General features: G+C 63.3%; 96 protein-coding genes (1 of these 96 running past the window's edge). 36 read left to right on the forward strand and 60 right to left on the reverse strand.

Going from position 1 to position 100036, the window contains the following annotated elements:
• Both XH80_RS39230 and cysS read right to left on the reverse strand, forming a co-directional pair.
• Positions 1 to 311, reverse strand: partial view of a GNAT family N-acetyltransferase gene (locus XH80_RS39230; protein ID WP_271603233.1) — the 5' portion only. Its footprint begins 181 nt before the window's first position; 311 of the gene's 492 nt are visible here — the first part of the coding sequence; it begins with the start codon at positions 309 to 311; its stop codon lies beyond the left edge, outside the window.
• Positions 311 to 1708 carry a cysteine--tRNA ligase gene (cysS, locus tag XH80_RS39235; RefSeq protein WP_271603234.1) on the reverse strand — a complete coding sequence of 466 codons (1398 nt, stop codon included), beginning with the start codon at positions 1706 to 1708 and terminating at the stop codon, positions 311 to 313. The genes XH80_RS39230 and cysS overlap by 1 nt, the downstream gene beginning before the upstream one ends.
• A gap of 295 nt (positions 1709 to 2003) precedes the next feature.
• Here cysS and XH80_RS39240 point away from each other — a divergent pair, with 295 nt between their 5' ends.
• Together XH80_RS39240 and XH80_RS39245 are read left to right on the forward strand one after the other, a co-directional pair.
• Positions 2004 to 2339 (forward strand): hypothetical protein, encoded by a 336-nt coding sequence (locus tag XH80_RS39240; protein ID WP_271603235.1) that lies wholly within the window; start codon positions 2004 to 2006, stop codon positions 2337 to 2339.
• Positions 2340 to 2471: 132 nt separating this feature from the next.
• On the forward strand, positions 2472 to 3653 hold the full coding sequence (locus tag XH80_RS39245; protein ID WP_271603236.1) for a DUF2865 domain-containing protein: 1182 nt from the start codon (positions 2472 to 2474) through the stop codon (positions 3651 to 3653).
• Positions 3654 to 3757: 104 nt separating this feature from the next.
• Here XH80_RS39245 and XH80_RS39250 read toward each other — a convergent pair whose 3' ends face one another.
• The 3 genes from XH80_RS39250 to XH80_RS39260 are packed head-to-tail and all read right to left on the reverse strand — an operon-like array spanning position 3758 to position 7277.
• Positions 3758 to 5515, reverse strand: coding sequence for an NAD+ synthase (locus XH80_RS39250; RefSeq protein ID WP_271603237.1), 1758 nt, complete (start codon positions 5513 to 5515; stop codon positions 3758 to 3760).
• Between the two features lie 15 nt (positions 5516 to 5530).
• The gene (locus tag XH80_RS39255) at positions 5531 to 5884 is read right to left on the reverse strand and encodes a diacylglycerol kinase (protein ID WP_271603238.1); all 354 of its coding nucleotides are present in this window, start codon (positions 5882 to 5884) and stop codon (positions 5531 to 5533) included.
• A 4-nt stretch (positions 5885 to 5888) separates the two neighbouring features.
• Positions 5889 to 7277 carry a class II 3-deoxy-7-phosphoheptulonate synthase gene (locus tag XH80_RS39260; protein WP_271603239.1) on the reverse strand — a complete coding sequence of 463 codons (1389 nt, stop codon included), beginning with the start codon at positions 7275 to 7277 and terminating at the stop codon, positions 5889 to 5891.
• 181 nt (positions 7278 to 7458) lie between these two features.
• Here XH80_RS39260 and XH80_RS39265 point away from each other — a divergent pair, with 181 nt between their 5' ends.
• Both XH80_RS39265 and XH80_RS39270 read left to right on the forward strand, forming a co-directional pair.
• Positions 7459 to 8355, forward strand: a complete 897-nt coding sequence (locus XH80_RS39265; protein WP_271603240.1) for an alpha/beta hydrolase family protein — start codon at positions 7459 to 7461, stop codon at positions 8353 to 8355.
• Between the two features lie 137 nt (positions 8356 to 8492).
• Positions 8493 to 9281, forward strand: a complete 789-nt coding sequence (locus tag XH80_RS39270) for a COG4705 family protein (protein WP_271603241.1) — start codon at positions 8493 to 8495, stop codon at positions 9279 to 9281.
• On the opposite strand, the gene XH80_RS39275 is transcribed toward XH80_RS39270, so the two are convergent.
• On the reverse strand, positions 9278 to 9541 hold the full coding sequence (locus tag XH80_RS39275) for a hypothetical protein (protein ID WP_271603242.1): 264 nt from the start codon (positions 9539 to 9541) through the stop codon (positions 9278 to 9280). The genes XH80_RS39270 and XH80_RS39275 overlap by 4 nt on opposite strands.
• A gap of 235 nt (positions 9542 to 9776) precedes the next feature.
• On the reverse strand, positions 9777 to 10349 hold the full coding sequence (locus XH80_RS39280; protein ID WP_271603243.1) for a hypothetical protein: 573 nt from the start codon (positions 10347 to 10349) through the stop codon (positions 9777 to 9779).
• A gap of 158 nt (positions 10350 to 10507) precedes the next feature.
• Here XH80_RS39280 and XH80_RS39285 point away from each other — a divergent pair, with 158 nt between their 5' ends.
• Positions 10508 to 11446: a LysR family transcriptional regulator gene (locus XH80_RS39285; RefSeq protein WP_271603244.1), complete on the forward strand. Its 939-nt coding sequence runs from the start codon at positions 10508 to 10510 to the stop codon at positions 11444 to 11446.
• 7 nt (positions 11447 to 11453) lie between these two features.
• On the opposite strand, the gene XH80_RS39290 is transcribed toward XH80_RS39285, so the two are convergent.
• The 5 genes from XH80_RS39290 to XH80_RS39310 form a co-directional block, all read right to left on the reverse strand.
• Positions 11454 to 12026 carry a TIGR00645 family protein gene (locus tag XH80_RS39290; RefSeq protein WP_271603245.1) on the reverse strand — a complete coding sequence of 191 codons (573 nt, stop codon included), beginning with the start codon at positions 12024 to 12026 and terminating at the stop codon, positions 11454 to 11456.
• 43 nt (positions 12027 to 12069) lie between these two features.
• Positions 12070 to 12705 (reverse strand): TerC family protein, encoded by a 636-nt coding sequence (locus tag XH80_RS39295; protein ID WP_271603246.1) that lies wholly within the window; start codon positions 12703 to 12705, stop codon positions 12070 to 12072.
• Positions 12702 to 13064, reverse strand: a complete 363-nt coding sequence (locus XH80_RS39300; RefSeq protein ID WP_271603247.1) for a hypothetical protein — start codon at positions 13062 to 13064, stop codon at positions 12702 to 12704. The genes XH80_RS39295 and XH80_RS39300 overlap by 4 nt, the downstream gene beginning before the upstream one ends.
• 3 nt (positions 13065 to 13067) lie before the next feature.
• Positions 13068 to 13523: a TerB family tellurite resistance protein gene (locus XH80_RS39305; protein ID WP_271603248.1), complete on the reverse strand. Its 456-nt coding sequence runs from the start codon at positions 13521 to 13523 to the stop codon at positions 13068 to 13070.
• Between the two features lie 397 nt (positions 13524 to 13920).
• A complete protein-coding gene (locus XH80_RS39310) occupies positions 13921 to 14301 on the reverse strand; it encodes a nuclear transport factor 2 family protein (RefSeq protein WP_271603249.1) in 381 nt (126 codons plus the stop codon).
• A 174-nt stretch (positions 14302 to 14475) separates the two neighbouring features.
• Between XH80_RS39310 and XH80_RS39315 the strand changes: the two genes are divergently transcribed.
• The 4 genes from XH80_RS39315 (at position 14476) to XH80_RS39330 (ending at position 18964) form a co-directional block, all read left to right on the forward strand.
• On the forward strand, positions 14476 to 16227 hold the full coding sequence (locus tag XH80_RS39315) for an MOSC and FAD-binding oxidoreductase domain-containing protein (RefSeq protein ID WP_271603250.1): 1752 nt from the start codon (positions 14476 to 14478) through the stop codon (positions 16225 to 16227).
• A 17-nt stretch (positions 16228 to 16244) separates the two neighbouring features.
• Positions 16245 to 16835: a redoxin domain-containing protein gene (locus tag XH80_RS39320; protein ID WP_271603251.1), complete on the forward strand. Its 591-nt coding sequence runs from the start codon at positions 16245 to 16247 to the stop codon at positions 16833 to 16835.
• Positions 16836 to 16941: 106 nt separating this feature from the next.
• Entirely contained in the window at positions 16942 to 17571 is a 630-nt protein-coding gene (locus XH80_RS39325) for an FMN-binding negative transcriptional regulator (protein WP_271603252.1), read from the forward strand.
• 163 nt (positions 17572 to 17734) lie between these two features.
• Positions 17735 to 18964, forward strand: coding sequence for a carboxylate-amine ligase (locus tag XH80_RS39330; protein WP_271603253.1), 1230 nt, complete (start codon positions 17735 to 17737; stop codon positions 18962 to 18964).
• A gap of 13 nt (positions 18965 to 18977) precedes the next feature.
• On the opposite strand, the gene XH80_RS39335 is transcribed toward XH80_RS39330, so the two are convergent.
• Positions 18978 to 19283: a hypothetical protein gene (locus XH80_RS39335; protein ID WP_271603254.1), complete on the reverse strand. Its 306-nt coding sequence runs from the start codon at positions 19281 to 19283 to the stop codon at positions 18978 to 18980.
• Positions 19284 to 19635: 352 nt separating this feature from the next.
• Between XH80_RS39335 and XH80_RS39340 the strand changes: the two genes are divergently transcribed.
• Entirely contained in the window at positions 19636 to 20775 is a 1140-nt protein-coding gene (locus XH80_RS39340; protein ID WP_271603255.1) for a hypothetical protein, read from the forward strand.
• Between the two features lie 164 nt (positions 20776 to 20939).
• Here XH80_RS39340 and gor read toward each other — a convergent pair whose 3' ends face one another.
• From gor to rpiA, 3 genes are all read right to left on the reverse strand, one after another.
• Positions 20940 to 22328 carry a glutathione-disulfide reductase gene (gene gor / locus XH80_RS39345; RefSeq protein ID WP_271603256.1) on the reverse strand — a complete coding sequence of 463 codons (1389 nt, stop codon included), beginning with the start codon at positions 22326 to 22328 and terminating at the stop codon, positions 20940 to 20942.
• A gap of 128 nt (positions 22329 to 22456) precedes the next feature.
• The gene (locus tag XH80_RS39350; RefSeq protein ID WP_271603257.1) at positions 22457 to 22972 is read right to left on the reverse strand and encodes a DUF2059 domain-containing protein; all 516 of its coding nucleotides are present in this window, start codon (positions 22970 to 22972) and stop codon (positions 22457 to 22459) included.
• 21 nt (positions 22973 to 22993) lie between these two features.
• Positions 22994 to 23692 carry a ribose-5-phosphate isomerase RpiA gene (gene rpiA, locus XH80_RS39355; protein ID WP_271603258.1) on the reverse strand — a complete coding sequence of 233 codons (699 nt, stop codon included), beginning with the start codon at positions 23690 to 23692 and terminating at the stop codon, positions 22994 to 22996.
• Positions 23693 to 23855: 163 nt separating this feature from the next.
• Between rpiA and XH80_RS39360 the strand changes: the two genes are divergently transcribed.
• From XH80_RS39360 to XH80_RS39385, 6 genes are all read left to right on the forward strand, one after another.
• Entirely contained in the window at positions 23856 to 24545 is a 690-nt protein-coding gene (locus XH80_RS39360) for an HAD-IA family hydrolase (protein WP_271603259.1), read from the forward strand.
• A gap of 158 nt (positions 24546 to 24703) precedes the next feature.
• Entirely contained in the window at positions 24704 to 25174 is a 471-nt protein-coding gene (locus XH80_RS39365; RefSeq protein WP_271603260.1) for a hypothetical protein, read from the forward strand.
• 122 nt (positions 25175 to 25296) lie between these two features.
• Positions 25297 to 26331 carry a GTP 3',8-cyclase MoaA gene (moaA, locus tag XH80_RS39370; protein WP_271603261.1) on the forward strand — a complete coding sequence of 345 codons (1035 nt, stop codon included), beginning with the start codon at positions 25297 to 25299 and terminating at the stop codon, positions 26329 to 26331.
• 312 nt (positions 26332 to 26643) lie between these two features.
• Complete coding sequence (locus XH80_RS39375; protein ID WP_057758465.1) at positions 26644 to 27183, forward strand: TRAP transporter small permease subunit; 540 nt, start codon at positions 26644 to 26646, stop codon at positions 27181 to 27183.
• The gene (locus XH80_RS39380; protein WP_271603262.1) at positions 27180 to 28781 is read left to right on the forward strand and encodes a TRAP transporter large permease; all 1602 of its coding nucleotides are present in this window, start codon (positions 27180 to 27182) and stop codon (positions 28779 to 28781) included. Before XH80_RS39375 ends, XH80_RS39380 begins: the two co-directional genes overlap by 4 nt.
• A gap of 338 nt (positions 28782 to 29119) precedes the next feature.
• Positions 29120 to 30409 (forward strand): M20/M25/M40 family metallo-hydrolase, encoded by a 1290-nt coding sequence (locus tag XH80_RS39385; protein ID WP_333968930.1) that lies wholly within the window; start codon positions 29120 to 29122, stop codon positions 30407 to 30409.
• Positions 30410 to 30584: 175 nt separating this feature from the next.
• Here XH80_RS39385 and XH80_RS39390 read toward each other — a convergent pair whose 3' ends face one another.
• Positions 30585 to 31952, reverse strand: coding sequence for a sensor histidine kinase (locus XH80_RS39390; RefSeq protein ID WP_442869206.1), 1368 nt, complete (start codon positions 31950 to 31952; stop codon positions 30585 to 30587).
• A gap of 22 nt (positions 31953 to 31974) precedes the next feature.
• On the reverse strand, positions 31975 to 32649 hold the full coding sequence (locus tag XH80_RS39395) for a response regulator transcription factor (protein WP_271603264.1): 675 nt from the start codon (positions 32647 to 32649) through the stop codon (positions 31975 to 31977).
• Between the two features lie 298 nt (positions 32650 to 32947).
• Here XH80_RS39395 and XH80_RS39400 point away from each other — a divergent pair, with 298 nt between their 5' ends.
• Entirely contained in the window at positions 32948 to 34321 is a 1374-nt protein-coding gene (locus XH80_RS39400; RefSeq protein ID WP_442868665.1) for an epoxide hydrolase family protein, read from the forward strand.
• A gap of 21 nt (positions 34322 to 34342) precedes the next feature.
• Here XH80_RS39400 and XH80_RS39405 read toward each other — a convergent pair whose 3' ends face one another.
• A complete protein-coding gene (locus XH80_RS39405; protein ID WP_271603265.1) occupies positions 34343 to 35101 on the reverse strand; it encodes a sulfite exporter TauE/SafE family protein in 759 nt (252 codons plus the stop codon).
• Between the two features lie 456 nt (positions 35102 to 35557).
• Between XH80_RS39405 and XH80_RS39410 the strand changes: the two genes are divergently transcribed.
• Both XH80_RS39410 and XH80_RS39415 read left to right on the forward strand, forming a co-directional pair.
• Positions 35558 to 35902 carry a hypothetical protein gene (locus tag XH80_RS39410; protein ID WP_271603266.1) on the forward strand — a complete coding sequence of 115 codons (345 nt, stop codon included), beginning with the start codon at positions 35558 to 35560 and terminating at the stop codon, positions 35900 to 35902.
• A gap of 201 nt (positions 35903 to 36103) precedes the next feature.
• Entirely contained in the window at positions 36104 to 37795 is a 1692-nt protein-coding gene (locus XH80_RS39415; protein ID WP_271603267.1) for a WD40 repeat domain-containing protein, read from the forward strand.
• Here the strand turns inward: XH80_RS39415 and XH80_RS39420 are convergent.
• The 4 genes from XH80_RS39420 to XH80_RS39435 all read right to left on the reverse strand — a co-directional run bounded on the left by XH80_RS39420 (position 37789) and on the right by XH80_RS39435 (position 41390).
• The gene (locus XH80_RS39420; protein ID WP_271603268.1) at positions 37789 to 38130 is read right to left on the reverse strand and encodes a YunG family protein; all 342 of its coding nucleotides are present in this window, start codon (positions 38128 to 38130) and stop codon (positions 37789 to 37791) included. The two genes, XH80_RS39415 and XH80_RS39420, sit on opposite strands and share 7 nt — an antisense overlap.
• Before the next feature lie 339 nt (positions 38131 to 38469).
• A complete protein-coding gene (locus XH80_RS39425; RefSeq protein WP_271603269.1) occupies positions 38470 to 39561 on the reverse strand; it encodes a TRAP transporter substrate-binding protein in 1092 nt (363 codons plus the stop codon).
• 194 nt (positions 39562 to 39755) lie between these two features.
• Positions 39756 to 40898 (reverse strand): Mrp/NBP35 family ATP-binding protein, encoded by a 1143-nt coding sequence (locus tag XH80_RS39430; protein WP_271603270.1) that lies wholly within the window; start codon positions 40896 to 40898, stop codon positions 39756 to 39758.
• 54 nt (positions 40899 to 40952) lie between these two features.
• Positions 40953 to 41390, reverse strand: coding sequence for a VOC family protein (locus tag XH80_RS39435; protein ID WP_271603271.1), 438 nt, complete (start codon positions 41388 to 41390; stop codon positions 40953 to 40955).
• Between the two features lie 159 nt (positions 41391 to 41549).
• On the opposite strand from XH80_RS39435, the gene XH80_RS39440 reads away from it, so the two are divergent.
• The 5 genes from XH80_RS39440 (at position 41550) to XH80_RS39460 (ending at position 46309) form a co-directional block, all read left to right on the forward strand.
• Complete coding sequence (locus tag XH80_RS39440) at positions 41550 to 42455, forward strand: NAD(P)-dependent oxidoreductase (protein WP_271603334.1); 906 nt, start codon at positions 41550 to 41552, stop codon at positions 42453 to 42455.
• 12 nt (positions 42456 to 42467) lie between these two features.
• On the forward strand, positions 42468 to 43745 hold the full coding sequence (gene nhaD / locus XH80_RS39445; protein ID WP_271603272.1) for a sodium:proton antiporter NhaD: 1278 nt from the start codon (positions 42468 to 42470) through the stop codon (positions 43743 to 43745).
• 136 nt (positions 43746 to 43881) lie between these two features.
• The gene (locus XH80_RS39450; protein WP_271603273.1) at positions 43882 to 45477 is read left to right on the forward strand and encodes a sensor histidine kinase; all 1596 of its coding nucleotides are present in this window, start codon (positions 43882 to 43884) and stop codon (positions 45475 to 45477) included.
• A 45-nt stretch (positions 45478 to 45522) separates the two neighbouring features.
• Positions 45523 to 45726 carry a DUF1289 domain-containing protein gene (locus XH80_RS39455; protein ID WP_057758492.1) on the forward strand — a complete coding sequence of 68 codons (204 nt, stop codon included), beginning with the start codon at positions 45523 to 45525 and terminating at the stop codon, positions 45724 to 45726.
• Between the two features lie 28 nt (positions 45727 to 45754).
• Positions 45755 to 46309 carry a TIGR02281 family clan AA aspartic protease gene (locus XH80_RS39460; protein ID WP_271603274.1) on the forward strand — a complete coding sequence of 185 codons (555 nt, stop codon included), beginning with the start codon at positions 45755 to 45757 and terminating at the stop codon, positions 46307 to 46309.
• A gap of 3 nt (positions 46310 to 46312) precedes the next feature.
• Here XH80_RS39460 and dusA read toward each other — a convergent pair whose 3' ends face one another.
• From dusA to XH80_RS39510, 10 genes are all read right to left on the reverse strand, one after another.
• Complete coding sequence (gene dusA, locus XH80_RS39465; protein WP_271603275.1) at positions 46313 to 47308, reverse strand: tRNA dihydrouridine(20/20a) synthase DusA; 996 nt, start codon at positions 47306 to 47308, stop codon at positions 46313 to 46315.
• Positions 47309 to 47455: 147 nt separating this feature from the next.
• Positions 47456 to 48778 carry an NAD(P)/FAD-dependent oxidoreductase gene (locus XH80_RS39470; RefSeq protein ID WP_271603276.1) on the reverse strand — a complete coding sequence of 441 codons (1323 nt, stop codon included), beginning with the start codon at positions 48776 to 48778 and terminating at the stop codon, positions 47456 to 47458.
• Between the two features lie 53 nt (positions 48779 to 48831).
• Positions 48832 to 49050, reverse strand: a complete 219-nt coding sequence (locus XH80_RS39475; RefSeq protein ID WP_271603277.1) for a hypothetical protein — start codon at positions 49048 to 49050, stop codon at positions 48832 to 48834.
• Positions 49047 to 50510, reverse strand: coding sequence for an aldehyde dehydrogenase family protein (locus tag XH80_RS39480; RefSeq protein WP_271603278.1), 1464 nt, complete (start codon positions 50508 to 50510; stop codon positions 49047 to 49049). The genes XH80_RS39475 and XH80_RS39480 overlap by 4 nt, the downstream gene beginning before the upstream one ends.
• Before the next feature lie 22 nt (positions 50511 to 50532).
• Positions 50533 to 51723: an alanine racemase gene (locus tag XH80_RS39485; protein WP_271603279.1), complete on the reverse strand. Its 1191-nt coding sequence runs from the start codon at positions 51721 to 51723 to the stop codon at positions 50533 to 50535.
• A gap of 12 nt (positions 51724 to 51735) precedes the next feature.
• Positions 51736 to 52608, reverse strand: coding sequence for a GNAT family N-acetyltransferase (locus XH80_RS39490; protein WP_271603280.1), 873 nt, complete (start codon positions 52606 to 52608; stop codon positions 51736 to 51738).
• A 291-nt stretch (positions 52609 to 52899) separates the two neighbouring features.
• On the reverse strand, positions 52900 to 53778 hold the full coding sequence (locus XH80_RS39495; protein ID WP_220001814.1) for an ABC transporter permease: 879 nt from the start codon (positions 53776 to 53778) through the stop codon (positions 52900 to 52902).
• 38 nt (positions 53779 to 53816) lie between these two features.
• Positions 53817 to 54767, reverse strand: a complete 951-nt coding sequence (locus tag XH80_RS39500) for an ABC transporter permease (RefSeq protein ID WP_271603281.1) — start codon at positions 54765 to 54767, stop codon at positions 53817 to 53819.
• 73 nt (positions 54768 to 54840) lie between these two features.
• The gene (locus tag XH80_RS39505; RefSeq protein WP_220001812.1) at positions 54841 to 56511 is read right to left on the reverse strand and encodes a peptide ABC transporter substrate-binding protein; all 1671 of its coding nucleotides are present in this window, start codon (positions 56509 to 56511) and stop codon (positions 54841 to 54843) included.
• Positions 56508 to 58199, reverse strand: coding sequence for an ABC transporter ATP-binding protein (locus XH80_RS39510; protein WP_271603282.1), 1692 nt, complete (start codon positions 58197 to 58199; stop codon positions 56508 to 56510). The genes XH80_RS39505 and XH80_RS39510 overlap by 4 nt, the downstream gene beginning before the upstream one ends.
• A gap of 655 nt (positions 58200 to 58854) precedes the next feature.
• Here XH80_RS39510 and XH80_RS39515 point away from each other — a divergent pair.
• The gene (locus tag XH80_RS39515) at positions 58855 to 60180 is read left to right on the forward strand and encodes an NAD(P)/FAD-dependent oxidoreductase (RefSeq protein WP_271603283.1); all 1326 of its coding nucleotides are present in this window, start codon (positions 58855 to 58857) and stop codon (positions 60178 to 60180) included.
• Positions 60181 to 60294: 114 nt separating this feature from the next.
• The gene (locus tag XH80_RS39520) at positions 60295 to 60771 is read left to right on the forward strand and encodes an Lrp/AsnC family transcriptional regulator (RefSeq protein WP_220001809.1); all 477 of its coding nucleotides are present in this window, start codon (positions 60295 to 60297) and stop codon (positions 60769 to 60771) included.
• A 16-nt stretch (positions 60772 to 60787) separates the two neighbouring features.
• Here the strand turns inward: XH80_RS39520 and XH80_RS39525 are convergent, their stop codons facing one another.
• On the reverse strand, positions 60788 to 62164 hold the full coding sequence (locus XH80_RS39525) for an aspartate aminotransferase family protein (RefSeq protein ID WP_271603284.1): 1377 nt from the start codon (positions 62162 to 62164) through the stop codon (positions 60788 to 60790).
• Positions 62165 to 62508: 344 nt separating this feature from the next.
• On the opposite strand from XH80_RS39525, the gene XH80_RS39530 reads away from it, so the two are divergent.
• Positions 62509 to 63198 carry a haloacid dehalogenase type II gene (locus XH80_RS39530; RefSeq protein ID WP_271603285.1) on the forward strand — a complete coding sequence of 230 codons (690 nt, stop codon included), beginning with the start codon at positions 62509 to 62511 and terminating at the stop codon, positions 63196 to 63198.
• A 134-nt stretch (positions 63199 to 63332) separates the two neighbouring features.
• Here the strand turns inward: XH80_RS39530 and XH80_RS39535 are convergent, their stop codons facing one another.
• The 3 genes from XH80_RS39535 to XH80_RS39545 form a co-directional block, all read right to left on the reverse strand.
• Positions 63333 to 64790: an NAD-dependent succinate-semialdehyde dehydrogenase gene (locus tag XH80_RS39535; RefSeq protein ID WP_271603286.1), complete on the reverse strand. Its 1458-nt coding sequence runs from the start codon at positions 64788 to 64790 to the stop codon at positions 63333 to 63335.
• Positions 64791 to 64995: 205 nt separating this feature from the next.
• A complete protein-coding gene (locus XH80_RS39540; protein WP_057758522.1) occupies positions 64996 to 65352 on the reverse strand; it encodes a cupin domain-containing protein in 357 nt (118 codons plus the stop codon).
• Positions 65353 to 65365: 13 nt separating this feature from the next.
• Complete coding sequence (locus tag XH80_RS39545) at positions 65366 to 66289, reverse strand: 2-hydroxyacid dehydrogenase (RefSeq protein ID WP_271603287.1); 924 nt, start codon at positions 66287 to 66289, stop codon at positions 65366 to 65368.
• 326 nt (positions 66290 to 66615) lie between these two features.
• Here XH80_RS39545 and XH80_RS39550 point away from each other — a divergent pair, with 326 nt between their 5' ends.
• Entirely contained in the window at positions 66616 to 67494 is an 879-nt protein-coding gene (locus XH80_RS39550; protein WP_271603288.1) for a GNAT family N-acetyltransferase, read from the forward strand.
• Between the two features lie 52 nt (positions 67495 to 67546).
• Here XH80_RS39550 and XH80_RS39555 read toward each other — a convergent pair whose 3' ends face one another.
• The 11 genes from XH80_RS39555 to dapA all read right to left on the reverse strand — a co-directional run bounded on the left by XH80_RS39555 (position 67547) and on the right by dapA (position 76380).
• Positions 67547 to 68500: a dihydrodipicolinate synthase family protein gene (locus tag XH80_RS39555; RefSeq protein ID WP_271603289.1), complete on the reverse strand. Its 954-nt coding sequence runs from the start codon at positions 68498 to 68500 to the stop codon at positions 67547 to 67549.
• Positions 68501 to 69289, reverse strand: a complete 789-nt coding sequence (locus XH80_RS39560) for an amino acid ABC transporter ATP-binding protein (protein WP_409363885.1) — start codon at positions 69287 to 69289, stop codon at positions 68501 to 68503. It abuts the gene before it with no gap.
• On the reverse strand, positions 69286 to 70017 hold the full coding sequence (locus XH80_RS39565; protein ID WP_271603290.1) for an amino acid ABC transporter permease: 732 nt from the start codon (positions 70015 to 70017) through the stop codon (positions 69286 to 69288). Before XH80_RS39565 ends, XH80_RS39560 begins: the two co-directional genes overlap by 4 nt.
• 19 nt (positions 70018 to 70036) lie before the next feature.
• Entirely contained in the window at positions 70037 to 70870 is an 834-nt protein-coding gene (locus XH80_RS39570) for an ABC transporter substrate-binding protein (RefSeq protein ID WP_271603291.1), read from the reverse strand.
• 120 nt (positions 70871 to 70990) lie between these two features.
• A complete protein-coding gene (locus XH80_RS39575; protein ID WP_057758532.1) occupies positions 70991 to 71293 on the reverse strand; it encodes a DUF4286 family protein in 303 nt (100 codons plus the stop codon).
• 11 nt (positions 71294 to 71304) lie between these two features.
• Positions 71305 to 72246 carry a dihydrodipicolinate synthase family protein gene (locus XH80_RS39580; RefSeq protein WP_271603292.1) on the reverse strand — a complete coding sequence of 314 codons (942 nt, stop codon included), beginning with the start codon at positions 72244 to 72246 and terminating at the stop codon, positions 71305 to 71307.
• 8 nt (positions 72247 to 72254) lie between these two features.
• The gene (locus XH80_RS39585; RefSeq protein ID WP_057758536.1) at positions 72255 to 72686 is read right to left on the reverse strand and encodes a MaoC/PaaZ C-terminal domain-containing protein; all 432 of its coding nucleotides are present in this window, start codon (positions 72684 to 72686) and stop codon (positions 72255 to 72257) included.
• 3 nt (positions 72687 to 72689) lie between these two features.
• Positions 72690 to 73097 carry a MaoC/PaaZ C-terminal domain-containing protein gene (locus tag XH80_RS39590; RefSeq protein ID WP_271603293.1) on the reverse strand — a complete coding sequence of 136 codons (408 nt, stop codon included), beginning with the start codon at positions 73095 to 73097 and terminating at the stop codon, positions 72690 to 72692.
• Between the two features lie 10 nt (positions 73098 to 73107).
• Positions 73108 to 74271, reverse strand: coding sequence for an acyl-CoA dehydrogenase family protein (locus XH80_RS39595; RefSeq protein ID WP_271603294.1), 1164 nt, complete (start codon positions 74269 to 74271; stop codon positions 73108 to 73110).
• Entirely contained in the window at positions 74271 to 75458 is a 1188-nt protein-coding gene (locus XH80_RS39600; RefSeq protein ID WP_271603295.1) for a CaiB/BaiF CoA transferase family protein, read from the reverse strand. Before XH80_RS39600 ends, XH80_RS39595 begins: the two co-directional genes overlap by 1 nt.
• Before the next feature lie 13 nt (positions 75459 to 75471).
• Complete coding sequence (gene dapA / locus XH80_RS39605) at positions 75472 to 76380, reverse strand: 4-hydroxy-tetrahydrodipicolinate synthase (RefSeq protein WP_271603335.1); 909 nt, start codon at positions 76378 to 76380, stop codon at positions 75472 to 75474.
• Positions 76381 to 76564: 184 nt separating this feature from the next.
• Between dapA and XH80_RS39610 the strand changes: the two genes are divergently transcribed.
• From XH80_RS39610 to XH80_RS39635, 6 genes are all read left to right on the forward strand, one after another.
• Positions 76565 to 77650: a LacI family DNA-binding transcriptional regulator gene (locus tag XH80_RS39610; RefSeq protein WP_271603296.1), complete on the forward strand. Its 1086-nt coding sequence runs from the start codon at positions 76565 to 76567 to the stop codon at positions 77648 to 77650.
• Positions 77651 to 77653: 3 nt separating this feature from the next.
• Positions 77654 to 78022, forward strand: coding sequence for a tautomerase family protein (locus XH80_RS39615; RefSeq protein ID WP_271603297.1), 369 nt, complete (start codon positions 77654 to 77656; stop codon positions 78020 to 78022).
• A 12-nt stretch (positions 78023 to 78034) separates the two neighbouring features.
• Entirely contained in the window at positions 78035 to 79177 is a 1143-nt protein-coding gene (locus XH80_RS39620) for an acyl-CoA dehydrogenase family protein (protein WP_271603298.1), read from the forward strand.
• Positions 79178 to 79193: 16 nt separating this feature from the next.
• On the forward strand, positions 79194 to 80777 hold the full coding sequence (locus XH80_RS39625; protein WP_271603299.1) for an acyl CoA:acetate/3-ketoacid CoA transferase: 1584 nt from the start codon (positions 79194 to 79196) through the stop codon (positions 80775 to 80777).
• An 8-nt stretch (positions 80778 to 80785) separates the two neighbouring features.
• A complete protein-coding gene (locus XH80_RS39630) occupies positions 80786 to 81274 on the forward strand; it encodes a MaoC family dehydratase (protein ID WP_271603300.1) in 489 nt (162 codons plus the stop codon).
• A gap of 63 nt (positions 81275 to 81337) precedes the next feature.
• The gene (locus tag XH80_RS39635) at positions 81338 to 82174 is read left to right on the forward strand and encodes a transporter substrate-binding domain-containing protein (RefSeq protein ID WP_271603301.1); all 837 of its coding nucleotides are present in this window, start codon (positions 81338 to 81340) and stop codon (positions 82172 to 82174) included.
• Between the two features lie 216 nt (positions 82175 to 82390).
• On the opposite strand, the gene XH80_RS39640 is transcribed toward XH80_RS39635, so the two are convergent.
• From XH80_RS39640 to XH80_RS39685, 10 genes are all read right to left on the reverse strand, one after another.
• Complete coding sequence (locus XH80_RS39640) at positions 82391 to 83020, reverse strand: 2-hydroxychromene-2-carboxylate isomerase (protein WP_271603302.1); 630 nt, start codon at positions 83018 to 83020, stop codon at positions 82391 to 82393.
• A gap of 86 nt (positions 83021 to 83106) precedes the next feature.
• Positions 83107 to 83793, reverse strand: coding sequence for a glutathione binding-like protein (locus XH80_RS39645; RefSeq protein WP_271603303.1), 687 nt, complete (start codon positions 83791 to 83793; stop codon positions 83107 to 83109).
• A gap of 11 nt (positions 83794 to 83804) precedes the next feature.
• Positions 83805 to 86141, reverse strand: a complete 2337-nt coding sequence (locus XH80_RS39650) for a N,N-dimethylformamidase beta subunit family domain-containing protein (RefSeq protein WP_271603304.1) — start codon at positions 86139 to 86141, stop codon at positions 83805 to 83807.
• A gap of 59 nt (positions 86142 to 86200) precedes the next feature.
• Positions 86201 to 86566: a hypothetical protein gene (locus XH80_RS39655; protein ID WP_271603305.1), complete on the reverse strand. Its 366-nt coding sequence runs from the start codon at positions 86564 to 86566 to the stop codon at positions 86201 to 86203.
• A 79-nt stretch (positions 86567 to 86645) separates the two neighbouring features.
• On the reverse strand, positions 86646 to 88967 hold the full coding sequence (locus tag XH80_RS39660) for a N,N-dimethylformamidase beta subunit family domain-containing protein (RefSeq protein ID WP_271603306.1): 2322 nt from the start codon (positions 88965 to 88967) through the stop codon (positions 86646 to 86648).
• A gap of 62 nt (positions 88968 to 89029) precedes the next feature.
• Complete coding sequence (locus tag XH80_RS39665) at positions 89030 to 90679, reverse strand: branched-chain amino acid ABC transporter permease (RefSeq protein WP_271603307.1); 1650 nt, start codon at positions 90677 to 90679, stop codon at positions 89030 to 89032.
• A 3-nt stretch (positions 90680 to 90682) separates the two neighbouring features.
• Entirely contained in the window at positions 90683 to 91564 is an 882-nt protein-coding gene (locus XH80_RS39670) for a branched-chain amino acid ABC transporter permease (protein ID WP_271603308.1), read from the reverse strand.
• A gap of 3 nt (positions 91565 to 91567) precedes the next feature.
• Entirely contained in the window at positions 91568 to 92335 is a 768-nt protein-coding gene (locus XH80_RS39675; RefSeq protein WP_220001781.1) for an ABC transporter ATP-binding protein, read from the reverse strand.
• Positions 92332 to 93120 carry an ABC transporter ATP-binding protein gene (locus XH80_RS39680; RefSeq protein WP_271603309.1) on the reverse strand — a complete coding sequence of 263 codons (789 nt, stop codon included), beginning with the start codon at positions 93118 to 93120 and terminating at the stop codon, positions 92332 to 92334. The genes XH80_RS39675 and XH80_RS39680 overlap by 4 nt, the downstream gene beginning before the upstream one ends.
• A complete protein-coding gene (locus XH80_RS39685) occupies positions 93108 to 94391 on the reverse strand; it encodes an ABC transporter substrate-binding protein (RefSeq protein ID WP_271603310.1) in 1284 nt (427 codons plus the stop codon). The genes XH80_RS39680 and XH80_RS39685 overlap by 13 nt, the downstream gene beginning before the upstream one ends.
• Before the next feature lie 649 nt (positions 94392 to 95040).
• Between XH80_RS39685 and XH80_RS39690 the strand changes: the two genes are divergently transcribed.
• A complete protein-coding gene (locus XH80_RS39690) occupies positions 95041 to 96078 on the forward strand; it encodes a response regulator transcription factor (protein ID WP_271603311.1) in 1038 nt (345 codons plus the stop codon).
• A 15-nt stretch (positions 96079 to 96093) separates the two neighbouring features.
• On the opposite strand, the gene XH80_RS39695 is transcribed toward XH80_RS39690, so the two are convergent.
• The gene (locus tag XH80_RS39695; protein ID WP_271603312.1) at positions 96094 to 97242 is read right to left on the reverse strand and encodes an MFS transporter; all 1149 of its coding nucleotides are present in this window, start codon (positions 97240 to 97242) and stop codon (positions 96094 to 96096) included.
• A gap of 121 nt (positions 97243 to 97363) precedes the next feature.
• Positions 97364 to 99322 (reverse strand): primary-amine oxidase, encoded by a 1959-nt coding sequence (locus XH80_RS39700; RefSeq protein ID WP_271603313.1) that lies wholly within the window; start codon positions 99320 to 99322, stop codon positions 97364 to 97366.
• A gap of 305 nt (positions 99323 to 99627) precedes the next feature.
• On the opposite strand from XH80_RS39700, the gene XH80_RS39705 reads away from it, so the two are divergent.
• Positions 99628 to 100036: AMP-binding protein (locus XH80_RS39705; protein WP_271603314.1), on the forward strand; the 409-nt coding region annotated here is incomplete at its 3' end.

Genomic DNA, 100036 nt, shown 5'->3' on the forward strand with positions numbered 1-100036 from the left:
TCGACCAGCAGGGTTGCGATACCCTGCCCCGCCGCGGCCGGATGAACATAGAGCATGCGGATATGGTCGGCGCCGCGCAGCGAGGCAAAGCCGACGGGCGAGCCGTCGAGCGTCGCCACCAACGTCAGGTCGGACGCGAGGTGCTTGCCGAACTCCTCGTCCTCCGCCATCTCCATCCAGGCCTGCTGCTGCGCCTCGCTGTAGTCGTCACCGGTCAATTCCTCGATGCTGGCAGCGAAGATCGCGGCCAGCATCGGAACATCGGCCGGCAGGAACGGCCGTAAGCCGGGCTTGGGATGCGCTTGTGCCATCACGCCAGCTCCCAGGTCGTCACCGGCTTGCCGTCGGCATCCTTGCCGTCCTTGAGCACGACGCCCTTGGCGGCGAGCTCGTCGCGGATGCGATCGGATTCCCTAAAATCCTTTCGCGCGCGCGCAGCCGTGCGCTCCGCAATCAGGCGGTCGATCTCGCCGGCATCGACGCCGCTCGCCTCGCGCTTGCGGCCTTCCCATTGCGCCAGGCTCTCGGACAGGAAGCCGAGCAGACGCAGCGAGGCCGAAAGGCCTGCCGCATCGGCCGCATTGCGCAGACCATGCAGCGCCGCGATTGCCTGCGGCGTGTTGAGATCGTCGAGCAGCGCGTCGACCACAGACGCCGCGGGCTTGGACGGCGCAACGTCAGCCGCAAAGCGATACCAATCGTTGAGCGTCTTGGCGCTCTCCTCCAGCGACTTCATGGTCCAGTCGATCGGCGAGGTATAGTGCGTCTTCAGCATGTTGAGGCGCAACACTTCACCCGGCCAGTCCTTGAGCAGCTCGTGGATGGTGACGAAGTTGCCGAGGCTCTTCGACATCTTCTCACTCTCGACCTGCAGGAAGCCGTTGTGCATCCAGGTGTTCGCCATGCGCTGCTGGTGGAAGGCGCAGCAGGTCTGGGCGATCTCGTTCTCGTGATGCGGAAACACGAGATCGATGCCGCCGCCATGGATGTCGAACTGCTCGCCGAGATGCTTCCAGGCCATGGCCGAGCACTCGATGTGCCAGCCCGGACGGCCCTCGGCCTTGATGCCTGATGGCGACGGCCAGGACGGCTCGCCGGGCTTGGACGGCTTCCACAGCACGAAGTCGGTCGAATCCTTCTTGTAGGGTGCGACGTCGACGCGGGCACCGGCGATCATCTCGTCCAGCGAACGCTTCGACAGCGCGCCATAGCGCGGCAGTCCGTCATTGACCGCGTTCATCGCCTGCGGCGAGAACAGCACGTGATCCTCGGCGACATAGGCGAAACCGCCCTTGACCAGCCGTTCGATGATCTCGCGCATCTCGCCGATATGCTCGGTCGCGCGCGGCTCGACGCTTGGCCGCAAGCACCCAAGCGCGTCCACGTCGGCGTGAAACTGCTTGCCGGTCTGCTCGGTAACCTTGCGGATCGCCTCGTTCAGCGGCAGGCCGGGAAAATCCCGCGCGGCGCGGTCGTTGATCTTGTCGTCGACGTCGGTGATGTTGCGGACATATTTGACGTGGGCCTCGCCATAGAGATGGCGGAGCAGCCGAAACAGCACGTCGAACACGATCACCGGCCGCGCATTGCCGATATGGGCGTAGTCATAGACGGTCGGTCCGCAGACATACATGCGGACGTTGTTCGGATCGAGCGGCACAAAGGGCCGCTTTTCTCTGGTCAGCGTATCGTGAAGACGCAATTCCATATGGACACCCATCGGCTGTTGGCCGGGCGTCCAGTGCTCTCAATGTGTTTTGAGAAAAGACGGCTCCAGCCAGCGAATCGCTAGCTCGTAATCTCGCGGCAAATAATGCAGATGGCGAGGAGACCGTTCATGCGGCGACATATGGGCCATGAGGCCGGCTTTCGTCAAGAGAGCCACGGAAATGCCGCTTTATTTCCGCAAAGCCCGTCGCCCCCGCCGGGATGGTTCATCATCCTTAACCATTTGAGCCCATTCTGGAACCGGCGGTTCCTATTTTTTGCCCCAAGGTGTTTTCATGCGATCCTTGCTCGCGCTCATTTGCTGCGCCTCGATGCTTGGCGCCTCAATCCTTGGCGCCTCGATCCTTGGCGCCTCCAGCGCCTGCGCCGAGACCCGCATCTTCATCATAGCCAACCAGGCCGACGGCTATGGCGTCGACCAGTGTCTGGCCAAGGGCGAAAAATGCGGCGCGCAGGTCGCCCGCAGCTACTGCCAGTCACGAGACTTTGCACAGGCATCTAGCTACCGCCGAGTCGATCCCGACGAAATTACCGGGTCTGTCCCCAAATCCGGCGCAAATTGCTCCCATGGCCATTGCGACGAATATGTCGCAATCACCTGCCAGCGCTGAATTTCGCTCGGAGCTGGCGGACCTTAGGACCTGTCTTCGGCCCCTGAAACGACGTGACGATGCCGCCGGAAGCGGCTATTGGAGGGCGCGCGTCGGCCCCCCCAGATCACTGAGGGCCGTGACCTCGCTAGAATGGCGGATATGCCTGAATTTTTGTCTCTGTCCCGTCCCCGCTTCCTCATTGCCAGCACAGTGCTTCTCAGCCTCGTGCTCGCGACTGATGCCTTCGCACAGGCTGGCCCGCCGGGCGCGCCGCCGCCTCCACCTGCCCAGGGCGGCCTCGGCCCGAACCCGATGTGCGTGCGCCTTGAAGGTCAGCTCGCCGCGCTCGACCGCGGGACGGGCGGCGATCCCGCACGCGAGGACCAGATCCGTCGCTACCAGGATTCCCAGGCCAAGCAGCAGGCCGAGCTCGACCGCGTCACCATGCAGGCCAAGCGCATGGGCTGCGACTCCTCCGGCTTCTTCTCGCTGTTCAACGGCCAATCCGCACAATGCGGTCCGGTCAACACCCAGATCCAGCAGATGCGCGCCAATCTGGACCAGATCACCGGCAATCTCGAGCGCCTGCGCGGTGGCGGTCCCGGCGGCAGCCCCGAACGCGACAGCCAGCGCCGCTCGGTGCTGATGGCGCTGGCGCAGAACAATTGCGGCCCGCAATACGCCAATGCCGTGCAGTCGCAGGGCGGCAACTTCCTGAGCAATCTGTTCGGTGGCGGCAACAACCCCAACAATCCGCCGGGCGCGCCGCCAGCCGATTTCGGCGGCCCGCAGTCCGGCACCTATCGCACCGTCTGCGTGCGCACCTGCGACGGCGCCTATTTCCCGATCTCGTATGCGACCGTGCCCGCGCGCTTCCCCGACGACGAGAAGACCTGCAAGGCGCTTTGTCCAGCGGCCGAAGCCACCCTCTACGCCCACCGCAATCCCGGTGAGGACATGAGCTCCGCGGTCTCCATCAGCGGCCAGCCCTACACGGCGCTGCCGACCGCCTTCAAATTCCGCAGCGAGTTCAACCCGTCCTGCTCCTGCAAGGCGGCCGGCCAGAGCTGGGCCGACGCGCTGAAATCGGCCGACGACAAGGCCGCCGTGGAGCAGCAGGGCGACATCATCGTCACCGAGGAGAGCGCCAAGAAGATGCAGCAACGGCAGCTCACCAAGGGCGCGCCGGCGAATGCAAAGAAGGGCGCAGCGCCGGCCACCGCCGCCGCACCGGCCGCGACCCCGCCTGCGGATGCGAGCCCCACGACCACGTCGGAGAACAAGCCGATCCGCTCGGTCGGCCCGCAGTTCTTGCCGCAGCAGCAAAAGTAATCAGCCACACCACGGCGACCGTAGGGTGGGCACAAGCGCGTAGCGCTGTGCCCACCGCTCGAAATGGTGGGCACGCTTCGCTTTGCCCACCCTACTCTGTCAACTCATCCCTCGAACGCGTCGATCGACGCCTGACCGCCGCGCGAGATCAGCGTCTCGTCGGGTGCGGGCAGCTTTTCGCCCCGATCGCGGAAGCGGTTGGTGATGGGATAGCGGCGGTCGCGGCCGAAGTTTTTCCGCGTCACCTTCACGCCCGGCGCGGCCTGGCGGCGCTTGTATTCGGCGACGTTGAGCAGATGGTCGATCCGGGTCACCGTCTCGCGGTCGAAGCCGGCTGCGATGATCGCCTCGAGCGGCTCCTCGTGTTCGACCAGACGTTCGAGAATCGCATCGAGCACGTCGTAAGGCGGCAGTGAATCCTGATCGGTCTGGTTGTCGCGCAGCTCCGCCGTCGGCGGCCGCGTGATGATATCGGGCGGGATCACCTCGCCCGCGGGCCCTAGCGCACCCTCGGGCTTCCATCCATTGCGCAAGCTTGCGAGCCGGAACACCTGCGTCTTGTAAATGTCCTTGATCGGATTGAAGCCGCCGTTCATGTCGCCATAGAGCGTGGCATAGCCGACCGACATCTCGGACTTGTTGCCTGTCGTCACCACCATCAGCCCGGTCTTGTTGGAGATCGCCATCAGCAGCGTGCCACGGGTACGGGCCTGAAGGTTTTCTTCGGTGATGTCGGGCGGCAGATTCTTGAAGATGCCGGACAAGATGGTCTCGAAGCCGTTCACCGCTTCCGCAATCGGCAGCACTTCGTAACGGATACCGAGATGGCCGGCGAGTTCGCCGGCATCGGCAATCGAGTGTGCTGCCGTGTAGCGATAAGGCAGCATCACGCCGTGCACCTGATCGGCACCGAGCGCATCGACCGCGATCGCCGCACACAGTGCGGAATCGATGCCGCCGGAGATGCCGAGCAGCACGCCGGGAAAGCCGTTCTTGGTCACATAGTCGCGCAGGCCCAGCACGCAGGCAGCGTAATCGGCGCGGTCGCCTTCCGGCTGCTCGGCGATCGGACCGGTGCAGCGCCAATCGCCGCCGTTCCTGGTAAAGCGCAACGTCGTGATGCTCTCTGCGAACGCCGGCAATTGCGCGGCGAGCGAGAGATCGCCATTGAGCGCGAACGAGGCTCCGTCGAACACGAGCTCGTCCTGGCCGCAGACCTGATTGAGATAGACCAGCGGCAGGCCGCTCTCGGTGACCCGCGCGACCGCCACCGACAGGCGCACATCGTTCTTGTCGCGGGCATAGGGCGAGCCGTTCGGCACCAGAATGATCTCGGCGCCGGTCTCGGCGAGCGTCTCGACCACGTTCTCGTAATCCTCGGACTCTTCCAGCCAGATGTCCTCGCAGATCGGCACGCCGATCCGCACGCCGCGCACGGTGACAGGGCCCGAGGCAGGTCCGCGCGAAAACAACCGCTTCTCGTCGAACACGCCGTAATTCGGCAGATTGCACTTGAAGCGAAGGCCCGCGATGCGCCCACCATCGAGCAGCGCGCAGGCATTGTAGAGCTTGCCGTCCTCGACCCAGGGCGTGCCGACCAGCAATGCCGGGCCGCCGTCAACGGTTTCGCGCGCGAGCGCCTCGATGGCCGCGCGGCAGGCGGCCTGGAAGGCCGGCTTCTGCACCAGATCCTCCGGCGGATAGCCGGCGATGAACAATTCCGGAAACAGCACGAGGTCGGCGCCATCGGCGATGGCGCGCGCTCGTGCGATGCGAACCTTCGCGGCATTGCCCTCGATGTCGCCCACGGTCGGATTGAGCTGGGCGAGCGTGACCGCGAATGCGCTGAGACGTTCGGTCATGGTCGTCTCGTCCAGCTAGAGGAAACCCAATCGCTCGATGATGGCGATGATCCAGAATGCGCCGGCCATCAACAGCGCGACGCCCACTGCGGCCGAGCCCATGTCCTTGACCCGGCCGATCTGCTTGTCGTGGTCCATGGTCAGGCGATCGGCGAGCTTCTCGATCGCGGTGTTGAGCAGCTCCACGACCAGCACGAACGCAACCGCACACACCAGCTCGACGGCGCGCATCGCGGTGGCGGCGACGAACCACGCCACCGGCAGCGACAGGATCAGCGCAAAGATCTCCTCGCGGATGGCCTGTTCCGAACGGAACGCAAAGGCCATTCCGTTGCGGGAATTGATCGTGGCCTTCCAGAATCGCAGCAAGGTCCTAGAGCCCCGCTGCGGCCGGCATCGGCCGAACCTTGCCGGCGCGTTCCTGCTTCAGCAGTTCGGCGACCAGGAAGGCCATGTCGATGGATTGCTCCGCATTGAGACGGGGATCGCAGACCGTGTGATAGCGGTCGTTGAGATCCTCGTCGGTGATGGCGCGGGCGCCGCCGATGCACTCGGTGACGTCCTGGCCGGTCATCTCCAGATGCACGCCGCCGGCATAGGTGCCTTCCGCGGCGTGGATCGTGAAGAACGACTTCACCTCGGACAGCACACGGTCGAACGGCCGCGTCTTGTAGCCCGTCGTGGAGGTGATGGTGTTGCCGTGCATCGGATCGCACGACCAGACCACCACCTTGCCCTCGCGCTTCACCGCACGGATCAGGCCCGGCAGATGATCGGCGACCTTGTCGGAGCCGAAGCGGTTGATCAGGGTCAGCCGGCCGGGCTCGTTGTCGGGGTTGAGCACGTCGATCAGCTTCAACAGCTCGTCGGGCTTGAGCGAAGGGCCGCACTTCAGGCCGATCGGGTTCCTGATGCCACGGAAATATTCGACATGACCATGATCGAGCTGACGGGTGCGGTCGCCGATCCAGATCATGTGACCCGAGGTCGCATACCAGTCGCCGGTGGTGGAATCGACCCGGGTCATGGCCTGCTCATAGCCGAGCAGCAGCGCCTCATGGCTGGTGTAGAAATCGGTGGCACGCAGCTCGGGATGGCTTTCGAGATCGAGGCCGCAGGCGCGCATGAAGTTGAGCGCCTCCGAGATGCGGTCGGCCAGCTCCTTGTAACGGCGGGACTGCGGTGAATCCTTGAGGAAGCCGAGCATCCATTCATGCACGCTGCCGAGATTGGCGTAGCCGCCGGTCGCGAACGCGCGCAGCAGGTTCAGCGTCGCGGCCGACTGGCGATAGGCCATCAGCTGGCGCTGCGGATCGGGAATGCGCGCTTCCTTGGTGAAGGCGATGTCGTTGACGATGTCGCCGCGATAGCTCGGCAGCTCGACACCACCCACCTTTTCGGTCGGCGACGACCGCGGTTTTGCAAACTGGCCGGCGATGCGGCCGACCTTCACCACCGGCACCGCGCCGGCATAGGTCAGCACCACCGCCATCTGCAGCAGCACGCGGAAGAAATCGCGGATGTTGTTGGCGCCGTGCTCGGCAAAGCTCTCGGCGCAATCGCCGCCCTGCAGCAGGAAGGCCTCGCCGGCGGCAACGCGCCCCAGCGCCTTCTTCAGATTGCGCGCCTCGCCGGCGAACACCAGCGGCGGAAACGTCGCAAGCTGCGCCTCGACGTCGGCCAGGGCCTTGGCGTCGGGATATTCGGGCACCTGTAGCACCGGCTTGCTGCGCCAGGACTCGGGCGTCCACCGCTCGGACATCGCAATCTCTCCGTGAAGCAAAAAGTGCAACCTGATCTGTGGGTTGCGAGGGCCGCCTTATACACAGGCTGGCACGACACCGCCAGTTGTAAATCCATTTTGCAACGCAAACCCTTGCGAGCAAAGCCGAATTCGCATTTGCTAGGGGGCGGCAGAAGAAACCGGCAAGACAGCTTCCCCCATGGACGCGCCACTGGACGACGTTTTCATCGACGAGATCAGCTTCCCGGCGACCGACGGATATGCGCTAGCAGGCACGCTGTTTCTGCCGCGCGGCGCCAAGCGCAATGCCGTCCTGATCAATTCGGCGACCGCCGTCCCGCGCAAGATCTACAAGGGCTTTGCCTCCTACCTTGCCCATCGCGGCTGCGCGGTGCTCACTTACGACTATCGCGGCATTGGCGACTCCCGCCTGCCGGCGATGGTCGGCCACATCAAGCCGAAATCGCTGGTTGGTTTCAAGGCCTCGATGTCGGACTGGGCCGCGCAGGACGTCACCGCCGCGGTGCGCTGGATGCGCGAGCGCTATCGCGGCCTTCCGCTCGCTTACGTCGGCCACTCCTTCGGAGGCCAGGCGCTCGGGCTGATCGAGAACAACAGCGAGATTTCGCGCGCGGCGTTCGTGGCCTCGCAGGCTGCGACCTGGCGGCTGATGACGTCGCCTGAAAAATACCGCGTCTTCGCCTTCATGAATTTTGTCGGCGTGCCCCTCACCCATGCGCTCGGCTACGCGCCGGGCTGGGCCGGCATCGGCGAGGATTTGCCCAAGGGGGTGTTCCTGCAATGGGCCGAGTGGGTCTCGAGCCCGCGCTATCTGTTCGATTCGAAACTGCCGGCGCTGGAGAACTTTGCGAGATTCGAAGGCGAGCTGCGCGCGCTCTGCTTCTCCGACGATCCCTGGGCGACGCGACCCGCGGTCGAGCTGCTCACGTCAGGCTTCACTGCGATCAAGCCGGAAGTGCTGACGGTGAAGCCGTCCGACGTCGGTGCAAAGGCGATCGGCCATTTCGGCTTCTTCCGCCCCGAACACCGCGACACGCTGTGGCGTGGCCTCGCGGAATGGATCCAGGGAGAGTGAGCGTCACGCCTTGTTGAAGGCAGCCGCCTCCTTCTCGTCATTGATGCAATGAAACTGATCTCCGCCGTTGCCGTTTGGCAACTGCTACGACGTCGGCAACGCGATTCATCGCGTATGCGGGACGCCGCGAGGAGATCATGCAAGATTCCGCCAAGAGCGCTGTTGCAAGCGAAAGCAAGGTCCCCGAGGTCACGCTCGGCTTCTGGATCATCAAGATCGCCGCCACGACGCTGGGCGAGACCGGCGGCGACACTGTGACGATGACGCTGAACTGGGGTTATCTCGCCGGCACGTGCCTGTTCCTGGGGGCGCTGGTCGTCCTGGTCGCGGCACAGATCCGCGCGCAGAAATTTCATCCGGCGCTGTATTGGGCAACCATCGCGGCCTCGACCACCTTCGGAACCACGATGGCCGACTTCGCCGACCGTTCGCTCGGGATCGGCTACACCGGTGGCGCGACGCTGCTGCTCGCCTGTCTCGTGCTGGTGCTGGGTCTCTGGTATCGCACCGAAGGCACGATCTCGGTCAACAGCGTCAGCACGCCGCGGGCGGAAGCCTTCTATTGGGGAGCGATCACCTTCTCGCAGACGCTGGGCACCGCACTCGGCGACTGGATCGCCGACACCGGCGACATGGGCTATCGCGGCGGCGCGCTGATCTTTGCGGCCGGGCTCGCCATTGTCGCAGCACTCTATTTCTGGACGCGTATCTCTCGCGTGACCCTGTTCTGGGCTGCCTTTATCCTGACGCGGCCGCTGGGCGCAACTGTCGGCGATTTCCTCGACAAGCCGCTCGACCAAGGCGGACTGGCGCTCAGCCGGCCGCTGGCCTCGATCGTGATTGCGACATTCATGGTGATCTGCCTGCTGCTGATCCCGCAGCGCGCGGGGCAGCATCCGGGCGATCACGCAACCGAGCGCGCCTAGCGGATGATCGTCGTCAGCGACGAGTAGCGCTTGTTCGGCCTGGCCTCGGCCGCCGAGAACTGCGCAAAGGCGTCGCTGACACGGGTCGCCGGCGGCGTGTCGCTGGCGAAGCGGAATTCCTGTGGCCGCGGCGCGTAAAAGCTGGCGCTGTAGTAGGAATCATCGAAGCGCGCCTCTCCGATCCCGAACAATGCGTCGCATGCGTACAGGAGCGCGTAGACTCCCACGACTGCGACGACGACCTCCTTGAGAACTGCCATGTTGATGCCCTGCCCTTTTGCGGCAGAATGCAGGCCGGTTCCAAAACTCTGGTTTAAGGCGCCGCGCTTCTTGTCCGCACGGTTTGCCTCTCCTGAGCGGATTGCAGACAATTTTATCGATCTCGCAAGGAGAGCGCCTCGCGATTTGCTTCCGAGGCGACAGGAGCGGCGCCGGGCTGGCCGGCGGCGCAACTTGTCCGCCATAGGCAACAAGGCCGCGGCTTGCAACTCTGGGTCAGAAAACGGGCTCGTCCTTCAGCGCCGCGATCACCTGCTGGCCCGGCGCGGTGAGACGATACGTCACCAGTGGACGGCTCGACGGCGGCTTGCGGTCGATCTCGACGATGTAGCCGCGCACCATCAGCGCTTCGAAGCTGCCGTAATAGCCGTACATGCTGATCTGGTTCTGCCTCAGCAGCTTGAACTCGCGCAGCAGGCGGATCTCGTTGCCCGAAAGCAGCGAGCGTCGCACCCGCTGCACGAAGCTCGCGCGCTGCTCGAACCAGGTCGCATCGGGCAGCTCGCGCGCAGCAGGCACGGCGTCGCGGTCGCAAGGACGCGCCTCGACATCCGCCTTCACTGCCGGGACCGACGGCAAGCTGCTGCCGACCGCTTCCCTGGCATCGTCGAGCAAGGCGATCGGCCAGCGCCGCTTGTTGTCGATCATGACAGGCGGCGGCACCACGTTGTCGCGCACCAGCTGCTCGAAGCGGCCGGCGGTGACGCCGACATAAGCAGCCGCGCGGCGGCGATCGACCAGGCGGGCCTCCCGCCCGTGCCCCAGCTCGCAAGCGATCGTCTCGTTCACCCCAAATCCCCCACCGCATCGTTGCGGGCGCGTCGCCGCGCGGGCCCGAAGGGCCCGTCGGCGGATGACACTAGGGTGAAATCAGCGTTCTCAAAAGGCAGAGAGATTCGTACAGGTTGCTGCCGTTTCGGCAACAGCTATAGTGGACCAGGGGTCCCATGCGCTTTCATTCACCTTCCATCCAGTATTTCCACGCCGTCCGTCGCACCGGCTCGATCCGGGCTGCGGCGCGCCTTTTGAACGTGGCTTCGTCAGCCGTCAGCCGCCAGATTCTCAAGCTTGAACAAGAGGTTGGATCTCCGTTGTTCGAGCGGACCGCGCGCGGCCTGACGCTCACGACCGTGGGCGAGATGCTGGCCCGCCACGTCATGAACGTGCTGCAGGACCTCGATCGCTTCCGTTCCGACGTCGCATCGCTGTCCGGGGCCTGGCACGGCACCATCAGCATCGCCTGCATCGAGTCCCTCACGGAGTCGGTGCTGCCGGATCTGATTGCCTCGCATCGCAGCAGGGCCCGGCGCGTCAGCTTCACCACCGAGGTGATGGGGTCATCCGACGTGCTCGAGGCCCTGCGGCGGGGTGAAGCCGATATCGGCATCGCCATCGCGCTCAGGCATCCGCCCGACCTGCGCCAGGTCGCGTTGAAGCGGTTTCGCCTCGGTGCCCTCGTCGCCCGCGAACATCCGCTGGCGCGCCGCAAGACCGTGACGCTGGAGCAATGTCTCGCCTTCCCCGTCATTCAGGCGCTGCCGGAGCTGTCGATCTATCATCTGCTGCAGCCCTTGATCGCACAGCTGTCCGAGACGCCGGAGCCGGCGATCCTGGCCAACTCGATCGACCTGATGCGCGAGCTCGCCGCGCGCGGCGTCGGTATCGCCTTCCAGACCCAGCTCGGCATCGGCAGGCTGTCGCGCGACGCGCAGCTTGTGTTCCTGCCGCTCGACAATGCCGGCAGCCCGGTCTGGTCGGATCTCGGCATCTATGTCCGCGCCGAGCGCACCCTGCCCGCCTTTACGGACTCATTTCTCCAGGAGCTGGTGCGCGAGCTGGGCGAGCGCGAGCGGCGCGAGAGCGCGGCGTACCCGCACGTCACGTGATGCGCGCTCAGGCGTGACCGTTCTCCCTGCGATGCCCGACATCGCTGAGGCGGTCGACCCAGGCGATGCCGATCGCCGAGATGATGAAGGTCAGATGGATCAGCACCTGCCACATCACGCCGGTCTCGGTGAAATTGCTGCGCGTGGTTCCGAGATTGCCGGCCTCGATGAAGGTCCTGAGCAGCGAGATCGAGGAGATGCCGACGATCGCCATCGCGAGCTTGATCTTGAGCACGCTGGCATTGACGTGACTCAGCCATTCCGGCTCGTCGGGATGGCCGCGCAGATTCAGGCGCGAGACGAAGGTTTCGTAGCCGCCGACGATCACCATCACGAGCAGGTTCGAGATCATGACGACGTCGATCAGCCCGAGCACGACCAGCATGATCTGCTGCTCGCTGGCGTCGAACGAGTGCGCGACCAGGTGCCAGAGCTCTTTCAGGAACAGCAGCACATAGACCGCCTGCGCGACGATCAGGCCGACATAGAGCGGCAATTGCAGCCAGCGCGAGCCAAAAATCAGCCGCGGAAACAGGCCGACCGGCGGGTTCGCCAAAGCTGCTTTGGGTTCGGACGACATCGATGACTCCAGGAAGGCGAAGCAGGAAAAACCAAGGTGTGATTTAGAGACTTGCGATGACAGGCACGAGCTCGAGCGAGCCGCGATAGATCATCTCGAAGGCGACGTAGACGATGATGGCGAGGCCGACATAGGCGATCCAGCGCTGCGTCTGCAGCAGGCGGCCGAGCAGATCGGCGGCAACGCCCATCAGCGCGACCGACAGCAACAGGCCGAACGCCAGGATGTAGGGATGCTCGCGCGCGGCGCCCGCGACCGCGAGCACGTTGTCGAGCGACATCGAAACGTCGGCGGCAACGATCTGCATCGCCGCCTGCCCGAACGTCTTGCGCCGCACCTCCGTGTTGCCACTATTGCCATGACTGAACGCGAGCTGGCTGGAATGCGCCGCCTGCTCGCGCAGCTCGCGCCACATCTTCCAGCACACCCATAGCAGCAGCACGCCGCCGGCCAGCAGCAGGCCGATCACCTGCAAAAGCTGCGTTGCAACGCCGGCGAAGACGATACGCAACGCGGTCGCGGCGGCGATGCCGACGATGATGGCGCGGCGACGCTGCTCGGACGGCAGACCGGCGGCGGCAAGGCCGATGACGACGGCGTTGTCGCCGGCGAGCACGAGGTCGATCAGAACGACCTGGAGCAGCGCCGTCAGCGCGTCGGCCGTGATGAAGTCAATCATGTCTCGTCATTCTTCGGATCTGACGGGTCCAGCCAGTGCGGCTTGCGGCGCTCGATCCAGTCGAAGGCCTTTGAGCGCGACGCGCGTAGCGCCGGCACGTCCTCGGCGAGCAGCGCGAGGCCGAGCGGCAGCATCCAGATGCCAAGCACCGGCAGGAACGACAGCACGCCACCGACGACGAGCAACGCGCCGGAGGGAATCCGGATCCAGCGGCTGGACGGTTGCAGGAGATAGTCGACGGTGCCGGCAAGGCGCGGCGGTAACCGATGGACGAGCGCGTCGAGCCGCGGGTCGCCGCCGGCAGGTCTGCCGCTGGCGCCCCCGGATTTCGTCCTCTGTTCGTTCGAAGCTGTGCTCATCGATCACCCCTTCGCGGCGGTACTGGCCGCTCCGACCGGCTTGGCGCGCGGCAGCACCAGCGTCAGCAGGCGCAACAACTTGATCGCCTGCACCTCGTGCGGATGCACGTCTTCGTCCGCCGCCGCGACGCGCTCCGACAGCTCGATGAGATGGGACGACAGCGGCAGATCCGAGACCGGACGCAGTGTGTCGATGACGACATTGGCGAAGTCAGGCTCCTCGAGCCGTGCGGCGAGCTCGTCGAACATGGACGACAGGCGGTCATCACTGATGTGCGGCGCCAGACCGCGCTCCCTGATGAAGCGGATCACCTCGTCGCGCTCGACCGGTGACACGCGGCGATCGGCGACTGCAACCAGCGCGCCTGATATCACCAGCGCTACTGCAGCCTGCTCGTTGAAGCGCGACGGCTCGGTGATCTCGGCTTCGATGGAATTGGTGTCGTTGGCGTCAGACATCGTCGCTCCCAGTGCTTGCGAAATGGCCGCGCGGAGCTTTGCGATGGGGACGATGAGGTCGGAGAGAGGTCAAGAAGGCCCGACAATCGGCTGATCCATCGCATTCGCGCGGGGACAGGTCATCCGACATCGCGAGGTTTTGCTGAGAGGGTCAGCGTCCTCGCCAGAGGGGCCCGGATTCTTGTTCGCTCGAGAGATAAAGATGAGGAGGAGGGAATCAAGCCGGCCGACGTGCGGCGAGCCGCCGCAGCGAGGTTCCATGTTGCCATATTCCTCGCCGTCATCGCCCGCGTAAGCGGGCGATCCGGTACTCTGTGACAACAGTGATCCGCCGATAAGCCGCGGCGTACTGGATTCCCCGCCTGCGCGGGGGAATGACAGCGGAGTGTTCGCGCGTCTACCCCACCCGCTCCACGAGATCCGCGCGCGATGGTGACGGATCGAACCGGTCGCCGAAATATTGCGTTTCGTGCGCCACCAATCCGTCACGCAGTTCCATGATGCTGACGACGTAGGACGGCACCCCGTCATAGGTCAGGACGAACTCGCTCACCCAGAGATCGCCGCCGCCGATGATCCGCCGCACCGTAAAGCGCTTCTTGTTCGGCTGCACGAAGCGGCTCTGCTGAATGTTCCGGCGTCCGCGGATGCGTTCGCCGGACTGCGGATAGTCGAGCACGGCATCGTCGCGATAGATGTCATGCTCGGCCTCGAAATCGTTCGCGTCCGAAGCGTCCCAATGACGCTGCAGCGCCGCGCGTGTGGCCAGGTCATCCATCGCGATCTCCCGCCTTGTCGTTTCCCGCTTCTAGATCAGCGTGCAGGCGGGCGGCGGCAAGACCCCCTAGCAAAGTCTAACAACGCCTAACGCGCCAAAGCCACGATCCGGGTGCAGATTGAGACTGCCTCGATCCGGAATCCGCCGGGTCGACGGGCGGCGCCGGAGACAGAAATGGCACGCTTGCTGTCCGTCAATGTCGGCCTGCCGCGCGACGTCGCCTGGCAAGGCAGGACGGTCCATACCGGCATCTGGAAGGCTCCCATCGAGGGCCGGCGCAGGGTGCGGCAGCTCAACATCGATGGCGATGGCCAGGGAGATACCGCGGGTCACGGCGGCGAACAGCGCGCGGTGTACGTCTATCAGGACGCATCCTATCGCTACTGGCAAGGACATATGGGGCGCTCGAACCTCGTCCCTGGTCAATTCGGCGAGAACTTCACGGTCGAAGGCCTCGCCGATACCGACGTCTGCATCGGAGATCGCTACAGGATCGGCTCTGCCTTGTTTGAAGTGACCCAGCCGCGCGTCACGTGCTACCGGCTCGGCATTCGCATGCAGGAGCCCGACATGGCCGCACTGCTGGTCAAGCACGGCCGGCCCGGTTTCTATTTTCGCGTGATCGAGGAAGGTGACGTCGGGGCCGGCGACGAGATCATTCAGGTCGCGCGCGGACCTGAAAGCATGAGCGTGGCCGAGATCAATGCGCTGCTTTACCTGCCCCCTCACCCGCGCGATGGTCTCGAACGCGCGCTGAGGATTCCGGCGCTGAGCCGTGGCTGGCGCCATTCCTTCGAGGCCCTGCTTGGCCAGAATGCGCCAGCCGGCAATGCCGGGCTCGGCCCGGCGGCGGGCCCGCCTCCGGCATGGCGCGGATTCCGGCCGTTCCGCGTCGAGCGCAAGATCGTCGAAACCAACGACGTGACGTCGTTGGTCCTCGAACCTGCGGATGGACACGCCGGGGCCGCCGCCCTGCCCGGTCAGTTCGTCATCATCAGGTTCGGGCCTCCCGACACGGCGGCAATGACCCGCAGCTATTCGCTATCGAGCCGGGCTGATGCGGCGTCCTACCGCCTCAGCATCAAACGGGAGCCGCACGGCATCGCCAGCACATACGTCGCCGACCAGCTCCGGCCCGGCGACGTCGTGCAACTCGGTGCGCCCCGCGGCAGCTTTACGCTACGACAAGACACGCAACCCGTCGTCCTGCTGAGTGCCGGCATTGGCGTGACGCCGGTGCTCGCGATGCTTCACGCGCTCGCAGCAGAAGCATCGCAACAAGATGTCTGGTGGCTGCATGGTGCCCGCAACCGCCGCGAGCATGCCTTCGCGGTCGAGGTGCGCGAACTCCTGACCAGACTTCCCCACCATCATAGCCATGTCTGCTACAGCAGGCCCGATCCCGGCGATCGGCTGGAAATCGATTTCGACAGAGTAGGACATCTGGATGCTGCCCTGCTCCGGCAACTCGATTTGCCAGGAGACGCCGACTTCTATCTGTGCGGACCGGGCCCCTTCATGAGCGACCTCACCTCGGGGCTCCGCGCGTCGGGCGTGGCGCCCGATCGTATCCACACCGAGTTGTTTGGCGCCGGGCCGTCGCTGACGCCGGGCATCGCGACGTCGACGAAGAAGATGTCCCCGCATAGGCCGGCGGGAGCGGCGGGTCCCGGGCCCATGGTGTCCTTTGCCCGTAGCGGCCTCAATGTCCGCTGGGCGCCGTCCTATGCCAGCCTGCTCGAGCTGGCCGAGGCCTGCGACATCCCCGTGCGCTGGTCATGCCGGACGGGAGTGTGCCACAACTGCGAGAGCGGCCTCATTGCCGGTGACGTCAGCTATCAGCCCGATCCGCTCGACGCGCCGGCGGACGGAAATGTGCTGATCTGCTGCGCCCGGCCCCACAGCGACATCGTGATCGATCTCTAAAGACACAGGAGAGCCTCATGCGACCCGACATGATGCCAGGAGCGACCTTCCCCGACTACGAGCTCAGCGACCACACCGGCAAGCACCGCAGGCTCTCGGAACTGCAGGGCATCGATCCCATGATCGTCGTGCTAGGCCGCGGCGGCTTCTGTCCGAAGGACCGTCGCCAGACCGAAGGTCTGCTGCAGCTCCATCGCGAGATGGAGGTCGGCTATTGCCGGCTCGTCACCATCACCACCGACACCATCATCCAGACCAACGAATACCGAACCGGCGCCGGAGCCCACTGGCCTTTCCTGTCCGATCCCAGACGGATCGTGCAGAAGGATCTCGACATCGCCGAATACACCGATCCCGTCCACAATCCCATGATTCCCCATGTCATCGTGCTGGCGCCCGGCTTGCGTATTCACAAGATTTATAACGGCTACTGGTTCTTCGGTCGCCCGACCGTCGAAGAGCTTCGCGGGGATCTCAGAGCCGTCAGCATGAGCTGCCGTCCGGATTGGGACATCACCGCGCCCGGGTTCAGGGCGCAGTGGGACCAGGGCCGCAAGGAGCACTTTTATCCCTACGGCAAGACTTACGCCGAAACGCTCGGCGAATAGGGTGAAAACGCAGGCGACTGCCGATCCGGCCCGATGAAATCATTGAGAACCGGCGGTTTATGACAGGCCGGATTCCGGCTATCCGTATCAGGAACGGAGACCCGCCATGTACATCCCCCCGGCTTTCAGGAACGACGACATCGAGAGCATCCGCGCAACCATTCGCGCCGCCGGCCTCGCAAGCCTCGTCACGGCGACCACCGATGGTCCGGTCGCGACCCCGTTGCCGCTTTTCCTCGACGAGGCCGAAGGTGAGCGCGGCGTGCTGTACGGGCATGTCGCCAAGGCCAATCCGCAATGGAAGCTGCCGCCGATCGGCGATGCGCTCGCGATCTTCTCAGGTCCCGACGCCTATGTGACGCCGTCCTGGTACGCGACCAAGCAGGAGACCGAGAAGGTCGTGCCGACCTGGAATTACATCGCCGTGCATGCCTACGGCCCGGTGGAATTCTTCCACGAGCCGGAGCGCCTGCTCGAGGTCGTGACACGGCTGACCAGCAAGCACGAAGGCGCGCGCGCAAAGCCGTGGGCGGTTCGTGACGCGCCTGCGGATTTCATCGCCGCGCAGCTGCGCGGGATCGTCGGCGTGCGCATCCCCGTGATCAGGTTCGAAGGCAAGCGCAAGATGAGCCAGAACCGGCCGGAGGCCGATCGCATCGGCGTCGCGCAAGGTCTTGCGGCGAGCGACAACGCCGGGGATCGCGAGGTCGCAAGCCTGATCCCGCTTCCGACCTAAACGGCGCCTTACATCACCGAGCCCGAGCATCCATCGATCGCGCGCAGCCGAAGCTGCGAAAATGGTTCCGCTCGGCCTTGCAATTTCCAGCGGCTCCAATGCGGAACCGGCTCCCCATCCGACGGATTATCGCCCGCAGGTAGTACCATCGCCGGTGGCACGGATGACAATTGCTTCGGATGTGTTGAAATTGCTGCGCCTCGATTCCTCCGACGACAAGCAGCATCTCGTCATTCGCTCCGCTGGCGGGCGTGGCAAGGCGGCCGACTATTCCTTCGGCATCGAGGAGGAGTATTTCCTCGCCGATCGTCGCACCCTCGAGGTCGCGATCCGGACTCCGAACGAGCTGTTCGAATCGGCGAACTGGTCGACCGGCGGCCAAGCCATGCGCGAGATGCTGCAATCCCAGCTCGAGGTCGCTACCAATGTTCACGTCGACGTCAATGACGCGCGGGAAGAGCTGAGATTCCTGCGCCGCGAGGTCGCCAACGTTGCCGCACAATATGGCTTTGCCATCATGGCCTGCGGCACGCACCCCACGGCGGTCTGGCGCATGTCGCAGCCGAGCCCGAAGCCGCGCTATGCGGAGATGATCGAGGATCTGCGCAGCATCGGCCATCGCAACCTGATGTGCGGCATGCATGTCCATGTTCAACTGCCGGATCCCGAGAAGCGGATGGCGGTGATGCGGGCAATGCTGCCGCATCTGCCGCTGTTCATCGCGCTCGCGGCGTCCTCGCCGTTCTGGAATTCGCACAAGACGGGACTGAAGGGCTACCGGCTGGCGGCCTATTCCGAGCTGCCGCGCACCGGCCTGCCCGAGTTGTTCGAGAGCAAGCGCGACTACGACGACTATGTCGGCGCATTGCAGCGCTCCGGCGTGATTCCCGACGAGAGCCACATCTGGTGGGCGATGCGACCATCGATGAAGCATCCGACACTGGAGCTTCGCGCGCCCGACACCTGCACCTTCGTCGACGACGCCGTCGCCATCGCTTCGCTGTATCGCTGCCTGACGCGGCATCTCTATCTGCGGCCGCATCTGTCGAAGCAGGTCACCGCGGTCGAACGCGCCATTGCGGTCGAGAACAAATGGCGCGCCCAGCGCTACGGCACGGATTGCATCTTTGCATCAAGGGAGGGTCCGGTGACGATCTCGGAGATTCTGTCGCGACTCATCGACGACACCTCCGAGGATGCGGATGCCCTGGGATGCTCCGCCGAAATCGCGCACTGCCGCACCATTGTGGACCGCGGCAGCTCCGCTGAATTTCAGCTTCGCGCCTATCGCGAAGGCGGCGGCGATATCGCAGCCGTGTCACGATGGATCGCGACATCGACGATCTCAGGAACGAGCGCGCCGATCGGGCGTAGTGCTCAAGCGCCGTCATAGCGCGCCATTCGCCTTAAGCCCGCGCCACCAGGCGTGGGAACACCGACTCGACAGTCGGCGCCTGTGCAGCAGCCAGCTTTCGCGCCGACCTGCGCCGCGGAATGAAGAAGCTGCTCACGACGATCGGATCGAAATCGCCGAGCGCGGTCCGCTCCTTCACCAGCAGGCTCATGACCGAGCGCATCTTGATGACCTCCTGCGCCACGAAGCTGCAGTCCTCATCGCGGTTGATCTGCTCGTGCATGATCGCCTCAGCCTCGCGCATGCTGACGCGAAGCGCCCTGATGGTTCTGCGGATGTCATTGATGCGGTTGTCCATGGCTGCCTCCCTCTCGGTCAAAGCATAAGAACAAAACATGAACAAGATGTCAATCACCGCCGCGACCAGTTGCGGTGTCCCGCGCGATCCGCCGACGGCGCCACTGCACGTGCACTGAGATGCTTGCCGACAAATTAGACAAGTCATCCGCTATCCGGAAATCGCAGGGCTCGTGAGGAGTGCCCTGCGTTCGACCTCAGCGGCCGATCTAACCTCCCGTGCAGCCACCGGATTTCTTCCTGAACGGCTCACCGCACGCCGGCACCAGGCGTGCTTGCTGCTTCGCAAATCAACTGGCCCAAAATTCGCAATGACATTGCGAGCTTGGCAATGGCGCAGAGCGGAGAACGTCATGAACGTGCATGCTGCGGGCGATCTCAAGACATCAGGCCTCACCCATCCGAACGGCGCGCCGCTCCGCCTCAACACGCAAGACTTCGTTGCGATCGATCGCGACAAGAACGCCAAGTTCGAAGCGACCTATCGGCCGCAAGCGCTCTACAACAGAGCCAACGAAGGCTTTCACGCCAACAACGAGACCTTCCTGCTCCACGAGGTCGCGACCAATTTGCCGATCTACCGCCCCGACACCGGCCCCACCGACTTCCATCTGCATCTGCCGCCCGGCGGCTTTCAGCTCGTGCTGGTGACCTCGGGCGCATTCACCTTCGATTACGACGGGCGCTGGTACAATGTCGGCCCCGGCGCGGTGATGCTGCAAAGCGCCATCGTGCATCGCCAGCTGTTCTATACCTGGTCAGGCCTTTCGACCGAAGAGAACTTGAAAACGCCGCAGACCGTGGTGCCCGATCCGATCTCGATGGGCTATTCCGGCAAATTCCTCGAGGCCTTCATCACCGATCCCACCACCTTCCCGAATCCGACCATCGTCGGACCGGACCAGATCAACGAAGACGAAACGCCGCGCGTGGCCTGGAGCCACCCGCTGCATGATCGTCCCGCCGATGCCGGCTTCTGGCTGCAGGATCCCCTGGCGCTGGATGCGCTCTACAAGCCGCTCACCGAAGGTCCGGTCAAATCGGCCCTGCAGGTTTATGTGCGCGACATCGGGATCGAGATTCCGAGCGGCCATCTCGTCACCGGCCACGTCATCGCCACCGACCCGCGTGGGCACGCCCTGTTGCCGAAGAGCACGTCGGCCGCCGCGGATGCAACGTGCTTTGCCAAGGGTGAGGTCGCGATCTATCGCGTCATTCGCGGCACCGCCGAGTTCAAGAGGAAGTCTGGCGAGAGCTTTGAACTCTCTGCTGGCGATGTTGTGACGGCGGGCAAGGACTCGATCAGCCTCGTCGGCCTTGGCGAAAACACCCAGGTGCTGCGGCTCGGCCTGCTCAAGGGCATCAACGATCTTCGCAGCTGGACACCGACGCAGCGCGACGAGATCGACGGTCTCGCCGGCCAGATCATCACGCACAAGGACATTCGACCGCTGCGCACCGAAGGCAAGCCGGTCGGATATTTATACGGCTGAGCGCATTTGGTAAGTCAGTTTGCGTTTCTCCCGTAGGGAGAGGGTCGGATCGCATCAAAGATGCGATCCGGGTGAGGGGTTACAGTCTCACGGAGCGCTGCGGCCCCTCACCCGGATTGCTCCGCAATCCGACCTCTCCCCGCTGGGGAGAGGTGAACCAAGCCCTACTCCGCCGCCTGGCGCACGTGGCGCGCGGTCGGGGTGCGCATGGTCACGAGCTCCTCGGCCGCGGTCGGATGCAGTGCGATGGTCGCATCGAAATCGGCTTTCGTCGCCTTCATCTTCACCGCGATCGCGACGGCTTGCGTCACCTCGGCGGCGCCATCGCCGACGATGTGACAGCCGAGCACGCGATCGGTCGAACCATCGACCACGAGCTTCATCAGCACGCGGGTGTCGCGGCCCGACATCGTCGCCTTGATCGGGCGGAACGTCGTCTTGTAGATGTCGACGTGGCTGAACTGCGCGCGCGCCTCGGTTTCGGTCAGGCCGACCGTGCCGACCTCCGGCTGCGAGAACACCGCCGTCGGGATGTTGGAATGATCGACCTGCACCTCGCGCTTGCCGAACACGGTGTCCGCGAAGGCATGGCCCTCGCGGATCGCGACCGGCGTCAGGTTGAAGCGATGGGTGACGTCGCCGATCGCATAGATGCTGTCGACCGAGCTCTTGGAGAAATGATCGACCGCGATGCCGCCGTTGTTCGGATTGATGGCGACACCGGCGTTCTCGAGGCCAAGATTGGCGACGTTGGGATGGCGGCCGATCGCGAACATGACCTGGTCGGAAGCGATGCTCGAGCCGTTCGACAGATGCGTGGTGAATTCCTCGCCGTGACGATCGACCTTCGTCACCGTGCAGCCGGTGAGAATGGTGATGCCCTGCTTTTCCATTTCGCTGCGGACATGGGCACGCACGTCTTCGTCGAAGCCGCGCAGAATGTTGTCGCCGCGATAGATCACGGTGACGTCGGAGCCGAAGCCGGCAAAGATGCCGGCGAATTCCAGCGCGATGTAGCCGCCGCCCTGGATCACGATCCGCTTCGGCAGCTTCTTCAGATGAAACGCCTCGTTGGACGAGATCACATGCTCGATGCCGGGGATCGCGACGCCATGATTGGGCGCACCGCCGGTGGCGATCAGAATATATTTCGCAGTGATCTTCTTGTCGTCCGCGAGCAGGCGGACGGTGTGCTTGTCCTCGATGACAGCACGGCTTTTGACCACTTGCGCGCCCGACTTCTCGACATTGGTCGTGTAGGCCGCCTCCAGCCGCGCGATCTCCTTGTCCTTGTTGGCGATCAAGGTCGGCCAGTCGAAGCTCGCGGGCGGAACGGTCCAGCCGAAACCGGCGGCATCCTCGAGCTCGTGACGAAAGTGCGAGCCGATCACGAACAGCTTCTTCGGCACGCAGCCGCGGATCACGCAGGTGCCGCCCATGCGGTACTCTTCCGCGATCATCACGCGAGCGCCGTACCCGGCCGCGATGCGGGCGGCACGCACGCCGCCCGAACCGCCACCGATGACAAAGAGGTCGACGTCGAATTCAGCCATTGTCCACTCCGACCCCTTTCAGAGCATGATCCGGAAAAGTGTGAAGCGGTTTTCCGAAAAGATCATGCTCAAACGACAACCTTAAGCGCGATGCGGCGCTTTAGGGATTTCCGATCAGATAGGTACGGTCAGATATCCTTGCCACGCTTCTTCATCTCGGCCCGGAAGGCGCTGGCGACGACTTCCGAGAAGTGCTGCGCCCACTCGTTCATGACCTGCATGCTGAGGTTGATGGCCTTGGGTTCGGCGGTGAGCAGCTTCTGGCCGAGCGGCGACCTGTAGAAGGTGACGAGATCCTTGAGCTCCTGCTCGGTGAACATGCCGGCATAGACCCCCACCATGCCGTCGCCGATCTCCTGCTCGCGGCCGGCCAGCTGCTTGGCGATAACAGGGGCGAGCTCGTTGAGGTCCTTCTGGTAGTTGAGGTTCTGCCCGATCAGCGTGGCCTTGACCTTCTCGACCATGCCGGGCACCGCGCCGGCGTACATCGCGCTGGCATTCTTCAGCGTCAAAATCTCCTTTGCCGCGGCAATGGCGGCCGGAGTCAATGGGGCCGGCTGCTGTTGCGCGGTCGCGGGTACGGCCCCCAGCGCCAGCGCGAAGGCGAGGCACGCGGCGGGCACGATCTTCAAAACGCTCTTCATTCCTAGTCTCCTTTTGGCGGCTTATCGCCGTTCAATCACGCGGATTCCGTCGCCACCCGCCAAAACAGCCGAGCTGGCCAAGCCGATGAACAACCCATGCTCGACCACGCCGGGGATCGCGCTCAGCGCCTTGGCGAGGCTCGCCGGATCGGCAATACGCCCGAGCTGGGCATCGACGATCCAGTGGCCGCCATCGGTGACGAAAACGTGGCCATCTTTGGCCTTGCGGACCGCCATTTGCCCGGAAACGCCGCATTGCGCAAATGCCTTCTCGATGGCGCGGCGGGTCGCCCCGAGGCCAAACGGGATCACCTCGACCGGCAGCGGAAAGCGCCCGAGCGTCGGCACCCATTTGGTGTCATCGGCAATGACGATCATGCGATCCGAAGCGGCCGCCACGATCTTCTCGCGCAGCAATGCCCCACCGCCGCCCTTGATCAGATTAAGCTGCGGATCGATCTCGTCGGCGCCGTCGACGGTGAGGTCGAGGTGGTCGATCTCGTCGAGCGTGGTCAACGGCACGCCACAGCGCTCCGCATCCGCGCGGGTCGCTTCCGAGGTCGGCACACCGATCACATTGAGCCCGGCGGCAACGCGCTCTCCCAGCAGCTCGACGAAATGCTTGGCCGTCGAGCCGGTCCCGAGCCCGAGCTGCATCCCGTCACGCACCTCGTCCAGCGCGCGCGCCGCGGCCTGCCGCTTCAACTGGTCCATATTCACGTCTGCGCCCGCCTCTCGAAATCAGGTGTGCCGCCGATAGCCGCTTGCGGCGGCCTATGTAGCCTCGTTTTTCCCCCGAGAACAGGGCCCGGAACAGGCCTATAGGCTGATCTTACGGCCCTGCCCCTTGCGTCGGCCCGGGCGGACCGATAGCGCTTTTTGCATGACCTCCAAAGACAAGATCGGCCCCTACACCCTCGTGTTCGATCTCGACGGCACGCTTGTGGATACGGCGCCAGACCTGATCACCGCCCTGAACTACGTGCTCGACCGTGAAGGCCTGCCGCCGATGCCGATGGCCTCGGCCCGGAATATGATCGGCGCCGGCGCCCGCAAGCTGATCGAGCGGGGCCTGGAGGCCGAAGGGCGGACGGTCACGCCTGGCGACATGGACCGCATGACGGCCGATTTCATCGCCTATTACGCCGACCATATTGCGATCGAATCCCGCCCCTTCGAGGGGTTGCTTGACGCGCTCGACCTGTTCGCCGCGCAGGGCCATCGGCTTGCGGTCTGCACCAACAAGCTGGAATGGCTGTCGAAGCGGCTCTTGGACCAGCTCGATCTGAGCCGCCGCTTCGCGGCCATCTGCGGGGCGGATACGTTCGGCGTCCAGAAGCCGGATCCGACCATTTTTCGCCAGACCGTGGCGCGGGCGGGCGGTGAGATCAAAGCCAGTATCATGGTGGGGGATGCCGGAACCGACGTCGGCGTGGCCCGGCGCGCCGGCGTGCCCGTCATCGGGGTCAGCTTCGGCTATACGGACGTGCCCATCGCCGAGCTGAAGCCGGACCGGCTGATCCATCACATGCGCGACCTGCCGGCTGCCGCCCGCAGCCTGATGACCGCCTAGCCGTCCGGCAAGCTCCTGAGATAGCTCGATTATCCCAGCGGAACCCGCGTTAACCATCTATTAACTATGCATTGTCCGCCGGTTGCTTGCCCGGAACGACGCCCCTAAGGTCCGCGCGGGGTTATGTGGCGGTTCGTCGCAGTAGAAGTGGATGGGTTATGCGTCGTGTCATCGCGATTGCGTTAGCGGGAGCGAGCCTCGGTGGCTGCTCCTCGATGTCTTGGGACATGTTCAAATCGGCGCCGCCGACCCTTCAGGTCCGGCTCGAATCAAATCCCCCCGGGGCCGATGCGACGACCTCGCTGGGTGGAGGCTGCAAGACCCCCTGCTCCGTCTCGATTCCTGCCCCTGAGGCGCCGTTCACGGTCACCTACGCGCTGCCCAAATATCAGCCGACCACCGTGCCGGTGAACGTGATCAAGACTCCCGGCGATCTCACCACCTCTGCGACTGTGGCCACCGACCCGAATCCGGTCTTCGCGGAACTTCAGCCTGCAGTGCCGCTGAAGCCCGTGAAGAAGAAGCCGCACCGGCCGAAGACGCCGAAACCGGTCGCAGCCGCGCCCGCCGATGCTGCAGCGCCCGCAGCCGCCACGGCGTTCCCCGATCCGAACGCGGGCAAGCGCTGATCTTCCGTGCACTGCACGATTGTCCTTGTGGCATACCATGCTTAGATTGGCCGCGGAGCATCGTTTGAAGCAGCGGTGCGCCCGTCGCCGTCAGTGACAAGGCATTTGGCAAGGCATTTGGTATGAACGGATCCATTGCGAGTCCCCTCGCCGCGCTGTCGAGCCCGATGACCGATCCGTTCGGTCGCACCATTTCCTATCTGCGCGTCTCCGTCACCGATCGCTGCGATTTGCGCTGCTTCTATTGCATGTCGGAAGACATGACGTTCCTGCCCAAGGCGGACCTCCTAACGCTCGAGGAACTCGACCGGCTCTGTTCCGCCTTCATCGCCAAGGGCGTGAAAAAGCTGCGGCTCACCGGCGGCGAACCGCTGGTCCGGCGCAACGTGATGTCGCTGGTGCGCTCGCTGTCGCGGCACCTTGAGAGCGGCGCGCTGGGCGAGCTCACGCTGACCACCAACGGCACGCAACTGGCAAAATATGCGCAGGAGCTTGCCGATTGCGGCGTCCGCCGCATCAACGTCTCGCTCGATACGCTCGATCCCCGGAAATTTCGCGAGATCACGCGCTGGGGCGAGATCGACAAGGTGCTGGAAGGCATCGAGGCCGCGCGCGCTGCGGGCCTTGCCGTAAAGATCAACGCAGTGGCGCTGAAGAACCTCAACGAGGACGAGCTCCCCGACCTGATGCGCTGGGCCCATGGCAAGGGTATGGGCCTGACCCTGATCGAGGTGATGCCGATGGGCGAGATCGGCGCGGGCCGCATCGACCAATATCTGCCGCTCTCGCTGGTGCGCGCGCGGCTTGCCCAGCAATTCACGCTGACGGATCTGGCCGAGAGCACCGGCGGGCCGGCGCGCTATGTCAGCGTCGCCGAGACCGGCGGCAAGCTCGGCTTCATCACGCCGATGACCCACAATTTCTGTGAATCCTGCAACCGGGTGCGCATCACCTGCACCGGCACGCTGCACACCTGCCTCGGCCACGAGGATGCCTCGGACTTGCGCAAGCCGTTGCGCGCCTCCAGCGACGACATCCTGCTTGCGGATGCGATCGACCGCGCCATCGGGCTGAAGCCCAAGGGCCACGATTTCATTATCGACCGCCGCCACGACCGCCCCAGCGTCTCCAGGCATATGAGCGTCACCGGCGGCTGAGAATTCGCCGCCGGCGCGGTTGCCTTAAGCTTTTGCGATCTTAAGCTTTTGACCCGCCGTCAATTTGCCCATTTTCCGATTGACGGCGCACAAGCCCGCTGATTTGGTGCGACCGCCTTTGCTTGCCCGGCAGCCATAAGCCGGCCCGCCCCTTTGGCGGTCGCGGTCAAGACAGCAAGGCGCGAGGGGAGGACTGACGCCGCAATCGCTTTCGGTCTGCGATCCGTGCGGTCGCGTGCTTTTGCACGTCGGCCGGGCGTTGCGTGCTGAAGCCTCCCGTGAAGTGTTAGGCCGCGACGGAGAGAAGGTAAAATGCGTCCATTGCTGGCGATGAGTAACGCCATCGACGCCCTCAATGAGAAGATTGGGTACGTCTGTAACCTGCTCGTGCTCTTCGCATGCCTGGTCAGCGCGGCCAATGCCATGATCCGCTACGCGTTCAGCTACTCGTCCAACGGCTGGCTGGAGCTGCAATGGTACATGTTCGCGATCCTGGTGATGTTCGGCGCGTCCTACACCTTCAAGCGCAACGAGCATGTGCGGGTCGAGATCCTCTATCTGATGCTGTCCGAGCGCGGCCAGCTCTGGCTCGACCTGATCGGCACGCTGTTCTTCCTGATCCCTTCCTGCCTCCTGCTCGCCTATCTGTCCTGGCCGTTCTTCATGCAGGCTTATGACGTCGGCGAGATGTCGGGCAATGCCGGCGGCCTGGTCCGCTGGCCCATCAAGTTCGTGATCCCCGCCGGCTTCGTGATGCTGGCGCTGCAGGGTGTTTCCGAAGTCATCAAGCGTATCGCGGCTCTCCAGGGCTATGTGACGATCGACGCCAAGTACGAGAGGCCGACCCAATGATTACGCTGGAGATGATGCCGCCGTTGATGTTCGGCGGCCTGGTTCTGGCGATGCTGCTTGGCTTCCCCGTCGCGTTCACGCTTGCCGCGGTCGGCCTCTCCTTCGGCTTCCTCGCCATCCATCTCGGATTCTTCGACCTCAACTTCCTGCAGGCGATCCCGGGCCGCGTGTTCGGCAGCGTGCTCTCCAACGAGCTGCTGCTCGCGATCCCGTTTTTCACCTTCATGGGCGCCATATTGGAGAGATGCGGCCTCGCCGAGGACATGCTGGACTCGATGGGCCAGCTGTTCGGCCCTATCAGAGGCGGCCTCGGCTACTCCGTCATCATCGTCGGCTTCATCCTCGGCGCCATCACCGGCACGGTGGCGGCGCAGGTCATCGCCATGGCGCTGATCTCGATGCCGGTGATGATCCGCTACGGCTACAACATGCGCTACATCACCGGCGTGCTGGCGGCCTCCGGCACCATCACGCAGCTGGTGCCGCCCTCGCTGGTGCTGATCGTGCTCGCCGACCAGCTCGGCAAGTCGGTCGGCGACATGTATCTCGGCGCCTGGGGCCCCTCGGTGTTCCAGATCCTGCTGTTCGCCGGCTACACCTTCATCCTCGGCCTGATCAAACCCGAGCACGTGCCGCCGGTGCCGAAGGAAGCGCGCACGCTGACCGGCTGGGCGCTGTGGAAGAAGTGCCTGATGGGCATCATCCCCTCGGCCGTGCTGATCTTCGTCGTGCTCGGCACCATGATGATGGGCCTTGCGACGCCGACCGAAGCCGGCGCCATGGGCGCGGTCGGTGCCATCGTGCTCGCCGCAATCCACCACAAGGATTTCACCTCGACCGACCGCAAGGTGCTGATCATAGGCGTGGTTGCTGCCGGCATCGGCACCATCGTCGCGATGTTGTTCACCGAGAACGTGATCTTCAAGATCGCGTTCGCCATCGCCTATCTCGCGGTCGCCTGGATCTGCATCCAGGCCGCGCGCATCCCCGACCTGCGCGACCTGATCAAGCAGGGCTACGAAACCACCATGCGCATCACCTGCATGGTCACCTTCATCCTGATCGGCTCGACCTGCTTCTCGGTGGTGTTCCTCGGCGTCTCCGGCGGCGTCTGGCTCGAGCACATGCTGACCTCGCTGCCCGGCGGTGTCTGGGGCTTCCTGATCTTCATCAACCTCTTCATCTTCTTCCTGGCGTTCTTCCTCGATTTCTTCGAGATCGCCTTCATCATCCTGCCGATGATCGCGCCGATCGCGCAGAAGATCCTGGGGCCCGTCGTCGGCGACGGACCTGCGCTGATCTGGTTCGGTGTCATGCTCTGCGTCAACATGCAGACCTCGTTCCTGCATCCGCCGTTCGGCTTCGCGCTGTTCTACCTGCGCGGCGTCGCGCCGAAGGAGGTGAAGAGCTCCGACATCTATTGGGGCGCGATGCCCTGGATCGGCCTGCAGTTGATCATGGTGCTGATCGTGATCGCCTTCCCGATCACCGTGACGGGCCTGCTCGACAAGCCCGTCAGTGTCGACCTCGACAAGGTCAAGATCGAGGTGCCCCAGATCGACCTGCCCCCGCTGGATTTGGGACCACCGCAGAAGTAGCCTTCTTCCTTCTCCCCATGTGGGAGAATAGGCGGCCTTCGGCCGCCGTTCTCAAGAACGCCGACGCGAAGCTTCGGCTGTGGCGCCGGATGAGGAGTTCTCTCCACGGGCGCAGATATCGTAGGGTGGGCAAAGCGAAGCGTGCCCACGCACTGCAAACTTCGGTTAGAGATGGTGGGCACGGCGCAAGTGCGCCTTTGCCCACCCTACGATTCCGGATTCGCGGAGAGAGACCGCTCACCCGTCTCGCCGCTATCTCGGCGACAGGCCGACCCGCGTGACACGTGCGGCAAACACGGGCATACCGGACATTCCTCGAACTCACACGGAATGCCCGTATGCCCCGCTTGTACTCTGCTCCTTCGCTCGCAGGTTCGCTCATGGCCTCGCTCTGGCTCGCCTGCGCCGCAACTATCGCGCACGCCGAACCGATGGCCGAGATCCATGCGCTGGCCCAGAAGGAGCGGCAGCCGCTGCTCGATACGCTGCGCGATCTCGTCAACATCGAAACCGGCAGCGGGGATGTCGAGGGCCTCAACGTGATCGCCGGCCGCGTCGCCGACCAGTTCAGGCAGATCGGCGGCGAGGTGGAGATCCTGCAACCCACCGACATCTATCGGCTCGATGACACGCCGGAGAAGATTGGACCTGCCGTGCACGCCACCTTCAAGGGCAGCGGCACCAGGAAGATCATGCTGATCGCACACATGGACACGGTGTATCTGCGGGGCATGCTGAAGGACCAGCCGTTCCGCATCGACGGCGACAAGGCCTATGGCCTCGGCATCGCCGACGACAAGCAGGGCGTCGCGCTCATTCTCCACACCGTCGCGATGCTGCAGAAGCTGAACTTCAGGGATTACGGCACGCTCACGGTCCTCACCAACAGCGACGAGGAGATCTCCTCGCCCGGCTGGCGCAGCACCATCACCAAGTTCGCTTCCGATCAGGACGTCGTGTTCTCGTTCGAAGGCGGCGGCACCGACGGCTCGGTTCGGCTCGCCACCAGCGGCATCGGCTCGGCCTATCTGACGGTGACAGGCAAGTCGTCGCATGCCGGTTCCCGTCCCGAGGGCGGCATCAACGCGCTCTACGAGCTCTCGCACCAGGTGCTGCAGATGAAGGATCTGTCCAAGCCCGAGCAGGGCCTGAAGCTGAACTGGACCGTCGCGAAAGCCGGCACCAACCGCAACGTGATCCCGGCCGAAGCCACCGCGCAGGCCGATGCGCGCGCGCTGAAGGTTTCCGATTTCGACGAGCTGGAGAAGACTCTGCAGCAGAAGATCAAGAATCGCCTGCTGCCGGACTCCAAGGTCGAGCTGAAATTCGAAGTGCGGCGCCCACCGCTCGAGGCCAACGACGCCTCGCGCCGCGTGGCGGCCTACGCCAGGACGATCTATCAAGAGCTCGGACTATCCATGAACGTTGCCGAGAAGGCGACGGGCGGCGGCACCGATGCCGCCTTTGCCGCGCTCAAGACCAAGGGCGCCGTGGTCGAAGGCATGGGGCTGTCAGGCTTCGGCGCGCATTCCAATGACGCCGAATATGTGAAGCTCGACACCATCGTGCCGCGCCTCTATCTGACCACGCGGATGATCATGGATCTGTCGACCGGCAAGCTGAAATAGCCGTGCTGTCTTCCTTCTCCCTTTGTGGAAGTAGTGGTTCTCTCCACGAGCGCAGATATCGTAGGGTGGGCAAAGCGAAGCGTGCCCACGTACTGCAAAATCCGGTTAGAGATGGTGGGCACGGCGCAAGTGCGCCTTTGCCCACCCTACAATTCCTGAAAGCAAGGGAAGAGGGCTAAGCCCCCTCCTCCGCCAGCCTGAACCGCAGCGTGAACTCGGCGCCGCCGCCGGGGAGATTGTCCACCGCAACCGTTGCGGCATGATCGTCGGCGACGCCCCGCACGATCGAGAGGCCGAGGCCCGCACCGTCGCTGCGCTGGCGATCCCTGCGCCAGAAGCGCTGGAAGATCAGCTCGCGCTCGGCCTCGGTGACTCCGGGGCCGCAATCGCGCACCCGCACCGAACCGTCGTCGCCGACCTCGATGTCAACCGACGTCTCCTTGGCGGTGAACTTGATGGCGTTTTCGGCGAGGTTGAAGACCGCGCGCTGCAGCATCTCGGAATTGCCGTGGATCAGCACGGGCGCCTCGGCGCCCTTGAGCGCGATGTCCTTGTGCTGTGCAATCGCAAGGGGCGCGATCGCGCCGACCACCTCGGCGCAGACGGCGCGCAAGTCCGCGGTCTCGCCGGGATCGAGCACCAAGGTGTCGAGCTCGGCGATCTCCAGCAGCTGGGCGACGATCCGGCTCATGCCTTCGATGTCGTCATGCAGCGCCTGCCGCACCGCATTGTTACCGAGCGTCTCGACCCGCGTGCGCAGGATCGCGAGCGGCGTGCGCAGCTGATGCGCGGCATCGGCGGTGAACTGGCGCTGCAGGCGAAAGCCGTCCTCGAGGCGATCGAGCGCCTGGTTCACCGCGGTGACGAGCGGCATGATCTCGCGCGGAATCTGCTCCGTCGGAAGACGGACGTCGGTGCGAGCAGGGCCGATATTGCTGGCTTCTTCCGAGGCCTTCCAGAGCGGCGCAATGGCGCGGCGGAAGATGAAGATGTCGATGGCGAGCAGGATCAGAAGAATGGGAATGGTGATCCAGCCGACCCGTCGGAAGAAGTTGGACACGATATCGTCGGTGATGACGTCGCGATGGGACAAATCTTCCCCGACCCTGATGCTAACGGTGGTGCCGTCGATCGTCTGCGTCACTTCGGCACCCGAGATCGTGTCCGACCGCGCATCGCCGGTCTTCTTGTGCGATGAGAACAGCAGGCGGCCGTCGACGTCGCGGATATCGTACTGATAGCGGCCATAGGCTTCCGAATAGAGTCCCCGCAGGCTGTCCGGCAGATTGAACGTCACCTTGCCGTCTGGCTGGACGGAGATGCGCTCGGCAAGGGTCTCGGCCTGGGCCCGCATCGCCGCACGATGCAGCTGGTCGATCTCGGAGTTCAACAGCCAGATCAGGACCAGCGGCAGGAAGATCGCCACCACCGCGACCGCGATGATGTGCAGGAACACGATGCGCGAGATCAGCGATTTGAACGACGGGGCCCGGAGTCTGGATCCGGTCTTGTATCCGGCCCTGTCTCCGGTCCTGGACCCGATCTGGAATCCGCCCCAAGCCACGCTATTTCTCCTCGGCCATCATGTAGCCGACGCCGCGGATCGTGTGGATCACGACCTTGGCGCCGTGTTCAGTGAGCTGCTTGCGCAACCGGGAGACATAGACCTCGACCGCATTGGAGGCGACCTCGCCCTCGAGCCCGAAGATGTGATCCTCGACATTCTTCTTCGGCACCACCCGGCCCTGCCGGCGCAGCAAGATCTCCAGCACGGAGGTCTCGCGCGAGGAGATGATCCGCGGCTTGTCGTCGACGAAGATCTGGCGGCTCTCGGTGTCGTAGACGAGATTGGCAAGCCGCAACGACCGGCCGAGCAATTGCCCCGGACGGCGCAGGATCGCTTCCAGCCGCGCCACCAGCTCCTCCATCGCGAACGGCTTGGCCAGATAGTCGTCCGCGCCGCTGCGCAGGCCGTTGACGCGATCCTGCAAGCCGCCGCGCGCGGTCAGCACCAGCACCGGCAGCGGCTCCATCTGCCGTCGCAGCTCACGCAGCACCATTAGGCCGTCGCCGTCGGGCAGGCCGAGGTCCAGGATCATCGCGGCGTAGGCCACGTTGCGCACCGCCCCACGCGCCTCCTCGGTGCTACCGACGATATCGCTCTCATAGCCGGCAGCTGCCAGCCCGCTGGCAACCAGCCGCGACAGCTCGACATTATCCTCGACGATCAGAAGGCGCATGCAGTAAACTCAAGCTTCCGGCATTTCCGAACCGCGCGCACGCGGCGATTGCCGATCTGTTCCACCATTCAGCGGATTGGGCCAGCGAAAAATGACGCGGTCGGGCTTTCTTCCGGGCGCATCTTTAGCGGCCTGGAACGACGAGACGCCGCCTGAAAGCGCCGACGCAACAAAGGCTAACGACCTCTCACAACTCATAACAGGCGCGTCCCGCGCTTTGGCGGGATGATCCGGACGAAGCGCCAAAGCACATCCCAAAGTACATCCCAAGGCACATCCCAGGCAAAGGAGAGGTTCCATGAGGACGTTCATCAGACCGCAGGCCGCCGCTACGGCGGTGATGTCCAGCAACGAAGCCGTCGACCACGATAGGCGCAAGCTCCTCACCACGGCCACTACCGGCATCATGGCGGCCGGCGTCGCAACCCTGCTTCCGGCCCGCCCGGCACCAGCCGCAACGAAGGACGCGATCCGCCCCTTCAAGATCAATATCACCGACAAGGCGCTCACCGATCTCCGACACCGTCTCGCCATCACCCGCTGGCCCGACAAGGAGACCGTCGACGACGACTCGCAAGGCGTGCCTCAGGCCACGCAACAGGCGCTCATCCGCTATTGGCAGACCGACTACGACTGGCGAAAGGTCGAGGCGCGGCTCAACGCGTTGCCGCAATTTCTGACCGAGATCGACGGCCTCGACATTCATTTCCTGCACATCCGCTCGAAGCATCCGAACGCGCTGCCGATGATCGTGACGCATGGCTGGCCCGGGTCGGTGATCGAGCAGCTCAAGATCATCGATCCCCTGACCAATCCGACCGCGCATGGCGGCGGCGCCGACGACGCCTTTGATCTCGTCATCCCCTCGATGCCCGGCTATGGATTTTCGGGCAAGCCGACCACCACGGGCTGGGATCCGCAGCGCATCGCGCGGGCCTGGGTCGTGCTGATGAAGCGGCTCGGCTACAGCAGGTTCGTCGCGCAGGGCGGCGACTGGGGCTCGCCTGTTACGAACGAGATGGCCAAGCTCGGCGCGCCGGAACTGATCGGCATTCACGTCAACCTGCCCGGCGTCGTGCCGCCGGAGATTTTCAAGGCCGTGGCCTCGGGCGACCCTGCACCGGCCGACCTTACCGACGAGGAGAAGCACGTCTTCGCCCAGCTCAAGATTCAGTTCACGAAGCGGCGCGCCTATGCGCAGATCATGGGCACGCGGCCGCAGACGCTGTCGGGCCTTGCCGATTCCCCTGCCGGCCTTGCCGCCTGGCTGCTCGATCACGGCGACGGCTACGCCCAGCCGGCCGCGGCGATCGCCTCGGCCGTCGCAGGGCGTACCGTCAACGGGCATTCAGCGGGAGCGCTAACGCGCGACGACGTGCTCGACAACATCTCGCTGTACTGGCTGACCAACACCGCGATCTCCTCGGCGCGCCTCTATTGGGAGAACAAGATCAATCTCTATCTGCCGGCCAATGTCACCATCGCGGCCGCCGTGACGGCGTTCCCCGGCGAGAGCTTTGTGGCGCCGAAGAGCTGGGCCGAGCGGGCCTATCACAAGCTGATCTACTTCCATCAGGCCGAGGCCGGCGGGCACTTTGCGGCATGGGAGCAGCCCGCGATTTTCAGCCGCGAGATTCGCGACGCCTTCCGGCCGCTGCGCAGTTCAACCTGACCGCCACGACGGTGCGGCCGCTCAGGCGAGATAGCCGGACACACCGTCCCACAGCAGCTTCAGCGCCGTGACGACCAGCAGCCCGTAGCAAGCGCGGAAGACCTGCTGCTGGTCCAGCCGTCCGTGCAGGCGCCAGCCGAGCCAGACCCCGGCGGGAATGGCGAATAGACAGATCGCCATCACGATCCATTCGTTGCCGCTGGGACGCGTCAGCAGCAGCCATGGCACCGCCTTGGTGGCATTGCCGACGGTGAAGAACAGGCTGGTCGTTCCGGCATAGACCTCCTTGCTGAGGCCGAGCGGCAACAGATACATCGCCAGCGGCGGTCCGCCGGAATGCGCGACCATGGTCGTGACACCCGAGGCGAGACCGGCTGCGATCGCCTTCGGCGTCGAACGCGGCGCAATGGTCACCTTGGGATCGCCGAAGAACCACAGGCCGACGAAAATCAACGTCACGACCGCCATCACGATCGCAACGGCACGGTGGTCCAGCACGCGAAACAAGAGATAGCCAAGACCGATGCCGATCACGAGCCCGGGCAATAGCAGCACCAGATCCGGCTTCGACCAGGTCGACGGCTTCCAGTAGCGCAGCGCAAACAGGTCCATCGCGATGAACAGCGGCGCGAGCAGGCCGCCGGCGGTCACCGGGTCCATCACAAAGGACAGCAGCGGAATGCCGACGATGGAAAAGCCGCCGCCGAATGCGCCCTTCATGAAGCAGATCAGGAACACGCCTGAGAAGGCGATGAGGATGGTGGTGAGCGTCAGATCCATGCTCGTCTCCGGCACCACCTGACAATCCGCTGCCCTATGAAGCCTTCCGGCGTGGTGTGTCCTCACTCCGGAAAAACAGGCATGGCAGCGCTGAAGGCACGCCGAACGACAATCCGATGAAGGCGAGAAACAGGTCGAAATAACTGGGGTGCATGGTCGTGGCTCCGTGCTCCCGGTAAAACCCGGTGCAATCTGATGATTGCCCTTAATATGATCCGACCTATATCTCAGGACAATAATTACATTGCTCTCGGTGCAATTTGGACCATGCGCCTCGGCGGGGATCCCACGACCTCGTCCTGATCGCAGTCCAAGACTTGACCGCAATTCCCAGAACTGGTCGCACCTGCTTCATCCAAAATTGAGCATCTCATCCGTCGCAGGTTGACGCCGTCGTTCCGCACAACCTATGACGGTTCGCAAGGCCAGCACGCCCACTGGAGTCTGTTCAAGCAGATGACCGGAAAGTCGCCACGCGTTCCGAATGCGATTGCGTTCGCGCTCCTGTCCGGCATGGGCGCGTTTCTCTTGTTCGTCGTGGGCCATGACGTTCATCGTTGGTACACGACCGGCACCATCTATTACGCAAGCAAGTACGGCCACGACCACGGCAGCTACGTGTCGTATGGCGAAGCGCCGGTTCGCTTCCTGGCCGCATGCGCCAACAGCTTGCTCTGTGCCGTGGCGGGCGTTTTTTTCGTCGTGGCAGCATTCATTGCCCCCTCGCGGTTTCAAAAAGAGGAAGAGGCAGGCCTTGCGTCCCCAAGAAGGTCGCCTCCGCACCCATGGCGGGCGGACTGAGAGGCGCGCCATGATCTACGCGCTTTCACTGGCAGGCGGGCTGGCATGCGATCCTTTGCATCGGCAGCTGCGCCATCCGGCTCTTCTGGCATGTGCTGGGCGCCTTTGCGGGAGCATCGGACGCTGGCCGCAACGAAGCCGAACGGCGCGGCCGGGAGCGGATCATGGAGAGTTACGACAAGTACGACAGGCGCGATCAGGATGATTAGCCGCTCCGATTGGCTGCGCGACTGGCAACTCGTCACGCGTACGGCCTTGCTGATCCTCGCGCTGACAGGCACCGTGGCGTACGCAGGGTCGCAAGTCCCCATTGGGAAGCCGCCGGGCGAGAGCGAGCCCGTGCCAGCGACGATGCGGGGACGGTTCGCCGGTTTCGTTGCCACACTGCAGTTTGATAACGAGGCGTGGACCGACGCCTTCGTCCTCGCACCAGACCGGCGCTGGTTCGCAGAATACGCCAGGGACGCCACGAACATACGGGTCAAGGACTTGCGCAGCGGCGTGACGCTGCGCCGTTTGCGCACGGGCGGCCGCAAGATATCTGGCCTTGCGGTTTCCTCGGACAGCCGCATCGTCCGTGCCGTTGACGAGGATGGCAAACCGTTGGCATGGACCGTTGCCACGGGCAAAAGCGTAAGTTCCGAAGCGGAGGCTGAGGGGATCAATCGGATCGACCACCTCACAATCCATCGCTGGGACAACGATATTTCCGAGCCGCCCGGGCCGACGGCAAACCCGGGACAACTGATCAGCCGGTTCCTGGCCAGCCACGGGCTCTCCGAACAGCTCCCTGACCTTCAGACGATCGAGCAGGTCACGACAAGCGTGGACGGCCGCTATGTCGCGATCACCGAGGGCTATTTGGGCCATTTGACGATCCGCGACCTCTCCAATTCATCGGCTCCGGTTACGATCGAATGGCCCGAAGATTGGTGCGGCCATTACCTGGCGTCATTTGCTTTCGACGGTCACTACGTCGTTCTCGGGACGCACGGCGACGAAGGCGATCATGCATTCACGGATGCAGCGGCTTTCGAGATCAAGAACGGCAAGGCCAAGGCGCTCTGGCACGCCGAATGCTCGGTCGATCGCGATGCGCCGGAGCAGATTTCACGGGATGCCCGCTTCTACGCAATTGGTGCTGCACCCAACGGGCCTGTCGTCGTGTGGGACCTCAGGGCGGCCCGCCGTGCGGCCCATTTCGAGGGCGTCTATGTTGCACCGATCATCTCCGCCGACGGCAGCACCTTCGCGGTCACAAAGGCTGCATCCAAGGGGAGGAGAATGCTTGTGCTACGGCACGGCAAGCGACGTCGCCTCGACGCAAACATAGAGGCGGATCCGACGGGGCCGATCGAAGACGGCGTCTACGCGCTCTCGTCGAACGGACGCTATTTCGCGGCGAGAATCGCCAGCGCAACTCCCGGAGGGAAAAACGCAGTCGGAGTTTGGGATACCGACAGCGCCCGGCAGATACGCACGATCGAGCCGGGCGGCGATGCCGCGAACTCCTGGAAGATTGCCGAACTGTCCAACACCGGAGACATCATTCTCCTGGCGGACAAGTCTGTGTTCAAGGCAGGCAGGTGGATTGACGTGACGGAGGCCGACGAAAGCCTGCTGCGCGGCCGATCGGATTCTCAGCTCACGCCCGACAACAAACACGCGCTCATCAAGCAGGATCTGTTCCTCGCCAGTTTTACGCTGCGCGAGATCGCAACCGGCAAGACGATCTGGTCCTTGCAGGGCACACCCGATCTTGGTTTCGTGATGTCATTCCCTGACGGGCGGGTCCGGATATCGCCGGGCGCCGAAAAATACCTCAAGCTGGTGCGAGGCTTCGCGGTAAAGCCGTTCGACGCAAATGCGAAGCGACAATTCCTTCGTCATTGACGACCGCTCTTAAACGCAGCTCTGAGTTCAGCCAGTTGGCTGCTCGTTGCTCCCAGCTCCGCCTCAACCCGACTTGTCGGTAAATCCATGTAAACGATCGGCTGATCGAACTGGCTCGCCGTGAAGTCATACCGCCGACCTGCGATCCGGTTATAGAAATGATCGCCGGCCGGCAAAGGGGTCTTCAGCAGATCGCCGCCGAAGAGTTCGTGAACGAGCAGCGCCGTGACGTTGCATTGTCCTGCCGCGGGATTGGCCGCCGTCCATTGGCTGGACGTTGACAACGACCAGGCCTTGAACAGCGCGCTTTGGATTTTGTCAGGATCGAACCTCATCCCCGCGCCCAGAGATCGGTTCGCACTGGAATTCTCATTGACGACTTTCGGCACCGGCTGCAATTGAATGAGCGTACGTTCCCGGTACTGCTCCGGGGCTTGCGGCTCACGCGATGTCGCAGGGCCTGATCCGGCCCCGCCGATTTCGGATTATTCGATTATCACTTTATGCCACTGTTTTGCCCGACGGGTCAAGCTCAAGCTCCGTCCACGCATCACCCGTTCCTACTGTGCATGGGGTTGTTTTGCAGATTCTGAATAAGCCTGCCGCGTCACCCACGAAAAAGCCCGGCCTCGCGAACGAGGCCGGGCCATTCAGTCCGACAGACTGGTCGAGGATCAGCCGCGGGTGCGCGAGCGGATCATGAAGCTGTCGTAGGTGTACTCGGCGACCTGCCACCACAGATATTCGTCGGAGCGGTAGGCCTGCATCGCGTCGATCGACTTCTTGAAGTCGGCGTTCTTGGCCGACAGCTCGGCCCACAGCTCGTTGGTCGCCTTGAGGCAGGCTTCCAGCACTTCGTTGGTGAAGGGACGCAGCTGCGTGCCGCCGGCGACCAGTCGCTTCAGCGCCGCCGGGTTCTGCATGTCGTAGCGCGCGGCCATCCAGCTGTTGGCGTTGGCCGCCGCGTTGGTGAGGATCGCCTGGTAGTTCTTCGGCAGCGAATTCCACTTGTCGAGGTTGGTGAAGGCGTGGACCATCGGACCACCCTCCCAGAAGCCCGGATAGTAATAGTACTTGGCGACCTTGGCGAAGCCGAGCTTTTCGTCATCATAGGGGCCGACCCATTCGGCGGCGTCGATGGTGCCCTTCTCCAGCGCCGGATAGATGTCGCCGCCGGCGAGCTGCTGCGGCACCACGCCGACCTTCTGGAGCACCTGGCCGGCGATGCCGCCGATGCGGAACTTCAGGCCGGAGAGGTCCGCAACGGTCTTGATCTCCTTGCGAAACCAGCCGCCCATCTGGGTGCCGGTGTTGCCGCAGGCGAAGCCGATCACATTCGACTTCTTGAAGAACTCGTTGCCGAGCTCGGCGCCGCCGCCCTGGTACCACCAGGAGTTCTGCTGGCGCGCGTTGAGGCCGAACGGCACCGAGGCGTAGATCGCCCAGGTCGGGTCCTTGCCGACATAGTAGTAGGAGACGGTGTGGCACATCTCGACCGTGCCGTTCGAGGTCGCATCGAGCGCCTGCAGGCCGGGGACGACTTCGCCGGCCGCGAACACCTGGATCTGGAACTTATTGTCGGTCATCTCGGCGACGTACTTCGCCAGCTGCTCACCACCGCCATAGATGGTGTCGAGCGACTTCGGGAAGCTCGACGTCATGCGCCACTTGATCTCGGGCGAGAACTGCGCAATCGCCGGCGAGGCCACCGCGGCTGACGCCGCCGCGCCTGCTGCCGACACTTTCAGAAAATCACGACGCTTCATTTTCAGGTCTCTCCTTGCTGGGGCGTGTCCCCGAACTTCCTCTTTGCTGCCACTCGTTCCTTCGACACGGATTTGAGCCGCATCGAACCGAAGGGGCTTTGCTGCCGTGGCGTTTAACACGGAAGCCCTTGCCACGGAACGCGACATTGGCATGACGGGGGGCGACGAAAGTCGCATGTCCCCAGACATCAGGCTCAGGCTGCGGAAATCGCGCCCTTGAGCTGGTCCCGGACCTGTCCCGCAATGGCGCGATAGATCGCCGCATGCGGGCCACCAGGTTCGCTGTCCACGACGGGATTGCCGGCATCGGACGTGGCGCGAATCGACATGTGCAGCGGGATCTCGCCGAGGAACGGTACCCCGAGCTTCTCGGCCTCGTGGCGCGCGCCGCCATGGCCGAAGATGTCGGATTTCGTGCCGCAATGCGGGCACTGGAAATAGCTCATGTTCTCGACGATGCCGAGCACGGGCACGTTGACCTTCTTGAACATGGCCAGCCCACGCCGCGCGTCGATCAGCGACAGGTCCTGCGGGGTCGAGACGATCACGGCGCCCTTCAGCGGCACGTTCTGCGCCAGCGTGAGCTGCGCATCGCCTGTGCCCGGCGGCATGTCGACGACGAGCACGTCGAGCGTGCCCCATGCGACATCGCGCAGCATCTGCGTCACCGCCGACATCACCATCGGCCCGCGCCAGATCATCGCGGTCTCTTCCTCGACCAGGAAGCCGATCGACATGATGGCGAGGCCGAAGCGCCGCAGCGGAATCATCTTGCGCTCACCGTCCAGCTCCGGCTTCTCGTGCAGGCCGGTCAGCCGCGGCACCGAGGGACCGTAGATGTCGGCGTCGAGCAGCCCGACCTTGAGGCCGAGGTCACGCAAGCCGAGCGCCAGATTGAGGGCGGTGGTCGACTTGCCGACGCCGCCCTTGCCCGAGGCGACCGCGATTACGGCGGCGACGCCCGGAATTTCCGACTGCCGCGCCATCGGCGATTGGGCGCCGCCCTGTGGCGGCGGCTTGTGGGCGTGGACCGGCTGCACGCCTGGTGTGCCACGGCTCGGCTGCGGGGGTGGCGGCGGCGTGCTGCCAGGCTTGCGCTCGGCTGTGAGGGCGACCATGACGGTGGTGACGTCGGGGATGGCGCGCACGGCGGCCTCGGCCTCGGCCCGGACGGATTCCCAGGCCCGCGCCTCGGCAGCATCGACGTTGATCGAGAAGAACACCTTGCCATCGGACGCGCTGATCGCGCTCAGCACATTGGCATTGGTGAGCGAGACCCCGCGGGGCGACTTGATCTTGGCGAGGCTGTCGAGGACCTGTTGCTGCGTCACGCTCAAAGCGCATCTCCTGGAAGTTCAAGATGCCCCATTAGAGCGGAAACGGCCAAAAGGCTACTGCCTGCCGATATCGTCAGCCATCTCCTTGGGCGCGGTCCCCTGCTCCAGGGCCGCCTCGTAATTGAGCTCGATCATGACCCCGTTGGGGTCATGGACGAAGATCTGCCAGAGCTCGCCGCCGGGCACCTGGCGGGAGTCGAATTTCATGCCCTTGGCAGCGAGGCGCTGCTTCATGCCGTCGAAGCCCCGGCTGACGAAGGCGACGTGGTGGACCACGCCGGAATCCGGCTTTTGCGGCTCGGAGGTCGGGGAAATATCGACGAGGTGCACGACCGGCTTGCCCTCGCTGTACATCCAGGCCCCGGGGAAGGCGAAATTCGGTCGGGGTCCTTTTTCGAGGCCCAGCACGTCCTCGTAGAAGCGTACCGTGTCGGCCAGATGCCGGGTCCGAATATTGAAATGATCGAGGACGCCAACGCTCACGCTGCCCATGCCTTTGCTCCCTTTTTTTATGCAGGTCCTTGAGGCCCGCCATCCTAGCACAGGAGGCCGCCAAACGAAGCCGTTGCCCTCCGCCCCTAACGGTTTATGGTGCGCCCGTTCCCCCTCAGGCGGAACCTTAGGGATCCTCGGCTGGCGCCCCTCGCCCGGCTGCACCGTAAAACTCAAGCTACGGACACACATATGGCTAAAGTCGCTTTCCTCGGTCTCGGCGTGATGGGTTTCCCCATGGCCGGACACCTCGTGAAAAAAGGGGGCCATGAGGTCACCGTCTACAACCGCACCGCGGCCAAGGCGAAGGAGTGGGCGGACAAGTTCGGCGGCAAGACGGCACCGACCCCGAAGGCTGCCGCCGAGGGCCAGGATTTCGTGATGTGCTGCGTCGGCAATGACAACGATCTGCGCGCCGTCACGATCGGCCCCGACGGCGCATTCGCCGGCATGAAGAAGGGCGCGACCTTCGTCGATCACACCACCGCCTCAGCAGAAGTCGCGCGCGAGCTCGACGCGGCGGCGACCAAGGCCGGCTTCAAGTTCATCGACGCGCCCGTCTCCGGCGGCCAGGCCGGCGCCGAGAACGGCGTGCTGACGGTGATGTGCGGCGGCGCGCAGGATGCCTATGCCGGCGCCGAGCCGATCATCACGGGCGCCTATGCACGGATGTGCAAGCTGCTCGGGCCCGCCGGAAGCGGCCAGCTGACCAAGATGGTCAACCAGATCTGCATCGGCGGCCTTGTGCAGGGCCTGTCGGAAGGTATCCACTTCGCCAAGAAGAGCGGCCTCGACGTCGCGGCCGTGATCGAGACCATCTCCAAGGGCGCGGCGCAGTCCTGGCAGATGGAGAACCGCTACAAGACCATGAACGAGGGCAAGTACGATTTCGGCTTCGCGGTCGAATGGATGCGCAAGGATCTCTCGATCGCGCTCGCCGAAGCCCGCCGCAACGGCGCCAGCCTGCCGGTCACCGCCCTGGTCGACCAATTCTACGCCGAGGTCGAGAAGATGGGCGGCAAGCGCTGGGATACGTCGAGCCTGCTCGCGCGCCTCAATCGCTGACCTGATACTGCCTTGCTGACCGCGATCGCAGCAATCTTCGTCGTGACCTATGCGGCGATCGCGCTCGAGCATCCCCTCGGGATCAGCAAGACCGCGACCGCGCTTCTCGGCGCGGGTCTGCTCTGGACCATCTACGCGGTCACGATCAGGGATCACGCGCTGGTCAGTCATCAGCTCGACGAGTCCGTCGCGGCTACCGCGCAGATCGTGTTCTTCCTGATCGGAGCGATGACGATCGTCGAGGTGGTCGACGCCCATGACGGCTTCGAGGTCATCACCTCCCGCATCAACACGACGAGCCAGGTCACGCTGGTATGGGTGGTCGGCTTCGTCTCCTTTGTCCTGAGCGCGATCCTGGACAATCTGACGACCACCATCGTCATGATCTCGCTCATCCAGCGCCTGATCGCCCGGCGCGACGACCGCTTGCTATTCGCCTCCCTCATCGTCATTGCGGCGAATGCCGGCGGCGCATGGACCGTGATCGGCGACGTCACCACCACCATGCTGTGGATCGGCGGCCAGATCACGCCGTTGAAGATCATGCGCGCGCTGTTCCTGCCCGCGCTGGTCAATCTGCTCGTGCCGCTCACCTTCATCAGCCTGTCGCTCAGGGGCAAGACCATCGCGGCGCCGCAATCGGAGGATGGAGTGCTCGCCGTTGACCGGTTCGAACGTAACCTGATGTTCTATCTCGGGCTCGGCGTGCTGATTGCGGTGCCGGCCTTCAAGACGCTCACGCATCTGCCGCCCTTCATGGGCGTGCTGATCGGCCTCGGTATCGTCTGGCTGGTCGGCGAGGTCCTTCACCGCAACAAGGATGAGCACGTGCGCCAGCCCCTCTCGCTCGGACATGCGCTGACCCGGATCGACATGGGCTCGATTGTGTTCTTCACGGGCATTCTGCTCGCGGTCGCCTGCCTCGAACACGCCGGCCTCCTGACGATGCTGGCCAGATGGCTGGAGGCGACGATCGGCCGCCAGGACGTCATCGTCGTCGTGCTTGGCCTGTTCAGCGCCATCATCGACAACGTGCCGCTGGTCGCGGCGACCATGGGCATGTACGACCTCGGCCACTACCCGACGGACAGCTTCCTCTGGGAGTTCATCGCCTATTGCGCCGGCACCGGTGGCTCGATCCTGATCATCGGCTCGGCGGCGGGCGTTGCCGCGATGGGGCTGGAGCGGATCGAGTTCCTCTGGTACGCCCGACGCATCGCGGGCGCGGCGCTTGCGGGCTATCTGGCTGGCGCCGTGGTCTATGTCGCGCAGCATGCGTGGCTGCACTGAGCGGCGGCCCGATCCAAATTTAACGCCTCGTTAACGTAATTCTTTAGCTCCTTAAGTCACCTCTTAAGGATTTCTTGCCAGAGATAGACAATGCAGAAGGCGCGCGTCCGACGCGGGCAGGAATCGTTGTTGCTTGATGAGTAACCCCGCTGAAAAGCCTGAGGTAGTGCAGCTTCCGGCCGCGCCGGTCAGCGCTCCATCAGCGAGCAGCCGAAGGGCTGCGTCGCAGCGGGTCCGCGAGGCACGCGATAAGTTAACGTCGACCAGCGGAACCCGGCCGGCCTTCGACGCCGAGCTGTTGCGCCAATATGCCCAGACGCGGCTATCGGCATCCTATGTCGTAATGCTGCTGGTGGTCGCGACCGGTGTGCTGTTCGGACTGTGGATGCAGCCGATCCCCGCCGCCGCCTGGACCGCCGGCATGATCTGCCTTCACGCGGCGATGATCCGCAGCTGCCGCCGCTTCCTGGCAGAGCCTGCCTCGCCGGCGGCAACGCGGGCCTGGCGGACACGTTTCGTCGTGCTCGACCTGCTCTATGGCCTGTGCTGGATGGCGATCCTGATCCATCCCGTGCTCGACATGGTCACGGAAACGCTGATGATGTTCCTGATGCTGCTGGTGATCGCAGTGTCGAGCATGCTGGCCGCCAATCTGCCGATCGCAGCCCTCGCCGCCACCGCGCCTGTTGCGGTCGCCATGGCGCTGAGCTTTGCGATGACCGGCTCGCTGGACAATTACATCCTGGCCGCGCTCGCGCTCGCGGCCGAAGGCTATTTCGTGTTGCTGGCGCATCGTCTTCACTCATCGACCTTCGCGACGCTGGAGGCGCGGGCCGAGAAGGACGCGTTGATCGGCGAGCTCGAACAGGCCAAGGCGATCTCGGACGAGGCGCGGCACCGCGCCGAATCCGCCAACGTGGCGAAATCGCGCTTCCTGGCGCAGATGAGCCATGAGCTGCGCACGCCGCTCAACGCCATCCTCGGCTTCTCCGAGGTGATGAAAAGCGAGATCTTTGGTGCGCATGCGGTGCCGGTCTACAAGGAATATTCCGCCGACATCCACAATTCGGGCGTGCATCTGCTCAACCTCATCAACGAGATCCTCGATCTGTCGCGGATCGAGGCCGGCCGCTACGAATTGAACGAGGAAGCGGTGTCGCTGGTCGGCATCGTCGCCGACTGCCATCATCTCATGAAACTGCGCGCCTCGAGCCGAGGCATCACCATCCACGAAGTGTTCGAGCAGGCGATGCCGCGGCTCTGGGCCGACGAGCGCGCGATCCGCCAAGTCGTGCTCAATCTGCTTTCGAACTCGATCAAGTTCACCCCCCAGGGCGGCGAGATCTGGCTGAAGGCCGGCTGGACCGCCTCGGGAGGCCAGTACCTCTCGGTCAGGGATTCCGGCTCCGGCATCCCCGAGGACGAGATCCCGGTCGTGCTCGCCTCGTTCGGCCAGGGCTCCAACTCGATCAAATCGGCCGAACAGGGCGCGGGCCTCGGCCTGCCCATCGCCAAAAACCTGATCGATCTGCATGGCGGCACCTTCACGCTGAAGTCGAAACTGCGCATCGGCACCGAGGTGATTGTCACCTTCCCGCCGGAGCGCGTGATGAGCGCGCTGGCGCCGCTGTCGGAGGATTCGCCGCCACTGCAGCCGGACAACTCCACCGTTCCCGACGAGAAGCGCCGGCCGCGCCACAGACCGATCATGAGCGCAGGCACGGGCTCGTAAAACACATGCTTGCCGACATGCCCGATATTCCTTCACTATGTCCGTATGAGCAAAGAAACTCCGTGCGTCGCCGTCTGCATGATCGATCCCAAAACCAAGCTGTGCTTCGGCTGCGGCCGGACCTTGCCGGAGATCGCGCGCTGGCACGCCATGGAGAGCGTCGAACGGCTCGCCGTCATGGCGCTGTTGCCGGCGCGCATGGCGGACGCTGGCCTTTTGCCGATCGCGGGATTGCCGAAACGCGCCTGACGGGCGTCCGGGCCATCGGAGGCGTGCAATGATCCGCCTCCTGCTCGTTCTCATCCTGCTGGCAGGAACCGCGGGCGCTGTCGTCGCCTATGGCGATCCCGACCGGATCGCGCGCGCAAGCCACACGGTCTCACACATTTTCCGCGCGCAGACCGCGATGCCCGCCCCCGCCGTGCAGATCCAGCGCGGTCAGGGTGGAGAATTTGCGCTGCGCGCCAAGATCAACGGCGTCGCCGCGCCGATGGTGATCGACACCGGCGCCACCTCCGTGGTGCTGACCTGGGAGACCGCAAAGGCGATCGGCCTGCCACTCGAGATGCTCGAATACGACGTCGACCTCGAAACGGCCGGCGGCCACACCAAGGCAGCCCGGCTGACGCTCGATCGTCTCGCCGTCGGCCAACTCGTCGAGAAATCGGTGCCGGCCCTCGTTGTGCCGCGCGGGCAGATGAAGACCAATTTGCTCGGCATGAGCTTCCTCGATCGCCTCGAGAGCTGGGGCGTGCGCTCCGACACGCTGATGCTCACCGGCTATCCGGAGCTGCAAAGTAGCCATCGCCGCGCCCGCACGGCAGTGGATTGAGGACTAGGCTGCCGCCTCGGCCGGCGCGCGTGCCCCAACACGCGCGATCGCATCGCGCAGCACATCAACCCCAGCTCCCGGCCTGACGCCCTGTTCGGCAAGATGGCGACGGAAGGCCCGCGCGCCGGGCACTGCGTGGAAGGCGCCGACGAAATGCCGCGTGATGGCGTGCAGGCGCGTACCGCGTGCGAGCTGCGCCTCGATATAAGGCATCATCGCCTCGAACGCGTCCTGCATCGTCGCATGCGGCGCAACTTCGCCGAAGATGTCGCTATCGACGGCGAGCAGCCGCCACGGCTCCTGATAGGCGGCCCGGCCGAGCATGACGCCATCGACATGCGCAAGATGCGCTTTCGCCTCCTCAATACCGAGAACGCCGCCATTGATGATAACAGGCACATCCGGCATCGCGCGCTTGAGCCGATAGACACGATCATAATCGAGCGGCGGGATGTCACGGTTTTCCTTCGGCGACAGACCGTTCAGCCACGCTTTTCGCGCATGTACGATCAGCGCGTCGCTGCCTGCAGCCACGACGGCGCGCGCCAGCGTATCCAGCGCGACTTCGGGATCCTGGTCGTCGATGCCGATGCGGCACTTCACCGTAACGGGAACGGAGACCGCGCCCTTCATCGCGTCGACACATCTCGCGACGAGCTCCGGTTCCGCCATCAGGCAGGCACCGAAGCGACCATCCTTTACGCGGTCGGACGGACAGCCGACATTGAGATTGATCTCGTCATAGCCGAACTGTTCGCCGATCCGCGCAGCTTTCGCGAGCTCACCAGGATCCGATCCGCCAAGCTGAAGCGCGACCGGGTGCTCCACCGCGTCAAAGCCGAGCAGCCGCTCCCGATCGCCATGAATGATAGCGCCGGTGGTCAGCATCTCCGTGTACAGCAGCGCCCGCTGAGTCAGATGGCGGTGGAACACCCGGCAATGCCGGTCGGTCCAATCCATCATCGGAGCCACGGAAAAGCGATAGTCTTGCGATTTCAAAAACTTACACCCTACTCCAATCGGCTAGGCCATGAAAAGCGGGCTTACGCCGCTGACCATTCGAAGCGCGCATATCCTTTGCCTGAACGCACTTCCGGTTCAACTGGAATAAAGAGGCGGCGATCTGTTCCATCAGCGGCCCGATCGTCAGATGGCGGCGATGTCCAGCTTCGAGCCGTCGACCAAACGCGAGAGCCGGAACGGTGTGGGATCGACGCAAGGCGTGTCGTTAACGACAAGCTCTGCGGCCAGATAGCCCAGCCCCGGGCCCAAACCGAAGCCGTGACCCGAGCAGCCCGCCGCGAGGACGAGGCCTTGCACCCCGTCCACCTGCGACACCACAGGAACTGCATCCGGCGTGCAATCGACGAAGCCGCCCCAGGCGCTATTGATCTTGATTTCGCCGAGTTGGGGGAAGGTTTTCCGGACACTCTCCACCACTTGGCTCACCAGCCATTTCAAGGGCGGAGGATCCAGCACGCGATTCCGCTCGAAGATCCTGTTGTCGTTGGTCAGCAGCGCCGCCATTGAATCCGGCCCCGAAACGAACGATTGGCCGACGCCGAGCCTGACGTTCTTCAGGCGACGCATGAACTGCGGCATGAATTCCCGGCTATACCGGATAGCCTGAGGCGTGATTTCGAGGTTCGCCTTGCCGCTGATCGCAAGCGTATAGCTGCCGTCCAGTCGGCGCGTGATCGTGCAGTAGGGAGTGGAGACCGCCTCGCCTATGTTGATTGTCGGGGTAGAGCGCAGCGCGGTCTGACGGATGCTCGCTTGAGGGAAACTGATCCCGAGCGGCCGAAGGAGGCGCGAGGACCAGGCGCCGGCCGCGCACAGCACCGCGCTGGTTCTGATATAGCCCTTCTCCGTCTGCACGCCCACGATCCTGCCATTGGCCAAGTCGAGCGCCCGCGCGGCGCATCCCTGGTGGATTGTGGCGCCCAGAGTTCTGGCCCCCTCGGCGATACCAGGCGCGGCAAGCGCAGGTTCGGCCTTGCCGTCCCGAGCCGAATAGGTCCCGCCGACCCATTTGTCGCGCGCTTCGGGGACGCGCTCGGCCACCTCCGCCCGGCTCAGCACGCGGGTGTCGACGTCGTACTCCCTGGCGACCTCGCGCCACCTTTCCCAGCCGGCGAGCACGGCCTCGTCGTGGGTCGCATAGACGAGACCGCAGCGTCGAAATCCGAGGTCCCGATTGATATCGCGCGTGAGCTCGTCCCACAGCCGCATGGAGATCACCGAGAGCGGCAATTCGCGGCGATCGCGGTTCTGCTGACGGCACCAACCCCAGTTTCGGCTCGATTGTTCACAGGCGACGTGGCCCTTCTCGAGGAGCGCCACGGAGAGGCCGCGCTTCGCCAGGTAATAGGCGGCCGTAGAGCCGAGGATGCCGCCGCCGACAATGACGATTTCGGCCTCGGCTGGGAGACGCTCATCGCTGTGAATGCGCTCGACGTAGGGCGACATGTTTCAACGAACCTCGGCTGCCGGGAATGCGGAAGCAAAATCCCGATCAGCCTTCATCGCATCAGGCGCGCGATAGAATGTGCTGAAATCATCTCGGACTTCGCAAGATGTACGGGTTTTTGACCGCTTGATCGAACGATGCTGCTCAAGCCCCGGCCGAGTCCCAATTCGGCGAAGGGCGGCGCGACCTGTTCGTCCGTTGGATTGCGCATGTAGCCCTCGGAAATTCCCCCGATCTCAATCGATTGCCCCGGTAGATCGCTCGCCTTCATCGATAAAATCCGAGGACGGCCTTGGTCTCCAGATACTCCTCCATGCCCTCAAGGCCGTATTCCCGGCCGTTGCCGGAGCGCTTGTAGCCGCCGAAAGGTGCGTTGGGGTCCCAGTCGGGATGGTTGAGATGCACTTGGCCCGACTGGATTTGACGGGCGACTGCGCGCGCCGTCTCCATGTCAGCGCCTTGTACATGGGCGCCGAGGCCGTAGACGGTGTCGTTGGCGATCGCGATCGCTTCGTCCACCGAGTCGTAGGGAATGATCGCCAGCACCGGGCCGAAGATCTCCTCCTGCGCGATCCTCATGTCGCGATGGACGTCCGAGAAGATGGTCGGTCGCGCATACAAGCCAGTCTGAAGGTCCTCAGGCCGCCCCGGCCCGCCTATGACGAGCTTGGCGCCTTCCTTCAGACCGACATCGATCATGGTCTGCACGCGCTCGAACTGCGGCCGGTTAGCAATCGGACCATGAGTCGTGCTTTCCGCAAGGGGATCGCCGACAACCAGTTCTGAAGCAGCCGCGGCCGCCAAGGTCTCGACCCCTTCCATGTGTGAGCGAGGCACGAGCATGCGGGTCGGTGCGCTGCAGGATTGACCGAGATTGCGGAAGGCGGCGCCGACGCCGAGCGGAACAGCGCGGCTGAGATCGGCGTCCGGCAAGATGATATTCGGCGACTTGCCGCCGAGCTCCTGGGCAACGCGCTTGACGGTGGGCGCTGCCGCTTGCGCGACGAGAACGCCAGCGCGCGTCGAGCCGGTAATCGAGATCATGTCCACCTGCGGATGCGACGCCAGACGAGCGCCCACGATCGGACCTGTTCCATTGACGAGGTTGAAGACGCCGGGCGGACAACCGGCATCGCCCATCACCTCGGCGAATAGCAAAGCGCTCAGGGGCGACAATTCGCTCGGCTTCAACACCACCGTGCAACCGGCCGCTAGCGCGGGGCCGACCTTGGCTGTGATCTGGTAGAGAGGCCAATTCCAGGGGGTGATGAGACCGCAGACCCCAATCGCCTCTCGCATGATCGCGGTGCTGCCGCGTGGGGTAACGAACGGATAGTTCGCGAGATTATCGCGTGCGACACGGATATGTTCGGCGGCCAGCGGCACCTGGGCTCGGCGCGCATAGGTGATGGCGGCTCCCATCTCGCACGTAAGCGCCTGCGCGAACAGTTCCAGCCGCTCAAGGAGCAAGGCGTGAATCCGGTCGAGCAGCGCCGCCCTGTCAGTAGGCGGTGTCACGGACCAGCCGGAGAAGGCTCGCCTGGCGGCTGAGATGGCGCAGTCCACGTCATCGTCATCGCCGAGCGCGACGTCAGCGATCGGCTGCTCCGTCGCCGGATTGACGACGGTTGCTGCTGCCGCGACTGATCCGATCGGCTTCCGCCATTCTCCGTCGATGTAGAATTTTCCGAGGAAGCCGGCTTCCGTCAGATGTCGAAGGGGCGAGGTCATTGGAAGCGATCCTTTCGACGGCCTACCAGCCGCGCATCCGGGGCCATCGCGCTTCGATCGCATCGCTGCCGGCGGAGACGACGTTGTACAATTCGTGTTGCGACGCCGTTGCACAGGCGTGATTGGGCAGGATGCGGACCTTCGCGCCGACCGGAAGATTGGGCAAAGCGTGCGCCGACCCGGGCCTGATGGCGAGGATCCCGTGCTCCTGGCTCGCTTGCGAAACGATCAGGTCGGGATAGATCCTGCCGGCCGCATCGCAGACCAGACCGTATCCCTGGTCGAGCCGCTGCGCCGCGGTGCCGCGGTCGCGCGACAGCGCCATCCACCCCGCATCGACCAAAATCCAGCCCTTCTCGGGCTTCGTGCCGATCACGGTGGCGAGCACCGAGATGGCGATCTCGTCGGTGGTGCAGACGCCGACACCGTGCATGACCAGATCGAAGAACATGTAGACGCCGCAGCGCATTTCAGTGACGCCGGTCAGGTCTTCGGCGAAATGGGCGGTGGGCGTGGAGCCGACGCTCACGACAGGGCATTCATGCTCCGCCGCGCGCAATGTCGTTGCGGCGGCGACGGCCACGGCCCTTTCGTTCTCCGCAGCCGCGACAAGGGCCGCGGGCGTGCTGAGGCCGTAGGATTCGCCGGCATGCGTGAGAATGCCGGCGATCTTGACGCCTGCCTCGGCGAGCGCCGCCGCGACGGCGATGAGCTTGGAATCGGTCGCCGTCAGCCCGCCGCGGTGACCGTCGCAGTCGATCTCGATGAAGGCGGATGGTGTCACACCAACGATACGACCGGCTGCGCCAAGCATGGCCGCCTGCTCCGGCGAATCGAGCAGCACCTTGAGGTCGACGCCTGCTTTCCGCAGGCGCATTGCTCTGTCGGCGGTGTGAGGAGAAAGTCCCACGGCATAGGTGATATCCCGGAATCCATGCTGCGCGAAATACTCCGCCTCCGCCAAGGTTGAGACAGTGATTGGTCCCGCCCCCGATGGATAGACGCGTTGGGCGACGTCAATGGATTTCGCCGTCTTCATATGGGGACGCAGCACGACGCCTTGCCCTGCCATACGAGAGGACAGGCGCACGAGATTGCGGTCCAGGCGGTCCTTGTCGAGCAGGAGAGCCGGTGTTGCCAACGCACCGACCGTTGCGACCGTCTCGCCCGGACCGGCATCTGGGATATCAGTTCTGTCCTCGACCCGCAGCATCCCGATGTCCCCTTATCCGAATGACTGGTTGGCGAGCCCGAACATGCGGGCCGGTCCAGTCCATGGAGCCGGTGTCCCCAGCACCATGGTGGTGGCATCACTGACCCGTTGCAGCCCGATGCTTTCGAGCCATTCCCCGAGTTGCGAGGAGGCCGGAGTATCGATCCGGACGAAGACAGGGCCGAGCCGCGCGATCGCGAATTCGATCAGCGCGCGTGCATCGGTCGGGCTTTCGGCCACCACGGGGCCGATGACGTGCCCGCGGCCGAAAAGACGAGAGATGGCGTAGCCGCAAAGCATGCCGTCACGCAGCAGGACATAACAGTCACCGCTATCGAACAGCCGATTCAGCAACTGCCGCCGCTCCAACCCCGTAGCAATGCGGTCGAGCCGCGCGATCGCTCCGAACTCCGATGCGGCCATCGGCCTGAGGAGGCCAGGTCGCGGCGTCTCGTGGCTTGGGCGTGGAATTCCCTGATGCTGATGGATGATCCCGGTCGGCACAAAGCCGCGGCGGCGATAAAGCGTGACGCCTTCGGCGGTCGAGTTCAGCGAGATGATCCGCGGGCGCGCGGACGTCAGCAACGCATCCATCAGCCGCGCCCCATAGCCGCGGCCCTGAGCGGCCTTCGCGACGATGATCATGCCGGCGGACGCATGCGTCTCGCCGTACGGCCACCACGCCGCGGTGCCGATCACCGTCCCACCCCGCTGCAGAACAAAGCCATAGCCCAACTGCAGCGCAACGTCCCAATCCTCGATCCGGTAGGGCCAGGACATCTCCTGCGAGAGCTTCAGGGCGCCTTCCAGATGCGATCTGGAGAAAGGAAGCAGGGCCACGTCCGCATTGTCGCGACCTTCGGCCTGGTAAGCTGCGGTTGTCATATTGAGTCGACGTCTCTTGCGGGGTTTGCCGGCCTAATCGCCAATGCCTGATAGCGTGAGGCCACCTCATGATCCCCGCGCAGTTCGCAGCGTAACTTGGGTCCGACGGCATTACGCCGCCGGGCGGGCGCAAAGTTCGGCATAGAATTTCATTGATGATGCGGCAACAGGATCAATCTGCTGCCATCGGCGGTGAGGCGTCCCACCAATAGGGCGTCGCCTTCTCGTCAACTCTCGGCGCGTGCATGGGGTTTGCGTCTCGTATGATCAGCCGTGGCTCGGCTCGACGTATCAAATGTGGTCGTCTCGAACGTCGAGGGCATCTCGCAGACCGTCGCCGATGAAGTTGAAGCTCGTCACCGCAATCGTAATTGCGGCACCGGGAATGATCGCGAGCCATGGAGCGCTCGCCAGATATTGCTGGGCGCCGTTGAGCATGTTGCCCCAGCTCGGCAGCGGCGGCTGGATGCCGTAGCCGAGGAAGCTGATATAGGCTTCCAGCAGAATCGCGCGGGCGACCGCCAGGCTTGCGGCCACGATGATGGGACCCATGGCATTGGGCAAGATCTCGCGGAACATGATATGCTTCCCGCTGAGCCCCACCATGCGTGCAGCCTGGACAAACTCGCGCTCGCGCAGCGAACGGACTTCGGCCTCGACGATCCTGGCAGTTTCCATCCAGCTCGTGACGGCAATGATGACGGTGATCATGACGGGACTCGGCCGCAGCGTCGCGGCCAGCGCCAGGACGAGGAAGATCGAGGGATAGGACAGGAAGCCGTCCACGGTACGCATCAGCGCCACCCCGACCCAGCCACCGCGATAGCCGGCCGTCACGCCGACCAAGGTGCCGATCAGCGTTGACAGCAACATCGCGGAGAAACCCACCAGCAGCGAGATGCGCCCGGCCATCAAGAGCCGTGCGGCCAGGTCACGTCCCAAGGGGTCGGTGCCCAAATAGTGCTGACCGCTGAGAGGCGGAGCAAAGCGCGCGCGCAGGTCGATCTGGAGGGTATCGTAAGGCAAGGCATAGGGACCGAGGACGCACGCCAGCACGAGCAGGCTGATCATCGCGATCCCAACGAGCGCCAGATGATGACGCGTGAAGCGGGACACCGCACGGCTGTGCCACCAGCGAGTCGGAGTAGCGGGCGCGGCGATGACGGTCATATCTGCTGCCTCCTGTTATCAGGCGTTACTCCGCGGGCTCAGCCCAGGCGAATGCGCGGGTCGACGGTGGCGATGATGATGTCTGCGATCAGGTTGCCCAACACGACCAGGATGGCCGAGAATATCAACAACCCCATCACGACGGGATAGTCGCTGTAACCGAGACTATCGAGAAACAGCCGACCCATTCCCGGCCACGTAAAGACCGTCTCGGTGACCAATGCGCCGGTGAGGATGCTGGGCAGCTGCATCCCTGCCAGCGTGATCATCGGCAGCAATGCATTGCCGACGACATGCTTCAGCAGGATGCGGCGTTCGCTGACGCCCTTGGCGCGCGCCGTCTTGACGAAATCCTGGCTCAGTGCATCCAGTGTCGCCGTGCGCATGTAGCGGCTCCAGATCGCGACGTGAACGAGCGACAGCACCAGACTCGGCAGAATCAGGTGGTGCAGATAGTCCAGCACCGAGCCGTCGCCGATCGTGTACATGTTACCTGCAGGAACCCACCCGAGCTTCAGGGTGAAGATGTAGATGCCAATGAGGCCGAACCAGAAAGTCGGAACCGACAGGGCGACCATGGCGCCGACGGTTGCGCAGTAGTCAAACAGGGAATAGCGGTGAGTGGCGCCGCGGATTCCGATCCAGGCGCCGAGCGCGATCGCAAATGCGGTGGACGTGCCCATGAGCAGCAGCGTCGCCAGCAGGTGCCGACCAATCACCGCCAGCACCGAAGAGCCGTCGCGAAATGAGTGTCCCCAATCGCCCTGGAGCAGCCGCCAGGCCCAATCGAGATACTGAATCCATAGCGGCCGGTTTAGCCCGAGCTGCGCCGCGAGCCGCTCCACATCCTTCTGCGTCATGCCCGGATCGAGCCCGAACTGCGCGAGAGGACCGCCGGGCATGAGGTTGAGAACCGTGAAGCCGATGATCGAGACGATCACCAGCAGCACGATGCTCTGCGAGAGACGATTGAGCAGGAACCCGGACATTCGAGTCACCATGTTGGCGTTGCAGCATCACTCCAGCGCCGATCTCGGCCACAGGGCCTCGGCCGGCAGCACATCAGCTTGCCCAATACCAAGCCAGCGCGTTCCACGATTCCGTGCGCGTATTGCCGTTCGGCACGAAGCCGTTGATCCCTTTCTTGAGGCCTTCGACCGCATTGCTCTGGTACAACGGAAGGAAGGGCAGGTCGCGACGGACCAGTTCCTGGACGCGAGCGTAGATCGCGCGCCGGGCTTCCGGATCGAAGGTGCGCGCGCCCTTGTCGAGCAGCGCATCGACCTCCGGATTCGCATACTGCGCATTATTCGAGCCGCGGCCGCCCTTCGCGGCGATCGACCGCGAGTGCAAGCGATTGGTTACGTCGGGGTCTGCGCCGATCAAGTAGGTGCTGCCGACGATGACGGAATCGAATTTTGATTGCCCCCAGAACTCGCCCCACATCACGGCGGCGGGCAGGTTCGATATCTTCATCTCGACCCCCAGCTGAGCAAACGTCTGCTGCAGGTACTGCTGCACCTGTTCGCGCAAGGGATCGCCGGACGTGGTCGAATTGGTAAAGGACAGACGAACGCCGTTCTTGGTGCGAATGCCGTCGCCTCCCGGCGCCCAGCCTGCTTGATCGAGGATCTTGCGCGCGCGATTGAGATCGAACTGGTGCAGCGGCAGATTGGCGTTGAAGAAGAAGGACTGCCGCGGCATGAAGGTCTCTGTCGGGGCCGGCACTCCATAATAGAGCCCCTGGATGATCGCCTCCTTGTCGATCGCCGCGTAAAGCGCCTCGCGGACCGCAAGCTCCTTGAACTGCGGCCGCTCCAGGTTCAGGTAGAAGGACTCGAATGAGGTCCTCGGGACGAGGGTCACGACGCGGTTCGGCAGCGTTTTGGCTTCCCCGTAGTGATCAGGGGTGATGTAGGGCTGCCCCACCAGATCGATGTCGCCGCTCTTGAATTGGGTGTAGAGGACGGTGAGGTCGGGAATGTATTTGAAGACCAGCCTCTCGATGTGAGGGCCTTCACCGAAATAGTCGGGGTTAGCCACAAGCTCGAGATGATCGCCGGCGACGCGCTGTCCCCATTTGAACGGACCGGTGCCGACCGGCGCCTGGTTAAAGGCGGCGTTGTTCGGATTGGCCTCCGTCCCCAGAATGTGCTTGGGGACGATGAAGGTCTCGGTCAGGAACGACAAATACGGCGCAAAGGCCTCTTCCATTCGCCACGAGATCTCTGTCGGTGAGATCACGGTGATGTCGCGCACGAGAGCATGTCCGGCGGTACGCCAAGCCCGGAAGTCGGGATTCGTGATCAGCTCGAGCGTGAACTTCACGTCCTCGGCACCGAAAGGCCTGCCATCGTGCCAGCGAACGTCGTCACGCAGACGAATGCGCCACTGGAGACCGTCCTGCGAGATGCCCCCATTCTTCTGGTCCGGCACTTCCACCGCAAGGTTGGGCTGTATGGCGCCTTGAGGATCGATGCGGAACAGCGCGTCGAAAACCGAGAAATGCACGCCGTCATCGACTTCGATGTGGGCCATCAGCGGATTGAATACGGTCGGCTCTTGTCCGAGCCCGACGATCACGCGGCCGCTCGGCTTTGCCGCAGAGCTACGAGCGAAGGCGGGCTCGCCAAGGAGGTTCGGCGTGATGAAGGCAGCAGCTCCGCCGAACGCCACCATTCGCAAGGCATCGCGCCGCGAGTAGTTCGATGTATCCGCAGACCGCTTGATCATAGCGACTCTCCTTGCTTGGGGTTCTCGACGTAGCCTTCATGTTGGGGCATGCTTCCGGGCTGCTCGCCCGGGATCGCCGCCACCAGCTCTCGCGTGTAACTGGATTTCGGGGCGAGAAAGATCTGGGACGGCGGACCGCGTTCCACGATTTGTCCTCGATGCATGACGGCGATTTCGTCGCAGATCTGGCTGGCGACGCGCAGATCATGCGTGATGAAGATCATCGAGACGCCCGTCTCGCGCTGAATCTGGTCCAGCAGTTTCAGGATCTGGGCCTGGATCGATACGTCGAGCGCAGAGACCGCTTCGTCGGCAATCAGCAGCTTTGGCTTGAACATCAGCGCCCGGGCGATGCCGATGCGTTGGCGCTGCCCGCCGGAGAACTCGTGTGGATAGCGGTCGAAGGCTCCTGAATCGAGGCCGACATGGGTCAGAAGCTCCCGCGCCCGCTCGTCGGCTTCACTGTAGCGCATCCCATGCGCGACGGGACCAACTGTCAGAATTTGCCCGACCGTCGATCGCGGATTGAGCGAAGCAAAAGGATCCTGGAAGATCATCTGGATTTTTGGCCGCAACGGCCGAAACTTGGCTTCAGAAAGCCCAGCCAGGTCGCGGCCCTCGAACAGAATCGAGCCGCTGTCGCTCTCCATAAGCTTGATCAGCAGCCGGCCGAGCGACGATTTCCCCGAGCCGCTTTCGCCGACGACGCCCAGCGTGCGCCCCGACGAGAGATCGAAGGTGACGCCGTTGACCGCGGGCACGATGCGCTGCGTACGGAAAAGTGCGCTGCCGCTACGATAGGTCTTTACGAGGCTTTCAACCTTCAGGATGGGTTCCCTGTCGGCAGCGTCCAAGGCAACACGGTCCTTACCGGTCAGGTGCGGCACGGCCGCGATCAGGCGCCGCGTATAGAGGTGGCTGGGCGACTTCAGGACTTGCGCGGCACCGCCCTGCTCCACGCAATGGCCTTTCTCCATCACCACGACGTAATCGGCGATCTCGGCCACGACGCCGAAATCGTGGGTGATGAACATGACGCTCATCCCCTTGCGGCGCTGGATGTCGCGGATCAATTGCAGGATCTGCGCCTGGGTCGTGACATCAAGTGCGGTGGTCGGCTCGTCCGCAATCAGGATCGCAGGCTCGAGGGCCAGAGCCATGGCGATCATGACCCGCTGCCGCTGTCCGCCCGAAAGCCGGAAGGGATATTGGTGATACATGAGTTGCGGGTCGGGCAAACCCACTTCAATCAACAGGTCGATGGCCCGGCTGCGCCGGGACGCCGGCGTGCCGACATCGTGCGCGGCCATCACCTCCTCGATCTGCGCACCCACGGTCATCAGCGGGTTGAGCGCCGAGAGAGGGTCTTGAAAGATCATCGACACGACGCGGCCGCGCAGGCTGCGAAGCTTGTCGGCCGAGAGGCCTACGATATTCATCCCATCCAGGCGGATCTCACCCGAGGAGACCCGGATCGCCTTCGGGAGAAGACCCATGATCGCGTTGGCGGTGACCGACTTGCCCGATCCGGATTCCCCGATGATACAGAGAATCTGTCCGCGTTTCAGATCGAAAGAGATGTTCTCGACGGCGTAGGCCCGCTCCATCCCTTCCGGCAGACTCACGGTCAGCTCGCGCACCGACAGCGCGACATCGACGGGGCTTGCCGCCTGGATGCCAGAGGCCATGCGAGCATCCTCCTCTTTCAAGCCAGTGCCGTCATCTTGCTGCGGCCGGCGCCTTCGGCTCCTTGCTCCTCCACGCTCCTTGGACAAGTCAATAATTCGCCGCTCAACTTGCCATTCCTTCGTTGGAGGCTGCGACATGATTCAGGCCTCTTCGCGCAAGAAGCAAGAGCAGATGCCCAGAACGCAGCGCCACCCAATTTGGCCAACTCGATCGAAGCGAAGCTCAGATGGCATCCGCGTCACGACTTGATCGCTTCCGAAGGCCTGTTCCTGGACAAGGCTCATGCAAGTTGCCTCTATGGACCTCGACCCATCGATCGGTTGGTTCTGCCGATCTTGACGATTTCGATCACCCCGGAGTCGCCGAAAGCCGGCGTCGAAGCAGCAGGAACTTCTGAAAACGAAGTCTGATTTGGCATTTCAGTCTGCGCGGCCAGGTCTGCTGCGGCGCCCTGCCAAGAGAGCGCGCGATGGATTGCAGGGTCACCTGCATCGGCCTCGCCTCTGCAAACTGCGGCGCATGCAAAGAATTGTCGCAATAATTGCCTGTCTCAAAGGCAGCAAACCGCATGATATTCGGTCACACCACCAAAGTCCGCCAGGCCTGCCGCAACTCCTCGGTTACGCTACGGCAACCACCGGAGATCACCGTCCGATGAGCGCACCGCTCCTGCATATCGAATCCAGTCCGTCCTTGCCTCGTGAGACAGACGTCGTGGTCATCGGCGGCGGCGTGGTGGGCGTATTCACGAGCTACTATCTCGCCCGTCGTGGCCTCAAGGTCGCCCTGCTTGAAAAGGGCCGCGTCGCCGCCGAACAGTCAAGCCGCAACTGGGGATGGTGCCGCCAGCAGAACCGCGACGCCCGCGAGCTGCCGCTTGCGACCAAGAGCCTCGCGCTCTGGGAGCGAGTTGCCGAGGAGACGGGTGAGGATATCGGTTTTCGCCGTTGCGGTCTGCTGTACTTGTCAAACGACGAAAATGAGCTGGCCGGCTGGGCCAAGTGGCGCGACTTCGCCAGGACCGTCGGCGTTACGACGCACATGTTGAGCGCCGAGGAGGCGAACGCGAGAGGCAAGATGACCGGTCGCAAGTGGAAAGGCGGCGTCTTCTCGCCAACCGATGGGACGGCTGATACCTCAAAGGCCGTGCCCATCGCGGCGCGTGCGATCATGGCGGCGGGCGGCACCGTGCACCAGCATTGCGCGGCGCGCGGCATAGAGCTCACTGCCGGCCGGGTCAGCGGAGTGGTGACCGAAGCCGGCACGATCCGGACGAAAACGGTGGTCATGGCAGGAGGCGCGTGGGCGTCTTCGTTTTGCAACCAGCTGGGTATTCGCTTTCCGCAGGCATCCGTGCGCTCTTCCATTCTCGCCCTGGCTCCCGGCGCGGCCGGGCTGCCTGATGCCCTGTACGCCGGGCTCGTATCGGCCACGCGACGCGGCAACGGCGGATACACGCTGGCAATCAGCGGGCGAGCGCGGGTCGATCCGACGCCGCAGCAGTTCAGGTTCGGCCGCGAATTCCTGCCCATGTTCGCGCGCCGGTGGCGAAGTCTCAGCCCTGGGGCTTTCGAGGGCCTGAGGCAGGGCCATGAATCCCTGGCGAAATGGCGTCTCGACGCGGTGACTCCGATGGAGCTGAACCGGACGCTCGATCCGCGCCCTGACATGAGGCAGATTCGGCTGACGCACCGAAGAGCCTGCAAGCTCGTGCCGGAACTCCGGCACGTCACGATCTCGAACGTCTGGGCCGGCTACATCGACAGCACGCCGGACGGCATTCCCGCAATCGGTGAAGTTGAATCGATTCCAGGTTTCATTCTTGCGGCGGGATTCAGCGGCCACGGTTTTGGAATTGGCCCAGGCGCGGGGCATATGATCGCCGACATCATCACGGGCAGTCCGCCCATTGTCGATCCGCGGCCTTACAGGCCGGAGCGGCTGAAAATGAGCGCCTGGGGCAAGGTCAGCGAGTTCTAAAGGCAATTTCCACGGTCCGGTGGGAAAACATGCTGGTTGATGTTATGACGATGTGTATGACGCAGAAGTCTCAGATCCTTGACGCCGTTGTCGCCCCCATCTCATGGCATTGCGATGAAGCTTGATAAGATCGACATCAGGATTTTATGCGAACTACAGAAGAACGGGCGGATTTCCAACGTCGAGCTCGCAGAGCTGATCAACCTTTCTCCGAGCCCGTGCCTGATGCGGGTGAAGAGGCTCCAGACGGAAGGTTTCATCACCGGCTATTCCGCCCGGATTGACGTTTCCAAGCTCGGCCAAACTCTCACTGTCTTCGCCGAAATCACCCTCAAGAATCATCGTCAAATCGATTTCGCGCGCTTTCTCACGACGATCGAAAAGATCGATTCCGTCGTCGAGTGCCATCTCGTTTCGGGCGGATACGACTATCTCGTCAAATTCATCACGGCCGGGATCAGCGAGTACCAGGCGGTCATGGAACGCCTGGTCGAGATGGATATCGGCATCGACAAATATTTCAGTTTCGTCGTGCTGAAATCGCCGATCGTGAAGTCCCATTTGCCGCTCGAAAGCATCTTCAATAGCTGACAAGCAGGCGCAGCGATCAACCGTTCATCGCTGCGCGGACGTCCTTGTCTTCGAGCGTCTGGTCGAGCGTGACCCTTGTCCGTTCGATGATGCCGTCGATATCCGCATCCGTGCAGCAGAGCGGCGGCGCATAGCCCAGCACGCCCTGCGCGAAGGCGCGGATGACGAGGCCGTTGTCCCATGCACGATCGAAGATACGGCGCGCCGCGTCGGCTTCCGCCGGCAGCGGCGTCTTGCGCTGCTTGTCGGTGACGAGCTCGATTGCGCCCAGCATACCACGACCCCTGACATCGCCGACGAGCGGATGATCGGCAAGCCCGCGAAGTCCTTCCATCAGACGATGCCCGGCCTTACGGCCGTTCTCCAGCAGGCCGTTTTCGTAAAGATCCAGGCACGCGAGCCCGACGGCTGCGCTGACGGGGTGTGCGGAATAGGTGTAGCCGTGGCCGACAGCCGCCTTGCCGGCGCCGTCTGCAATGGTGTTGTAGACGCGGTCGGACATCAGAACGGCCCCCATCGGCACATAGCCCGACGTCAGGCCCTTGGCCGTGGTCATGAGATCCGGCACGACATCGTCCTCTTCACAAGCGAACAGCGGACCGACACGGCCGAAGCCGGTGATGACCTCATCGGCAACGAACAGAACATCGTGCTCCCTGCAAACAGCATGCATCGCCTTCAGCCAAGACGGCGGCGGAACGAGGACGCCTCCTGACCCCTGTATCGGCTCGACATAGAAGGCGGCGACGCGTTCGGCGCCGAGTTCGGCGATCTTGGCTCGCAACGCCGCGACCGAGGCCGCAATGATGGCCTGTGGATGGGGACCGACAGGATTGCGATAGGCGTAGTGCGACGGAATCTTGTGCTGCCAGTTGTATGGCACTCCAAATCCCGCATGAAAGGCCGGCAGAGCAGTCAGGCCGGATCCGGCGGTCGACGATCCATGGTAGCCATGCTCGAGCGAAATGAACTGGTCCTTCTGCGGCCTACCCTTGGCGTGATAATAGTACCGGATGAACCGGATCGTGCTGTCGACGGCATCGGAGCCGCCCAAGGTGAAATAGACATGGTTCAGATCGCCAGGCGCCAATTCAGCCAGCCTGGCGGCCAGCCGGATCGCCGGGTCGGAGCCCAACCCGAAATAGCCCGTCGCATAAGGCAGCTCGCGGAGCTGACTCAAGGCCGCCTCGACGATGCTGTCCTGTCCGTAGCCGGCATTGACACACCACAGGCCCGCAAAACCGTCCAGCAATTGACGTCCCGAGACGTCGGTCAGCGTCGCGCCCTTCCCCGACTTCAGCACACGGACGCCTGTCGCCTCGTGGCTGCGATAGGATGAGACCGGGTGAATCAGATGCGCGCGATCGAGCTCAATCAGCGAGTTGCTCAACATGTCGTCCTCCAGATCAGCCGCAATGCTCGTGCGGCCCGCTCCGATGTCTTCGGAGCTCAACGTAAGACGCCCAGAACAGCACTTGCTCCCAGGCTGGACATCGACGAAGGGCATTTTGACTGTCATTGACGACCTGCGCCGCATCTTATGCCGGCATCGGCCTGCGCCAGGCATTGGTGCTCAAGTCGAAATCACCTGTTCGCACAACTCTCTGCCATGCCTGCGATCCGATACGACACAATCTGCTTCCGGCCGCCGCGACAGCGGTGCTTTATCCGGCCGTCTGCCCGCTATGATCCCTGTCGTACCGGAGCGCGGTGCGTGAGGACGAAAAGGATCGAGCCATGGCAACGTTTAGACCCAAGTACATCACCTTCGACTGTTACGGCACGCTGACCAATTTCGACATGGCCGGCGCAGCAAGGAGAGTCTATGGCTCCGAGCTCTCGTCGACGGCTATGGCAAAGCTGATCAAGGATTTTTCGGCTTACCGCCTCGACGAGGTTCTCGGCGCCTGGAAGCCGTACTTCGAGGTCGTGCACAATGCGCTGGAGCGCGCGTGCAAGCGCAACGGCATCGCATTTCGTCCGGAGCATGCCCAGCGCATCAATGAAGAGATCCACACATGGGGTCCACATCCCGACGTCCCAGCGGGTCTGGCCAAAGTCGCCAGGGAGATTCCGCTGGTCATCCTGTCGAACTCCATGAAGAACCTCATCATGTCGAACGTGGAGAAGCTCGGTGCCCCCTTCCACATGGTCATCACGGCCGAGGAAACCGGCGCCTACAAGCCGCACATGAAGGGCTTTGAGTACATGTTTGACAAGCTGGGCTGCGGGCCGGAAGACATTACCCACGTCTCCTCCTCCTTCCGCTACGACCTGATGACGGCCTACGATCTCGGAATCAAGAACAAGGTCTGGGTCAACCGCGGTCACGAGCCCGCGAACCCCTTCTATGAATACACCGAGGTCGCTGACATCGGAGGGCTTGCTGCGGCAGTCGGCCTTGAGCCCCTGCGCAAAAGCGCCTGAGCGCAGTTCCCTCGGGTTCTCTCGTTGCGCTTCAGCTCTTCAAAAGCTTCAATCGAGATCGGTACGCAGTGAAGGAAAAAGGGGGCGGTTCGACCGCCCCCTTTTCTTGTTTCAGCTGCTGATTCGATGGCCGCTCAGTCCAAACCGCCGACATGGAGCGCCTTGGTCTCGAGATATTCTTCTATCCCGAGCTGGGATCCCTCGCGTCCGAGGCCCGACTGCTTGACGCCACCGAACGGCGCCACCTCGGTCGAGATCAGGCCGGTGTTCAAGCCGACCATGCCGAACTCGAGCGCCTCGGCAACACGCCATGAGCGTTGGAGGTTTTCAGTATAGAAATAGGCGGCAAGGCCGAATGGCGTGCCATTTGCGATCGCAATCGCCTCGTCCTCGGTCTCGAAGCGGAAAAGCGGTGCGACCGGCCCGAAGGTCTCCTCTGAAGCCAGCAGCATCTCGGTGGTTGCGCCGCCGAGCACGACAGGGCGGGCATATTGCCGACCTTCCGGCACCGCCCCACTCTCCGCGATGATCTTTGCGCCCTTGTTCAGGGCGTCCGTAACGTGCCGCTTGATCTTCTCGATCGCCGCGCCATTGATCATCGGCCCAATCGCAACGTCGTCTTCCGTGCCGGGACCGACCTTCATTTTTGCGACCTGGCTGGCAAGCTTCCGGGCGAAGGCGTCGTAAATGCCGGATTGAACCAGAATGCGATTGCAGCAGACGCACGTTTGCCCGCCATTGCGAAATTTTGACGCAATCGCCCCCTCGACCGCCCGGTCGATATCGGCATCGTCAAAAACGATGAACGGCGCGTTGCCACCGAGCTCAAGGCTCAGTCTCTTGATGTTGTCGGCGGCGCCCTTCATCAGCAAAGCGCCGACGCGGGTCGATCCGGTGAACGAGATCTTGCGGACGGTTTCGTTGGCCATCAGCTCTGCGCCAATGTCTGCCGGCATGCCCGTCACGATGTTGATCACGCCCGCCGGAATTCCGGCCCGCTCAGCCAGAACAGCAATGGCGAGAGCTGAAAAAGGCGTAAATTCGGAAGGTTTGATGACGACTGTGCAGCCCGCGGCAAGCGCTGGTGCCACCTTGCGCGTGATCATCGCGTTGGGGAAATTCCAGGGCGTGATGATCCCGCAGACGCCGACGGGCTCTTTCAGCACCAGAATGCGACGATCGGCTGTGGGCGCCGGGATAGTCGATCCGTTGATGCGGCGGGCCTCTTCGGCAAACCATTTGACGAAGGATGCGCCATAACGGATTTCTCCGAGCGATTCCGCCAGCGGCTTGCCCTGTTCCAGCGTGAGCAGAAGCGCCAAATCCTGCTCATGGCGTCGCATGAGCTCGTACCAACGCTCCAGCAGCGCGGCACGCTCTGCATGAGCCTTTGCCTTCCAGTGCTTGAACGCAGCGGCCGCAGCCTCGATTGCTGCCCTGGTCTCGTCTCGGCCCATGTCGGGGATGGTGCCAAGGACTTTCTGGCTGGCAGGATCGATGACATCAACGGTGGCTTTCGTGCTCGCATCCCGCCAGTTGCCGCGGATCAGCGCTTGCTGGCGAAACAGATCCTTGTCCTTCAACGCAATCATGGGCTTGCTCCTTGGCTTCAGGCCCGGCCTCACCATCACCGTCTGATTTGCGCGTGGCGAGACGAAGCCGTCTCATGCGAGCAGTACAGGACGGCACGCCGCATTTTTCATCAAGAATGAAGTGACTTGCCGCGTTGAATTTGGTTAGGCGCGGTCCCGGAGGTCGAACATTCTGAGGGCTGCTAGTGCTGCCCTCAACGTTGTCTCAGTCATAATGGCAGACGTAGATCTTTCGCACGGTCTCGATCGTCCGCCAGACCCCGACGAAGCCGGGCTTCATCACAAAGCTGTCGCCGGCGCGGTACCTCCTGGTCTCACCCCCCTTTTCCTCGATTTCGATGACGCCCGAGAGAATGTGGCAGAACTCGAAGGTGGTGCCCTTGATGGAATGGGTCTCGCCCGGCGTTGCTTCCCAGACGCCGGTCAGCACCTTCTCGCCTTTCGAGGCGTCCTGGGCCCAGGTCTTGAACGATGGATTGCCGGAAATGAGCCGTTCCGGGGCAGGCAATGCGTTCTTCGGTGCGAAGTCCGGATTGGTGTCGATGGTGATCAGAAGTGACATGGCGTTTTTCCTGTTAGTAGCCGAGTGCTCGATCGACAAGGCCGATCGGATTTTGTCCAGCACGGTGACGCCGGATGTTCTCTATGACGGCTTGTGCTGCCGAATGCGGTTGCGTCACGGACGCGATATGCGGCGTGATGATCACCTTCGGATGAGACCAGAGTGGATGGCTTTCCGGCAGCGGCTCGGGATCGGTGACGTCAAGCATCGCTGCTGCCAAATGCCCGCTGTCGAGCGCCTCGATCAGTGCGCCCTGGTCAAGCTGCGGGCCGCGGCCGACGTGTAGCAGCCTCGCTCCCGCTGGCAAAAGCGAGAAGAGCCTTGCGTTCAGGATGCCGCTTGTTTGCTCCGTCAGGGGAAGAAGACAGACGAGGATATCTGTTCCTCGCAGGAAATCGCCAAGCTGGTCGTCCCCATGAAAGCAGGCGACTCCCTCGACCACCTTCTTGCTGCGGCTCCACGTGGCAAGGGAAAATCGAAACGGCTTCAAGCGGTCGATCGCGGCTTGCGCCAGCATGCCAAGGCCGAGGAAGCCAATACGCCGATCGGTCGCCTGGGACGTTGCTAGCGCTTGCCAAACGCCCCTGCTCTGCTGCTCCCGGTAGGCCAGCATCTCGCGATGCAGCGTCAGCACACCAAGGACGACGTATTCCTGCATCATGCGAACGATGCCATCCTCGACCATGCGCACGAGCTTTACATGACCAGGTATGGTCTCCGGCTTGAACTGGTCGACCCCAGCCCCTATGGAAAAGAGCAACTCCAGATTACAAAAGCGCGAGAGATCGTCGGGCGCGCTCCAGGTCAGCAGGTAGCGCACCTTTTCCGGGTCGAAATTTTCGCTGCAATGGTAAAATTCCAGATCGGGGAGCTCGCACGCAAAAGCCTTCCGGAAGATTGCCCCCCTGGCAGCATCAGAATTGAAAAGAAATGCCATCGATGCACGCCCCTGCCCCGCCCGGCATGTCGACGACGCCGGGAAAAGCGATTAGCCTTGCAAGACTCTCTTGGGGATTCAGGGCGATCCGCTCTGCCTGCACAGTTCTTGCCGAACACCGAGAGGGTAGCTGCAAGCCGGAGCTTTCCCTGCCGAATTACGTTGCAAGACAGGCCGAAGATTTCGAAAAGAAGGCCCAAACAGGCGAAACCTGCTGGCTTTCCGTGCGATAGTGCGGCGAAATGCGCCCGCTGTCCATTTTGGCGGGAGAGAAAAGGCGCGATGTGCGAGAGATTGGCATCCCGCGAAGGAATGGACGAGTCGAGATGGGACGAACGGTACGCGTGAAGTCCTTTGAACTGGCTGCGAAAGACGTCAACGACGTTGATGTGACGCTGCTCCACGCGCTCTCGGCTGGGGTTGGCTGGCCGCATCGGCCCAAGGATTGGGATTTCTTGCGCCGCGCAGGCCACGGGATCGTAGCCGTTGATGGCATAGGACGCGTCTTCGGCAGCGCGATGTGGTTTCCATATGGCCGCGAATTCGCGACCATTGGCCTCGTGATCACATCGCCTCGAACCCAGGCTCAGGGTACTGGCCGTTGGCTCATGGAGCAGGTGTTCGAGCGGTGTGGCAACCGGAATTTGAGCCTCAACTCGACCGATGCCGCGTATCATCTATATCTTTCGCTGGGCTTCACGAAGGAGGCCACGGTGTATCAGTGGCAAGGCGAGGTCGTGTCACCACCTCCGCCAGTGCCGGCGCTGGATGGTGAATTGAGCCCGCTGTCCACCGACGATACCGAAGCGATCGCGGCACTGGACGAGCGCGCGTTCGGAGCCAACCGTCACAAGCTGCTTGCACTGCTTTCCGAAGGCGCGTCAATCTTCGTCCTGCGCCGCGCCGGTGAGACCGTCGGTTATTCCATGAAGCGCGAATTCGGGCGCGGTCATGTGATCGGCCCGATCGTCGCCAGCAATGATTGTGACGCGATCCATCTTACGGCCGTCCATCTCAAGGATCTCGCCGGAAGGTTCGCCCGCGTGGATACGCGGGAGCAAACGGGCCTGTTTGCGGACTTCCTTCAACAGAGCCGCCTCGGGATGCACGACACCGTCACGACCATGTCCAAGGGGCGGCGATTCCTGAACCGAAAGGAAAACGAGCCGTGGGTCTACGGATTGGCTGGTCACGCCTTGAGCTGAAGCTGGGAAGCGCTTCGTCAATTGAAGGTTGGCGCGCATCGTTCTTCGTTTCCTAGAGTACGCCGGTGATCCGCAGCGCCTGTTCGAGTGCTCGCAACTCGTTTGGCGTGGCCGAGGGCTGCGGCGGTCGTACTGCGTCACACGAAAGACGTCCAAGCAATTTCAGGCACGCCTTGAGCCGCGCCGTCGCCCGTCCTCCCGGCGCATTGCGATAGATCGCGACAGCAAGGGGATAGAGCTTCTCATGCGCGGCGCGCGCCCGCGCCCAGTCGCCTGCCTCGGCCGCATCCCAGAGGCTGACGACAAGCTCCGGCACCACGCAGGCGAGGCTGACCTGGCTGCCGGCCGAGCCGACGAGATAGCTCGTCAGCAGATGTTCGTCGCCGGAGCCGAGCACGACGAAGTCCGGACGCAGCTGGCGGATCAGCCGCGAGTTCTGCTCATACGTCGCAACCTCCCAGCTGCCCTCCTTGATCGCAACGAAGCGAGGATCTTCGACGAGCCGTTCCAGCAGCGACGGGACGTAGGGCATCGCGCCCGCGCCGACGGGCGCGGCATAGAGCATCAGCGGTGCGGCCGTCGCATCGCGGATCCGGCGGTGATGCTCGATCACGCAGTCATCGGCATGGCCGAGCGCCCAGCTGTTGGGAGGAAACACCAGCAGCCCATCCGCGCCGGCCCTCTCCAGCGCAGCCGCCTCGCGCGCGGCCTCGAGGCTCGATTCATGATTGACCCCCGAGACAATCAGGCAGTCCTCCGGCGCGTGTCGGCGCGCCAGCTCCACCACCCGCAGTTTCTCGGCCAGCGACAGAACGAAATTCTCGCCGGCATGACCGTTGACGAGGAGCCCATTTATGCCGGGCGTGCACGCGACTGCGGCGAGATGGGCTGAGAGTTGCGCCTCATCCACGGCGAAATCGGCCGTCATCGGCACGATCGTGGCGGCGTGGATGCCGCGCAGGCGCGCGCCAAATGTTTGCGTCATGTCGCCGGATACGGCCGCCATCTAGTGAATGATCTGGTCGAGGAACGTCCGCGCCCGCTCCGACTTCGGATGCTTGAAGAATTCCTCAGGCGCGGCCTGCTCGACCACCTTGCCCTCGTTCATGAACACGATGCGGTCGGCAACCTCGCGGGCAAAGCCCATTTCATGGGTCACGCACAGCATGGTCATGCCCTCTTCGGCGAGCTTCTTCATCGTCTCCAGCACCTCCTTGACCATCTCAGGATCGAGCGCCGAGGTCGGCTCGTCGAACAGCATGATCTTGGGACGCATGCAGAGTGCCCGCGCGATGGCGACGCGCTGCTGCTGGCCGCCCGAGAGCTGCCCAGGATATTTCTCGGCCTGGTCCGGAATCCGGACTTTCGTCAGGAAATGCATGGCGAGGTCCTTGGCCTCCGCCTCGCTCATGCCGTTCGCGGTCATTGGCGCCAGAGTGCAATTCTCCAGCACCGTCATGTGCGGGAACAGATTGAAGCTCTGGAATACCATGCCGGTGTCGCGTCTGACCGCATCGATGTTCTTGCGCTGATGGTCGAGTTCGACGCCGTTGACATAGATCAGCCCCTCGTCGTGCTTCTCGATGTGGTTGATGCAGCGGATGAGCGTCGACTTGCCCGAGCCGGAGGGACCACAGACAACGATCTTCTCGCCCTTGGCGACCTTGAGATCGACCTCGTTCAACGCCGTGAAGTCACCATAGTGCTTGTAGACCGCCTCCATGCGCACCGCAGGTACCTCACGGAGCTGCGGCTGCACTGTTGCACGTTCCGTCATCATCGGTGTCTGGCTCATGCCCGGGCCTCCGCGCTCGCCCGCGTGACCGGCGCCGCCGTCGCGACCTTCCTGGATTTCGCAACGCTCGACCGTCCGAAATGCTTCTCGAGCCGGCGCTGCACCGCATCCCAGACTGATGTGAGGATCAGGTAATAGGCGGTCGCGGCCGCATAGACTTCGAGGATCTGGAAATGCTCCTGCATCAGCATGTCACTGCGGCGCATCAGCTCCTCGACCGAGATCACCGAAGCAAGCGAGGTCGCCTTCAACAGCGAGTTGATGGAGTTGCCGAGCGGCGGGATCATCAGCCGGAACGCCTGCGGCAGGGTGACGCGACGGAACGTCACCCATGGCGACAGGCTGAGTGCCCAGGCCGCTTCGCGTTGCCCCGCCGAGACGGCCATGAAGCCGCTGCGCACGATCTCGGCGAGATAGGCCGCCTCGTTGAGGATCAGGCCGACGAGGGCGCAGGTGATCACGGAGAACTTGATCCCGAGCTGCGGCAGCCCGCTGTAGATCACCACCAGCTGGATCAAGAGCGGCGTGCCGCGGAAGAACCAGATGTAGAGGCGCGCGGCACCCGCGAGCACCGGATTGGACGACATGCGCAATAGCGCGATGCCCATGCCGAGGATCAATCCGCCGACGACCGCCGCCACCGTCAAGCCGATGGTGACGAGCACTCCCTTCATCAGGAAGTAGTTGAAGAAGTAATTGACGGCGGCCGTCGGACTGAAATGGCTCATCGGCTCGTCTCCGTTGATATCAGGCCGGACCGGGGCCGGCGATCGCAAGCGGCTGGTCGGCCGGCATGGCAGTCAGGCCGAACTTGTCGAACAGTGCCTGATAAAAGCCGTCAGCCCGCATCGCGTTGAGCGCCTTGACGACTGCGTCAACCACCACCTTGTTACGGAAGCCGAGCGTCGTACGCGCGGTGCCTAGGCCGCTCAGCACTTCCTTGACGCGGCCCCGGCTGGTGAGATCGCGCGCGACACTATCGACCAGCAGCGCGTTATCCACTTGGCCCGCAAGCAGCGCGCTGACGACGTTGGTCGCGGTGGGGAACGTCCGCATCTCGACGGCGGCTCCACCTTTCGCAACGCTGGCGTCGCTGAGTTTCTTGAGCCAGTTCATCTGGTAGCTGCTGACCTCGACCGCGGATGACTTTCCGATCAGATCGTTTTCAGTAGCAATTTTTGTGCCGCTGTCGGGCGCAACTACGACCGAAATCGCCTGAATGGCGTAGGGCACCATGTACATCAGCTTGGAGCGTTCCTCGGTCCAGAACATGCCGGTGTCGATGCCGTCGATGCGGGCGGCGTTGAGCGCGGGAATCATCGCCGGAAAATCCATCCGGACGAGTTCGACCGGAAGGCACAACCGCTTGCCGAGCTCGGCGGCGAGTTCCACGTTGAGCCCCTGCAACTGCCCGTCCTTGTCGACGAATTGCTGCGGCGGATTGGTCGGGTTGATGGAGAGCTGCAGTTTACCGGGCGCGATCAGATTGTCATCGGTGATCGCGGGCGTACACGCGGCATGCGCGGACGCGGATGCGAGAACGAGTACAGCAGCACCCAAGCGAAGCAGTGTCGAAACCATGAATACCTCCAGTAAGACGCCAATAACCGATGCAGTCCCTCTTCCGGAATTCCCTCAACGTTTCTTGGATGCGGCCGGCCGGATCTTGCGATCCTGCAGGCAGCATCGTCTTCGATCTGCTCAGGCGGGTCCCGACATCGGCCTCAGCTGGATGCGCATGAAATTCTTCACCAGAGATTCAAACGGACCGAAGCCTTTCACCTTCAGGAACTCCGGTGTCTCGAATGCCCATCGTCCCGCGACTTCGTACATCGCTGCGTATTTCGGTCCGTCGCCGATGGAGACGAAGCGCCTTGCCGAGAGCCAGCCGGGACAGGCGAGCAGATCGGGAAAGTGCTTCTGCTCGTACCAGGTGTTGAACGCAGCCTCGTGCTCCGGATCGATGTCGACCCGCACGATATGGATGAAGGCTTCGTCCGGCATGCACCCGTCCCTCATGCCAGTCGAATGTCGCCGGCCGCGCGCGCGGCACCGACAGTGGTTGCGATGGCGTCGCACAGTGCAGGCAGAACCGGCAGCAGCGGCGGCCGCGGATCGGCGTTGCGGATCAGGCCGAGCGCCTTCAGCCCGACCTTCATGCGCGTGTGCATGTCCATGATCGGCGCAGGCCCATAGATCGACCGCACGATCGGATAGAGCCGCTCGTTGACGGCGCGCATCGCCTTGAGGTCGTCGGCGAGCGCAGCCTGCCACAGCTCTGCGAACAAATGCGGTGCGAGGCTGACCAGGCCGGAGAGAACGCCGTCGCCGCCGACGGCGAGTTGCGGCAGGAACCAGTTGAAGTTCGACGGCAGGATGGCGACAGTAGCGTCGGCCTGCTTCACCGCCCGCCGGTTCTCGTCATAGGCCAGCATGGTATCGCTGCCTTCCTTGACGGCGATGACGCTGTCGAGCGCTGCGATCTTCGCCAGCGTCTCCGGCGAATAGCCGAAGCCGGACGCCAGCGGATACTGGAAGATGGAGACCGGAATTCCGATCGCGGAGCTCACCGCCTGCACGAAAGCCAGGGGCGCGCGCGAGGTCGCGGATGCTCCGCCGCCCAGCGGCGCCGGTGGGAACAGCACGGCGCAATCGGCGCCGGCAGCTTCCGCGAGTTGCGCCTGATGGATCGCCTCCGCCGTGGAATGCGCGATGATGCCCGAAAGCAGCGGCTTCCCGCCGATCTGCCGGCGCGTCCGCGCGATCACCGCCTGCCGTTCATCATCCGAAAGCGACCCGCCCTCGCCCGCATGTCCATTGACGAACACTGCCGCGATTCCGTCCGGACAGGCGCAATAGTCGAGCAGGCGGGCATAACCGTCCCAGTCGATGGACAGATTATCCTTAAAGGGCAGCACGGTTGCGACCGTGACGCCACGTAAGTCGGGTTTCTTCATCGGCTTGCTCATGACGATTTGCGCCGCGGGAATTTCAGGCTCGCCCGCGCCTTCAGCACTTCCAGGCCGTTCTCGTTGCGCGCGCTCGCCTCCCAGATGATGGTGCGAGTCTCATCGAGCTGCTCGGCAATCCAGACGTCGAAGGTGAGCGTGTCGCCGTAGAACACCGGACCAGTGAACCAGAAGCGGTCCTCTACCGAGACCCCGATGGTGCCAACCAGCTCAGAGGTGAGGATGCTGGTGCAGAGGCCCGCGACCATGATCCCTGGCGCCAGCCGGCGACCGAAGCGCGTCGCGCCGGCATAGACCTCATCGACGTGAACCGGGCCAAAATCGCCGGTGGCGGCGATATAAAGCGCGCCGTCGGCCTCGGTGATGGTCTTGCTCAGGCTGACCCTGTCATTCACCTTGAGATCATCAAAGGATTTTGGCTCGTACATGGCTCAGCCCTTGGCAAAGGGAACCAGTGTCGCGGTGCCGTCCACCACGGTCGCGCCTGAGGGTGACAGCGTGCAGGTAACGCGACAGACCGCATCATCACCATCAACGGAGACGATCTCGGCCCTGGCCTCGACGGACTCGCCGACGATCACCGGCGCGGCAAAGTTCAGCGCGATGCTGCCGATCCGCCGTGTCGGTCCGCCGAGCTGGCTGAGACAGGTGGTAGCGAGACCGCCGACGGCGAGCTCGAAGGCAACCATGTTGGCGGCGCCGACCTTCCTGGCGCGAACGGCATCGACGTAGAGACCGCCGAGATTGCCGCTGATTCCCGTGAACATCGCCTGTTCGGCAACGGTCATAGTCTTGCGGAACGCGAACGCAGCGCCGGGCTTGAGAGGTGCGTGAGCCATGAAACGCTTCCTAGAGCTGCAAGCCGTTCTTGATGGTGCTGCGCGCAACCAGCATGCGGTGGATTTCGGAGGTGCCGTCGTAGATGCGGGTGACGCGGGCGTCGCGATACATGCGCTCCAGCGGCAGATCCTTGCTGAATCCCATGCCGCCGAACACCTGGATGGCGCGGTCGACCACGCGGCCCTGCATCTCGGAGGCCGCGACCTTGATCATCGAGACCTTGTCGCGCGCATCCCGGCCCTGGTCGATGTCCCAGGCGGCGTTCAGCACCATCATCTTGACGCCAAAGATCTCGGTGGCGGAATCGGCGATCAGCTTCTGCACCATCTGGAAGTCGCCGATCAGCTGGCCGAACTGGCGACGCTCGCCGGCGTGCTTGCGCATCATCTCCAGCGCGCGCTGCGCCATGCCGACGGCGCGGGCGCCGATATGGGCGAGCCGGATCTGCAGCACGCTCTGCATGATCAGCTTGAAGCCGCCGCCGATCTCGCCGAGCACGGCCGCCTTGGGAATGCGGCAGTTCTCGAAGCTCAGCTCGGCATGGCCATAGCCGCGATGGCCCATCATCGGCTGGATGCGCGCGACCTTGAAGCCGGCCGTAGCTCGATCGACCAGGAACAGCGTGATGCCGCCCCGCGCCCGCTTCTCCTTGTCGGTCAGCGCCATCAGGATCACGTAGTCGGCAATGTCGCCGTCGCTGATGAAATGCTTGGTGCCGTTGAGGACCCACTGATCGCCGTCGAGCTGAGCGGTCGTGCTGATCGACGCCGCGTCTGAGCCGGCGCCCGGCTCGGTGATCGCCATGGCGCAGATCTTGTCGCCCTTCACCGTCGGCAGCAGATAGCGCTCGACTTGATCGCCCTTGCACGCCATCAGCATCGGATAGACCTGGCCGAACACCCGGCGGATCAGCGCGTCCGAGGTCTTGCCGAATTCCTCCTCGACCAGGCAATGCTCGACGCAAGACAGCCCGCCGCCGCCGACATCGGCCGGCATGTTCATGGCGTAAAGGCCGAGCTTCTGCGCCTTGGCCTTGGTCACCGCCAGCGCATCCGCCGGCACTTTGGCTGTCTGTTCGACAATATCTTCGAGCGGCTGCACCTCCGTCTCGACGAAACGGCGGACGGTGTCGACCAAAAGGCGGGTCTCCTCAGGCAGCGAGAAATCGATCATCACGCCACTCCCACAGCCTTGCTGATGACCATCGCGTCGATCTCCGCCGCGCCGTAGCCGATCTCGCCAAGCACCTCGCGGGTCTGGGCGCCCAGTCGCTGCGGCACTAATCTCACCTCCGGCGTTTCGCCGTCATATCGCGCGGGATGCGCGACCATTCGGATCGGCGCGCCCCCCGCGCTCTCGGCGCTCTTGAACGCGCCGAGATGATTGAGCTGGGGATCGGAGACCAGGTCGCGATAATCCTGCACGGGCGCGTGCCAAACCCGCGCGGCTTCCAGCGCGGGCAGCCATTCCGCCGTCGGCTTCCGCTTCAACCGCGCGGCAACGATCCGCGTGATCTCCTCGCGCTTCGAGAAACTGTCACTCTCCCCGAACTGCTTCAGCTCTTCGCTGTCGAGCGCGACCGCGAGCGCCTTGGGCGAGGCCATCGAGATTGCCATATGGCCGTCTGCCGTCGCGTGAATGCCATAGGGACCGGGGCTGAACCACGCCGCGATGCCGGCCGGCCCGCGGGGCGTCGGCGACGGCGCGCCATTCAGCCAGGCGGTCAGCGGCTCGACCTGGAGATCGAGCGCGGCCTGATAGAGGTTGACCTCGACGAGCTGCCCCTTGCCGGACTTCGTCCGCGCGAACAGCGCCGCGAGAATACTCATCGCATAGAGCGAGGCGGCATGCTGATCGACAATGACGGCACCGACCGCCGTCGGTTCGCCATCGGCACGCCCCGTCCGCATTGCAAGGCCCGACATCGCCTGAAGCAGCAGGTCCTGACCGGGACGATCTTTGTACGGCCCCTCCGATCCGAAGCCGGTGGCGACCGCATAGATCAAACCGGGGTTGATCGCCTTGAGTGTGTCGTAGCCGAGGCCGAGCTTGGCCATCGTGCCTGGCCGGAAATTCTCCATCACGACATCGGCGGTCGCGACCAGCTTCTTCACCGCGGCTATGCCATCGGGATGCTTGAGATCGACGGCGAGGCTGCGCTTGTTACGCCCCGTGGCCAGATGATTGACGCTGTCGCCCGCGACGAAGTGGTTGGCAACCGCCCAGTTGCGCTGGAACGCGCCCTCGATCGGCTCGACTGCGATGACGTCGGCGCCGAGATCGGCCAGCGTCTGCGCCGCCAACGGGCCTGCGAGATAGTGATTGAAGCTGAGGATCTTGACGCCGTCGAGCAGGTTCATCCGTTCACCTCATTCAAGCAGCCGCAACCGGCGCGCCGCGCCACGCGAGATCGAACGTCTTGACCAGGGCGCGCGCGGCCGCATCCTGTGCTGCCGGCAGCGGCAGACGCGGCGGGCGCGGGTAGCCGGCTGCAAAACCCATGTGGTTGAGCAGCGCCTTGCTGCCGGCGACGTAGGCCTGGCCGCCGACGAATTCGATTACCGGCAGGTATCTGAGATAGAGCTCGTGCGCTTCCTTAATCGCGCCGTGGTCGGCGACGAGGCTGAAGATGCGGGCCATTTCCGTCGGGACCACGTTGGAGGCCACCGCCACCCAGCCCTGCGCGCCCTCGACGAAGGATTCGAAGCCGAGGATGCCGCCGAACACGGTCATCCTGTCACCGCAGAGGCGGATGATGTCGCGCACGCGCGTTACCTCCAGCGTCGACTCCTTGATATAGAGACAGTTGTCGATCTCGGCGATGCGCGCCACCAGCTGCGGCTTGAGATCGACATTGGCGGTCGCCGGATTGTTGTAGACCATGATCGGCAGCGAGATCGCATCCGCCACCGTCTTGTAGTGGTGCACGAGCTCGTCGTCGGTCGGCGTCGAATAGAACGGCGGAATGATCATCACGCCGTCGGCGCCCAGTTTTTCGGCACGGCGGCTGAGGCGCACCACTTCGCGCGTATCTTCTGCCCCGGTGCCGATCAGCACCGGCACCCGGCCTGCGGCCTGGCGGATGACGACCTCCGCAACCAGCATCTTCTCGTCATCGTCCATGGACAGGAACTCGCCGGTCGAGCCGAGCGGGATCAACCCATGAATGCCCGCCGCAATCTGCCAGTCGACGAAGGCGCGCAGTGCCGTCACGTCGACCTCGCCCGCTGCGGTGAACGGCGTGATCATAACGGTGTAGGTGCCGCGGAACGTCTTCATCAGGGAGCTGCCGGGTGCTCAGGTGGATTCGGAGGATAGGCGCCGCCTGCTGAATATCCGCACGATTTATGCAATCGTTTGCATAATTGGCTCTGCATTGGGCAACACCATCCATTTTTTGAGCTTGATCCGCGAGGAATAAGCTCATAGCGTTTCTGCAATCGTTTGCAGTCTATCGGCAGGTTTGATGAGCGTCACGCTCAAAGATGTGGCACTGGCGGCCCGCGTTTCGGTCAGCACTGCTTCCCGAGCGCTGACGGGAACCGGCCTGACCAGCGAACGCACGCAGCAGCGTCTGGCGCGCATCGCGCGCGAGCTCGGCTACCGGCCGAACCCGATTGCGCGCGGCCTCAAGACCGGACAGTCGCGGCTCGTGGCGCTGCTGGTGCACAATCTCACCAACGCCTCGTTCCAGGTGATGGCCGAAGTGGTGCAGGTACGCCTGAAGGCGCTGGGTTACCAGATGCTTCTGTGCATCGGCGGCGACGATCCGCAAGCCGAGAGCGACACCCTCACCACGCTGGTCGATCACCGCATCGACGGGCTGATCGTGGTGCCCACGGGCAAGAACGGCGCGCAGCTCAAGACGCTCTCCAAGGACGTGCCCATCGTCTGCCTGGTGCGGCGCGACGACGCGACCGATCTCGAGACCGTGCTCGCCGACGATCCGCAAGGCGCCTATCTGGGCACGCGCCACCTGATCGAGCTCGGGCACAAGCGGATCGGGCTGATCGTCGGCCGCCAGGACACGACGTCGGGCCGCGAACGATTGTCCGGCTATGTCCGCGCCCTGCGTGAGGCCGGCATCGCCAGGGACGACACATTGATTCATGCCGGCCACTACGTCCCGGAGACTGGCGCGACCTACGCCCGCAAGCTGCTCGATCTCCCCCGGCCGCCGAGCGCGATCTTCGTTGCCAATCATGAGGCAACGCTCGGCGTGCTGCGGGTGACGGCGGAGCGAAACATCGCTATTCCCGACGATCTCTCGCTGCTCTGTTATGAAGACATGCCGTGGTTCGAATGGCATCGCCCGGCGATCAGCATTGTCGACAACGGCGCGCGGGATCTTGCCAATCTCGCCGTCGACCGGCTGCTGCATCGCATGGACGTCAAGGGCAACGGCAATGACGGGGTGCGCGAATATCGCGTCGGCGCCCGACTGATCAAGCGCGATTCCTGCCGCCAGATCGACGCCCCCGCCCCAGCTAAATCCGCCAAGTCCAAATCCTCTTCATCCAAACCGTCTGCGGCCAAATCCGCGAAGGCCTGACCGATGCCCTATGTCGAAGTACTCGCCCAGAAAGTTCCAAACCAGCGCAAGGCCGCGCTGGCGCGGTCGGTGACGGACGGCCTGATGTCGGCGTTCGGCGTCACCGCGGATACGGTCACGCTCTATTTCCTGAACATTGCACCCGACGACTACGCTCATGCCGGCACGTTCGGCGCTCCCGCCACCGGCCAGCGCATCTTGCTCAAGGTCCACGCCTTCCGCCGCAGCGAGGCCGAGCGGCGCGCCGCCGCCATCGCGCTGACCCGCGCCGTGTCCAGCGCCTATGGCGTGCCCGGCGACGACGTCGCGGTCTATTTCATCGACCGAGACCGCAGCGAAGTGTCCCACGATTCCAAACTCGCCAGCGACTGACGGGAGCACGCCATGGACCGCTTCTACAGCCAGGACCAGAAAGCACTCCGCGACACCGCCCGCCGCTTCGCAGAGGCGGAGATCCTGCCGCGCGCCGCTGCGATCGACCGCGAGGACCGTTTCGACCGCGCACTCTACAAAAGCATGGCCGATCTCGGCCTGTTCGGCATCTGCCTGCGTGAAGGCGCCGGCGGCGCCGGGCTCGATGCGGTCGCGGCCTGCATCGCAATGGAGGAACTGGCGCGCTGCTCCGGTGCGGTGGCCAACGCCTTCGCGATCCCGGTCGAGGCCGTGCTGTTCTTCGACCATCACGGCACCGAGGCGCACAAGGCGCTGATCCCGAAGATCCTGAGCGGCGACATCATTCCCGCCACCGCCGTCTCAGAGCCCGACCACGGCTCCGACGTAGCTAGCATCCGCACCAACGCGGTGCGCGAGGGCAATGGCTGGCGGCTCAACGGCACCAAGGCGTGGGTCACGCTCGGCGGCGTCGCTGACCGCATCATGGTGTTCGCGCGCACCGGCAGCGAGGCAGGCCACCGTTCCATCTCATGCCTCCTCGTCGACGGCGCCCTGCCCGGCATCGCCCGCGGCAAGAACGAGGAGCTGCTCGGCATGCACGGCCTCGACGATTGCCAGATCACGTTCTCCGATGTGCGCCTACCCTCGGACAGCGTGATGGGGCCGGAGAACCAGGCCTTCAAAATGGCCATGAGCAATTTCAACTTCAGCCGGCTAATGATGGCCTCGATGGCGCTTGGCATGGCGCAGGCCGCGTTCGAGGACGCCACCGCTTATGCCAAGGACCGCAAGCAGTTCGGCCAGGCCATCATCGGCTTCCAGGCGGTGCAGTTCATGCTCGCCGACATGTCGACCGACATCGCCGCCGCGCGTCTCCTGATCCACCACGCCGCCCGCTTGCACGATGCCGGCGAGCCAATCGCCAAGGAGGCGGCGCAGGCAAAACTGTTTACGACAGATATGGCGATGAAACACGTCTCCAACGCCCTGCAGATTCACGGCGGCAACGGCTATTCGCGCGAGTACCGCATCGAGCGGCTGTTCCGCGACGTGCGTCTCGCCCAGATCTACGAAGGCACTAACCAGATCCAGCGGCTGATCATCGCGCGGCAGGTCGAGAAGGACGCCGCGTGATAGGACATCTGCGCTCATGCTAAGCATCATCACCGCGGCAGAGGCCGCAAGTTTGATCCGCGACGCCGATACGTTAATTGTCGGCGGCAATGGCGGCACGGGGGCAGCCGAAGCGATCCTCGACGCGCTGGAGCAGCGCTTCCTTGGCGGCCAGGGCCCGCATGGGCTCACGCTGATCAACATCACCGGCGTCGGCGCCGTGACCGAGAAGGGCCTCTGCCATCTCGCCCATGAAGGCCTGATCGCGCGGGTGATCGGCGGCAATTTCGGTCTTCAGGTGCCGTTCATGCGGCTCGTCCGCGACGAATTGATCGACGCCTACAATTTCCCGCAGGGCGTGATGAGCCAACTTTGCCGCGCCATGGCGGCGAAACATCCGGGCGTGCTCACCCATGTCGGCCTCAACACCTATATGGACCCGCGCCAGGACGGCGGACGCATGAACAAGCGCACCACCGCGGCGCTGGTCGACCTGCTCGAGTTGCACGGCCAGTCCTGGCTGCTCTACCGCGTTCCCGCCCCGCCCGACGTCGCCATCATCCGCGGCACCTCGGCCGACGAGGACGGCTATATCAGCATGGAGCACGAGGGCACGACGCGCGAGGATCTCTCGATCGCGCAGGCCGTGCACAATGCCGGCGGCACCGTGATCTGCCAGGTCAAGCGCATCGTGAAGCGCGGCTCGATTCATCCGCAGATGGTGAAGATCCCCGGCTTCCTGATCGACCACGTCGTGCTCGAGCCCGAGCAGATGCAGACCTACGGCACCGTCTACGATCCGGCGCGCTGCGGCGAGACGCGCGTCCCGGTGGCGATGATCACGCCCGATGCGCTCACCGAGCGGCGTGTGATCGCGCGCCGCGCCGCCTTCGAGCTACGGCCGCGCGACGTCGTCAATCTCGGCGTCGGCATCTCCGCCATGATCCCCAATGTCGCGGCCGAGGAAGGTATTTCGGATCTGATCACGCTGACGGTGGAAGCGGGCGTGGTCGGTGGCGTACCCGGCCATGCGCGAGAATTCGGCACCGCGATCAATCCGCGCGTCATTCTCGACCAGGCCTATCAGTTCGACTTCTACGACGGCGGCGGATTGTCCTGCGCCTTCCTGTCCTTCGCTGAGGTGGATGAAGCCGGCAACGTCAACGTCACCCGCTTCGGCGAGCGACGCGACGGCTCCGGTGGCTTCATCGACATCACCCAGAATGCGAAGCGGCTGATCTTCAGCGGCACCATGACCGGCGGCAAGTTCGACATCGGTGTCGAGAACGGCCGCCTCGCCATCCGGCGCGACGGCGCCTTCCGCAAATTCGTCCCGCAGGTCGGCCAGATCAGCTTCAGCGCCTCGTTCGCCGCGCAGCGCGGCCAGCACGTCAGCTACGTCACCGAGCGCGCCGTGTTCGAGCTGGAGAACGGCCACGTGACGTTGACCGAGATCGCGCCGGGCGTGCGCCTGGAGGAGGACATCCTCGCTCATATGGGCTTTCGCCCGCGCATCAGCCCGCAATTGAAGGACATGGACCCGCGCATCTTCCGCTCCGGGCCGATGGGAATCGCGCAAGCCTTCAACGCCCTGCCAGCGCGGCCGCGCAAGGTCGCCTGAGGATCACCATGGACACGAGCGCACCGATCAATCTCCGTTACGAGGACATCGCGCTCGGCGCGGAGTTCGAGACCGCCGTGCACACCGTGACCGAGGCTGACATCGCAGTCTTCGCCGACGTCACGCGCGATCACCACCCGCTCCATATCGACGGCGCCTATGCGCGTTCGCGCGGGTTTCCTGCCGTGATCGGCCACGGCCTGTTCGGCCTGTCGCTGATGGAGGGGCTGAAGTCGGAGCTGAGGCTGTACGAGGAGACCTCGGTGGCCTCGCTTGGCTGGGACGAGGTGAAATTCAAGGGGCCAATCGTTGCCGGCGACAGCCTGCGCGTTCGTTTCCGCTTCGTCGAGAAGCGGCCGACCAAAAATCCTGAACGAGGAATCGTCGTGGAGGCGCTCGACCTGCTCAACCAGCGCGACGAGGTCGTGACTGCGGCGCGCCACATCTCGCTGATCCTGACCCGGCAAGCCGATCGCGGCGTGCCGGCTGCCACGTGACAACGACGAAGCCTCGGACCGGAGACGGCTCAACTGCCACCCACGATTGACAGGAGTACCTCGATGCGACTTCCAGAAACCTTCTCCGCCCTCGCCCTTCTGGTCGGCCTGACCCAGGCCGTCGGTGCCCAGACCTGCACGCCGAAAGTGCCGGCGTCGAGCCTGATCGAAGCGCCCAAATGGCGGATGTCGATCAACCCGACCTTGCCGCCGCAACAATTCGTCGACGACAAGGGCGAGTTGCAGGGCCTCAACGTCGAGCTCGCCCGCGAGATCGCCAAGCGCATCTGCGTCGAGCCGGTGTTCCTGCGCATGGACTTCCCGCCCATGATCCCGGCGCTGCGCTCGGGCCGCTTCGACGCCATCAACACCGGCCTGTTCTGGACCGAGGAGCGTTCGAAGATGCTCTACCTCGTGCCTTACGCGCAGCAGGCGATCAGCATCTACACCGACCCCTCCTCCAGCCTGAAGCTCGAGAAATTCGAGGATCTCGCTGGCCGCGTGGTCGGGGTGGAATCGGCGACTTACACCGAGCGCAAGGCGCGTGAGTTCAGCACGGCCATGGAGGCCAAGGGTCTCAAGCCGATCGATCTGCGCACCTTCACCACGGTAACCGCGACCTCGGCAGCGCTGCGCGCTGGCCAGCTCGAGGCCGCGCTGAATATCAACGAGACCGCAAACTCGCTGGAGCAGAAGGGCATTGCCAAGATCTGGGTTCGCGACATCGCCGGCACCGACATCACCTTTGCTTTCCGTGACAAGCTGCTCGCACAGGCCGCCGCAGATGCGCTGACCGCGATCCGGGCCGACGGCACCTACGACAAGCTGTTTGACAGGTTCGGCATGACTAAGCTGAAGGCGACGACGTTCGCCATTCGCGGCGACGGGCCGACGAATTGACCGGCCTGCGCCACCTCATGTGTGGGCGCGCACATACGAGCGACCGAATTGGGGAGTGTGCGCGGCCTTCCGGAAACTGGCGCGGCCAGGTCCGCCGTAAGAATATGTCAGAGACCTTCGTCGTCGTAAGGACGGTGAGATTGGGCGCTCGACATGGAGCGCAACATTGACCGCCGCGGATCACCGAAACCAAGGGCTGCTGCGCAGGTCTCCGGCTCAGGGAGCACTGTTGCAGGCCGAATGGCTCTGTGCCATCCGGCGCTCCAGCAACTCACGGACCAGCGGCAGGCGATCGTTGCCAAAATACATATCGGTCTTGTCAACGAACATTGTCGGCGATCCGAAGCCGCCGCGAGCGATCACCTCGTCAGTGTTGGCCCGGAGTTGGTTCTTGACCGCTTCTTCGCTGATCCCCCGAAAAAACTCCTCAGGGTCGACGTCTACCTTCTTGCAGATGTTCGTCAGCACCGCATCCTGGGAGATGTCCTTATCCTCGCCCCAATAGGCTTCGAACACCGCGGTAGCGAACGGAACCATCCCGCCTCCGAGCCAGATGCAGCCGCGCATCGCCTTTACGCTGTTCACCGGAAAAACCGTCGGTGGCATCTTGATCGCAAGCCCGGCTGAGCGCGCCCAGTCTGCAAGATCCTTCAACATGTACTGCGCTTTCGGCACGATCGGACTTTCGCGCGAGGCATAAACGCTCGGGTTAACCGCATTGAAGATGCCGCCAGCCAGCACTGGCCGCCACGACAGCGGCTCGCCACACTCCTTTGCCAGCCGCTGGATGTTGTGGAAAGCGAGATAAGTCCATGGACTTGAGCAGTCGAAGAAGAACTCTATCATCGATCATACACTCTCTTCTTGACTGACATCCAATGCGGCGTAACCGCCTTTTGATTTTCACTCGCCGGAGGTCGCACAACCTTCCGTCACGACTTCGGTGCGCCGAACATGATTTTTCTTGCCTCGTCAGAGAACGGCTCCTTCACAAATTTGCCGACCGCAAGCCCGGCCTGGACTTGCGGCCGCAGGCGGACTTCCGCATACCAGCGCTTGACGTTCGGATAGTCGTCGAGTGTGAAGCCTTGCGCCTTATGGGTCATCGTCCACGGGAAACAAGCGATGTCGGCTATCGTGTATTCGTTGCCGGCGACGAAGCGTCCGGTCCTGCCCAATTGGGCGTCAAGCACACCATACAATCGTGTCGCCTCCCGCTGATAACGATCGATCGCATAGGGGATCTTCTCCGGCGCATAGAGGCGGAAATGACCGTGCTGACCGAGCATCGGTCCAAGACCGGCCATCTGCCACATTAGCCATTGTAAGACCCGGGTACGACCACGCACGTCCACTGGCAGAAATCGTCCGGTCTTCTCGGCCAGGTAGATCATGATCGCACCCGTCTCGAACACGGAGATGGGCTCGCCATCGTCGGCAGGCGCGCGATCAACAATCGCTGGAATACGACTGTTCGGGCTGATGGCGAGAAACTCGGGAGTGAACTGTTCACCAGCGCGAATATCGATCGGCACGACGGTATATGGCAGCCCCAGTTCCTCGAGCAGAATCGAGATCTTCCAGCCGTTGGGGGTCGGCGCATAGTGCAAGTCAATCATACCGGTCGTTCCTAGGGGGCGACTCGTTCGAGCCCTGCTGTGCTCTTCCTAGGTCTGTTCGACCCGGGCAACGGACCCGGCCTGACGAACGCGTCCACCACGTTGCTCAGAAGCTGCGAGATGTTGTTCTCGAAGCCGTTGATAGGAAGGGCACTTCCGAACGCGATGGATCCGGTTGCAAACACCGCGCCATTATTCGGCGCCTCGAAATATACCATGTCGGCCCGCAGGATGTAGTTGTGCGTCCCGCTGAATCCTTGGTGGGCGTGGGCTCCCTCCTCGTCGTGGGCGATGTAGTTGTCGGGGTGCCCTCCCGAGGATGCGATGATCTTGGTGTTGGGCGGCGTGCCGAATCCCAGCTTGTAGCAGTCGATCTCAATGCCCGCCGCTCCGCCGTTGCCCAGGCCGAAATCACCGATGATCTCGCCTTCGATCCCCTCCGTGATCCAAGCGAGCGCAGGATCATAGCTGTCGGGCATCCGCCGATAAGGCTGGCTATGGGCGAAGCCCTCGCCGGCAAATGTGTTGCCGACCAGCTTCTGCCCCCAGCGCTGAAATCCGGTCCAGATTCCACCCATCTGACCCGTCGTGGCGAGGTAGTATTCGCCCGGCCGCGCCGCCCAGGCAATCCAGTGCCCACCTGTCTTGCGGCACTCCATGATCCACGGTTCGTCATCGCGAAACGCCACATTGCAGCAGAAGCTGTTCGCGCCCATGCAGATAAAGCGCCCGCCGCCGGCGATGTAATCCTCATGCGCGTCGAGCATGCGCTCGGAATGATATTCCGGATGCGTGGAATTCAAAATGCATGCGTAGGGCGCCATCGCTGCGACACCCTCCAGATGGACATCTTCGTCGGTCAATACGTCGTAGTCGTATCCCTTGTGCTCCAGCCATGCCAGGATCGAGAGGTCTGCCGGAAAATTCCACGGCAAGTCGAATGCGGCGATCCGGTATTTCGGCCGCATGTTCACCATCGGGCGACGGTAGCTCGTGTAGCAGACGCCAGCGCCATCCGCATGCGTGTCGTAGCAGCCCGCACCGAACTCCGGATTTTCGTAGATTTCAATATCGACCTCGGAGATCGTCGGCGGCTGGCCCGCCATTGGCTGCACGATCTGGCCGTCTGTCGCGAAGCGCTCGTTGGCATAGGCCAGGTAGGTCGCGGTGGAAAACAACAGAGCAATTCGCGCTGTAGGCATGCGGGGCCGAACGAAGAAAACGATGTACTCTTCGGCCAGGCCCTCGCCGTCGCCGCCGCGTACTCTCATCGCGTAGGCTCCGCTGCGCAGCGTTTCGGGCAGCTCGAGCGTCTTTGTGGCCTTCCAATTGCTGTCGATCATCGCGTCGGCATGAAACTCGATGCCACCGTATTGATCCGGGGCAAGCCGGAAGCAGTCGTTGCGGCCGTTCCAGTTGTAGCCGGTCTGTGCACGCACCGGCCTGTTGTAGCCCTTCGCATCGAGCCGGTTCGGTCCGATGTCGACTACGACATCGCCGATCCCACGATCGGTATACCCCTTCGTGGGGTCCCAATATGCGACCATGCCGTCCAATGGGGGCTGCCCGCCTGAGCGGATGGCATCGAGCTCCTCGCGACCCAAAGGACGATCGAACACACCACAACGATCGATCTTGCCGCAGTACAGCTGCGAGACGAAATGCCCGCGCAGCGCGTGCCAGTCGCGCGATCCCGCCACGAGGAACGGCGTATCAGGCAGGTTGTTCTGCCTGAACCGAAACATCTCCGACACATGAGAGCGGTATTCGACCGGCGCGACTTTGCTGAGCAGGCTGTTGTAGCGGTTCACGACCCCTTCCTGGTACAACGTGGCGCGACCGCTTCGCGCATCGAATGTGACGGCGACGAAATACCAGGACTGCTTCTGCAGGGGCAGTTCAGCCTGGAGATAGTCGATCTCGTTTCCGCAGCCGACCCAGAACTCGAGCCTGCCGCTTGGATTGATGCCAAGGCCATAGCCGTGATTCCTGTCGTTGTCCCAGCGGCCCAGCAAGCATTGCCGATGCCCGACATCGGGCCAGGTCGGCCAGATGAATGCACAGAGCGTGATGCTGCCGTCGAGCGCGAGCTTGCGATTGGGGTCCCTCACCTCGAGGAAGGCACCGACCTGCGTGAACTGCTTCTCGACCTGCCAAGTGCCGTTGGCGACGCAATCGATTTCTTCCTCGATGAATCCCGGACCATGCGGATGCTCGTCGCCATGAATCAGGCGCACGAGATGGGCTTCAGCGGTCGACGTGCCGTCGGCACTGACATGAAATTGTATGGTGTCGCCCGGCTTCACCGAGATCTTATCTGCGTAGCCGAATATCTTGATCTGCGCCATGGTGCGGAGTTTCCCATCGAAAAGCCGGACCAGGTGCCCTGCCCGGCAGGCGTGTTGCACTAGGTTTCGAGAAGATCGCGGATGCAGCGCAGGAACAGGCCGTGACGGGCATCGTTCGCCGACGTGTAAACGGCATCATCGACCAAACGCGGGGGGACTCCCCGACGTCCTGAGAGCCTGACGACCTGATACCGCCGGAACGGCTCGACGGCCCGGACCGCATATCTTTGCTCGAGCGGGCGTTGACGAAAATAGATCAACAGTCTCTCGAGCATTTCGCTGTGCTGTCCCAAAGGCGATTGCCGGTGCTCCTCGATGACCTCGGGGTTCACCAGCGTCCGCAGAAACTCGCGGCGGAAGCCGTCGAAACGATCCCGGACGATGATGTCGCGGTCCTCGGACCTGTCGTATTCGAGAGGCAGCATCCTCAGCTCTCCACCTGCAAATGTTCGACGTGACCCACGGCCGCGGAACGTGCCGACGCGGCTCCCCCCAACCGATGCATCAAGCCCACTGCTTTTCCTCATTGACCCAGGCGAACCCGGGCAACCTGCCGTCCCTGGCGAATGCCTCCACGACATTCGCCAGCACGCGGGATGCGCTGTTCCTGAAATTGTTGATCGGCAGCGATTGTGCGAATGCGACCGAGCCACATGCAAACACGGCACCGCCATGGGGGGCCGTGAAGTAGGTCATGTCGGCATGAACCCGCCAGTCATACGACCCATAGAGCCCAAGGTAGGAATAGAGGACGAGCTGCTGGTTCACGACAAAGCTGTCCGTGTGGCCCCCTGACGAGGCGATGATCTTGGTGTGCGGCGGCGTGCCCAGAGCGCGGTCATAATAGTCGAGCGCCAGCCCCGCGGCGCCGTCATTGGCAAGACCGGCGTCACCGATGATCTCGCCATCGACACCTTTGGTGATCCAGGACACGGTGCGGTGATAGCTGTCCGGCATCCTCCGGTACGGTTCGCTTCGTCCACCGCCAGAGCTGCTGAGGCCTATGCCGACCAGCTTCTGGGTCGCCCGTCCGAGCACCTTCCAGGGACCACCACGCATCCCGTCGGTTGCCATGTAGTGCTCGCCGTAGCGGGACACCCACGGCTTGTACCCATCATCGCGACGTCGACACTCCATGATCCATGGTTCGCCGTCGCGAATGCCGGCCGTGGCGTTGAACCCGTTGCCGCCTGCATAGATGTAACGACCTCCGCCGGCGATATAGTCCTCGGTCGCATCCAACATTCGCTCGGTGTAATATTCCGGGCGCGAGCCGCTGATAACGCATGCGTACGGCGACAACGCCTCCGACCCGTCGCGATGGAGGTCCTCGTCGGTCAGGACCTCGTACTCGAAGCCGCTCTGGTCCAGCCATGCGATGATCGATAGGTCCGCAGCCAATCCCGAAGCCACATCGAGGCTCGGCATCCTGTACCTCGGCCGCATGTTCATGACCGGACGGTGATAGGAGCTGTAGCACACGCCATTGCCATCGGCGTGCATGTCGTATGTCGACAGCCCGAAATCGTCTCGCATATGCATCTCGATATCGATATCGGACAACACAGCCGACTGTCCCGTCAAAGCTTCGCGCTCCGGGTGGTCGAAGCTCAGGCGCTCGTTCGCAAAGGCAAGGTAGGTGAGTGTCGGAAACAGGAATGCAATACGCGCCCGCGGCCTTCCCGGCCGCACGAAGAAGACGACATGCTCCTCGCTGACGCTCTTTCCCCAGCCAGATCGCAGCCTCATGGCATAACAGCCGCTTTTGAGACCGTGCGGCAGGGCGACGGCCTTGGTCGCCTTCCAATTGCAATCCGTCAGCGCGTCGGCATGAAACTCGATCCCCCCGAACTCTTGCGGAGCCAGACGGAAACAATCGGTGAAGCCGTCCCAGTTCCAGCCGGTCTGGCCGCGAACGGGCCGATTGTATCCTCGGGCATTCAGCTTGTGCCGGCCGACGTCGACCACGAGGTCACCGATGCCGCGGTCGGTGTAGCCGGCGCTCGTATCCCAGTAGGCGACCAGGCTGTCCATCGCAGGGACGAGCCCGCTCCTGATCGTGTCGAGCTCGGCGGGCTGCAAGACCTGATCAAATGCACCGCACCGGTCGATCTTGCCCCAATAGAGCTCAGCCACGCAGACCCGCCTCTCCGCGTTGCGGCTAGCCGAACCTGCCATCAGAAACGGAGTCGAGTCCAGGCTACCGGGCGTACTCCGGAAAACCGCAGATTTGCGGGATTCGTAGTCCACCAGGGCGACCTTGCCTAACAGGCCGTTGTACCTGTTGCCGACACCGACCTGGTGCAAGGTCGCACGCCGGGTCTCGGCGTCGAAGGTCGCGGCCACGAAATACCACATCTGTACCTGCAGCGGCACGTTAGCGGTCAGGCGCTCGACCTCTTCGCCGCGTCCGATCCAGAACTGCAGATAACCTTTCTCGTCGATGCCGATCCCGTAGCCCTGCTTTTGATCGCCGGCCCATCGACCAATTATGGTCTGCCGCTTTCCGGATGCTGGCCAAGTCGGGTGAACGAAGGCGAACAGAGTGAAGCTATTTGCAAATGCCAGCCGGCCCTCCGGATCATCGACCTCGAGAAACGATCCGACCTGGGTGAACTGCGGCTCGACCCGCCACCTGCCGTTCGAAGTACACGCCACCTCTTCCTCGACGAAGCCTGGTCCTGCTGGGTTCTGATCGCCATGGATCAGGCGCACCAGTTGCGCCTCGGCGGTATCCGTCCCCTCGGCACTGACATGAAACTGAATGGTCTCGCCCGGCTTGACCGAGATCCTGTCCGTGTAACCAAAAAGTCTGACCGGTGTCACCGCCAACTCCTTCCTTTACAGGCCCAGCGTCCGCCGCGCAGATCGGAACGCTTCCTCCGCGATCAGGACTCCAGTAGATCCTGAACGCGCCGCATGAAGACGCCGTGGCAGGCCTCATCCGGCGTCGCGTAGATTCGGTCCTCCACCACACGCGGCGCTACGCCACGATGTCCGGATAGAGCGACGATGCGATATCCTTCGAAGCGCTCCACGGCCATGATGGCGTACTTCTCCACCTGGGGGCGGGTGCGGAAGTAGATCAGCAGCCGTTCGAGCGCCTCACTGTGCTGCCCGTTGAGGGAGTGGCGATGCTCCTCGATGATCTCCGGAGACACCAGAGTCTTGAGATGGTCACGGGTCATCTTGTCGTGGCGCCGCTGATAGATGACGCTCTTGTCCTCGGTTTCGGTCGCTTCCTCGGGTAGCATCTCGCCGCCCTTTTCCGCTCGCGTCGATCGCCGCTCGCTCTTCTTCTTGTCGCGCCAGGCACGGAACTGCGCCTTGATGCCGAACAGCCCGTTACGCAGGTAGAGTACGACCAGGAGCATGATGAGCCCGATGATCATGAAACGGGCCGGTCCCCACGTATTCAGCACCTGGTCGAAGAACACGACGATGAGCGTGCCGACCACCGCGCCTTCGGCACGTCCAACGCCGCCGATGACCAACATGGCGAGGCCGAGCAGCACGGTATCGAAGTTGAAGATCGAGAACGCCACGCCACCGAAATTCGAGGTGTAGAATCCGCCGATGAACCCCAGCGCCGCCGACGAGACGAGGAACACCCAGACGCGCGCCTGGCGAAAGTTGACCCCTGTCGCCTCGGCGAAAGCCTCGCGCTTTTCGGGCGCCATGCGCAGGATTCGCCCGAGCCGGCGGCCGTTGACGAACCGGTAAAGCAGCAAAGCCAGCAGCATCAGGCCGAAGCAGGCGTAATACGCCAAGAGCAACTGACCCAGCTGCGACCAGTCTTCCGGTATGTAGGTCGTGGCACCGTACAGGCCGCCATTCGCGGACCCGAACTCCTTCGAAGTCACGAAGTAGACCCGGCAGAGCTCGTTGAGACCAAGGGTGAGAAGCGCATAGTAGAATCCGTCGAGCCGCGTGGCCGGCAGCGCGATGATCCCACCGAAGATCAGCCCCACCAGAGCCCCGAGCGGCGGCAACAACCACCAGGGCAATGCGAACTTGACGGCAAGCAATGCCGTGACGAACGCTGCCGCCCCGACGACTGCATAGGTGGCGAGCGAAAAGACGCCCGCAGTTCCCATGATGAGCATCCAACACAGACTGATAGCAGCATAGATGCCGAACGTGGCTCCCGCCGTCAGCAGCGTGTTCTGCAGATCGCCTGGCGTGAACAGGGGAGCGATCGCCAGCGCAAGAAGCCCCAACATCCACCAGATGGGCCGCTTGTCGACGATCGTCTTCTCCGCGCGCAAGGTCTTTAGGTTATACTCACCGCGGAGGCGAAGCACGCGGCGGCGTGTCGGCCAATAGCGAAGACGATTCCACATCGTTCCGCCGTGGCCTGGCCATTTGTAATAGTAGCGAAGACGGCCGACCGCATTCAGCTTCGTCGCCGATCGACGAGTTCTTTGCCAGACCTCCTGGTGGCTGTGGAACGGAATGGTCGGGAGCTCTTCGACGTCGCGTTTGCCGCCCCAGACAAAGAGCGGATTGCGCCACTTGATGCCGCCATCAATTGACATTGCTCAGGCCTCCCTCGCCTTGTCGAGCAGCCCGGCGATGCCGCGCGGACGGACCAAGAGGATGACGATAATCACGACGAACTGGGTAATGAGAACGTAGCGGCCGCCGATCGATATGCCCGTCAGCGCCTCGTTGAGGCCGAGCACGATCGCGGCGATGACGGCGCCGCGCACGCTGCCGAGCCCGCCGCAAAGCGCAATGCTGACGCCCTTGATCATCGGCATCAGTCCGCCGAACGGCGAGATATAGTACGTCTGGGAGAGAAGAACGGCCGCGAGGCCCGCCAAACCGCCCGTGATGCCCATGACGTAGAACGATGTTCGCCGAACGCCGATGCCGACGATGGATGCAGCATGAGGATTCATCATCATGGCGCGGATTTCGAGGCCACGGCGACTCGACTGCATCCACCTCAGAACGACCGCCAATATCAGGACGGATGTCACCACGTTCCCGACCTTGTCCGCCGTTAAGACCACGCCCGGCAAGGACACCGACCAGTTGCCGAAGATCTCCGGCAGACTCTTCGATCGCGGGCCGAACCACCAGAGCAGGAATTGCGTGCCGATCAGATTTATCGCGAGCGTCGCAATCAGCCCCCGAATGGTGAAGTTTGGTTTGTCGTGGATCGGTATGAACCCGACCGCACAGATGATCACTCCCCCGAGCGCGCCTGCGAGGATACCCGCGGCCAGCACTGCAGGCCCCGATGTCGAGACATGCTGCGCAAAGAGCCAGGCGCCATAGCCCGCGAATGCAAATATGAAGCCGTAAGCAAGGTTGAGCAGGCCGAGGCTCGACCACGTGATCGAAATTCCGATCGCAAGCGTGCCGTAAATGCACGCAAGGACGATGGTGTTGCTGACGATGAACCAGATATCCACGTTTTACGCCTTTCGATAAACGTTCAACGCGAGGGCCGCCGAGGCCTCACCCTTGAGCTTTCCGACATGCATGCCGATGACGCGGTCGACCCGTCCCTCGAGCAGCGCAACGTTCTGCTCCGCGATGATCATCGCGGCATTCCCGAGCTTGACGGCCATCAGGGCGTTGATCACGCTCTTGCCGATCTTGGGTGCCAGCCCGAGCGATGGCTCGTCGACGAGGAAGAGAGACGCATCCGTCATCAGGCCGCGGCCAATCGATACCATCCGCCGTTCGCCGCCCGACAGGCGCCCCACGGGTACGCCCATCAGTTTCCGCAACGGTGGAAATATCTCCAGGATGCGGAGCTTGCGCGCAGCGCGATCGCGCCAGGCCGCCGCGGTGTAGGCCCCGGAATCGAGATGCTCCTCGACGGTCAGGCCATGGAAGATCTCGTCGCCTTGAGGAATCAACGCCAATCCTGCGCGCACGATCTCGTGGGTGTAGCGCCCCGGCCCTTGGCTTCGCGTGCGGCCGACCTCCCTGCCGTTGAGCTTGATCGAACCGCGCTGCCAGCCGGTAAGTCCGGCGATTGCATAGAACAGGGTCGACTTGCCATGGCCGTTCAAGCCGACAATGCCGATCCGCTCCCCACACTGAACGACGAGGTCGAGATCGTGGATGACGCGAACCGGCCCATAGCCTGCGGACAGTCCCTTGACGTTCAGGACCTCGCGCTGCGGCTGACGCGCCGGAGCGCCCGGCAAATGGTTGCTCACGGAGATATTCATGTATCGGCCTCTTCGCTGAAATCCTCGAAGTAGGCCGCGTGAACCTTCGGATCCGCCATGACGTCGTGCATCAGTCCCTCGGAAATGACCTCTCCGGCATCCATCACCAGAATGCGGTCGGCGATCGTCCCGAGGAGCTCGATGCGGTGCTCGACGATGAGGATCGCAATGTTCATTTCCTTGGCAAGGATCCGCAGCAGGGTATCGATCTCGTCGACCTCCGAATTGATCAGGCCGGCCGCCGGCTCATCCAGCAGCAGCAACGAGGGTCGGCGCATCAGAAGGCAGGCCAGCAGCAATTTGCGCCGGTTGAAGGTCTCGAGCTGCGTCGCCGGCGTGTCGTCACTGATCTTCAGACCGACGAGATCGGCGCCATATTCAGCATCGAACCTCGTGAGAAACGGACGATGAGCCTGACGCGCCGCCTTGAACGTCTCGCCGACGGTCAGCTCGTCAGGAACGACCGGCGTCTGGAACGTGCGACCGATCCCCAGCCGCGAGCGAGAATACAACGGCAAGCTCGTAACATTCTCGCCCTTGAACCACACTGAGCCGCTCTTTGGCGGCATACGGCCAGACAGGATTTCAAACAGACTGGTCTTGCCCGCGCCGTTCGGTCCGATGATGCCCAGCACCTCCCCGGCCTCAACATGCAGGTTGATATCGCGGAGGATCTCGCGACCGCCGAGATCGAGCGAGATGCCGCTGCAGGAGAACAGGGCGGCCTTTCCGTCCTGTTCAGCCGTACCGTTTCGGGAGATCTGTCTGAGCATCAGCTCCACCACGGCGCAGAGATCAGCTTCGTTTCCGAGACCGGACCGGGATAGACGATCTTGTGCTCGCCCCCCTGGATCTGGACGTAGAGCTGCGCGACGCCGGCCTCGAGCTTACGTGCCTGCAATTCGTCGCCGCCATTGTCCGGGAAATGGAGTGCTTCCTGATATGGGTTGCCCATATCGACGTGGCCGCAGACCCCGCGCTGCGGGTTGGCGCGGATCCAGTCGCAGACCTCCCTGAACTTCCGGGGATCGCCGACCGCTTCCCAAGCCTTCTTGAGATAGTAAGTCTGATCGTAGGCAATGCCGGTATAGGCAAGCCCGGCAATGCCGGGGAAACGCTTCTTGTACTTCTGTCTGTAGGCGAGCCCCCTTTCGTCTCCGTAGATGCCCATGGTCGTGCCCCAGACGAAGCCGTTCGCCGCCGAACCGGCAAGCTCGAGGAATTCCGGCTGCGAGGGGCCGTACTGGAGATAGACGAGCGAATCGCGCACCGGGCTTGCCACAAACTGCTTGCAGAACGCGGCGTATTCAGCAGCCACCCAATGGTCCACCATGATCGCGGCGGCATCGACCTCCTTCATCTCGCGAATGACCGGTGCCCAGTCCTGCACGGGATACTGGATATCGGTAATACGGGCGACTTCGAACTTGCCGCGCCGCTTGATCGCTTCCTGAGCCGCACGCGATATCGTTTGGCAGTAACCGATCTGCTCCTGAATGATATGAACCTTGCGGTTCTTTGGCTTCCAGGCGCCCCCCTGCTCCTGGTCTTCGAGCCAGAGAGCATAGCTCCATCCGTAGTTCACCTCGGACGGACAGAACTGGAAGATGTGGCTGTATTTGTCCGGCTGCTCCTTGACGGCAGAGGTGCCCGCGCGTTGCGCGTTGCCGTTGATGTAGGGACATTTGTACTTCACCGTCGCGTCCATCGCCGGCAGCGGGACGAGCGTGAAGGCAAAGGAGATCGCGTCGACCTTGGCATCAACGCAGGCGGCCAGCGCCTGCTTGGAGGATTCCGGCGACAGAACGTTCATATCCGTTGTGAACAGCTTCAGCGGTCTGCCGAGGATGCCGCCTGCGGCATTGATCTCCTCCGTCGCGAGCGTCGTCCCGTTCAGGAAGTCCTGATGATCCGCGACACCCGCCGCGGCCGTTTGGCAGTAGGGAACTCCGAGAACGATCGGCTGGGCGGCAAGCGCCGTCCGTCCAACGAACGGTGCGGCCATGGCGGCGCCGATGCCCGCGGTCACTGAACGCCTGGTGAGTTTGAGAACCATCCGAGCAACCTCTCCTGCAATCGCGCGCGGGTCCTCGGCATCGCGACCGAGACCAGGCCGGATTTCTGTTAGGGCTAAGACGGTGCGGTCAGGCACCGTCCGGTGATAGCGGCCTCGATCCGTATCGCCACGGACTGACATGGTGGTTTCGGCCGAACCGCATGGATCAGAGCCTCGGTTTTCTGCCGATTTTCAGCAATACGTCAGCTGACCGATTTTGAAGCTGGCCTTGAGGGCACCGGTGTGATCGAGGACTACGCTGCGGGTGCGAACCGAACTCAGGGTGACGACTTGCGCAGCAAGCCACGCCCAGATTTTCATCAGACGGCGGCGCTGAGAGTCATCTTACGTCAGAATTGTTGGCCCTGAATGAGGTGGAGTGTGACACTGCTTTGACTAAAGGAGTAACCGCCTCTAACATGCAATTGCAGCTTTAAGCTCGCCGTCTCGGCTCGATCCGGGACGGTCGAGATCAGCCGAGCGAATGGCCACATCGTCATGTGGCAGTTCGCAATGGTTGGCGCGGTCCTTGCTCTGCTGAGGACGCGAAGCACTACGCAGTGCCGCCGATCTAACGGATCGTTAGCGGCCAAAAAGAAGATTCGATCACGAACCGTCGGCAAGATCTTTCACGAGCTGGAGGCTCACCGTGAAATCGGCAGCGATCGACCATATGATGTCAGCGACGGTGCGGCTCGATACACCGGCGGCGGCCCTGAATGATCAGATCATCGATCAGGCCACGCAGGTCACCCGCCTTTTACGCGAGTTCGTTAGGAGCGAGGCGATCGCCCTGATCGCGATGGACCCGATATCCCGAACCCATCGCCCTCTTGCCGCCGACGGGTACACGGACAGAACGATGTCCTACGTGCTCGACGGATTCCCTAACTCCTGCCCTGCCTACGCGATCGCTCGCGAGAAAGACACGCATTCGCTGCGCTGGCGGGACTACAAGCGGGACTGGAATCTCTATTTGCCGGATACATTCACCGCTCAAGAATACCTGATGCCGGATGGCTTCAGAGAAGGCTCGACGATGTGTCTGCGCGTCGCGGATGGCCGCTACATTGGGGCCATCCACATGAGCTGGTCCAAGGAGGCGCACGCCAAGGACGAGCACCGTGAGATGACGGAGCGCTTCCGCCCGATTCTGCTGAACATCTGCGATCAGCTCAGGACGCCACAGTTGCTGGCCGATGAACTGGCACCCGGCGCCTATGCCATCGCAGTCTCCCCGAACGGGTTTGCATTTCACCTCCCCAACCGTAATCCAGGACCGTATCTCGGCGAAGGTGGAGAGCTTCGCCGGCTCGTGCTGGAGAAGGCGAAGTCGCCCAGCGCTCAACGCTTCGTCTGGCCGGACGAGGCAGGCCGCTGTCACCAGATTACGATCACGCCCTGCCGCGGAAACATCCTCCTGATCACAGAACAATGCATTCGCTGGCCGTACAATCTCTCCCTCCGCGAGATACAGATCCTGCATCTCGTGACCAGCGGCGCGTCAAATCCCAACATCGCCGAGCAACTCTTCGTGTCGCCACGCACGGTCTCCACACACATCGAGCACATCCTCGCAAAGATGGGCTGCGACTCGCGCACGCGACTCGCGGCGCTCGCGGTGTCCGAAGGACTGCTGCTGGCGGAGTCCCCCTCCCGACGGTCTCGGAACTTCGCTGGCCATTGATCGGCCGCAGCCATTTCAGCTGGATGGCGCGCCTTGCGCACGCGCATCCTTCAGAAGCACCACGAGACCCGCGGCCACGAGGCAGGCGAGGCCGACGCCGGCGAATCCGACCGCGTAGGCTGCGGGGCCGAGGGCGCCGATCCCGGCCGAAGCGATAGCGCCTCCTGCCAGGTGCATCACCGTCATCCAGCCCATCGCTCTGCCGACGTGGCGCGTGCCTAGATTTCCGGACATCAGCCTGACCAGTGCAGGGAACGTCAGTGCCGCATCAAGACCATAGAGTGCGCCAAACCGGGCCAATTCGACCAAGCTGAAGCCGGTGAACGGAAGCCAGAGCAAGAGGAGCGCGCGGACGACGAAGTAGAGCGCCAGCACCGTTCGCGCGGGGCACCGGTCCGCGAGATGCCCGCTCACCACACTTCCTATCGCACCGCCGAACACGACAATCGCCATGACATCGGCGCTCGATGTGAGGTCGAGGCCCGTGCCCATGCAGATCATACCGAGTTGGCCATCGATCAAGCCGGATGTCGACGCGCCGCAGATGCAGAAGATCGTGGCAAGAACCCAGAAGCGCCAGTTCTTCTCCTTTGAACGCGATGCCCCATGCCGCTTGAACCTGGGCTCTCGCAGCAAGGCTCCTCGACCGGATATAGGGGCAAGGACAACGGCAATCGCCGTGGCGAGCACGCCAACGGCAGCGGCCTGGAACACGAAGCACCAATCCAGCGCGTTGGCCGCGCGCGATGCCAGCAGCAGTCCCGCCGCCGATCCCAGCGGCTGCATCGACGCCAGGAGACCGTAGCGTGTCCCGCAATGCGTCGCGCCGCCACGACTCCCGATCATCGCGCCGAGAAGGGCGGCGCTCAAAGAGCCACTGAAACCAACACCCAACCCCCACGCCACAGTGAGATGCCATGGTGACGCCGCCTGCGTCGTCGATGCAAGCGATAACGCAAGGAGGGCCAGACTGCCGATCAACGGCGCTCGAACGCCCCAGCGTTCGAGGCTGTACGCCGCGAACGGCGATGCACTCGCGGAGACTGCAATGCCGAGCGTGATCGGCAAGGACACGTCGGGGGGCTGGAAGCCCCGATCTTGCTGGATCGTGACGGCCAGCAACGCGGGGAGGACGCGTGCGGCTGCGCTTGCAAAGATCGCCAAAGCGACGATCGCGGAGGCAATCGGCCTGAAGCACGCTGTCCTTGCAAAGGACGAGGCACGACCGGCCCTCGATGCCGGTCGGACGAACTGGAACGCGACGGGTCGGATGGCGAGCCGCGCCCTACTCGGCGGCCTGCGCATGACAACTCGCGGCGTTCGTGTCGGGCGCGAGATCGATGCCAGGATTGCGATCGAAGAAGCCGCTGGGCATCAGCTTGAATCCGGTGAAGATGCAGGGTTGAACGGGAAAGTCCTCAGGGCGGACCTGGTGGTGAAGACCGAAGACGTGCCAGAGCACGATATCCGTGTTCTCGATATTCCGATTTTTCTTGACAAAGTCGGAGACACCTCCCGTTCCATCCGAGTGGTTCATGTGTTCGCCAGCCGGATATCGCTCTTCCGGATCGAAGGCCGTCACCCAGAGCTGGTTCCTGACAAAAGTCGATCGCCTGCCCGACGGCGATTCCGGATGGATGAATGGTGTCACGGGGTGACTGGCCTCGAGCTTGTACCCGGTCGGCGTTCCAACCCAGTTCTTGCGATTGGGGTTGATAATCTTCCAGGCCCGATGCGTCGCCGGGTTCACCTGGCGGCACCCGCCGAGCTCGGTCTTGAGAACCGTCTCCTCCTCGTAGAAGCCGTTGCCATAGGCATTATCCGGCCCCCAGGGATCGGCCTTCGTGTTGAGCTCGACGACACTGTTTTCGTCACCGTCGATATTCATGTCGAGGCGCGCGCAGAAAATGTGCTGGTGAATGTGACCGACGACGCCGGGGGCGACTTCCTTGCCGTATTTGCCGGGGTGGCCCGGCTCGCACGCGGCCGTATTGATGATGCCAGTGGCCTTCAGCTCGAACTGGATCGAGCCGTCCGTGTGGAAGTACCAGAACAGCCCATATTCGTAGTTGGCGACCGTCGCGATGCAGGACACCACCAGCCTTCGGGCACGCCGCGACTCAACATTGTTAGAGCGGAAGTCCCAATGCTTCCACAGCAGGCCGGCATCCTCCTCATGGATGCAGATCGCGTTTTCGATGGTGACCACTTTGCCGTCCATCGTTGCGAGATGTGCATCGAGATAGGCTATGGCACCGAGGCAATCGCAGCCGAGCTTCAGCGAATTGGCGAGCTTGCCTATGCCGTACTCGCCGATGTCGAAGACGTTCTTCCGGAAATGCCCCTTCTCTGTAGTGCCGTATGGGACGACCATTTCCACCAGCGACGCGCGGTGCGCGATCGGCCGTCCATCGTAGCTGATATCATGCAGAGTTAGGCCCTCGCGTGAATTGAAACCGACAAGCACGGACCACCGGTCCCATTCCAGCCGATGCCCATCGAGCTTGAACGAAACCCCCTCGGGCTGAACGATATTGAGCGGCTTATAGGGCGTACGCGGATTTTTGATGAATTCCGCCTCGTAGTTCACCTCCGCCTTCGGAAGCGGGATGATCTCGTGGTCATCGACGCGGATAATCTCGTAGGTCTTGATGTCAACCACGGCGTTCAGGCCGCCGATGGGGTGCGCGTAGAGATTGTCGTTCTGTCGTAGACGCACCCATGCGAAGACGTGGGCGAGATAGCGCCCGTCCTCGCCCGGAATGTCAAAATTTCCCGCCGACCACGGATCGACGCAGACGAGCGACATGTCCTTGATGCCGCGCTTCTTGCAGGCGGCAATGAACTCGGGAGCCGCGCGGACGGCATCTTCGATGGCCGTGAACTGCTCGAGCTGGATCATCGGCTTCGCCGAGGGGAGATAGCTGGAGGTGAGGATCCTCTGCTCCGTCAGCGAGACGGTTAGCCGCCAGATACCGTCCTGCCTGATTTGAAACAGATTAACGCGTGCAGTTCTGTTGATCTGCTCTCCGGACCTGTACCGACGAACGATGGTCTTTGCCGGTTCGAGAAGCTCGATCGTCTCAAAGAGAAAGTCGGCGCCATATTGTGGATCTTTGCGAACGATCTCAATGACGGCTCGAATTTCGGCAGCGGTCAGGGGATCAAGAGGATGCTTCACTTCATCCGCACGTTGGTCGTCCGACGAGCAGCTGCAGGACGATGGAGCAACGACCGTATCCATTATCTACCTCCTTCTTGGCGCTAATTAGCGCAAGCCTAATCCGAGAATTGCAGACCAGCCTCAGTCTGCAACACCCAACCACCTCAGCAACGCCTTTGCTTGATCCAACCATGCTCGCTCGTATCCAAGCGATGGACGGCGTGCGGTTCGTAACCAGCTGGTCGCAGAGCTTCCGCTGCGGGTCATTCTCCGACAATACGTCAGTCGACCGATTCTGCAGGCTCGGGCGTGCTGCTATCAGATGGATTGTTGATTTGCGATCAGGCGGCTGCGTAATCGACTGGTGCCCAGGGAGGGAGCGACTGGTGAGTGAAAAGCACAATCCCTATGACGTGGGTTTGGATAAGTGTCCGGCCAATTTCTTGCCTTTGACGCCGTTGAGCTTTCTATCGCGCACAGCAGCCGTCTATCCAGATCTCACAAGCACCGTTTACGGAGATCGCAGCTTCACATGGGCGCAGGTTCATGAGCGCTGCAAACGGTTTGCATCGTACCTCCGGTGGCACGGTGTTGGCGCAGGTGATACGGTAGCGGCCATGCTCCCGAACGTTCCGGCCATGAACGAGCTTCACTTCTCGGTGCCGATGGTCGGCGCGGCGCTCAACGCGCTCAACGTCCGCCTCGATCCGCCCTCCATCGCCTTCCAGCTCGACCATGGCGGCGCCAAGATCATCCTGGTCGACCCGGAATTCGCCGGTGTCATCACCGATGCGC

This window comes from Bradyrhizobium sp. CCBAU 45384, from assembly GCF_028128665.1.
Lineage (GTDB): Bacteria > Pseudomonadota > Alphaproteobacteria > Rhizobiales > Xanthobacteraceae > Bradyrhizobium > Bradyrhizobium manausense.

Coding starts and splice junctions, on each gene's coding strand:
- cysS (WP_271603234.1), bottom strand. CDS start 1,708: ATGGAATTGCGTCTTCACGATACGCTGACCAGAGAAAAGCGGCCCTTT.
- XH80_RS39240 (WP_271603235.1), top strand. CDS start 2,004: ATGCGATCCTTGCTCGCGCTCATTTGCTGCGCCTCGATGCTTGGCGCC.
- XH80_RS39245 (WP_271603236.1), top strand. CDS start 2,472: ATGGCGGATATGCCTGAATTTTTGTCTCTGTCCCGTCCCCGCTTCCTC.
- XH80_RS39250 (WP_271603237.1), bottom strand. CDS start 5,515: ATGACCGAACGTCTCAGCGCATTCGCGGTCACGCTCGCCCAGCTCAAT.
- XH80_RS39260 (WP_271603239.1), bottom strand. CDS start 7,277: ATGTCCGAGCGGTGGACGCCCGAGTCCTGGCGCAGCAAGCCGGTGCTA.
- XH80_RS39265 (WP_271603240.1), top strand. CDS start 7,459: ATGGACGCGCCACTGGACGACGTTTTCATCGACGAGATCAGCTTCCCG.
- XH80_RS39270 (WP_271603241.1), top strand. CDS start 8,493: ATGCAAGATTCCGCCAAGAGCGCTGTTGCAAGCGAAAGCAAGGTCCCC.
- XH80_RS39275 (WP_271603242.1), bottom strand. CDS start 9,541: ATGGCAGTTCTCAAGGAGGTCGTCGTCGCAGTCGTGGGAGTCTACGCG.
- XH80_RS39285 (WP_271603244.1), top strand. CDS start 10,508: ATGCGCTTTCATTCACCTTCCATCCAGTATTTCCACGCCGTCCGTCGC.
- XH80_RS39290 (WP_271603245.1), bottom strand. CDS start 12,026: ATGTCGTCCGAACCCAAAGCAGCTTTGGCGAACCCGCCGGTCGGCCTG.
- XH80_RS39295 (WP_271603246.1), bottom strand. CDS start 12,705: ATGATTGACTTCATCACGGCCGACGCGCTGACGGCGCTGCTCCAGGTC.
- XH80_RS39300 (WP_271603247.1), bottom strand. CDS start 13,064: ATGAGCACAGCTTCGAACGAACAGAGGACGAAATCCGGGGGCGCCAGC.
- XH80_RS39305 (WP_271603248.1), bottom strand. CDS start 13,523: ATGTCTGACGCCAACGACACCAATTCCATCGAAGCCGAGATCACCGAG.
- XH80_RS39310 (WP_271603249.1), bottom strand. CDS start 14,301: ATGGATGACCTGGCCACACGCGCGGCGCTGCAGCGTCATTGGGACGCT.
- XH80_RS39315 (WP_271603250.1), top strand. CDS start 14,476: ATGGCACGCTTGCTGTCCGTCAATGTCGGCCTGCCGCGCGACGTCGCC.
- XH80_RS39320 (WP_271603251.1), top strand. CDS start 16,245: ATGCGACCCGACATGATGCCAGGAGCGACCTTCCCCGACTACGAGCTC.
- XH80_RS39325 (WP_271603252.1), top strand. CDS start 16,942: ATGTACATCCCCCCGGCTTTCAGGAACGACGACATCGAGAGCATCCGC.
- XH80_RS39330 (WP_271603253.1), top strand. CDS start 17,735: ATGACAATTGCTTCGGATGTGTTGAAATTGCTGCGCCTCGATTCCTCC.
- XH80_RS39335 (WP_271603254.1), bottom strand. CDS start 19,283: ATGGACAACCGCATCAATGACATCCGCAGAACCATCAGGGCGCTTCGC.
- XH80_RS39340 (WP_271603255.1), top strand. CDS start 19,636: ATGAACGTGCATGCTGCGGGCGATCTCAAGACATCAGGCCTCACCCAT.
- gor (WP_271603256.1), bottom strand. CDS start 22,328: ATGGCTGAATTCGACGTCGACCTCTTTGTCATCGGTGGCGGTTCGGGC.
- XH80_RS39350 (WP_271603257.1), bottom strand. CDS start 22,972: ATGAAGAGCGTTTTGAAGATCGTGCCCGCCGCGTGCCTCGCCTTCGCG.
- XH80_RS39360 (WP_271603259.1), top strand. CDS start 23,856: ATGACCTCCAAAGACAAGATCGGCCCCTACACCCTCGTGTTCGATCTC.
- XH80_RS39365 (WP_271603260.1), top strand. CDS start 24,704: ATGCGTCGTGTCATCGCGATTGCGTTAGCGGGAGCGAGCCTCGGTGGC.
- moaA (WP_271603261.1), top strand. CDS start 25,297: ATGAACGGATCCATTGCGAGTCCCCTCGCCGCGCTGTCGAGCCCGATG.
- XH80_RS39375 (WP_057758465.1), top strand. CDS start 26,644: ATGCGTCCATTGCTGGCGATGAGTAACGCCATCGACGCCCTCAATGAG.
- XH80_RS39380 (WP_271603262.1), top strand. CDS start 27,180: ATGATTACGCTGGAGATGATGCCGCCGTTGATGTTCGGCGGCCTGGTT.
- XH80_RS39385 (WP_333968930.1), top strand. CDS start 29,120: ATGCCCCGCTTGTACTCTGCTCCTTCGCTCGCAGGTTCGCTCATGGCC.
- XH80_RS39395 (WP_271603264.1), bottom strand. CDS start 32,649: ATGCGCCTTCTGATCGTCGAGGATAATGTCGAGCTGTCGCGGCTGGTT.
- XH80_RS39400 (WP_442868665.1), top strand. CDS start 32,948: ATGAGGACGTTCATCAGACCGCAGGCCGCCGCTACGGCGGTGATGTCC.
- XH80_RS39405 (WP_271603265.1), bottom strand. CDS start 35,101: ATGGATCTGACGCTCACCACCATCCTCATCGCCTTCTCAGGCGTGTTC.
- XH80_RS39410 (WP_271603266.1), top strand. CDS start 35,558: ATGACCGGAAAGTCGCCACGCGTTCCGAATGCGATTGCGTTCGCGCTC.
- XH80_RS39415 (WP_271603267.1), top strand. CDS start 36,104: ATGATTAGCCGCTCCGATTGGCTGCGCGACTGGCAACTCGTCACGCGT.
- XH80_RS39420 (WP_271603268.1), bottom strand. CDS start 38,130: ATGAGGTTCGATCCTGACAAAATCCAAAGCGCGCTGTTCAAGGCCTGG.
- XH80_RS39425 (WP_271603269.1), bottom strand. CDS start 39,561: ATGAAGCGTCGTGATTTTCTGAAAGTGTCGGCAGCAGGCGCGGCGGCG.
- XH80_RS39435 (WP_271603271.1), bottom strand. CDS start 41,390: ATGGGCAGCGTGAGCGTTGGCGTCCTCGATCATTTCAATATTCGGACC.
- XH80_RS39450 (WP_271603273.1), top strand. CDS start 43,882: ATGAGTAACCCCGCTGAAAAGCCTGAGGTAGTGCAGCTTCCGGCCGCG.
- XH80_RS39455 (WP_057758492.1), top strand. CDS start 45,523: ATGAGCAAAGAAACTCCGTGCGTCGCCGTCTGCATGATCGATCCCAAA.
- XH80_RS39460 (WP_271603274.1), top strand. CDS start 45,755: ATGATCCGCCTCCTGCTCGTTCTCATCCTGCTGGCAGGAACCGCGGGC.
- XH80_RS39470 (WP_271603276.1), bottom strand. CDS start 48,778: ATGTCGCCCTACGTCGAGCGCATTCACAGCGATGAGCGTCTCCCAGCC.
- XH80_RS39475 (WP_271603277.1), bottom strand. CDS start 49,050: ATGAAGGCGAGCGATCTACCGGGGCAATCGATTGAGATCGGGGGAATT.
- XH80_RS39480 (WP_271603278.1), bottom strand. CDS start 50,510: ATGACCTCGCCCCTTCGACATCTGACGGAAGCCGGCTTCCTCGGAAAA.
- XH80_RS39485 (WP_271603279.1), bottom strand. CDS start 51,723: ATGCTGCGGGTCGAGGACAGAACTGATATCCCAGATGCCGGTCCGGGC.
- XH80_RS39490 (WP_271603280.1), bottom strand. CDS start 52,608: ATGACAACCGCAGCTTACCAGGCCGAAGGTCGCGACAATGCGGACGTG.
- XH80_RS39495 (WP_220001814.1), bottom strand. CDS start 53,778: ATGACCGTCATCGCCGCGCCCGCTACTCCGACTCGCTGGTGGCACAGC.
- XH80_RS39500 (WP_271603281.1), bottom strand. CDS start 54,767: ATGTCCGGGTTCCTGCTCAATCGTCTCTCGCAGAGCATCGTGCTGCTG.
- XH80_RS39505 (WP_220001812.1), bottom strand. CDS start 56,511: ATGATCAAGCGGTCTGCGGATACATCGAACTACTCGCGGCGCGATGCC.
- XH80_RS39510 (WP_271603282.1), bottom strand. CDS start 58,199: ATGGCCTCTGGCATCCAGGCGGCAAGCCCCGTCGATGTCGCGCTGTCG.
- XH80_RS39515 (WP_271603283.1), top strand. CDS start 58,855: ATGAGCGCACCGCTCCTGCATATCGAATCCAGTCCGTCCTTGCCTCGT.
- XH80_RS39520 (WP_220001809.1), top strand. CDS start 60,295: ATGAAGCTTGATAAGATCGACATCAGGATTTTATGCGAACTACAGAAG.
- XH80_RS39525 (WP_271603284.1), bottom strand. CDS start 62,164: ATGTTGAGCAACTCGCTGATTGAGCTCGATCGCGCGCATCTGATTCAC.
- XH80_RS39530 (WP_271603285.1), top strand. CDS start 62,509: ATGGCAACGTTTAGACCCAAGTACATCACCTTCGACTGTTACGGCACG.
- XH80_RS39535 (WP_271603286.1), bottom strand. CDS start 64,790: ATGATTGCGTTGAAGGACAAGGATCTGTTTCGCCAGCAAGCGCTGATC.
- XH80_RS39540 (WP_057758522.1), bottom strand. CDS start 65,352: ATGTCACTTCTGATCACCATCGACACCAATCCGGACTTCGCACCGAAG.
- XH80_RS39545 (WP_271603287.1), bottom strand. CDS start 66,289: ATGGCATTTCTTTTCAATTCTGATGCTGCCAGGGGGGCAATCTTCCGG.
- XH80_RS39550 (WP_271603288.1), top strand. CDS start 66,616: ATGGGACGAACGGTACGCGTGAAGTCCTTTGAACTGGCTGCGAAAGAC.
- XH80_RS39555 (WP_271603289.1), bottom strand. CDS start 68,500: ATGGCGGCCGTATCCGGCGACATGACGCAAACATTTGGCGCGCGCCTG.
- XH80_RS39560 (WP_409363885.1), bottom strand. CDS start 69,289: ATGAGCCAGACACCGATGATGACGGAACGTGCAACAGTGCAGCCGCAG.
- XH80_RS39565 (WP_271603290.1), bottom strand. CDS start 70,017: ATGAGCCATTTCAGTCCGACGGCCGCCGTCAATTACTTCTTCAACTAC.
- XH80_RS39570 (WP_271603291.1), bottom strand. CDS start 70,870: ATGGTTTCGACACTGCTTCGCTTGGGTGCTGCTGTACTCGTTCTCGCA.
- XH80_RS39575 (WP_057758532.1), bottom strand. CDS start 71,293: ATGCCGGACGAAGCCTTCATCCATATCGTGCGGGTCGACATCGATCCG.
- XH80_RS39580 (WP_271603292.1), bottom strand. CDS start 72,246: ATGAAGAAACCCGACTTACGTGGCGTCACGGTCGCAACCGTGCTGCCC.
- XH80_RS39585 (WP_057758536.1), bottom strand. CDS start 72,686: ATGTACGAGCCAAAATCCTTTGATGATCTCAAGGTGAATGACAGGGTC.
- XH80_RS39590 (WP_271603293.1), bottom strand. CDS start 73,097: ATGGCTCACGCACCTCTCAAGCCCGGCGCTGCGTTCGCGTTCCGCAAG.
- XH80_RS39595 (WP_271603294.1), bottom strand. CDS start 74,271: ATGATCGATTTCTCGCTGCCTGAGGAGACCCGCCTTTTGGTCGACACC.
- XH80_RS39600 (WP_271603295.1), bottom strand. CDS start 75,458: ATGAACCTGCTCGACGGCGTCAAGATCCTCAGCTTCAATCACTATCTC.
- XH80_RS39610 (WP_271603296.1), top strand. CDS start 76,565: ATGAGCGTCACGCTCAAAGATGTGGCACTGGCGGCCCGCGTTTCGGTC.
- XH80_RS39615 (WP_271603297.1), top strand. CDS start 77,654: ATGCCCTATGTCGAAGTACTCGCCCAGAAAGTTCCAAACCAGCGCAAG.
- XH80_RS39620 (WP_271603298.1), top strand. CDS start 78,035: ATGGACCGCTTCTACAGCCAGGACCAGAAAGCACTCCGCGACACCGCC.
- XH80_RS39625 (WP_271603299.1), top strand. CDS start 79,194: ATGCTAAGCATCATCACCGCGGCAGAGGCCGCAAGTTTGATCCGCGAC.
- XH80_RS39630 (WP_271603300.1), top strand. CDS start 80,786: ATGGACACGAGCGCACCGATCAATCTCCGTTACGAGGACATCGCGCTC.
- XH80_RS39635 (WP_271603301.1), top strand. CDS start 81,338: ATGCGACTTCCAGAAACCTTCTCCGCCCTCGCCCTTCTGGTCGGCCTG.
- XH80_RS39640 (WP_271603302.1), bottom strand. CDS start 83,020: ATGATAGAGTTCTTCTTCGACTGCTCAAGTCCATGGACTTATCTCGCT.
- XH80_RS39645 (WP_271603303.1), bottom strand. CDS start 83,793: ATGATTGACTTGCACTATGCGCCGACCCCCAACGGCTGGAAGATCTCG.
- XH80_RS39650 (WP_271603304.1), bottom strand. CDS start 86,141: ATGGCGCAGATCAAGATATTCGGCTACGCAGATAAGATCTCGGTGAAG.
- XH80_RS39655 (WP_271603305.1), bottom strand. CDS start 86,566: ATGCTGCCTCTCGAATACGACAGGTCCGAGGACCGCGACATCATCGTC.
- XH80_RS39665 (WP_271603307.1), bottom strand. CDS start 90,679: ATGTCAATTGATGGCGGCATCAAGTGGCGCAATCCGCTCTTTGTCTGG.
- XH80_RS39675 (WP_220001781.1), bottom strand. CDS start 92,335: ATGAATATCTCCGTGAGCAACCATTTGCCGGGCGCTCCGGCGCGTCAG.
- XH80_RS39685 (WP_271603310.1), bottom strand. CDS start 94,391: ATGGTTCTCAAACTCACCAGGCGTTCAGTGACCGCGGGCATCGGCGCC.
- XH80_RS39700 (WP_271603313.1), bottom strand. CDS start 99,322: ATGGATACGGTCGTTGCTCCATCGTCCTGCAGCTGCTCGTCGGACGAC.